Consider the following 113,552-nt stretch of genomic DNA (forward strand, 5'->3'; position numbering starts at 1 on the left):
AAACACGCGCACAGCACCCAAAGCACCACCGCGCCAAACACGCGCACAGCACCCAAAGCACCACCGCGCCAAACACGCGCACAGCACCCAAAGCACCACCGCGCCAAACACGCGCACAGCACCCAAAGCACCGTGGGGTTTCAGGGGGCTCGGCCCCCTGAGCAGACATGACGAGGGGCCCCGGTTCGCGCTTTCCGCGAACATGGGACCCCTGCCACTCGTGGGCGATACTGGGATCGAACCAGTGACCTCTCCGGTGTGAACGGAGCGCTCTCCCGCTGAGCTAATCGCCCTCAACGGAGTCAGACTGTACCGGACCGGCGGCTCCGCACGCGAACCAGGGTCCGGCGCGTCAACCCTCCGTGACGAAGGTCCAGATCACCGAGGCCAGGTCGACGTCCATGGTGACCTTCACCGACGTCCACACCACCGCGCTGATGAAGATGAAGCCGACCAGGCCGATCAGCGCCCGCAGCGGCAGCGACTGCGCGAGCACCCAGCGGGTCCAGGCCTGCACGTGCTTCTTGGTGAAGTGGAGCAGGTGCTTCGCCCAGACGAACTCGACCGCCCAGATCGCCAGGCCCAGGATCACGATCGCCCAGCCGGGGCCCGGGAACGGGATCAGCACGATGCCCAGGGCCACCACGAGGCCGCCGAGCACCCCCACGCCGACCTTGAGTGCCAGCCGGCCCGTCGGATTGGCACGGATCCGGTCGAGCAGGCCGAGAGGTGAGTGATCCTCGGGCGGAGTTTCGGTCATGGGGTCCGTTTGGGACATCTCGTTCACTTTCGCGGCAAAGATCGCATGCTCCCAGTCATTTCATCCCCTAGTGTTCCCCACCCCCGTCACTACCCGGGAGGAATGGACGTTACCGGAGTGAGTCAACTGCTGGACCACCCGACGCCGGGCGGAACCGAGTACATGGGCAGAACAGGACAAGATACCGTTTAACGGCTCGTTCGGTGAGCTTATCGGAACCGTCTTCCCACTACTGGGTGAGATCAGCGTATGGCGGAGCGTAATGACAGGGATCACCTGAGTATGGGAAACGCGGGGTTCACCAGCCTCGCAGCGGTGCCGGGGGGAGTTCGTCCATGAGTACCATTCGTCCAACGACCGTCGAGGTCGAAACCTCGCTGCGGCTCGTAGCGCCAGACGCCACGGCTCTGCCCGTGCGCGCCAGTCTGCGGTACGACCCAGCCGACCCGTACGCGGTCCACGTGTTGTTCCACGCAGAATCAGCCGGTGGGGAAGCCGTTAGCTGGTCCTTCGCGCGTGAACTGCTCGTGACCGGGCTTGATGAGCCTGCGGGGATCGGGGATGTCCGGGTGTGGCCGTGGGCCACGCCGCGGGGCGACTTCGTTGCCCTGGCGCTGTCGTCACCCGACGGCAACGCCCTGTTCGAAGTGCCGCGCAGTGTCCTGGTCCGGTTCCTGCGGCGCACCTACGTGGTGGTGCCCCGCGGCCGGGAGTCCGAACATCTGGACGTGGACGCCGCGGTCAACCGGCTGCTGGCCGGTCGATAACGACAGGAATTACCGGGGCGACTCGCGCGGACACTGCCGGTCCACGCGGGTCGCCTTTTACATGCCGCAACACCACGGAAGTCGATCGCACGCGAGGGGGTGAGAAACGGACATACGACGGGTGAAAGGGGATTCCGGGACAGAAAGCGAATAGCGCTACCGAGTACGCCTTTATGTCTGATTTGGCCAATGTTATCGGGGTCCTCGGGACGATAAAGTCCGCTCTCCGGGTTCCCACGTGCATCGCTGGTCACGGCCAGCTACGGTCGGCCTCGATGGTCACCTCCGGTCCGCGCCTCGCCAGATCGGCACCCGCCCCGAACTGGGCGGGCGTCGGAACCTGGACACTGCCGGAGACCGAACTTGCGGTACCGCACCCGGCACCGCGCCGGCTGCCGTATCACCTGCTGGCCCTGACCACCGCGGGACACGGCACGGTGGAGATCGATTTCGCCGCACACCCCTGCCGGCCGGGCACCCTGCTCTGGATCCGCCCCGGCCAGGCGATGCGCTTCGGCGCCGAACCCGGGCTGGACGCGGCGCTGGTCTCCTGGGACCGCGAGGTGCTCTCGGCCGCGGAGGTCGCCGGCGTACCGGTCGACGATCTGCCCGGGCCGAACCGCTGGCAGCTGGCCGGCGAGGACGCGGATGCGGTGATTACCGAGGTGGCCCAGCTCGGCGTCGACTGTGCCCGGCACTCGTCGGGAGTGGTCGCGGGCGCGCTGCTGCGTCATCAGCTCGCCGTCCTGCTGTTGCGGATCGCCCTGCTCACCGACTCCCCCGACGGGTTCGGCGGCACGACGACCTCCGAGAGCCGGACCTACGCGCGGTTCCGCCGCGACCTCGAGGACGGCCACCCGCACAGCCGGCGGGTCGAGGACTACGCGGCGCGGATCGGCTGCTCGGTCCGCACGCTGACCCGGGCCTGCCTCGCGGTCACCGGCCGCAGCGCCAAACGTGTCGTCGACGACCGCGTGGCGCTCGAGGCGCAACGCCTGCTGGCCTGCACGGACCTGTCCGTGGCGGAGATCGGCCGGCGGCTCGGGTTCGGCGAGCCGACCAACTTCGGGCGCTTCTTCCACCGCGAGGTCGGGGTCAGCCCGGGCGCGTTCCGGATCGCCGCGGCGGCGCGGATGCCCGCGCAGGTACCCGACGACGTCGCCGACATCGGGGCCAGAGTTCCGGCTCAGCGACTGTCTTCTGACTGAAAGTGATGCCCGAATTCCCATATTTCCCGGGGTGCGCGAGGGTGACTGGCCCAGAGGCGGCATGATGGAGGGGTGCAGATCTCCGCGCGCGGCGACTACGCGGTACGGGCGGCGCTGAGCTTGGCCCACGCCTACCCGGCCCTGATGTCCGCCCAGGCCGTTGCCCAGGACCAGAACATGCCCCGTAAGTTCCTCGAGGCGGTTCTCGCCGACCTGCGCCGCGCCGGGGTGGTCAGAGCTCAGCGCGGCGCCGAGGGCGGCTACACATTGTCACAGTCCCCACGGGACATCACGATCGGCCAGGTCCTGCGTGCCGTCGACGGCCCACTCGCGGGTGTCCGCGGGCTGCGCCCCGAGGAGACGCAGTACTCGGGGGCGGCGGAGAACCTGCCGAACCTCTGGGTGGCCGTGCGATCCGCCGTGCGCGAGGTGGTCGACGAGGTGAGCCTGGCCGAACTCATCAGCGGCCGCATGCCGGCCCACGTCCGGAAGCTCACCACCAGGCCCGACGCCTGGCAGCCGCGGTAGGACGTTTGCGGAGATCGGCGATCGGGAACCTTCCGGCCAACCGGCCATCCACGGAAGGACTCACACCGATGGGCATCATGTACCGCAGTCGCAAGAAGTTCGGGCCGCTGATCCTGAACTTCACGCAGCGGGGATTCTCGTCCTGGTCCATCAAGATCGGCCGCTGGTCGTGGAACTCGAGGGCGCGGGCGCACCGCGTCGACCTGCCCGGTCCGCTGTCGTGGAAGCAGGACAAGTCCAGCTCCTGACCGCCTCACCCGGCGGCGATCACCACGTCGCCGCCGAGCCTGCCATGCTCCGGCCGCCGGGTCACCGACCCGGCGGCCAGCAGCGCGTGCAGCACCCTGGTGGCGTCCGCGGCCCGGTACACGGTCTCGGTGAGGGCGAAGGTCCGCAGCTCGGTCACCGTCGCCTCACCCACCTCGGCGAGATGGCCGAGCAGTTCCCGGCGCAGCGGCCCGGGGTGCGGATTGAGCGAGATGTCGATCAGATGCCGCTCCGGGTCGCCCGGATCGCGGTAGCGCACCCCCGCGTACTCGTCGACCGCCCAGAGCGTGTCCTTGAAGCCCTCCAGGCTCTTGCCCGAGGTGGTCGCGAAGATCAGCACCTCGCCGGGCTCCTCGTCGACGGCCAGCTCCACCGCGGCGACCAGCGGGAATCCCGCGTCGCGCAGCCGGGCCCGGTAGGAGTCAGCGGCGAAGCCCTCGGCCTGCAGCACGATGATCGCCTCCGCGGGACGGCCGGCGGCCAGGGCCGCGACGGTGGCCGGGGCCGGCGGTCCGCCCGCGGCGGTCGCATCCAGAAAACCCAGCAACGGTACGCGGGCAGAACCGGCCGCCTTCAGCGCGACGGCGAGCGCGGCGTCGGTCCCACCGGGGACGGTGTGGACGGTCAGGCCCGCAACCGCGTCGGCGTCCTGCTGCACCGCGGCGAGCCGGCGACCGACCTCGGTGGTCTGTTCACCGACCGCCACCATCGTCAGCTCCCGGCCCCTGACCAGGTCGGACTGTTCGGCGAACACGCGCAGCGCCGCCTCGGCCAGGTCCGGCCCGGCGTCGGCGTATCCGTGCGCATAGGTGGCGCGGCGGGCCCGGTGCAGCGCGGCGGGCGCCCACGCCTCGAGGTGGCGGACGAGGATCTCACGCTTGACGTCGGCGACGCTGTCGGCGGTCATAACCGAGTTATACGGCGTCCCGGCCGCGCAGGTCAGACCGGGTCGGCGCACCGAGGGACTTGTACCTAGGGTGGCTGAACAGACACTATGAGGCATGTGGCACCTCCGCTCGCCGAACTGACCGCCCAAGCGCAGACCCTCACCTCCGCAGGCGACCTCGCCGGTGCCCGGGACATGCTCGCCGACGTGCTCGATCCGGCCGACGCCGATCCGCAGCGCGCCTCTCCCGATCTCGCGCTCGCCGCTGCGCTGCAGGCCCGCATCCTGATCGCCCTCGGCGATCCACACGGCGCGCGGACCTGGGCCGGCTTCGCGCATGCCGCGGAGGAACGCCTGCACGGCCCGCACGACGAGCGCACGGTCGCGGCGGCGGCCACCCACGCCGCCGTCCTGCACCGGGTGGGCAACCACGGCCGGGCGGCCCAGCTCTACCACGACCTCGTCGGCGAACTGGCCGCATTGGACGGCAGCCTGTCGCCGCGGGTACTGGCGGCCGAGGCCGACCTGGCCACCGCCGAGCACGCGGCGGGCCACTGCGCCGCGGCACGCACCCGGCTCGCCGACGCCTGGGGCCGGCACCACGAGACGTACGGCGACGCGGCCCCCGCCGGCATCAAGATGCTGGCCCGGCTCGGCGCGATGGAGCGCGAGTGCGGCCGCGACGGCGAGGCGCAGGCCCACCTCGCGCAGGCACAGGAGCTGTGCGCCCGCCACCTGCCGCCCGACCACCCGCTCGCCCAGCAGGTCGCCCGGCTCGCCGGGGCGCCGGCCACGGGGCGGCACGTGTGCGGCCGGGTACAGAGCTCCACCGGGCCGACGTCCGGGGGCCCGGCGTCCGGCGTGACCCGGGTCCCGGCCACGACGATCCCCGGCGTCCACCCGGTACGCCGGCCCGCGCCCGGCGACCTGACCGGCCGGCACGCCCGCCCCGAACCGCCCCTGACGCTGCCGCTGACCTCGCCACCCGCCCAGCCGGCCGCCCCGATCCAGGAGCAGGGGCCGGCGGTGCCCGAGCACGAGAGCTACGAGCACGCGCTGCACCGGCCGGCGCCCCACGAGCAGGCCGTACCCGAGCAGGCGTTGCACCGTCCGCCGGCCGACCTCGAGCCGGAGGTCGACGAGCAGGCTCGGGCGGCGCCGGGGCAGAACGGGACGGCCGCGGCCCTGCCGCCGCAGGCCTGGACCGTGGAGCCGCCCGGGCCCTGGCCGCCCGACTCGTTCCCGCCGGACGCCTACCCGCCCGACGCGTACCCGCCGGGGCCGCGCCTGTCCCGCGGGCCGGTCGATCGGGCGACCGCCCCGGTGCCCGACCGTCGTCTGCCCGTACCGGTGGAGCGCCCCGACCGGAACCCATCCCGGCAGTCGCTCGTCCTGGCCGCCGTGCTCGTCGCGGGGATCGCGGTCGCGGCCGCGGTCGTGGTCGCGACGCTGCCGGAAGGCGCGCGGGATCCGGCGCCGGGCCCCACCGCGGCGGCACCCGCGGCGGCACCGCCGACCAGCGCCTCGCCGTCGCCGTCGCCGTCGCCGACGAACACCGCGGTGGCGCCGACCTCGGTGACGCTGAAGGACAACCGGGACAGCGTCTCGCTGACCTGGCGCTATCCGAAGGGCTCGGAGGGCCCGGTGCTGATCTCCGGCGGCCGCACCGGGCAGGAGCAGCGGGCCTTCCAGCAGCTTCCCGCGGGCACCACGGACTACGTCGTCTACGGGCTCAACAAGCAGAACGACTACTGCTTCACCGTCGCCGTGGTCTACACGGTCGACCAGGTCGCCGCGTCCAGACCCGTCTGCACCAGGCGTAACTAGAGCCCGTCCTAACCGATTCGCAACCAGGCGGAACCTCAGCAATCACCGCGGACACCCGATCGGGAGCTGTGCCAGGGACCCACCGGGACCCCCGGAAATGCAGGAGCGCCAGTGACGACGGAGGCGGCAGCAACGGCCGGCGCCGTGCTCGTGGGCGACCACGCGGCGCTCGAGGCGACCCTGGTGGAGCTCGAGAGCCGCCCGCCGTCCGAGTTCCGCGCCGTGGCCGGTCCCGCCGCGATCGTCGAGCGTCAGGCCACCGAGCTCGGCGCCGAGGAGCTCGCCATGCGCGCCCGGCTGCTACGCGCGATCTCCCTGATCCGCGAGGGCAGGTCGGAGCAGGGCGGCCGCTGGGCGCATCAGGTGCTCGCCTGGTCGCAGCAGCACGACAGCCCGTTCCTGCTGTCCCGCGCCCACCGCGTGCTGGGCATCTTCTACGGGCAGATCGGCGACCAGTCCGAGGCGCTCACCCATGCGGTGCAGTGCGTCGCGAACCTGACCGGCGACGAGCCGGGGTCGACCCGCGCCCGGCACCTGATGACGCTCGCCGTGGCGCTGGACGAGAGCGGCTCGACCGAGGAGGGTGCCCGGCGCTTCCGCGAGGCGCTCGAACTGGCCACGGCCGAGGGCGACCTCGATCTCACGCTCAACATCCTGAACAACATGGCCTACACGGCCTACGAGAACGACGACGAGCCCGGCGCCCGGGAGATGGTCGCGCACATGCGGGCGGTGCAGGCGCGCGGCGGCGGCCGGGCGTTCGGGGCGCTTGAGCTCGACACGATCGCCCGCATCGAGATGATGAGCGGGAACTACGAGGCGGTCGAGGAGATCCTGCACCCGCTCGTCGACGGTGCCGATTCCACGATCCTGAGCCACGAGGGCGACACCTGGGCGATCTCCCTGCTCACCCTGGCCGAGGCGCGCCGGCTGGACCGCCGCTACGCCGGCGCCCAGGCCGCCCTGGACGTCGCGGTACGGGTTGCGGACGAGCGCGGCCTAGACGGGGTACGGGCGGAGGCGCGCGAGGAGCAGGCGGCGCTGTACGCGGCCACCGGGCGCTTCCGCGAGGCGTACGAGGAGCACCGCGCGTTCCACTCGGCGGCCACCGCCCTGCACTCGATGCAGCGTGAGGCGCAGGCGCGGGCGCTGCAGGCCGTCTTCGAGGCGACCGAGGCACGCCGCGCGAGCGAGCACTTCCGGGAGATGGCCCACCGCGACGCGCTGACCGGCCTCTACAACCGGCGCTACGTCAACGAGCGGCTGCCCGCCCTGCTCGGCGAGGCCGTCGCCACGCGGACGCCGATCTCGGTGGCGATCCTCGACCTGGACCACTTCAAGCGCATCAACGACACGCTGTCGCACAGCACCGGCGACACGGTGCTGCAGAACGTCGCCCAGCTGCTGCTGGAGGCGGTGAGCGGCCCGATGATCGCCGCGCGGATGGGCGGCGAGGAGTTCCTGCTGGTGCTGCCCGGCATGGACGCGCGGGAGGCGACCGAGCGTTGCGAGCGGCTGCGGCTGCGGATCCGGGCGCACGCCTGGGAGCCGATCACCGGCGCGCTGGGCGTGACGACCAGCATCGGCGTGACCACCGCGGCCGAGGGACGGGCCACCCCGTCGGCGCTGCTGTCGCTGGCCGACCGCAACCTCTACGTCGCCAAGCGCGAGGGCCGCGACCGGGTCGTCGCCGACCTGTAGCTACAGGTCCAGTTCGACGGCGAGCGGGTAGTGGTCGGAGGCGTACTCCGCCTCGTCGCCGCGGATCACCCGGGCCCGCGTCGCGGTGGCCGCGATCGGCCCCGTGGCGAGCACGTAGTCGAGCCGCATCCCCGCGGCGGAGAACTCGCTTCCCCCGCCGGCGGTGGTCGGCACCGTGAGCCCGTCGCCCTCCCCCGCCACCCGCCACAGGTCGGTGAAGCCGCCGGCCGCGAACTCCGCGATCGCCCGGGTGTCGGCCGCGCCGTCCGGGCCGAGATGGCGGCGCCGGTGGTGCTCCGGCAGCCGGGCCAGCCGTCCGGTGTGGTCGGTGCCCGGGTCGAGCGAGTTGAGGTCGCCGGCGATCAGCACCGGTCCCCGCGCCGCGCGGCACCGCGCGATCAGCCGGCGGGCCTCGCGGAGCCTGCGCTTCGGCGAGAACGGGTTGAGATGGGTGCTGACCACCGTCACCGGCCCGGCCGCGGTGGGCGTCACCACGACCGCGGCGGCGTGGTGCAGCCGCCACCGCACGGCCGACCAGGAGACGATCCGCAGCGGCGGCCGGACCAGCACCGCGACCGGCTGGCCGAGTACCGACCGGGCGAGGAACGGCGTCATGCCCAGGGCCCGGGCCACGTCCCGCATCCGGTGTCCGGGAAAGCCGCGCAGCTCCTGCAGGGCCAGGACGTCCGGCCGTTCCCGGCGCAGCAGCTCGAGCACGGCGTCGAGCCGGCCGCCGCTGCCGCCGGTCCTGATGTTCCAGGTCAGGAGTCTGAGTGTCACCGGACGGGAACCTCGGCCGGATCCCGGTCCGTGCCGGCGGCGGGCTCACCGGCGCCGGCCGGGTCGCCGTCTTCGACGTCGGCGTTGGGCCGCAGCACGAACCAGAGCAGCGTGATCCAGCAGGCGGTCAGCACTCCCGCGCCCAGCACGTCGGTCGGGTGGTGCATGCCGCGGTACATCCGCGAGAGGGCGACGCCGAGCGGCATGACCACCGCGAGCGCCACGAGGAGCCACCGCCACCACGCCCGTACCCGTGGCACGACCAGCAGGGCGATGGCGACGTAGAGGCACATGGTGGCGGCGATGTGTCCGGAGGGGAACGACGAGGTCGGCAGCTGCCCGTCGAGCTGCTCGACGGGCGGGCGCGGGCGCCCGACGGCGGCGGACGCGGCCAGGAAGAGGCTCAGCTCGCCGAACATGGCCAGCACCACGAAGAGCACCGGCCGCCAGCTCCGCCACACGGCCAGCGCCAGCGGGCAGAAGATCAGCGAGACCGCCAGGATCATGTGGGTGTCGCCGGCCTTGCTCCACACGTAGCTGAGGTCGTCCAGGCCGGGCGTCCGGTAGCCCTGGAGCCAGCGTCCGACGCCGACGTCGACCGACCGGATCCAGGTGCCCTCGGTGCGGTTGGTGACCGCCCAGCCGAGCACGTACAGCACGCCGAAGGTGAACACCCAGCCGACGATCAGCACCGCGGCGCCCGCCCAGGGATGCGGCAGCACCTCCTCCTCGTCGGGCGCCGGGGTGACGTCGCGGCGCGCCTCCGGCTCCAGCCCCTCCGCGAACGGGCCGACGGGCCGGCCGACCTCGCGGCGCCAGAGGCGGAACGCGTACGCGGTGACGCCGAGCCACGCGGCGCCGAGCAGCCACCCGGCGAGCACGTCGGAGGCGAAGTGCACGCCGAGCGCGATCCGGGTGATGCCGATGGCCGCGATGACCACCGCGGTGAGGCCGATGACGAGCTTGCGGCGGCGCGGTGCGACGGCGGGCAGGAACACCAGGAGCAGGGCGCCGTAAACGACCATCGAGCCGAGGGCGTGGCCGCTCGGGAAGCTGTTGCCGGGCGCGGTGGCGACGGGCGCCTCGACGACCGGGCGCAGCCGGCCGACGAGGGTCTTCAGCGACGGGTCGAGCAGCAGCGCGCCGACCCCGGTGACGGCCAGGTAGACCGCGAGCCGGGTGCGCTTGCGGATCAGCAGCAGCACCACGACGACCGTGACGAGCCAGATCATGATCGGCCGGCCGCCGAGCCGCGCGACGGCCTCGAGCGCGGTGACGACCGGCGGGTACGGGGCGACCAGGCCGTTCAGCCCCTCCGCCACGGCGTGGTCGAGCCGCTGCAGCGGCTCCCAGCGCAGCCGGACCAGCAGCAGGAGCAGGCCGAATCCGAGCCCGATCACGACGACGGCCGACAGTCCGAGCACGCTGCGCCCGGTGAAGTGGCGAAGCGGCGCCCAGCCGGTTCGCCGGTGGACCGTGCCGTGGTCGGTGGACATCCGTGTGACTCCTGCCCGATCGGGGACTCGCGCTTGTGCGCGGGTGTTACCCCCTCTACTCGGAGCTCACACCGGCTTCGCGCTGCCGGGGCACGTCGCCGTCCGGCGCCTCCCGGGGCTCGGCGTCCGTACCCGGCTCCCACCGGTCGTGCTGTGCGGGCCGGGCGACGCCCACCCGCTGCGCCTCCAGCTGGGCGGCGAACGCCAGGCCGAAGAAGATCGCGATCCCGGTGAGGTTGGCCCAGAGCAGCAGCGCCATGATCGCCGTCAGCGGCCCGTAGGTGGCGCCGAAGCCGTCGCTGACCCGGACGTAGCCGGCCAGCAGCAGGCTGGCGACCCACCAGAGGACGGTGGCCAGGGTGGCGCCGAACAGCAGCCAGCTCAGCGCGGGCTGCCGGCGCCGCGGCGAGTGCCGGAACAGCAGCCCCACCGCGAACACGATGAGGGCCAGGCTCACCGGCCAGCGCACCCAGTCCCAGGCCGTCAGGGCGCCGGCACCCCAGCCGTAGTGCCGGGCGACCGACTGCCCGGCGGAGTGCCCCGCGACCAGCAGCAGGAAGCCGAAGAGGGCCGGCAGCCCGGCCACCACCGCCAGGATCGCCGCGCGCAGGTACTTCCGCGACGCCTTGCGGTCGCGCTCGACGCCGTAGATCCGGTTGGCGCCGCGCTCGATCTGCGCCATCGCGGAGGTCAGCGCGAACAGCCCGGTCACGAAGCCCAGCGCGAGGGCGAGCTCGCCGGCCTCCTCGGTGCGCTCGTCGTCGTCGAGCAGCTCGGTGACGAGCGGCTCGCTGGCGCCGGGCGTCAGCGCGATGACGGTGTCCGCGACGACCTGGCCGCCCTCGGAGACGCCGAGGTCGGTGGCGAGCCCGGACAGCGCGATGAGGAACGGCACGATGGCGAGGCAGAGCTGCAGCGCGAAGGCCCGGGAGTGGCTGAAGCCGTCGCCGTACCGGAACCGGACGAAGGCGTCGCGCACCAGGTGCCAGCGTCCGTAGTGCCGCAGGGCGAGGAACGCGTCATCGGCCGAGAGCTCGTCGCCCGGCATCATCCTGGTCTCGGGGACCGGCTCGGTGCTGCTCACCCGGCTTCCTCCAGATCGGGGACCGTCGCGGGGTTCACGACGGCGTAGCGGGGTCCTGTCACGGCGCCAGTGTGCAGGAGTCGCCGGAGTTCGGCGACCCGGGCCCATGCGCTACAGTGGCACCGTAGTTGAACACGTTCAAAGAAGTGGGTGGTCGCCATGTGGGTGCTGGTGAACCTTCTCGTCATGGTCGGCATGCTGGTGGTCGTCCCGGCCGGGCTGCGGCTGCTCGCCGATCCCGGCATCGAGCTCGCCCGCCGGTGCTGGCCCGTCGGCGCGGTCGCCGGCGCCGTGAGCCTGTGGCTGCCCCGGGGCCCGGCCGCCACCGCACTGGCGACGGTCTACGCGGTGGCGGCGGCGCTGCTCTGCGCGTACGCGGTCAGCCGTCCCGCCCGGCCCCGCGGCGAGTGGGCCGCCGAGGCCGCCGTGCTCACCGCCCTGATCAGCCCGGCCGTCGCGGCGAGCGCGCTGATCGCCGAGCGTTCCGGCTACCGGCTGTTCTCCTTCGAGCTCGGCGTGCTGGCCCTGACCGTGGCGCACTTCCACTTCGCCGGCTTCGCCGCGGCCCTGATCGCCGGGCTGCAGACCCGGATCGCGCCCGGCCGAGCGGCCGACGCCGCCGCGCTGACCGTGCCCGCCGGCACGCTGCTGGTGCTGCTGGGCTACTTCACGGCCGAGGCGGTCGAACTCGCCGGCGCGCTGGTGCTGACCGCCGGCATGTGGATGGTCGGCTGGCTGGTCTGGCGCTACGCGCACACCGGCGCGGCCGACCCGCTCACCGCGGTGCTGCTGGGCGGCTCCGCGGCCGTGCTCGCCGTGTCGATGGTGCTCGCGGTGAGCTGGGCGCTCGGCGAGGCGACCGGGCTGCCGCACCCGTCGCTGGGCTGGATGGCGGCGACGCACGGGGTGGCGAACGCGCTCGGTTTCGCGGTGTGCGGCATGGTGGGCTGGCGCCGCGCCGGGGCATATCTCTGATCAGGGAGGAAATTGATGAGTGGATTCACGTACGCCGAGGTCGGCGCGACCCGGCACGAGCCGCTACCCCCGGGCTACCGGCACCTGCACTACCGCACGGAGCTCAGGCGCGACGACTTCGCGGCCGCGGCCGACGCGATCCTGACGCTGCGGATGCACCGCGCGACCGGCGCCCGGATCCGCACCGCCGCCGACCGGGCCGCTCCCGGCGTACGGCTGACGGTCGGGCTCGGGCCCCTCGTCGTGCCGTGCGAGGTGGTGTGGGCCGCGGCCGGCCCCGAGCTGGCCGGCTTCGGCTACGGCACGCTGCCCGGGCACCAGGCACGCGGCGAGGAGTCGTTCACGGTCGAACGGGACGGGCAGGGCCGGGTCTGGTTCGCGGTGACCGCGTTCAGCGCGCCGGCCCGCCTGCCGATGCGCCTCGGCGGCCCGGCAGCGGTGCTCTTCCAGCACCTGTACGCCCGGCTCTGCGGCCGCGCCCTAAGACGGCTGTGTGCCCGGTCCCGTACGGTTGGTCCATGAGCGCAACCAGCGTCACCTGGTGGGGGCACAGCACGATGTGGCTGGCCGACTCCGGTGTCTGCCTGCTCACCGACCCGCTGCTCACCAACCGGTTGATCCACCTCCGGCGGAACGCCGGCCCCACGCCGGAGCTGACCGGCGCCCCGGACGCGGTGCTCCTGTCGCACCTGCACGCCGACCACTTCCACCTGCCGTCGCTGCGGGCCGTGCCCGGCGAGCCGCTGCTGATCGTGCCGCGCGGTGCGACCACGCTCGTGGCCCGGGGCCTCGGCGCGGCCTACGCCGACCGCTGCGTCGAACTGCTGCCGGGCGAGGAGACCACGGTCGGCGCCGTCACGGTGCGGGCGGTCGAGGCCAAGCACGACGGCGGCCGCGGCCCGTGGTCCCGGCTGCGATCGGTGGCGATGGGCTTCGTGATCGAGGGCGCCGCCCGCACCTGGTACAGCGGCGACACCGGCCTATTCGACGGGATGGCCTCGCTGGGCCCGCTGGACCTCGCGCTGATACCGGTCGGCGGCTGGGGCCCGACCCTCGGCTCGCACGGCCACCTGGACGCGGCCGACGGCGCCGAGGCGCTGCGCCGGGTGAAGGCCGCCTGGGCGGTCCCGGTGCACTACGGCACGTTCTGGCCGGCCGGCCTGAGCCGGATCCGGTCGCACATGTTCCACGACCCGGGCACCGAGTTCGCCCGGCACGCCGCACGCACCTCCCCGGACACCCGGGTCCGGGTGCTCACGCAGGGCGAGACGCTCAGCTTCGAGCCGGCCACGTGATATCCGAACTCGGGGCCCTGGCATGGCTGTCGCTCGTGGTGGCGTTCGGCGCGATCGTGCCGGTGGTGCCCACCGGCGCGGCCGTCAGCGCCGCGGCCGCCCTGGCCTTCCACAACCACCCGCTGCTCATCGTCCTCGTCATCGCCGCGGGCGCGCTCGGCGCCTACGCCGGCGACCTGGTCATGTACGCGATGTGCCTCGCCGGCGGCGAACAACTCGCCCGGCGCCTGCACTGGCTGCGCGGCGAGGAGCACCTGACGGCCGTGAAGGAGCGGCTGGACCGCAGCCAGGTGCCGGTGCTGCTGGTCTCCCGGCTGCTGCCCGGCGGCCGGGTGCCCGTGCTGCTGGCCGCGGCGTTCGTCGGCCTGAGCTGGCGCACCTTCATCGTGGCGAACGTGCCGGCCTGCGTGCTCTGGTCGGTCGTCTACGCGAGCATCGGGGTGGCCGGCGGCTCGATCTTCCCGGAACCGTGGCAGGGCGTGGTCGCGGCGGTCGCCCTGGTCCTGGTGGTCGGCCAGATCGCCAGCCTGATCAGCAAGCGCCGGGCCGCACGCCAGGAACAGACCGAGTCGGCGTAGCCACCCGCCAAGTAACGTCGGTGGCATGAGCCAGACTCCACTGTGGGTGACGATATTCGGGTTCCTCATCGGCCCTGCGGTGACCGTCGCCGTCCTGACCTTCTTGTTCAACAGGCGCCTCAACAAGGAGAAGGCGGCCCTGGACGAGTCCGTTCAGAAACGCCTCAACGACCAGAGGTCGGCCCTCGACAGGTCGGTTCAGGAACACCTGAACGAGCAGAACGCCGCGCTGTCGGAGAGCGCGAAGGAACAGGACGCGCGCAGAGACTATGCGTACGACGCCCGCAAACGGCTCTACGAGGTCACCGAGCCGCTCTTCTTCCAGCTCACCGAGCGAGCCGAGGACCTGGCGGGCCGGATAGTCGGGCTGGCGAGATGCGCGCGGGAAGGCAACCTCGAGCCGGCCGACGGCTGGCTCTCCGGCGAGGGCTACTACCTGCGGACGACCATCCATCGCCTGGTGGCTCCGGTAGCGATCTTCCATCTGCTGCAGGACCGGATGACGCTTGTCGATCTGCGCCTCGACGAGGAGACGCGCATCCAGTACTGGATGGCGAAACAGCTCGCCTGGACGATCACGGACCCCTACTCCTTCGCGAGGTGCGAACCCGAGCCGTTGCCGTACAAGCCACACGAAGAGCACCCGAATCAGGGCCTGCCGTCAGGCATCCTCGAGGCGGCCGGCCAGTCGATCATCATCTCCGGAGGAGACTCCCCCGCTCGCGTCATGCGGTTCGGTGAGTTCGACGCCGCCTTCTCGAAGAACGGCAGCGCCGTCAATCAGGCGTGCTACCCCTTCGTCGGAATGCTGCGGAACTTCCATCCCCGAACCCATCCCGTCCTCTGGCGGATCCTCGTCACGCAGGCCCATCTGTGCTCGGCCTTCATACTCCGGCAGGATCGACGTGCCGGAGCGGGCCGAGGCGCCGGCATCGAGCCCTGGACCACGATCCCCCCGGACGGGCGCGGCGAATACGACTGGCGGCAGGACGACGAGACGGCCGGCGACCGGGAGGTCCTGAGCGTCCCGTTCGAAGTCGCCCGGACCTACCTGGAATCCCGCTACCTGTCGCCACGCCGCCGGGCCGCCTTGCCTTGATCACTACGATCTAGGCATGTTGATCGTCAGCTCAGATGAGATCCCCGGCTACCGGATCGATGCGGTGTTCGGGGAGGTGTACGGCGTCACGGTGCGAGCCATCAACATCGGCACCGGGATGGCGGCAAGCATCCGGTCGCTCAACGGGGGCGAGGTGCCCGAGATGACCCAGCTGATGGTGCACAGCCGCAATGAGGCCATGAGCCGCATGGCCTGGCAGGCCCAGCAGCGTCAGGCGAACGCCATCGTCGCGTTCCGGTTCAGCAACGGTGAGCTCGGCCAGTCGTGGGCCGAGGTCTGCGCGTACGGCACGGCCGTCTGGGCCGTTCCGCTCACCGAGCACGCCAAGCAGCAGCACGAGGCGATGACCAGAGTCGGCGGCATGCCCCACCAGGTCCAACACGCCCCGAACGTCGCCGAACACGGGCAGGCCCAACACTAGCGAGCTCGCGTCACCTATGCGGTGATCGCGGCAACCTGATCGCCTTGATCGGTTCAGTACTTGAGGTACTGCCGGGTCATCTTGGCGACCTTCTGCACCAGGGTGATGCCGCCGTCCATGCTCTGGTTGTTGTGGGAGAGCACCGCGACCGAGACGTCCACTTCGTCGCCCTTCACCCGGCCGACCGTGTTGACGGCCCAGAGGCCGCCGTCCTTGGAGCGGGTGTCCCAGCCGTTCTTCACCGTCGTGGTCTCGCCGGACTTCGCGACGATCGGTACGCCCCAGTCCTGGCTCTCGTCGACCGTGTTCATCAGGGTGAACGCGAGCTTGCGCGAATCGGCGTCCAGCGGGCCCGCCTTGTCGACCAGCTCGGAGAGCAGCTTCACCTGGTCGTTGACCGTGGTCCGGGTGAGGCCCCAGGAGCTGTTGACCGCGGTCTGGCTCAGGCCGAGGCGCTTGTTGCACTTGCTGACCGCCGAGACCTTGCCGAGCTGGTTGAAGAGCGAGGTGGTGGCGTTGTTGTCGCTGAGCCGGATCATCCGCTTCGCCAGCGACAGCTGGCTCGAGGACAGGTCGCGGTCGGCGTCCTGCGCCTTCAGCAGCATGCAGGCCAGCACCTGGACCTTGACGATGCTGGCGGTGTCGTATTTCTCCGAGCCCCGGTACGAGTAGCGCTCGCCGGTCTTCTTGTCGAGCACGGCGACGGAGAACTCGGGGACGGTGGCCGCGTACTTCTTCAGGGCCGCGTCGAGGGCCTTGGTGCGCTTGGCCCGTTCCTGTGCGGCCAGCTCCTCCGGGCTCGGACCGGTCGGCGTGGGTGAGGCCGTCGGGTCGGGCTCGCCGAACGTCAGGGAGCGCGGCAGCACGCCGCCGCCGGTGCCGCCGCCGTCGTCCTGCATACCCAGGCCGATGAGGGAGGCGCCGCCCACGATCACCACTGCCGCAACCGCGAAGATCCAGAGTCGGGTTGGTCGCACATATGCATAGTGCCGCGCCTTGCGCGGGATCCCAAACTGCACTACCTACCGCGCGTGACCTATCACTATCAGTCACTAGCACCGGGAGGCACAATGGTGGCCATGGCCCTGCTCCCGTCACCTTCCGCACTCGTCGAGCTCAGCCGCTACGCGATCGGTCAGGTGGTGGAGACCGCGGCCTCCGTCGCCACGGTTCCGGTCCGCATGGTCGGCCTGCTCGGCCAGACCGAACTGCTCGTCAGCCGCATCACGCTGCTGGCCGAACGCGCCGAGGGGCTGATCGACCGGGTCGACGGCGTGCTCGACCGCGTCGACGGCGTACTCGACGGCGCCGAGGAGGCGCTGATCGAGACCAAGGTGATCATGGCGGGCGCCGCGCTGGCCGTCAACGAGGCCGGCGTCATCGCGCCGCGCGCGGCCGAGCTCCTGGAGAGCGTCGCCGCGACCGCCGACGGGGCCGCGGCGACCGTCAACGGTGCGACCGCGATCCTCACCGAGGCCGGCGCCCTCACCGGCGCGGCCTCCGTGGTGGTCCGGCAGGCGGGGGCGACCTCGACCGAGGCCCGCGAGCTTCTCGACGAGTACGGCCCGACGCTGCGCCGCGCGGCCCCACTGGCCCAGCGGTTCGTGGACGAGCTGACGCCGGAGGAGATCACCGCCGCGATCCGCATGATCGACGAGCTGCCCCGGCTGCGGGAGCACCTGAGCGACGACGTGATGCCGCTGCTCGGCACGCTCGACAAGGTCGGGCCCGACCTGCGTGCGCTGCTCGAGGTCGCCAACGACCTGCACATGGCGATCATCGGCATGCCCGGGCTCAGGCGGCTGCGCCGCCGCGGCGAGGACCGGGTGGCCGAGGACGAAGCGAACGGCCGCTGACCCTCCGGCCCACGGACTGGGCCAGGGCCGCAGATGATCCATCGCCCCGTGGTACCTCGAAATGCTACGAAGGGGACGTGCCCGACCTGACAAGCTCCCTTGATGCCACGTCCCTGGAGACTCCGCGGCTGCTGTTGCGCCGCTGGCAAAGCGATGATCTGGACGGGTTCGCCGCGGTCAACGCCCAGCCCGAGGTGATGCGCTACATCCACGACGGCCGCACCCTGGACCGGGCCGCGACCGCGGAGCGCCTGGCCGGCTACCAGCGACACTGGGACGAGCACGGCTTCGGCCTGTACGCGGTGGAGGTCAAGGAGACCGGCGAGCTGGCCGGTTTCACCGGACTGGCGGTGCCGACCTTCCTGCCCGAGATCATGCCGGCCGTGGAGATCGGCTGGCGGCTCGGCCGCGCGTACTGGGGCCGGGGCCTGGCCACCGAGGCGGCCCAGGCCGTGGTCGCCAACACTCGTGCCGAGCTCGGCCTGCGACGGCTGGTCAGCATCCACGTCGTCGGCAACGAGGCGTCCGCGCGGGTGATGGTCAAGCTGGGCATGTCGCTGGAGCGCGAGACCGTGCAGCCGGACACCGGCCGCCAGGTCCGGGTCTACGCGATGGACCTGTAAACCGCATCGAGGCATCGAGCGTCGCGGGACGCCGCCGATCTGAGGTCGCCGGTCCGACCGTGAAGTCAACATGGGCGGCGCGATCGAGGGTGTCGGCTATGCCCGGCCGGTGTCGAGGCTGCGCAGGTACATCAGCGCGGCGAGGACCCGCACGTTGACCTGTGGGCGGTCGCTGTCCCTGGCCGCCGGCAGGCGCAGCTTGTCGGCGATCACCGAGACGTGTTTCTCCACGGTGCTGATGCGGTTGCCGAGGACCTGGGCGATGCCCAGGTTGGACCGGCCCTCGGCCACGAGGGCCAGGATCCGTCGTTCGTGTGGGCTGAGGGCGGCCAGGGGGTCGGGTGCTCGGCGGCGGCTCATCAGCCGGTCGATGATCAGGCGGTCGATGACCACCTCGCCGGCCGCGACGCGGCGCAGCGCCTCGGTGAGTTCCGCCAGGTCGCCGACGCGCTCCTTCAGCAGGTACCCGATCGCCCGGGACTCGTCCTGCATCTGTAGCAGACGCTCGGCGAAGTCGACCTCGGCGTACGAGGACAGCACGAGGATCGCCACGGCCGGGTAGTGCTCGCGTACCTGCTCGGCGATGACCAGGCCCTCGTCGCTGAAGGTTGGCGGCAGCCGGATGTCCAGGATGGCGACGTCCGGTGCGGCCGCGTTGATGGCCGCCAGCGCGCCCTCGGCGTCGGCGACCTTGGCGACGACCTCGACGCCGCGCCCGCCGAGCCCTTCGGCCAGCGCGTCGCGCAGCAGGCCCTGATCCTCCACGATCACGATGCGCATCTGGTGTCCTTCCGTTCGTGACAACACGGCCGGGGCAACGGAAAGTCGGCCGCGACCACCGTGCCGCCGGCCTCCCCGGCGGCGACGGTGAGCACGCCGCCGACCGCGGCCACCCGGTCGGCGAGGGCGCGCAGGCCCGCACCGTCCGGGTCGGCGCCGCCGCCCCCGTCGTCGCTGACCCGCACGACCAGCGCGCCGTCGCCGCACCGGATGGAGAGCCGGACTTCCGCGGCGTCCGCGTGCTTGTAGACGTTGCCGAGGGCCTCGGCCACCACGAAGTACGCGGTGCTCTCGATCTCCGGCTCGTGCCGGCCCGCGTCCGCGTCTACCGTGACCGGGATCGGGGCGCGGTCGACGAGGTTCGCCACGGCCGGCACCAGCCCGTGCTCGACCGGGTAGATGCCCTCGGTCAGCAGCCGCAGCGAGCCGATCGCGTCGCCGAGCTGGCGATGCGCCCGGTGCACCAGGGCGCCGGCCGGATCCGTGTCCCCCAATCGGTGCCGGGCCATGTCGAGCAGCACCAGGACGGCGAAGAGCTCCTGCTGGGCGCCGTCGTGCAGATCGCGCTGTACCCGCCGGCGCTCGGTCATCGCGCTGCTGGCGATGCGGAGCCGGGAGTCTCGCAGCTGCCCGATCTGTGCGTGCAGGGTCGCGTACAGGTGTGCGTTCTCCAGGGCCAGCCCGGCGGCGGCGCCGGCCGCCTCGGCGACGGTCCGTTCGTTGTGCAGGGCCTCGTCGTGCTCGATGAGCGCCACGAGGACGCCGCGCCGGTCGACCCGGGTGACCGCCCGGCCCGAACCGGGACCCGGCAGGGCCCCGCGCGGGCGGCCCGCGCCGTCGACGTACCCGCCGCCGGACGTCGGGTACAGCAGTCGCAGGGTCGGGTCGCCGACCGCGCGGGCCAGGGAGCGTTCCAGGCGGGCCGGCGCGGGAACCTCGGCCGTCGGCTCCCCGAACTCCAGGGCCACCCGGGCCACCCGCCAGGTGGCGGTCCGGCTGCGGCTCCGCTGCACAAAGTGGATCACCGGCACGACCGGCAGGCTGATCACCATGGCGGCCAGCATGAGCGCCGCCTCGGCGCGGACCGGCAGGTCGAAGAAGGCGATCAGGCTGACCGCCATGCCCATCCCGCACGCCACGACGATGAAGGTCCAGACCGGCTCCGCGGAGCGCCGGCGCATCCCGCTGGATCGCCACCACCGCTGCGCCATGACCAGGACCATGGCCGCGGCCGAGGCCGCGAAGACCACGCTGCCGACGTCGGTGGCGGGGGTCCGCTGCTGCGGGAGCCCGAACGCCTGCGGCGCCGACGGGTGGTCCACCAGGTACGCCAGCACCTGCGTGGAGACGGAGGTGAAGTAGCCACCCAGCGCGAGCACCCGGGCCACCGGGTTGGTGAACCGGCCGGTCGGCCACGTGTACAGCAGATGACCGACCGGGGCGGTCCACGCGTACGCACCGCAGAAGCCGATCGCGAAGACCAGTGGCTCGGTGCTGCCGCGCAGGAAATTGACGTGCCACAGCGCCGCCGCGGCGACCATCATCCAGCCCAGCCGCGGCTGCGGCGCCCGGATCCAGACCACCACGCCGACCACGATGCCGACCAGTCCCCAGAGGCGCAGCCCGACATCCAGCCAGAGGCGCCCCGACGAGACCTGCCACGACACGGCGATGGCGGCGATGCCGAACGCCGACGCTGCCGCGCCGACGCCGACGGCGGCTCGTACCCGTCCCACGCTCGACCTCCGGTCCGCCGTTGCGGCCCCTGAGTATGCGGGGTGGTGGCCATGGTCGCGGCGGCAGGTTTCCGGGCCGCGTCACACCCAGGTTCCTGCCTGCCGGGCGCGGCACGGCGCCGTTAGCGTCCAGCGTTGCGCCCCGCGGCACCACCACCGCCGGGCGGCCAGGACGCCGCGTGCCGCGCGGCCGCCCATCGACAACACGGAGGAACCGACGTGAAACCGTCCCGCATCGCGACCGCGGTCACCAGCTTGCTGCTCGCCGTCGGCACGCTGCTGGCCCCGGCGGCCGCGCCCGCCAACGCCGCGGTGCCCGCGCCCTGCCAGGCAGACCACGACCGGCTGACGGGGCTCAACACGCGACTTGCCAGCCTGCAGGCGGCCCTGCGCAACGCACCTCCGTCGGAGAAGCCCGACATCGTGGAGCGGATCCGCGAGGTGCAGGCGAGCATCGCCGTGGTGAAGCCCCGCTACGAGCGGTGCCTGCGCGACAACAACGGATCCGCGCCGGCCCTGTCGGCCACGTTCACCGGGCGCGTGACGCTGACCACCACCGACAGCCGGGTGCCCGGGCCGCTGTCGCGCGACGTCTCGTTCAACCTCTACTTCGACGGGGTGAACCGCGAGTGGGTCAGCGTCCGGTCCTGGCCGGAGATCACCAGCGACCGGATCACGCAGGGGCCGCAGGACTTCCGGGTGACCGTGCGCCTCGAGTCGTCCGCCGGCACGTTCAGCCGCCCCACGGGTGCCATGTCACTCGCCCTGACGCTGCTGTTCGACGAGAGCCTCAGTTTCCCGTGGGACTCGGACTCCCGCCTGCCGATCACGCTGCGCACCGACCAGCCAGGCGGCAGCCCGATGGACGCGGCCGGGTCCGTCACCCTCGCCGGTACGGGGCGCTTCAGCAGCGGGCACCTCAGCGGCAAGGACGCCACGCTGACGGTGACCGGCACCGTGACGCCCAGGCCGTAGCGGGCGCCACCACCTGTTCCGCGCGCCGGCGCGCACCCGACGGGGGTGTGCGCCGGCGACGCCCCGCAATGGGTGATGACTACCGCGGGATCGCGGTCCGGACGATCACCACCCGGTCAGCGCCGTGCTCGTCGACGAAACCCTGTGCGAGGTAGAGCCAGTCGCCGTGCACGGCGACCAGGTCGGCGTGGCCGGCCGCCGTGGCGACCCGGCCATCCGGGGTGACTCGCAGCACCTCGGTCTCGACCTGCTTCCAGCGGTCCTTGCGGGCCCGGTCGAGCACGGCCCGCTGGGTGTCGTTCGCGTCACCCTCCCAGTCGAACGAGTCCGGCAACCGGTCCTTCCCGCGTCGCCGGTTCGTCAGGTAGAGGTCGCCGTTCGCGGCGGCCACCAGGCTCGCGTTGTCAGCGCCGCGCAGCGGCTCGGAGCAGCCGGCGATCGCAGTCGGCAGCCGCGCGGCGCGGGGCGCCAGGCGTCGCCGGGCAATGCCGGACAGATCCTTTCTGAGCAGGCCCTATTCACGACTGTAAACATTGACGAAACACTTCGTAACAGTTAGCCTCGCGGAACCGTGAGAGCGCTCTCACGACCTCGCCCGCGGTCCACCGCCGCGGCAATGGCGACCCCCGTTTCCCCATCGGAGGCACCCCGGTATGAAACCCCCGATCCCCCCTTCCCCGGTTCCCCATCGGCGCTCCCCGCGCGGCCGGCTGGCCGGCCTCGCCGCCGCCGCCGTCGCCCTCGCCTCCGGCGTCCTCGCCGTGTCCGTGACCGGCCCGGCCGAGGCGGCGACCGTCGGCGCCGGCAGCTACACCGAGACCCTGCCCGCCGGCGCGAAACTCCCAACGGGCTGCGGCAACATCTCGGCCAACCCGCGGCAGTACCTGACCCCGAACGCACCCGCCGGACCGGTGCCGACCAACGACTGGTGGTCGTCGCTGCTGTTCAAGAAGGGCGACGAGTGCAACTTCTCCCAGCCGCTCTTCGCCGGGCCGGCCGCGTACCGGCCGGTGGCGAGCGGGCTCGGGCTGTCATACCAGACCGACGCGGCCATCAGCGGCAGCGCGACCGGACTCGGTGAGTACCACTACCCGTACGCGCAGCACGTCGTCGTCGGCGTCGCCGGGCTGAACGCCACGCAGTCGCTCGTGGACGGCTGGAGCGACTGGACGGTGACGCCGTCCTGGAGCGACGGCGCCCGGACCATGAAGGCCACCATCGGCCACGGCCTGCCGCTCTCCTACTACCAGGTGACCGGCGGCGACGCGCTGCTGAGCGTCACCGGCCCGCCGACCGCCTGGCAGAACAGCGGCAACCGGATCGGCTTCTCGATCGGCGGCCACGACTATGTCGCGTACGGCCCGGCCGGCTCGACGTGGACGCTGAGCGGCAGCACGATCCGCTCCAGTCTGGCCGGCAAGGGCTACTTCTCGGTGGCCGTGCTGCCGACACTCTCCAGCGCCGCGACGGCTGACAAGATCGCACTCGCGGACACCTACGGCCAGTACGCACACAGCCACGTGACCGGCACCAGGATGTCGTACACGTACAACCAGGGCGCCGGCACGGTGAACACCACGTACGCGTTCACCACCACCGCGCGCGAGGGCAGCGGTACGGGCACGGTCATCGCGCTCTACCCGCACCAGTGGCGCTACCTCACCGGCTCGACCCCGTTGTCGCGCACCTACGTCTCGCCGCGCGGCGCCATGAAGATCGTCACGGGCACGGGCTTCCAGACCACCATGAAGTACACCGGGGTACTGCCGGAGATCCCCGCCGTCGGCGACGCCGCCGGCGCCGACCTCAGCACGATCACCACGTTGCTCAACAACGAGCTGAGCAACCCGGCCGACTTCAGGGGCGACGACACGTACTGGACCGGCAAGGGCCTCGGCCGGGCCGCCCGGATCGCGGAGATCGCCGACCAGCTGAACATCACCTCGGTACGCGACTCGGCGCTCAACGTCATCCGGACCCGGCTGACGGACTGGTTCACCGCGTCGGCCGGCAAGTCCTCGCGGGTCTTCTACTACGACCGCAACTGGGGCACGCTGATCGGCTATCCCGCGTCGTACGCGTCCGACGAGGACCTCAACGACCACCACTTCCACTACGGCTACTACGTCGCCGCGGCGGCGACGCTCGCCAAGTTCGACCCGGCCTGGGCCGCGCCCGGCCAGTACGGCGGCATGGTCGACCTGCTCATCCGCGACGCCAACAACTACGACCGCAACGACACCCGGTTCCCGTACCTGCGGGACTTCGACATCTACGCGGGCCACGACTGGGCCTCCGGGCACGGCGCGTTCGGCGCGGGCAACAACCAGGAGTCCTCGTCCGAGGGGCAGAACTTCGCCAACGCGCTGATCCAGTGGGGCCAGGCGACCGGCAACAACACCGTGCGCGACGCCGGGATCTGGCTGCACACCACGCAGGCCGCGGCGATCAACGAGTACTGGTTCGACGTGCGCAACGAGAACTTCCCGGCGACCTGGGGCCACAACTACTCGGCCATCGTGTGGGGCTCGGGCGGCGCGTACGCGACGTGGTTCTCGGGCGACCACGCCATGGTCGTGGGCATCAACATGCTGCCGATGACCGGCGGCCAGCTCTACCTCGGCGACTACCCCGAGTCGGTCAAGGCCACCTACGCCGAGCTCGTGCGCAACAACGGCGGCGAGCCGACCGCCTGGCGCGACATGCTCTGGCAGTATCTCGCCCTCGGCGATCCGGACGCGGCGCTGGCGAAGTTCCGCGCGAACAGCTCGTACACGTCCGAGGAGGGCGAGAGCAAAGCGCACACGTTCCACTGGCTGCGCAACCTCGCGGCGCTCGGCCAGGTCGACACCGGCGTGACGGCGAGTCACCCGCTGGCCAAGGTGTTCTCGAAGAACGGCGCGAAGACCTACGTCGCCGCGAACATCACGAACGCCGCGCTGACGGTGACGTATTCGGATGGAAAGACGCTGAGCGTCCCGGGCGGACAGACCGTTGCGAGCGGGGCGACCAACTGGAGCGGCGGCAACGCCGTCGGCGGTGGCACCACCACGCCACCGACCACGCCGCCGACCACCTCGCCCACTCCGACGCCCACCGCCTGCACCGGCGACGTGCTGCTCTCCCAGGGCAGGACCGCCACGGCGTCCTCGGTGGAGAACGCGGACTACCAGCCCGGCCTCGCCGTCGACGGCAATGCGGCCACCCGTTGGTCCAGCGCGTTCGCGGACCCGCAGTGGCTGCAGGTCGATCTCGGCTCGGCGCGGGTCCTCGGCCGGGTCGAGCTCAGCTGGGAGGCCGCGTACGGCAGGGCGTACCAGATCCAGACGTCGACGGACGGCAACGCCTGGACCACCGCCGCGACGGTGACCGCCGGCACCGGCGGCAACGTCACGCACGCGATCTCGGGCACGGCCCGCTACGTGCGGATGAGCGGCACCGAGCGCGGCACGCCGTACGGGTATTCGCTGTTCGAGTTCCGGGTGTTCGGCGGCTGCGGGAGCCCGACGACGCCGCCCGCGACCACGCCGCCGACCACCAGCACCCCGACGGCGACCCCGACCGCCACCCCGACGACGAACCCGGCGGCGACGGCGTGGGCGGTGAACACCGCGTACGCGGCGGGCCGGATCGTCACCTACAACGGCGTGCGGTACCGCTGCCTGCAGGCGCACACGTCGCTGACGGGCTGGGAGCCGCCGAACGTGCCGGCGCTCTGGGCGACCAGCTGACCGGGCGACCCACCCTGCCGCGCCGAGCGGCAGGGTGGGTCGCGGTCAGGATTCCGTGCTTACCGCTACGCGCAGGCCGGTGAGCTCATACGACGCGATCTCCGCCCGGATGCCCACCTTCGGCGGCGTCACCATCCGCAGCCCCGGCATGCCGAAGAGCTTGGTCAGGAAGATCTCGGTCTCCTGGATGGCGATGTACGCACCCGGGCACCGGTGCGGCCCGTCGCCGAACGACAGCCCCGCGTCCCCCATGCCCTCCGCCATCGGCCGCGCCGGGCAGATCTCGCCCGGGTCCGCGCCGACCGCCGAGGGGTCCAGGTTCGCCGCCGCGACGCCGATGTCGACCCGCGCGCCGGCCGGGATCGTCGCGCCGCCGACCTCGATCTCCTCCGTCGTCCAGCGGTAGAGGTTCGCCACCACCGGTTCGAGGCGCAGGATCTCGTGCAGGATGGCCACCCGTTCGGACTCCGAGCCCTCCGTGTAGGCCGAGCGCAGCGCGGAGTCCGTGAACAGGTGCCAGGCCGCCAGCGTGATGAACTCGCGGGTGGTCACCATCCCCGCCGCCGCGAACGTCACGCACTCGCCGAGGATCTCGGGGTTCTTGCAGCCCTCGCCGAGGAGGTGGCTGATCAGGTCGTCCTTCGCCTCGGTCCGGCGTGCCTTGATCGCCGGGCGCACGTCCCGCCAGTAGAACAGGCCCATGTTGACGGTGGAGCGGAACTCCTTCCACGCCCGGACCGGGCGGCTGCCGCTGTTCTTCTCCTCGAAGAAGCGGTCCAGGCGCCCCGCCATCCCGGGGCCGCTCTCGGTCAGGCCGATGACCTCGGCCGCCACCGCCACCGCCAGCCGGAAGGACAGCTGCGACAGATCCGCGCCACCGCGGCTTCGCAGTTTCGCGCACTGCTCGTCGGCCAGCCTGTCCATCAGGGCCCGGTACGACGTGTCGACCCTCTTCGGGGTGAAGAACCTGGCCGTCTGGCGACGGTGTTCACGATGCTCGGGCCCGTCGCGGTAGAGCACCGGCATGCGCATCCGGCCCTCGTGTCTCCTGGCGTTCTCGGCGTCGAAGCCGGCCTGCCGGGTTTCCGTGCTGCGCAGCATCGCCCGCGCCGTGGTGAAGTCCTGGATGTGCCAGACGTCGTCGGCGCCGGCGTGGACGGGGCAACCCGGGGCCAGCCCTCCTCGTCCGATCTTCCGTTTCGACTCGAGCGGGGTTTCTGCAGGCATTGATCGATTCTTGTCGCTCATTCTCACCCTGTCCACTCACCAAGCGGAAAGGCCCCACCGGGCGGGTGGGGCCTTTCCGTGGTGGAGGATGGATCAGAATACCGAAACGCCGTAGACGTTCAGCGCCTCGACGACCGGCTGGAAGTACGTGGTTCCGCCGGAGCTGCAGTTGCCGCTGCCGCCGGAGGTCAGGCCCAGCGCGGTGGTACCGGAGTAGAGCGAGCCGCCGCTGTCGCCCGGCTGGGCGCACACGGTGGTGCGGATCAGGCCGGAGACGGATCCCTGCGCGTAGTTGACGGTGCTGTTGAGCGCGGTGACCCGGCCCGAGTGCGTGCCGGTCGTGCTGCCGCGGCGGTAGACGGTCGCGCCGACCGCCGGGGTGCCGGCCGAGGTGATGTCCTGCGAGCCGACGCCACCGGTCTTGGTGATGGTCGTGTTGGTGTAGCGCACGATGCCGTAGTCGTTGCCGGGGAAGCTGGTGCCGGCCCGGGTGCCGAGCGTCACCGATCCGTTCGTCCAGGTCGTGGCGCTGTTGGTGCAGTGGCCGGCGGTCAGGAAGTAGTTGGTGCTGCCGCTACGGACGTTGAAGCCGAGCGAGCAACGGCCGCCGCCGCCGTAGATAGCGTCACCGCCGGAGATGGTGGTGCGCAGCGTGCCCGGTACCGACTCGAAGGAGGCCTTGTCGCCGAGCCCGGCGACGATCGCCTTGACGGCGTCGAGCTTCGCGCCGGTGACCGAGCTGTCCGCGGTGACCACGATCTTGTTGCTGACCGGGTCGAGGCCGAAGGACGTGCCGGGGGTCTTGAGCTGGGTCTTCAGGGTGGCGTCCGCGGCGGCGAGCACGGCGCCGCTGTTGGCGACGTAGCGGGGGGTTGCACCGGCCGCGCTTACCGACTTGGCGGTGGCGGCGTCGGTCACGTTGACCACGACCTTGCCGGCGGAGTCGACATAGGAGCCGGCGGTCGCCGCGCCGAACTGGGTGTCCAGCTTGCCGGCGAGTGCTGAGGGGGCGAAAGAGGGGTCGGATGCGACGCTCGGGGCGGCGGATGCGGGTGACGCGAACGCACTGCCTACAAGCAAGACGGCGGCCAGGCCGACGATCGGTCGGCCGAGCCTCGAACCGGGGTTACGCACAGGTTCCTCCCAGGGGGATGAGGTGTACGCCGGGTGTCCGGAGTACCGGTGCCACCGGTAGTATCGAGAACAATCGATCTGGACTCAAGGCTGTCCGAGTTCGGCGCACAGTCACCTAGACGCCCGTCAAACCGCCTCTGAGCAGCGCAAATGACGTCGTCATATCACTGGGCTATCACCAGTTCGGGATGCCGACGGTCAACTTGATTCACGCCACGGACGGTCGGCGCCGTGACCACCCGCCGGAAATCGCGGTCACCTTCCGGAACCGGATCGCACCACCGGCGAACCGGCCCGGATGGCCACACGGAACGCACCGCACCGGCGGCACGGCACGCTGCTCGGCAGCGGCACGCCTCCACAGGGGCCGCCCGGCGGCCGACACGGCTCCGGCGATCCGGGCACTCGCGCACGGCCGCCGGGCGCGGGCGGATTCGCTCACCGCCTACAAAGGGGCACTAAAGAATTGCTCGATATAAATGCCTTATGCCGCGGCCGCGACCTGGGCACCGGAATGCAGATCGGTGACGAGGCGCCGCGCCTGGGCACGGATCTCGGGCACGGCAGTGGTCTCCCACTGGGCGCCGCGGCGCAGCGGGCCGATGACCCAGAGCCGATCGTGCGGTCGCCCGCCGGCGCCGATCAGGCGGCCGTCCACGTCGATGTCGAGGCCGAGCCCGTGCGGACCGAGCCGGGCCAGGCCGGCGGCGAGCAGCCCGCCGACAAGCGGCCCGGCCGCCGCCGGCAGCCGTCCCGGCCCGGCGCAGTTGACGACGGCCGCGAAGTCCGCGAGACCCGGCCACGCGGCCACCCCGCCCGCGCGGATCTCCAGCAGGCCGGCCGCCCGCAGCCCCGCGACGCGGGCCCCGATCTCCGGGGCCATGCGGTGCCGGTGGCACTCCCAGGGCCGGGCCAGGTGCCGCAGGAACGCATCCTGCTCGGCCGGGGTCAGCGCGGTCCAGAGCTCATCAAGGTACGGCCTGAGCCCGTCCACGATCGGCCGCCAGTCCCCCGCCTCGCCGGCCGCGGCGCGCACGGCCCGGACGACGTCCCGCAGCGTGGCGCAGTCGTCGAGCGACGGCACCGCCGGCGGCGCCGCGTCCGCGGTGTGGGTCAGCGGCAGCAGGCCACGCCGGCTCACGGCCACGACGGGCGCGGTCCGGCGCCCGTCGGCGGTCAGGGTGAGCGCCACGTCCACGGCGGTCAGCCCCGTACCGACCAGCAGCACCGGCCGGTCGGCCGGCAGCGAGTCGAGCACGCCGGGCCGCCACGGATCCGCGATGTAGTGCGGATGGACGACGCCCTGGCGCGCGGCCGCCGGACCGCCGGTGGCGAGGACGACGTGATCGGCCGCGATCGCCGAGCCGTCGTCCAGCGCGACGGTGGCGTCCGGGGTGATCGCCGCCGCCCGCGCCCTGCGCAGGTGCAGGCGGCCGGGGTGCGCGGCGGCCGCCTCGTCGAGGACGGTTCGCAGATACCGGCCGTACTCGGCCCGGGGGCGGAACGCCGCCGGCGTGGTGGCCGCCCAGCGGACGAAGTGGCCCGGGTCGTCGGGGTCGGCGCTCATCGCGCCCGCCCGCGAGTTGAGCAGGTGCCATGGCTGCGCGGAGCCGTAGGCGACCCCGCCGCCGGGCTCACCCGGCTCGACCAGCACGACGTCGTCGTCGCTACATCGCAGAAGTTCCCGGGCCATCAGGACCCCGGAACACCCTCCCCCGACCACTGCCACCACACGCGCCACGACGGGCCCCCCATCTCCTATCAACACGATAGGCAAACGGGGGTTTTGGCGCCAGTGGCACGCCGCAGAAAAAACAGATGTCGGAGGAACCCACCGCAAGGACGACGGCGGTCCGGGTCACGGCACGCAAAAACCGCACACCCGCGGCCGGGGACACGACACCGGATCCCCGCTCCACCCCAACCGGATCGACCACGCCGGCCGGGCGGCCGGCACCGCGGCGGCCCCGAAGTTCGCGGGCGCGGCATCACGGACCATGACGCCGGCCGGAGCCCGGGGTTCGCCGCCCCTTCACGAACTGCGCGTCAAGCTCGGCTTCGACCCGCCACCGGAGGCGACCCGGGCACTATTCATGCAGGCCGGCGGCGCCGTGCCGCACGGCGATGACGAACCGCAGCCCGCCACCGCCCGAACACCAAGACACCCAGCCAACCGAGACCGCCACCGCACGGCGATCACGAACCGCAGCCCGCCACCGCCCGAACACCAAGACACCCAGCCAACCGAGACCGCCGCTGTCGGCCGCGCTGTGGCCGCCGGGCCCCGGGCCCGGCCCGGCGCGCCGGCGTGGACAACTCCGCTGACGATCTTCAAGGCGGAGAGATGCGCGACATGCGCTGCGCGACATGGCCGAGGCCGTCATCGAGGACGACCGGTCCGCCGACGACATTCGCCGCAAGGTGCGTGCGGTTGTCGATCGGCACCTGAACCGACCGACGGGGTCCGCCCGGAACGCGGCGCGCCCCAGGCGCGCCGCGTTGGAGGGAACCTTTCAGTCGTCGGCGATGGTGATGCCCGCGTCGTCGGCGAGGCGGTAGCCGACCCCGTAGACCGTGGTCACGATGTCCGGGTTGCCGAGCTTGGTGCGCAACCGGCTCACGTGCACGTCGACCGTGCGAACCGTCGTGTGCATGTGGCCCCAGACGTGGCCCAGCAACTGGCTGCGGCTGAACACCTGGCGCGGGTGCGTCGCGAGGAAGTACAGGAGTTCGTACTCGAGGCGGCTGAGGTCCAGCGAGCGGCCGTCGAGCGTCACCGCGCGGGGCCTCGGGTCGAGGTGCAGGCCCGAGGTGTCGCCCGGCGCGGCGGGGGCGGCCGCGATCGGCGCGAGATCGACGTTCGCATCCGGGCCGGCCGCCACGACGAGATCGCGCAGCGCCGCCAGGACGCGCTCGCTCTCCTCCGAGCCGGGTGCGCCGAGCGTGATGGTGACGGTGACCGACGATTCAGGGGGCGCGATGCTGCGCAAACGGGGGCGGGTCCGGCCCGAACCGCGGCGGACGGAGGCAAGGCGGGTGGTGGCGAGCTCGGCGACGGCGAGAACGGACATGGTTTCCCCTCCGGAGGGTGTGGCCGCCAACCGGGTCTCGGTCGACGACTGAACAATACTTTTCCCATGTGTGGGATAGGTTTATAGACGCATTTCGGCGCCGTGGATCGTTCATTCGGGGGCTGCGGTCAGGGCACGCGGGTCACCGATAGATCAGCAGGCACAACACCGGGCACTCGCGCATCGGAGGAGATCGATGGCGAGGCGGGACGTGAGTCGTACGTCGCGCAACTGCATGTCCCCCATTCTTCACGGCCAGGCGGTTCAGGTCAAAACAAATCCATGATGCGGGAGTATTTTCCCTCAAAAACATAACAACGGCGCGCCGCCACCAGGAAAGGTGACGGCGCGCACAATTGAACAATGGTTCAGGCGATCACCGGGATCGCCATGACCGATGCCGGCGGCGGGACCGCCGGGAACGGGATCGCCCGGATGGGCCGGAGGTCGCGGAGGTCGCGGAGGTCGCGGAGGTCGCGGAGGTCGCGGAGGTCGCGGAGGTCGCGGAGGTCGCGGTCCACGATGACCCCAGGCGGCCGGGGAAAGCCGGTCGGCAGACCCGGCGCCGGGTCGACCCCACCGCCGGCCGCAAGGCCGCCCGAGACACGAGCTCCAGCCGCGCGACCGCCCGAGGCACGAGCTCCAGCCGCGCGACCGCCCGAGGCACGAGCTCCAGCCGCGCGACCGCCCGAGGCACGGGCTGCGGCCGCGAGGCGACCCCGACGTAGCAGTGCCCGTCCCGCGACGCCGCCCGAGGCGCGGGCGCCGGCCGCAACGGCGATGACGGGAGTGGACATGACCCGGACTCTGCCGAAGGAAGGCCTCCATGTCAACTGAACCCCATAGGTTTACTAGGATATGGGATCGACGTTGACACTCGCCCAGCGAGGGAGGCACGGTAAGCCCCATGCCCACCCCCGCCGCGGACGCCTCGCCCCCGCCAAAACCAACCCTGTCCCAATTGGTGGAAGTTAGCCCGCCGCCGGCTGCGCACGCCGAGGACCAACGGCCGCAGGAGCTACGCCACCACTCCCTCGTCTCGGCTTAGGGGATCATCATGACCGTCACCCCGCTCCACCAGGACCGTGCCGTGGACTCCGAGCTGTTCCGGGCGTTGCTGCGCCGCCACGCCGCCGCCGTCGTCGTGATCACCGCTCCCGGCGCACCACCCGCCGGGTTCACCGCCACGTCCTTCACCTCGGTGTCGCTCGATCCGCCGCTGGTCTCCTTCTGCCTGGCCAAGACGGCCTCGGCGTGGCCCGCGGTGCGCGCCGCGAGCACCATCGCCGTGCACGTGCTGACCCAGGAGCAGGAGCACGTCGCGCGGACGTTCGCCACCCGCGGCATCGACCGCTTCGCCGCGCACGGCGCCTGGCGTCCCGGGCCCGACGGCGTTCCGCTGCTGGACGGGGTGCTCGCCAGGATCGTGTGCAAGGTGACCCGGCAGGTGGAGGCCGGCGACCACACGATCGTGCTGGCCGCACCGGAGCTGGGCGAGCACCACGCGGACGCGACGGTCACGCCGCTGGTCTACCACGACGGCACCTACGCCCACCTGAAACGGTCGGCATAACCGCCGCCCTCCGGACCGACCACCACCTACTGAACGCGGAGAAGAACCATGAGCGAACCTGCGAACGAATCACCAAATCAGCGCCGGGCGAATGCAATTTGCGTCAGCGGAGGGGATGGCATGAGCGAGCCTGCGAGCGAATCATCAGCCCAGCGCCTGACTCAGGCCATCGCCGGAGCTTCAGCGGAGGGGATGGCATGAGCGAGCCTGCGAGCGAATCATCAGCCCAGCGCCTGACTCGGGCCATCGCCGGAGCGTCAGCGGAGGGGATGGCATGAGCGGGATCGTCGTTGTATCGGGTAATCCGCGACCGGGGTCGCGGACCTCGACGCTCGCCGTCGCCGTCGGCACCGCGCTCGGCGGTGCCGCAACGGTCGTCGAGGTCGGGGCGCTCGGCACCGGCCTGCTCACCCCGGGCGATCCGGCCACGGCGGCCGCGGTGACGGCGATCCGGGAGGCGGACGTGCTGGTCGTGGCCACACCCACCTACAAGGGCAGCTACACCGGCGTGCTCAAGGTGCTGCTCGACCAGTTGCCCGCCAACGCCCTCGCCGGCAAGCGGTCCGTACCGGTGGTCACCGCCGGCATCGCGCCGCAGGCCGCGGCCGCGGCGGCGCTGCTCGCGCAGCTGCTGGGCGAGCTGGGCGCGGACGTCGCGCCCGCCCTGCCGGTGGTCGAGGCCGAGCTGCCGGAGGCGGAGGCGATCGCGGAGAAGTACGCGGCGGCGCACGGCCGGTGATTGGCGGCGGCTTGCCACGATGGTCGATATGGAGATCTTCGTGACGGCCGCCCTGGTTCTGCTGCTGGTGGGTCTGATCCTGCTCGGACTGGCGTCGTCGGCGAACTCGCGCCGGGAGCAGTTGCGGGCGGCCGCCCGGCTGAACGCGATCGAGAACAAGTTGGACGCGGTGGTCGCGCACCTCGGCATCACCATCCGGGAGCGGGAGATGCCGGAGGTCCTCCGGTTGATCCGGGAGGGCAGGCGGATCGAGGCGGTCCGCGCCTACCGGAGCGAGACCGGATCGAGCCTGCTCGACGCGAAGAACGCGGTCGACGCGATGGCGGCGCGCTCCGGGCATTGAGCCGCCCGCCCGGGGCGGCGCGGTCGGCGGGAACCGGCCGCCGCCCGGGCGTCCGGCCCGCCGGCAGACCACGGTCCCGGTATTGGCTCTGGCCCGGCGCCGGGCCGGCGTCGAGGGTGGGCGGGTGATCACTCTCGCCTCACTGCTCGGCGTCACCGCCGTCGCGCTCGGCATGGTGCTGACGCCGGGCCCGAACATGATGTACCTCGTCTCACGCAGCATCACCCAGGGAAGACGGGCGGGCGTCGTCTCGCTCGGCGGTGTCGCGATCGGATTCCTGGTCTACCTGACGGCGGCGAACCTGGGCCTCTCGGTGATCTTCGTGCACGTCCCGGAGGCGTATCAGGCGCTGAAGCTCGCGGGCGCGGCCTACCTGGGCTGGCTGGCGTTCAAGACGCTGCGGCCGGGCGGCGCCTCGGTCTTCGCGCCGGGCGAGCTGCCGGTGGACTCGTCGCGCCGGCTGTTCGCGATGGGGCTGCTCACCAACCTGCTCAACCCCAAGGCCGCGATCATGTACCTGTCGCTGATCCCGCAGTTCGTGCGGCCGGACGAGGGGCACGTGCTGGCACAGGGTTTCATCCTCGGCGGGGTGCAGATCCTGGTGAGCCTGGCGGTCAACCTGCTGATCGTTTCGGCGGCGGGGACGATCGCGGTCTTCCTGGCGCGGCGGCCGGGCTGGCTGCGGATGCAGCGCCTCGTCATGGGTACGGTGCTGGGCGCGCTCGCGGTCCGGCTGGCCACCGAACGCTCCCGGCCGGCCTGATCCGGCTACCTACCGGCCGGGGTTCCGGGCCAGACGAAGTCCGGGTCGCGGAGGTAGTCGTCACGGCGTGCCTCCAGGGCCATCCGCACCATGTCGTGTGCGCCGCTTCCGATGATCTTTCGCAGCGGCGGGTCCGGCTCGTCGAGGAACGCCAGCAGCGCCTCGGCCGCGGCCTCCGGCGGCGCGTCGGCCCAGCCCTGGTCTGCGGCCTCCCCGCCGCCGGGCTCCACGCCGGCGGCCGGGTAGTCCGGCATGCCGAGGATCGCCTCGCGGGTGGCGGTGTACGCCGGATCCGGCGCGGCGAAACGCATGCTCGATCCAGCCCAGTCCGTGGCGAAGCCACCCAGTTGCAGCAGGTGCACGCGTATCCCCAGCGGCGCGACCTCGTCGGCGAGCGCCGCGCTCATCGCCTCCAGCGCCCACTTCGTCGCGTTGTAGGCGCCGAAGAGCGGCAGGTGACCGACCGCGCCCACCGTGGAGACCTGGACGATCCGGCCGGATCCGCGGCGGCGCAGGTGCGGCAGCACGGCCTGGGTCACCCACAGCGCACCGAACAGGTTCACGTCGAACTGCGCCCTGAGCTCCGCCTCGGAGAGCTCCTCGAGCGCCCCGATCAGGCCGTACCCGGCGTTGTTGACGACCAGGTCGGGCACGCCGACCGTCGCGGCCGTCTCGTCGACCACGGCGGCGACCGCCGCGCGGTCGGCGACGTCGAGCCGCCGGACGTGGAGCCGGTCCGGGTGCTCGGCGGCGAGGTCGGCGAGCGCGCCGTCGCGCCGTACCGTGGCCACGACCCGGTCGCCGCGGCGCAGCGCGGCGGTGGTGAACGCCCGCCCGAGCCCGCGCCCGGCGCCGGTGACGAACCACAACATCGCGCTCTCCTCCCCCGGCTCTCGCGCGGCGCGCGAGAGCCCCGACGATGACATACGGCGGTTCGCGCCGCTCGGCTATCGCAAACCCGCCGGAACGGCCGACAGGGAACCGCGGGACGCGATAACGTATAGCCAGCAAGGCCGGGAATCCGCCGCCACGGGTTCCCGGTCTTTTCTCGTGTGCCCGGGTTGGCAGAATGGGCCGATGGAACCTCGCGTGCACCCGGTCCCCTCAACCGACGGCCTGACCCTGACGGTCGAGGAGTACGGCGTTCCCGGGGGGTCCGCCTCGCTGGTGTTCCTGCCGGCGCTGGGGGTACCCGTGGCCTACTACCGGCCGCTGTTCGAGGCCTGGGTCGCCCGGGGACGGCACGTCGTCGGGGTCGAGCTGCGCGGCATGCCGGGCAGCCCCGTCTCCGACCTGCGGCGCGACTCGTTCGGCTACGCGCACCTGCTCCGCGAGGACCTGCCCGCGATCTTCACGGATCCCGCGGTCGCCGCCGCGGACCGGGTCGTGCTGGTGGGCCACAGCCTGGGCGGTCAGCTCGCGCTCCTGTCGGGCGCCGCCGGCACGGTACGCGCGGACGCCGTCGTCGCCCTCGCCACCGGTACGAGCTCCGGCGCCGCCCACCGCAGCAGGCTGGGCCGGGCCCGCCGCGCCGCCGGGGTCCGCTTCGTCGGCGCCGTCACCTGCTCGCTGGGCTACTGGCCGGGGCACCGCCTGGGCTTCGGCGGCCGCCAGCCGCGCACGCTGATGAACGACTGGGGCTACGAGGCCCGGACCGGGCGGTACCGGCTCCGCGGCGACCGCACGGACTACGAGGCCGCGCTGAGCAGCCTCGCCGTCCCGGCCCTGCTCGTCGCGATCGCCGGCGACCGGATGATTCCCGGTGCGGCCGTCGACCACCTCGCGGGGCGGCTGCCGGCGCACGTTGGCCGGGCGACGATCGAGGCCGTGCCGGATCACTTCCTCTGGGCCCGCCGCACGCCGGAGAAGGTGGTCACCGGCGTCGAGGACTGGCTGGCGACCCAGCGGCTCTGAACACCGTCAGGCGCGGCGGGCGAAAAGCGCCAGCCGGACCCGGTTCGGGCTGCCGGTCTTCGTCATCAGGCTGGTGATGTGGGTCTTGACCGTGGTCACTCCGATGTGGAGGCTGTCGGCGATCTCCGTGTTCGACATCCCCTCGGCCACCAGCTCCAGGACGTCGCGCTCCCGGGCGGTGAGCCCGGACACCGGCCTCGGCGGCTCGACCCGCGCCGCCACCGCCCGCCGCACCAGCCGCTGCAACACCTCCTGGCTGAACGGGCTGTCGCCGGACGCGGCCCGGCGGATCCCGTCGAGCAGTTCGGGTGGCGGCGCGTCCTTGAGCAGGAAGCCGCACGCGCCCGCGGTCAGCGCCGGGTAGAGGTGGTCGTCGTCGCCGAACGTGGTCAGCACGAGGACGCGGGAGCCGGGCCGTTCGGCGAGGATCCGGCCGGTCGCCGTGATCCCGTCGACGCCTGGCATCCGCAGATCCATGACGATGACGTCGGGGGCGAGGCGCGCGGCCAGCGCGACGGCGTCGCGGCCGTTGCCGGCCTCGCCGACGACGGTCAGGTCGGCCTCGGCGTCGCAGAGCATCCGCAGCCCGGCGCGGATCAACGGCTGGTCGTCGACCAGCAGGATCCGGATCACGCCGCACCCGCTGAGGGCAGCGGCGGGGACGGTGAACCGGCGGCGGGGTGCGGATCCGGCTGCGGATGTACCGCCGGAAGGACGGTCTCGACCCGCCAGCCCCCGGCCGCGGGCCCGGCGGTGAGCCGGCCGCCGAGGACCTCGACCCGCTCGCGCATGCCCGTGAGGCCGTGGCCGCCGCCGGACGGCAGGCCCGGCGACACCCCGCCGCCGTCGTCCGACACCGACCAGATCACGTCACCGTCGACGACCGTGGCGCGCAGCCGGGCGCGGGCCGCCGTACCCGCGTGCTTCGCCACGTTCGTCAGCGCCTCCTGGGTCAGCCGGAGCACCGCCAGCCCGCGTACGGAGTCCACGGTGCCGACCTCCGCGGCGACCGAGACGTCCACCGTCAGCCCCGCCCGCCGGGCCGTCTCCACCGCCGCCGCCAGCGCCTCCGGGAGCGCGCCGGGCTCGATCGCCGTGAGGGCCGCGTCCGTGCGTACCGAGGGGTCGCGCAGCACCGCGACCAGCCGGCGCAGGTCCGCCAGGGCCGCGGTGCCCGTGCCGTGCACGTCGTCGAAGACCTCGGCGACCCGCGGGTCGACGTCCGGCAGGACGTGCCGGGCGACGCCGACCCGCAGCACCATCGAGGCGACGTGGTGCGCGACCACGTCGTGCAGCTCCCGGGCGATGGCGGTGCGCTCGTCCGCGCGGGCCGCCCGGGACTCCGACTCGCGCCGGCGCTGCTCCTCGAGCGCCCGTTCCTGTGCCTGTACGGCGAGCTCACGGGTCGTCCGGATGACCAGCCCCAGCAGCACCGGCACCCCGACCACGATGAAGAGGCCGAAGATCGGTGCGGAGATCGGGGAGGGCTCCCTGCCGAGGGTGAAGGCCAGGTAGACCGCCGCGACGAGGCCGGCGCCCGACCACAGGATCCGCGGGCGGGGTGCCCACATCGCGAGTTCGAGCAGGGCCCAGCTGGTGCCCACCTGGTTGATCATCGTGTCGTCGACGAGCCGGAAGGCGACCACCAGCAGCGCGGCCTGCGCGACCAGGCTGAGAACGCGCCGCCGGTGCAGGACCAGTGCGAGCACGAACGCGATGACGGCCAGTACCCACTGGGTCGTGGTCGGCTCGCGGCCCGCGTGGGTCCCGAAGAGCAGGTAGCTGATGCCGCTGAGATCGAGCAGCAGCATCCGCACGAACGTGTCGCGCGCGTCGAAGAGCCGGCCCACCCATCCCACGCCGCCCACCCTAGGCGCTCCCGGTGACCGGGTAGCGGGTGCGGACCAGCAGATAGGCCAGCAGACCCAGGGGGCCGAGCAGAATCGTCAGGAGCAGCACCGGCGACATGACCAGCGCCGGGACGCCTCGTTCCCGGCCGTCCAGCCAGGACCAACGGCCGACGAAGAGGTCGAACGCGATCATGTGTGCCCAGGCGGCCGCCGCGCCGTCGGCGGTGCCGAGCAGGTCGCGGATGCCGCCGAGGGTCGGCGAGGCGACCGCCGGGAGCACCTCGCCGAGTGCCGGGACCACCAGCAGGGCGTAGATCATCACGGCGGGGAGCACGATCAGCGGCGAGGCGACGATCCGCCGGGTCCACGACCAGCCCGGCAGCAGGATCATCAGCACCCAGAACGGCGCCGCGACCGTGAACGTCAGGCCGAACAGCGCCCCGCTCACGCCGCGAGCTCCAGGTCCGGCCGGCGGCGGAGGGCAAGAACGGCGCCCGTCGCCCCGGCGGCGGCCGCGGCCAGCAGCGCCCAGGCCGTGAGGGTGAGCGCGTCCGGTTGCAGCAGCGGCTGACCGCGCAGCGCCTGCCAGGTCAGGAGCACGGTCAGGATCGCGTACGCGAACCCGCCGACGGCCAGCAGCCGGATCCGGGTCGCCTGGTCGAGCCGGGTGCCGAGCAGCAGGGCGAGCAGCGGCAGCGCCTGCAGCGCGTGCAGCCCGACGAAGTGGCCGATCCGCAGGTCGCCGCCGGTCGTGCTCCAGCCGACCAGCGGCAGTCCCGGGCCGCCGTCGGCCACGCCGACGCTGTGCGCGCCCGAGACCCCGTCGACGCCGGGCGGCGCCTGGCCCGGCATGACCATCGGAATCGCCGCCAGCATGCCGACCAGTGACAGGCCGAGACCCCAGCGGACGGCGTGCGCCGACACCCGGTCGGCGAGCCGGCCGCGGGCGATCACGACGCCGAGCACGAGGTGCGCGATGAACAGGATCAGGATCGAGGTGCCCATGACCTGGAACAGGGCCGAGTTCAGCGCGGTGGACTCGTTGTAGTGGCTGGTCGTGCCGCGCACCACCTGGGTGACGATCACGACGATCTCGGCGACCGACGTCGCCAGGATCACGGTGGCCGCGAGTTCGGCGATCCGGCTCCGGCGCGGCAGCAGGGAGAGCATCCACGCGAGGGTGGCGGCGTAGACGACGAACGACACCGCGAACTTGAAGGGCTTGAGCCAGATCGGGGCGCCGGTGAGCACCCGGGGGTCGGTGAAGACGCCGATACCGGCGATCACCGCGAGGACGGCCATCGCGGCGGTGAAGACCATCAGCGGGCGGTGCCAGCGCAGGACGTTTGTCATGCCCTCGATGCTCTCGGCGCCGGGAGGGCGTTTCGCCCGACCGCGGGCCCGTCCGGCGGCCGCCGGTCGGAGCCCGTCTCCTACCCGGGTAGGAGGGCGGCGCGTGGCGATCCGGATAGGACGTTCGGGCGCTGAACCGCGGCTCCTTCCGGCGATACGCTCCGGGTATGGAGATCGCCGGGCTGGTGCTGGCCGCCGGCGCCGGTCGGCGGTACGGGATGCCGAAAGCGCTGGTGGCGTACCGGGGCGGCCTGCTCGTGCGCCGCGCGGCGGGCGTGCTGAGCGATGCCGGAGTCGCCCGCGGCCTGGTGGTCGTCGGCGCGGAGGCCGCGCGGATCCGCGCGGCCGCGCCCGAATTGACCTATGTCGAGAATCCGGACTGGGCGACCGGGATGGCCTCGTCGCTGCGCGCGGGCCTGGCGGCGCTGGCCGCGACGACGGCCGGCGCGGCCGTGATCCTGCTGGTCGACATGCCCGGCGTCACCCCCGCGGCGGTACGCGCGACGACGGCCGGCGCCGGCCCGGATTCGCTGGTCATGGGCGGGTACCACGGGCGCCGCTCGCATCCGGTGGTGCTCGGCCGCGACCACTGGGCCGGCGTCGCCGCGAGCGCGACCGGCGACCACGGCGCCCGCGACTACCTGCGCGCTCACCGCGATCGGGTGCGGGTGGTGCCCGTCGGCCACCTCGCCGACGACGCCGATCTCGACGTGCCGCAGGGGGCGGCGAACCATGCGTGACGTCCTCGACGAGCTGCTGCGCGCCTGGCGCGCGGGCGAGGAGGCCGGCCTCGCCACGGTGACGGCGACCTGGTCCAGCGCGCCCCGGCAGCCGGGCGCGGCCATGTTCGTCGGCGTCGACGGCACGGCGACCGGCAGCGTCTCCGGCGGCTGCGTCGAGGGCGCGGTCTACGAGTTGTGCCGCGAGGTCGCCGCCGCCGGAGTCCCGCGGACGACGCGGTTCGGCGTCACCGACGACGACGCGTTCGAGGTCGGCCTGCCCTGCGGCGGGACGATCGAGTTGTTCGTCGAGCGGGCGGGCTTCCCCGAGTTGCCGCTGCTCGCCGACGAGGTCGCCGCCGGCCGGCCGGTGGCCCTGCTGACCTGTGTGGATGGTCCGCCGGGGAGGGTCGGCCAGCACCTGGTCGTCACGCCGGACGGCCGGCACGGTTCGCTCGGCGGCGACCGGATCGACGACGCGGCGACCGACGACGGCCGGGGCCTGCTCGCCGCCGGCCGCACCGGGTTGCTGCACTACGGGCCGGACGGCCAGCGGCGCGGCGCCGGGCTGAGCGTGCTGGTCACGGCGTTCGCCCCGGCGGCTCGAATGCTCGTCTTCGGCGCCACCGACCACGCCGCCGCGGTAGCCCGGATCGGCTCGTTCCTCGGTTACCGGGTGACGGTCTGCGACGCCCGGCCGGTCTTCGCCACCGCCCGGCGCTTCCCGGAGGCGGACGAGGTCGTCGTGGACTGGCCGCACCGCTATCTCGCCGCCGAGTCCGGTGCCGGGCGCCTCGACGACCGGACGGTGGTGTGCGTGCTGACCCACGATCCGAAGTTCGACGTGCCGGTGCTGGAGGTCGCCCTGCCGCTGCCGCTCGCGTACGTGGGTGCGATGGGTTCCCGGCGTACCCACGACGACCGGCTCAAGCGGCTGAGGGAGACCGGCCTGACCGCAGGCCAGATCGCCCGGCTGTCCTCGCCGATCGGCCTCGATCTGGGCGGGCGCACGCCCGAGGAGACGGCGGTCAGCGTCGCCGCGGAGATCGTCGCGGCGCGCTGGAACGGCAGCGGCGGCCGGCTTTCCGGCACCTCCGGGCCGATACACACCTGACGACATTGATCATTATTCGGATGCGGCCGGGCAGCTGAGCGGGGCACACTCTCCGGCGTGCACTCCGCCGTCACCGTGACCCCCGCCCAGCTGCCCGGCCTGCTACTGCACGTAGCGGTCGTGCGGCCGGTCTTCGTGTGGGGAGCGCCGGGGATCGGCAAGAGCTCGCTGGTGCGCGACTTCGCCGCGTCGCTGGGGCTGGACTGCGTCACGCTGGTCGGCACCCAGCTCGCCGCCGAGGACCTGATCGGCGTGCCCGAACTGCGCGACGGCCGCAGCCGCTTCGCGCCGCCGGAGTCGATCGCCCGGGATGAGCCGTACTGCCTGTTCCTGGACGAGCTCAACTCGTCGAGCCCCGAGGTGCAGAAGGCGTTCTACTCGCTGATCCTGGACCGCCGGATCGGCGCCTACGAGCTCCCGGCCGGCTCGATCGTGATCGGCGCGGGCAACCGGTCCAGCGACAACGCGCTCGCCCGGCCGATGGCGTCCGCGCTGGTCAACCGGCTGATCCACGTACACCTGCGTGCGTCGCACACCGACTGGCTGAACTGGGCGCTCGGCGCCGGCATCCACCCGTGGATCCTGAGCTACCTGAGCGAGCGCCCCGACCACCTGTGGGCCGCGCCGCCGAAGACCGAGGAGGCCTTCTCCACGCCGCGCAGCTGGCACATGCTCTCCGACGCCCTGCACTCGTTCGGCGCCGATCCGGCCGAGGAGACGCTGCGGCTGCTCGCGGCGGGCACGCTGAGCCCGGCACACGCCGCGGCGTTCTGCGGCTACCTGAAGATCGTCCGGCACCGGTACGGCCTGGAGGCGATCCTGCGCGGCGACGCCGGCTGGCCCAAGGCGCCCGACGACCGCGACCTGCTGTACTTCCTCGCCGAGACGTTCCGGGTCCGGCTGGTCAAGGAGCTGCCGGCCGAGAAGGAGAAGGCGCCGCCGGCGGTGCGCCGTTTCGCGCACCGGGCCAAGAGCCTGCTCGTCGAGCTCTCGGAGATCTCGCTGGAGTGCGGCCAGCTGGTCATCGCCGCCGACCCGGACGGCGCGCCCGTACTGCCGGCGTGGTTCCTGGTCGAGGTCAGCCGCGACCTGCCCCGCCTGGTCGCGGGGCGGGCCTGAGATGGTCCGCCGGGCGAAGGCGCCGGAGCTGGACCCGAACACGCTCGCCTTCGACTCCGCCTGGCGCGGGCTCCGGTTCCACCCGATGTTCCAGCTGCTCACCGAGCGGTCGTGGCCGCGCCCGAGCGCCGGCGCGACGCTGACCGACGGCTCCGGGATCGGCTATGCCCGGGTAGCGACCGATGGCACGATCGTCGCCAGCCGGGCGCACCGGCTCGATGTCGACGAGTGGACCTGGGTGCTCGCGCACTGCCTGCTGCACCTCGGCTTCGGTCACCTGGACCCGCGGCACGGCAACGACCCGGTGTTCCAGGACGTGGCGTGCCTCGTGGTCACCCGGTTCCAGCGCGCGGTGAAGATCGGCACGGAGCCGGCGGTGTTCCCGGCGACGCTGCCCGACGGCGACGAGGATGTCCTGTTGCGACGGTGGCGCCGCGACGGGGTACCCGCCGAGTTCACCGGCTGCGGTGCCGGCCGGCCCGACCTGCTCACCCAGGCGACCGCGTACGAGAAGGGTCACGAACCGCAGTGGCCCGACCGGTTCGCCCTCGGGCTCTCCGCCGCCGCGGCCGCCGCCGTGGACGTGGCCGGCGGGGCGCGCTCGTCGCTCACCGACCCGGCCGCGCCCCGTTCCGTCTGGGACCGGGCGCTGAGCTGGTTCGTCGGCTCGTACCCGCTGCTCGGCGCGCTGGCCGCGCGTTTCACGCTGGTCGCCGACGCCGACCTGGCCCGGGGCTGGGACATCTCGGTCGCGGCGGTCTCGGCCGAGGCCGGCGAGATCTACGTCAACCCGTTGCGGGACCTGAACGAGGCGCAGTGGCGGTTCGTGCTCGCCCACGAGATGCTGCACGCCGCCCTGCGGCACGCCGACCGGGTCGGGCCGCGCGAGCCGTACCTGTGGAACGTCGCCTGCGACTACGTGATCAACGGCTGGCTCGTCGAGATGGGCGTCGGCGAGATTCCCGACGGGTTGCTCTACGACCCGCAACTGGCGGGCGCGTCGGCCGAGGACGTCTACGACCGGATCGCCAAGGACCTGCGCCGGCTGCGCAGGCTCGCCACGCTACGCGGCAGGGGTCTCGGCGACATGCTCGGCGAGCCGCTGCCCTGGCACGGGCCGCGTTCCGGCGGCGTCGACCTGGACGACTACTACCGGCGCGCGCTGCTGACCGGGTACGCGTACCACCAGCGCGACGGGCGCGGCCTGCTGCCCAGCGGGCTGGTCGAGGAGATCAGGGTGCTGGAGCAGCCGCCGCCGCCCTGGGACGTGCGGCTGGCGCGCTGGTTCGACGAGCACGTGCCGGTTCCCGAACGGCGGCGCACCTACGCGCGGCCGTCGCGCCGCCAGGCCGCCGCGCCGGACATCCCGCGCCCCGGCTGGCACCTGCCCGAGGAAGCGGTACGGCGCAGCACGTTCGGGGTCGTGCTGGACACCTCCGGCTCGATGAGTCACGAGTCGATGGGCAAGGCGCTGGGCGCTATCGCGTCCTACGCGACCGCCCGGGACGTGCCCGCGGCCCGGGTGGTGTTCTGCGACGCGGTGGCCTACGACGCCGGCTATCTGCGGGTCGACGACATCGCCGGACGGGTACGGGTACACGGACGCGGCGGCACCGTGCTCCAGCCGGGAATCAACCTGCTGGAACGGGCGGCGGACTTCCCGCCGGCCGGCCCGATCCTGGTGATCACCGACGGGGAGTGCGACGTGCTGCGGATCCGCCGGGCACACGCCTTCCTGATGCCGCACGCCGCCCGCCTGCCGTTCACCCCGCGCGGCCCGGTCTTCCACCTGCGCTGAGCCCACCCCGCGGCGGAGACCCCGGCAGCCGCCTCAACCGAGCAGCCCGCCCAGCTCGTCGAGGGACGCCATGCGGTGCGCCTCGCCGGCCGGGCCACGGCCGAGGCGGTCCAGGTGAACCGCGCGCAGGCCGGCCGCGCGGGCGCCGAGCACGTCGAGGGCGTGATTGTCGCCGACGCTGAGCACCTCGCCCGGCGCGAGACCCCAGCGCGCGCAGGCCCGGCGGAACGCGTCCGGATCCGGCTTGGCCACGCCGAGGTCGTCCACCGTGAAGATCGGACCGACCCGGCCGCCCAGCCCGGTCGCCTCGATCTTGCGGCGCTGCTGTACCCGGGTGCCGTTGGTCAGCACGGCGGCGCCGAGCCCGGCGGCCGCGATCGTCGCCAGGGCGCCGGGCACGTCGTCGTAGGCCCGCCATTCGCGCTCGTAGTGTTTCAGGTACCCGGCGAAGACCTCGTCCAGTTCGGCGTCGGCGCCGCCCGTACCCAGGAAGTCGCGGAGCCGGCGGCGACGCTGCTCGGCGAAGCTGATCCGGCCGGCGCGCCACGCGGCAAGATGGGGTTCCTGCACTGTGGTCCATCGCGCGACGGCGTCGTCCGTCGGCGCCAGGCCGATGGACGGCAGCCAGGTTCGCAGGGCGGCGGCGGCAGCGCTCTCGTGGTCGACAAGCGTGCCGTCGAGGTCCAGCAGCACACCTCGTAATTTCACGTACGGATCTTAGGTCCGTGCCGCCGGGACGGTCTTAAACTCGGCGTCGTGGATGTGACGCCGATCTCACTGGGCACCTGGCCGACGCCGCTCGAACCGGCGCCGCGGCTCGCGACGGCCCTGGCGCTGGACGAACTCTGGATCAAGAGGGACGACCTGACCGGCCTCGGCGGCGGCGGCAACAAGGTGCGCAAGCTGCAGTACACGTGCGCGCAGGCGCTCAAGGCGGGCGCGACCACGCTGGTCACCACGGGCGCGGCGCAGTCGAACCACGCCCGGCTCACGGCCGCCGCGGCGGCCCGGCTCGGCCTGCGCTGCGTGCTCGTGCTGGGCGGGCACCCGCCCGCGGCGGCCCGCGGCAACCTGATCCTGGACCACCTGGCCGGAGCCAGGATCGTGTGGGCGGGTGACGTGCCGATCGCGGAGGCGGTCGCCGCGCAGGAGGGCTTCGTGATCCCGTTCGGCGGCACGTCGGCGTTCTCGGCGCTCGGCTACGTCGACTGCGCCCGCGAGCTGGCGGTGCAGCTGCCCGACCTCAGCACGGTGGTGGTCGCGGTCGGCTCGGGCGGCACGATGGCCGGGCTGGTCGCGGTGCTCGGGCCGGGCCGGGTGTTCGGTGTGGACACCGGCGCGCTGCCCGACGCGCGGGCGACGGTCGCGGGGCTGCTCGACGGCATGGGCGTGCCGGTACCGGCCGAGGAGCTGCAGATCGACGGCACGCACGTCGGCGCCGGCTACGCGACGCTGACCGACCCGGTGCGGGCCGCGCTCGAACTCGCCGCGCGCACCGAGGGCCTGTTCCTCGATCCGACCTACACGGGCCGGGCCCTGGCCGGGCTGCGCGCGAACCCGCCGGACGGCAAGGTCGTGTTCCTGCACACCGGCGGCCTGCCCGGCCTCTTCGGTCACCCCGCGATCTGACCCCTAACGGGCCACGTTGTCCGTCGCCGAGAGCAGCGACGCCAGGTCCGCGCGCGTGGGCAGCCCCTCGCAGTCGCCCGGGACAGTCACCGCGAACGCACCGGCGGCGATCGCCGTGCCGAGGCGCTCGGCCGGCGCCGCACCGGCGAGCCGCTCCGCGAGATAGCCCGCGACGAAGGCGTCACCCGCCCCGACCGGGTCGACCACCGTCACGTCCAGGGCCTTCACCGCGTGGCGCTCCCCCGCGATCAGCGCCGTGCACCCCCGCGCCCCGTCCTTGATCACGACCTCGGCCGGCCCCAGCTCGGCCAGGCGCTCGGCCGGCGGCCCGCCCGGGCCGAGCACCAGCTCCGCCTCGTCGGGCCCGGCGAAGACCACGTTCGCCCGCGCGACGAGGTCGCGCAGCACCGGCGCCGCGTCGTAGCTGGACCACAGCTTGCTCCGGTAGTTGACGTCGACGGACACCGTCACGCCGGCCGCCCGGGCGGTCTCCACCGCGTGGAACACCGTCGCGCGGGCCGTGTCGCTCAGCGCCGGGGTGATGCCCGTGACGTGCAGGATGGCGGCCGCCCGCACGACGCCGGGCGGCACGTCCGCCGGGACCAGGCGCGAGCCGGCGCTGCCGGCCCGGTGGTAGTCGACGTGCAGCAGGCCGCCCGTCCGGCGGTGCTTCACCATCAGGCCGGTGAACGAGGAGTCGCGGATGACGGCCCCGCGCACGCCCTCGCCCCGCAGCCGGCGCTCGATCAGGTCGCCCGTCGCGTCGCGGCCGACCCGGCCGATCCAGGCGGCGCTGCCGCCGAGGCGGGCGACGCCGATCGCCACGTTGCTCTCCGCACCGCCGATGCCGAAGGCGAAGCCGCGTGCGTACTCGAGCGGGCCGATGCCGTCCGCCGCGACCAGGCCCATCGTCTCGCCGAGGGTGACCAGGCCGCCGCTCATGAGCGGGCGAACGCGACCGCGTCGGCCGCGTGGCGCGCACGCGCCGCGAGCCGCTTCAGGCTGCCGCCGGCGACGGCGTCGCCGATCAGCGGGCCGCCGAGGCCGACCGCCGAGGCGCCGGCGGTGAGCCAGTTCGCGATGTCGGCGATCTCGATGCCGCCGGTCGGCATGATGCGCACGCCGGGCAGCGGGCCGTGCAGGTCCCTGATGAAGCGGGGGCCGACCGTGGCCGCCGGGAAGAGCTTCACCAGCGGCGCTCCGGCGCGGCTCGCGTTGAAGATCTCGGTCGGGGTGAAGGCGCCCGGATAGACCGGCACCTCGAAGCCGTCGAGCGCCCTGACGTGCACGGGCGAGACGAGGAAGGCCGCGCCCGCGTCCACGCCGGCCTTGGCGTCGTCGAGGGTGAGCACCGTGCCCGCGCCCACCGCCACGCTGTCGGGAAGCTGGCGGCGCAGGCCCGCGATGGCCTCGAGGGAGCCGCGCGACGTGAGGGTCACCTCCAGCGCCGTGATGCCCGCCTCGACGAGCACGTCGCCGATCGCCGCGAAGGCGTCGGCGGTGGGCGCTCGCAGCACGGCGACGACGCCGCTGCGACAGATCACGTCAGTGACCGAGATATCCGACATGAACGCCTCCCCGGATGTGCCCCCGCCGACGCCGTTCAGTGTCCATCAAGGCGCCGGGATCATCCAGAGACCCGGGACTCCTCGGCCGCGGAGCTCCGCCGGATGTAGGACCCGAGACCCCGCCTCGGCGCCTCGACCAGCGGCGCGGGCGGGGTCGCCTTGATCTCCAGCTCCTCGCGGACCGCGGCCTCGAACTCCTGCATCACCAGCGGCACGTGGCCCAGCATCTCGCGCACCGACTTGCCCGGGTCGACGCCCGGCGGCGGCGTGGGCCGCGAGGCGTACAGCCGCTCGATCAGCAGGTGCACCGCGAGGGCGGCGCTGCGTACCTGCCCCGAGGCCAGCAACCGCACCTGCATGAGTGCGGGGCCGACGGCGTCGAGGTACGCGAACGGACCCGGCGGGGGCTGGTCGCCGTCGTACGCGGCGCGCAGCCGGTAGGTGGCCCGCTCGAACTCGGTCATCAGCGCGACGTACGCCTCCTTGCGCTCGGCGTACCAGCGTTTGGTCCGTTTGGCGCGGCTGCGCGCGTAGCTGTCGCGGGCCGACACGAGGAGCGTCACACCGGCCCCGAACAGGGCAGACACGGCTGCGACGAGGGGAAGCCCCCACCACGGGATCTCAGACACCCGCCAACGGTAGCGATGCCCGGCACGGCGGGAACGGCGGAGGGTCAGATCGTGACCTGGCGTCGGCCGGGCGCGCCCGGCGGGCCGGCGCCACCGCGGTGCTTGACCTCAACCCGGCTTCAGCTTGCAGAGTCGCCGCATGAGAGCAGCGGTATTCGATCGGTACGGCCCACCCGAGGTGTTGCGCATCGCCGACCTGCCGGATCCGGAGCCCGGCCCCGGTCAGGTCCTCGTCCGGGTACGGGCCGCAGGCGTGCAGCCCTTCGACGTCGCCGTACGCCAGGGGTGGATCAAGCGAGGACCGGCGCACTTCCCGCACCAGGTCGGCCAGGAGTATTCGGGGGTGGTCGAACTGCTCGGCGAGGGCGTCACGGGCCTGGCGGTCGGCGATCCGGTGCTCGGCTCGACCATGATGGCCGGCCAGGCGACCCACGTGGTGGTTCCGGCGTCGGACGTCGTGGCCAAGCCGCCGGAGCTGGACTTCCCGACCGCCGCCGCGCTGGTGGCGGCCGCGCAGACCGCGTCGGGGTCGCTGCTCGACCTCGGGGTCACGGCCGGCGACGTGCTGCTGGTGCACGCGGCCGCGGGTTCGGTCGGCACGGTCGCGGTGCAACTCGCCCGGCTGGCCGGCGCCACGGTGATCGGCACGGCGAGCCCCGCCAACCACGATTACCTGCGCCGGCTGGGTGCGCTCCCGGTGGCGTACGGGGACGGGGTGGTCGAGGCGGTCCGGGCGGTCGCGGGTGGACCGGTGACCGTCGCGCTGGACGCCGCCGGGCGCGGCGCCGTCGCCGCGTCGGTGGAGCTCGGCGTTCCCCGCGACCGGATCGGCACGATCGTCGACGACAAGGCGGCCGCCGAGTTCGGCACCCGGGTGGTGCGGCTGGGCCGCTCACCCGCCCGGCTCGCGGAGGTGGTCGCGCTCGCCGCGCGGGGCATGGTCACCATGCCGGTACGGTCGTACCCGCTGGCGGAGGCGGCCGAGGCGCACGCGGTCGTCGAGGCCGGCCACGGCCGCGGCAAGGTGGTGCTGATCGTGGAACCCTGAGCGGGAGCCTCAGGCCGTGACCTGGGGGCGGATCCAGGGCTCGAGGTTCTCCGGCAGGTCGGCCTTGCCGTAGAGCCAGCCCTGCGCCAGGTCGCAGCCCTGCTCGCGCAGCCAGTCGCGCTGGAGCTCGGTCTCGACGCCCTCGGCCACGACGCGCAGGTTCATCGCCCGGGTCATGGCGAGCACGGCACGCACGATCGGCTCGTTGGAGCCGTGCTCGCCGACCCGGCCGACGAACGACCGGTCGATCTTGACAATGCCGACGGGCAGCCGGTTCAGGTAGCTCAGCGAGGAGTAGCCCGTACCGAAGTCGTCGATGCACAGGGTGACGCCGAGGGCGCGCAGCTCGTTGAGGGTCTTCAGCGCGGTCTCGATGTCCTCCATGACGCCGGACTCGGTGATCTCCAGCCACAGCTGGTCCGGGCCGAGCCCGGTGTCGGACAGCACGCCGTGCACGATGTCCACGATGGCGCGGTCGCGCAGCTGCCGGACCGAGACGTTGACGGAGACGTGCAGCCGCCGGGCGCCGGGGCCGCGCTGCGCGGTCCAGACGGCGAGCTGGGCCGCGGCCTCGCGCAGCAGCCAGGCTCCACTCTCCACGATCAGGCCGGTCTCCTCGGCCACCGGGATGAAGTCGACCGGAGAGACCGCGCCGAGCGTGGGGTGGTTCCAGCGCATCAGCGCCTCGAAGCCGTCGATCTGGCCGGTGGTCAGGTCCACGATGGGCTGGAAGTGCACCGCGAGCTCGCCCCGCGGCAGGGCCCGGCGCAGCGCCTGCTCCAGGTTCATCCGGTCCCGGACCTCTTCGCGCAGCGACGTGTCGAACAGCGCGTACGCGTTGCGCCCGTTGTCCTTGGCCTTGTACATCGCGGTGTCGGCGTCCCGGATCAGCTCGAGGGCCCGGGCGCCGCCGTGCGCCTTCGCGACGCCGATGGACGCGGAGATCACGACGTTGCCGACGGACAGCTCGAAGGGCCGGGCGAACTCGGCGAGCACGCGGTCGGCGAGCGACTCCGCCAGGGCCGAGTGCGACGGGCTGGCCAGCGCGATGACGAACTCGTCGCCGCCGATCCGGCAGACCAGGTCCTCGCCGCGGATCTGCGTGCTGAGCCGGCCGGCGACCTCGCAGAGCAGCTCGTCGCCGACCTGGTGGCCCCAGTGGTCGTTGACCATCTTGAACCGGTCGAGGTCGATGAAGAGCAGGCTGATCTCCTGCTGGTCGTCCGCGGCCCGTTCGCCCCAGCTCGCGATCGTCTCGGCGAGCAGTTCCCGGTTCGGCAGGTCGGTGAGGGCGTCGTGGGTGGCCCGGCGGCGGGTGGCCCGCTCGGCGCGCGCCCGCGAGTTGTTGGAGCGCACCACCCGGGCGAAGACGGCCAGGATCAGCAGGGAGCAGAGGCCGGCGCTGACGATGCTGTTCAGCAGCGAGGTGACCGGACGCATCGTGGTGATGATGGTCGGTACGACAACCATCAGCGCGATCAGCACGGTCCTGACCTTGCTGAGGTCCTTGACGACGATCTGCTGCGGCTCGGTCAGGGTACGCATCGACGGGTGCAGCCCGGCGGCACCGACCAGCAGGAAGGTGGCCATGAACAGCACGTCGATGGCGTGCTGCGGCACGTCGGCGAGCCCGCCGTCGCGCAGCATGAAGATGAAGTCGCCGCTGAACATGGTGCCCGCGGCCAGGATGAGCAGCCACAGCGACGGCTGGCGGGCGCCGCCGGAGAGCGCGAGCTGCGCCGCGAGCACGAGCAGCACGACGTCGATGACGGGGAAGAACGAGTTGGCGACGCGCAGCGGGGTCAGATCGGTCTGCGACATCGACGGCACGATGAGGTAGGTCCAGCACATGAACGCCGCGGCCAGGCCGACGAGCAGAGCGTCGACGCGGGCCGGGTCGTCGTCCGCGGCGCGGCGGCGGCGCAGCAGGTCGGCGAAGCCGTAGCCCATCAGGACGTAGCCGGGCAGCACGAAGGCGTCGGGGATGAGCGCCATCGAGGTCGGCGGGGAGGCGCCGGCGCCGGGCACGACCGCCCGGATGACGATGCCGACCAGGAAGAGCGTCGCGGCGCCGAGCAGCAGCCGCCACGGCCGGCGGTGTGCGGGCAGGGCGACGCGCCGGACGGCGTAGATCGTCGCACCGAGGCCGGCGAGGATGGCGAGCAGCATCAGCGGGGCCCGCAGCCACTCCGGGCCGATCGCGGCCGTGGTGATGGCGGCGACGCACGCGGCCATGTAGGACCAGGCGGGTTTAGCGCTGCGCCGGGGCAGCGTCGTGCGCGCGGAGGACAGCGCATCGGGGTCGCCGCCCGCTCGTAGGGACGCCAGCACAGAGTTCACGCCATACCATTTCGGCAGCCCGACGCGCAATCGGAACAGTTCACCCTGACGGATTCGTGACCGGCATCACGGAACAGGCAACCCGGCACATTGCGGACCCGTTCGATTCATCCTGGTCTGGCCCGGTCCGATGCCTTCGCGGGGGGAAACGTGGAGAAGACGCACAGACGAGTCATGGCCACGATGCTCGGCACCGCCGTCGCGCTGAGCGGCGCGACGGCGGTGGCCGCGAGCGGGGGCGGCGCGGCCGCCGTGCGGGAGGCGGCGGCGGATCAGCATCGCCGGGCACCCGCCCGGCCGACGCTCGAGACGATCGAGCTGGCGCCGCCGGCCGGCCGGGCCCTCCCGGCGCCCGGCGCCCGGGCGGTGCCGCCGCGCGGCACCGGGCGGTTCAGCCTGGTCGGGGCGACCTGGAGCGATCCGCGCGCCGTGCTCGACGGGGCGGTCGAAGTACGCACCCGGCGGGTCGCCGACGGGGTGTGGACCGGGTGGCAGCCACTGGAGGCCGACGGCGCATCCCCCGCCGAGCCCGGTTCAAGGGACGCGGCCGTGGCCCGGGGCAGCACCGATCCGCTCTGGGTCGGCGACTCCGACGGCGTCGAGGCCCGGGTCGCCGCGGGCTCCGGCCGCACCGGGCCGCTGCCGGCGGGGCTGCGGCTCGACCTGATCAACCCCGGCGATCCGCCGGCCTCGGCGCCGCCGCCGGCTCCGGAGCCGCAGGGCACCGCGCGCGCCGCCGTCCCGCCGAGGCCCGCGCCGAGGCTGGTGAGCCGGGCCGGCTGGGGTGCGGACGAGTCCATCGTGAAGGGCGAGCCGGAGTACTCGACGGACGTGCAGGTCCTCTTCGTGCACCACACGGCCGGCACCAACGACTACAGCTGCTCCCAGTCGGCCGCGATCATCCGCGGCATCGAGACGTACCACGTCAAGAGCAACCACTGGGACGACATCGGCTACAACTTCCTGGTCGACAAGTGCGGCACCCTCTTCGAGGGGCGCAGGGGCGGGGTGGCCCGGCCGGTGCTCGGCGCGCACACCCTCGGCTTCAACTCGCGCAGCAGCGCGATCGCGGTGCTCGGCAACTACTCCGGGCGCCGGGTGCCGGCCCGGGTCAAGCGGGTGATCGCGCAGGTCGCGTCGTACAAGATCGGGGCGTACGGGAACACGCCGGCCGGCCGGGTCGCCATGATCTCCAGCGGCAGCGACCGGTACGGCCGGGGCACCCGGGCGATGCTGAACCGGATCTCCGGGCACCGCGACACGGGCCGGACCGAGTGCCCCGGCGACACCCTGTACGCCCAGCTCGGGTCGATCCGCAGCATCGCGGCGGCCGGGCCGAGGAACCTCGCGGTGGCCAAGCTGAACGGCGCGACCAGGATCGGCGGCACCTGGTACACGCGCGGCACGGTCCGGCCGTTCTGGCGCACCGGAACGCCCAGCTCGCTGTTGTACCGCTTCGACGTCCAGGTCGACGGCGCGGTGACCGCGTCGGCGCCCGGCGCGCACCGCAGCGAGCTGCTGCGGGTCCCGGCCGGGCGGCACAGCCTGCGGATCCGCGCGGTGGCGCTGAACGGCCGCATGGCGAGCGTCAGCGTGCCGATCGTGTCCGACCGCACGCTGCCCGAATTCACCGGCGGGCCGAGCGTGCTGCTGCGCACCGGCTCGCTGGACGGAATCGTGCCGGTGCGGCTGCGCTGGTCCGCTTCGGACGCCGGCGGGTTGCGCCGCGTCACGCTGACCCGCCCGGTCACCGCCGGCCTCGGCACCGGCGCGACGACGTGGGCCGGCACGGTGCGACCCGGCGTGGAGACCACCTACGGCCTGCGCGCGACGGACCGGGCGGGCAACGTGCGGTCGGTGGCCGTCGCCCGTACGCCGGTGATCGTCGCGGAGGCCCGGGCCGAACGGACCGGGGCCTGGCGGGCGCTGGGCGGCCGCGCCTACCTGGGCGGCAGCGCCCTGCGCAGCACGGCCGCGAACTCGTCGCTGAGCTGGTCCTTCACCGGCCGGTCGGCGTCGCTCGCGGTGTCACGCACGGCGGCCTCGGGCCGGGTGCAGGTCTTCGTTGACGGCCGCCCGGCCGGGATGATCGATCTGCGCTCGCCGCGGACGCTGAACCGGCGGGCGGTGTGGACCCGGTCGTGGAACGACAGCGAGCGGCACACCGTGAAGATCAGGGTGGAGGGCACCGGGGGCCGGCCGGGCGTCATCGCCGACGGGCTGGTCTACCTGCGGTAGTCCTCGTCCGGGTCGTGCCGGCCGGCCAGCTGCCGGTCGAGCACGACCCGCAGGGAGCGCATGGCGAAGTAGAGCCGCGACTTGAGCTCCTCGACGGGCACCGCGCGGGCGGCGGCGGCCTCCTCCAGCGAGACGCCGCGGTAGAAGAGTTCGACGAGGATCTCCCGGTGCGACGCCGCGAGGTCCTCCATGGCCGCGACGATCGTCGTGGCGGACCTCGGGCCCCGGTCGGGCACGACGACGCGGGGCCTGTCGTCGTGCCCGGCCGGGGCGAACCGCTCACCGTCGCGCAGCACCGTGCGGGCGGTCAGCACGAGCCACGGACGTACCGCCGACGCACGCTGGGGGTAGCGGGACGGATCCTGAGCGGCGCGGTAGAAGGTCTCCTTGAGCACACCGCGGGCGGCCACCTCGTCGCCTCCGGTCAGCCGGCGAACATACGCGGCCAGTTCCTCCCGGTGCGGCTCCACCAGGGCCTCGAACGCCGCCTCGGCGCGGGCCAGCGCGTACCGCTCGGCGGCGCTGCCCGGCGTCGGGGAGAACAGGTCGGAGTGCAGCGGCGGTCGGCTCGGCCGGTCGGCCGCGTGGCGGCCCATGGGCGCCCCTCTCTGTCGATCGGCGTCCATGGTGATCCACCGAACCGCCGCCGGACACGGGAGAAGTACCCGCGAGCGGCTATTCGGGTACGGCTCGGGTAGTTCCCCGGTGTCTCACGCACCCACCGCGACGAACTCTTGGTCGCAGGAGGACCTACATGCTGTGCGTGCACGTGCCGCCCTGTCCCGGGGCCGGCCAGACCGACCACCACGCCGCCCGGGTGGTAGCCACCCATCCTGAGCAGGGCTGGAGCCTGCTCTGCAACGGCGTGGTGACCTTCGACGACAACGGTGAGCTGCTGCCGGACGGCCGGGCGATCGCCCCGCGGGTGGGTGCCGGGCTCGCCCTCGTCGGCCGACTCGATGCATCGTTGGGCATCCGGGAGCCCACTTTCGGAGGTCACAACCACTAACGTGCTCCTATGAGCGCCGCCACAACCTCGCGCGGTTTCCTCGGCAACCTGCCCGCCGAGGTCACCAGCTTCGTCGGCCGGCGGCACGAGATGACCGGCGTCCGGCGGATGCTCTCCACCAGCCGCCTGGTCACGCTGACCGGCGCCGGCGGCGTCGGCAAGACCCGGCTGGGCATCCGCGTCGGGCGGGAGATGCGGCGCGCGTTCAACGACGGCGTCTGGCTGGTCGAGCTGGCCGAGCTGCGCGACCCGGACCTGGTCGCGGTCACCGTCGCCGAGGCGCTCGGCATTCGCGAGGAGTCGGTCAGCCCGGACGCGCCGGGCCTGGCCACCTTCCTCGCCGGCCGGCAGGCGCTGCTGATTCTCGACAACTGCGAGCACCTCGTCGGCGCCTGCGCGGATCTCGCCGAGACCCTGCTGCGCGCCTGCCCCGACCTGCGGATCCTGGTCACGAGCCGGCAGGCGCTGCGGATCTCGGGCGAGGCCACGCTGACCGTGCAGCCGCTGTCGGTGCCGGAGGCCGACGTCGCCTGCACGCCGGCCGACCTGTCCCGCTACGAGTCGGCCAGCCTGCTGGTCGAGCGCGCGACGGCGGTGCTGCCCGGCTTCGCGGTCACGGACGCGAACTGCGCGACGATCACCGCGCTCTGCCAGGCGCTGGAGGGCATGCCGCTGGCGATCGAGCTGGCCGTCGCCCGGCTGCGGGTACTGTCGCTGCACCAGATCCTGGAGCGCCTGACGGACCGGTACCGCCTGCTCACCGCGGGCGCCCGCAACGCGCCGGCGCGGCAGCAGACGCTGCGCGCGCTGATCGACTGGAGCTGGGACCTCTGCTCCGAACAGGAACGCCTGCTCTGGTCCCGGCTGTCGGTCTTCTCGGGCGGCCTCGAACTGGACGCGGCCGAGCAGGTCTGCACGGACGAGACGCTGTCCGCGGAGGAGATCCTGGACCTGATCGCCTCCCTGGTGGACAAGTCCGTCATCTCCCGCATCGGCGACGGCCCCCGGGCCCGCTACCGGATGCTCGAGGTGGTCCGCGAGTACGGCGCCGCCCGGCTGGCCGACGCCGGGGAACAGCACGCGGTCGCTCGCCTGCACCGCGACTGGTTCGCCGAGCTGGCCGCGTACGGTGACGCGCACTGGGCGAGCCCCGACCAGGCGGCGCTGATGCTGCGGCTGCGCCACGAGCAGGCGAACCTGCGGGTGGCGCTGGAGTTCGCGGTCACCGAGGGCCCGCCCGAGACGGCCCTGCGCTTCGCCGCCGACCTGCAGAACCACTGGTTCGTCCGGGGCTTCCTCTCCGAGGGCCGGCACTGGCTCGACCGTGCCCTGGCGATGCCGGCGCCGCGGCACTGGACGCGGGTGAAGGCGCTGCGGGTGGCGTCGTGGATCGCCTGCGTGCAGGGCGACCGGTCGCGGGCCGAGGCGCTGCTGGCCGACGCCCGGGCGCTTGTCGACGCCCTGCCGCCGTCGCCGGAGGCGGCGTTCATCCCGCTGGTCGAGGGCAACGTCGCGATGTTCGGCGGAGACCACGCCCGGGCGCTGCCGCTGTTCGAGCAGGCGCTGACCGCCTTCCGTGACCTGGGCGCGCTCAGCGGCCAGATGTGGACGCTCGCGGTGCTCGGGCTGGCCCGGGGTCTGGCGACCGACGACCCGGCCAAGGGTTACCCGGACCTGATGGCCTGCCGGGACCTGGCGGCGGCGAACGGCGAGGTGTGGTGGCGCTCGTTCGCGCTGTGGGCGCTGAGCGTGCTGCGCTGGCGTGCCGGCGACTCGGCGGGTGCGGCCGAGGCGGCGAAGGAGAGCCTCGAGGTCGGCAAGCTCGTCGAGGACGAGCAGTTCGGCATGGGCCTGGCGCTGGAGGCGCTGGGCTGGGCGGCCGGCAGCGAACGCCGGGACCAGCACGCGGCGCAGTTGCTGGGCGCCTCGGAGCGGGTGTGGCGGGCGATGCAGGCGTCGCTGTCCTCGTTCCGCAGCCTGCGCGACTTCCACGACGAGTCGACGCACGAGATCCGCGGCCGGCTCGGCGACCGGGCGTTCGACGCGGCGTTCCGGCGCGGCGCGGAGCTGACCACGGCCGAGGCGGTGGCGCTGGCCCTGGACCGGACGGGCCGCGCCGCCGCTGACGCGGCGGTGGTGCCGGCGCCGCGCGCCGAGACTCCCGCGCCGCCGCCGGCCTCCGACGCGCGCCTGGCCGACCTCGGGCTCACCCCCCGCGAGCGCGAGGTGATCGCGCTGATCGCGGAGGGCCTGAGCAACCGCGAGATCGCGGCCCGGCTGGTGGTGGCGCAGCGCACGGCGGAGGGCCACGTGGAGAACATCCTGAGCAAGCTGAGCTTCACGTCCCGGGCCCAGGTGGCGGGCTGGCTGGCGGCCCGGCGGGATACCTGACAGGAGGTGTCAGTCTCCTGCGGCAGGATCGGGATGCGGGCGGCGATCGGCGCCGCCCACCGGCGAAAGGTTCTGCCATGCCCGGTTTCGCGTCCCTCGCAATGATCAACCTGGACGCCGAGGACCCCGCGGCCCTGGCGACGTTCTACTCGCAGGTGCTGGGCTGGGACGTCCTGCACAGCGGGGCGGAGTACGCCATGATCGGCGACGGTTCGATGAGCATCGGCTTCGGTAAGGTGCCCGGCTACTCGGCGCCGGGCTGGCCGGAGGAGACAGCCCCGAAGCGCTACCACCTGGACTTGTACGTCGACGACCTGGACAAGGCCGAAGAGCAGGCGGTGGCCCTCGGCGCGACCAGGCCGGCGGAGCAGCCGACTCCGGAGCGCTGGCGGGTCCTGCTCGACCCGGCCGGCCACCCCTTCGACCTCTGCCTGCGCTCCTGACCCACCGCCGAACGGGCCCGCCGCCATGGCGGGCCCCGCGGGCGGAGGTCGTACTCAGCGGGATCACAGGAGCCGCCCGCGACGATGTCGGGCGTGGCGTTAGTTGGCGTGCCAGATGGCGGCGTTCAGGGCGGCGGCGAAGGTGACCCAGGCCCAGTACGGCACCAGCAGCCACGCGGCGGTCCGCGAGACCGGGCGGAACAGGTAAATCGTCGCGCCGATCAGCACCCAGAGCACGACGATGTCGACGAGCGCCAGCCCGTACCGCCCGAAGCCGAAGAAGATCGGCGTCCAGGCGGCGTTGACCGCGAGCTGCGCCGCGTACGCGTTGAGCGCCGGGGTCCAGCCCGCGCGGCGCCACACCAGCCAGCCGGCGACGGCGATCATCGCGTACAGGATGGTCCAGACCGGGCCGAACAACCACGACGGCGGCGCCCACGGCGGCTGTTCGAGGCTCTGATACTCGCCCGCCGTGCCCGCGACCCCGAGGCCGCCGATCAGCGCGGCGACAGCGGTGGCGACCGCGAACGGGATCAGGCCCCACCAGGAGGCTCCGCCGCGGGGCAGGACGTGACCGGTCATGGCCGACTGGTACCCACCACGCCGGTCGGCCTAACCTCACGGCCGGCCGCCGACCAGACCGGCGATCATCCGGGCCGCGATTGCCTCGAAGCTCGGCGGCGGGGCCGTCGCGCCCTCGCTCATCACCCTGGCGAGCTGCGGATACGCCCCACTCGCGACCGCCACCCGCAGCCGCGCGACGTGCTCCTGCACCCGCTGCGAGTCGGTGACCCCGGCTCGCGCCTGCGCCAGTTCGTTGCTCACGTAGCTGGCCACGAAGCCGGTGAGCAGCGCCAGGATCTCCATCTTCGCCGGGCCGGGCAGGCCGGTGCGCTCGAGCGCGACCAGCCCGCGTTCCAGGTAGCCGAGCATGTTGGGGCCGCCGAGCTGCCGGTTCGGCAGGGCGGCGGGCATCCACGGGTGCCGCAGCATCAGCGCGCGTTGCCAGCGCACCAGGCCCAGCAGATCGTCGCCGCCGAGCGCCTGGTCGAACTCGCCGACCTGCTCGACCATCAGGTCGAGCAGCTCCTCCTTGTCCCGGACGTACGTGTAGAGCGACATCACCCCCGCCCCGAGCTCGGCCGCCAGCCGCCGCATCGTGAGCGCGTCCAGGCCCTCGGCGTCGGCGACGGCGATGGCGGCCGCGACGACCTGCGGCCTGGTGTGCGCGGGCGGGCGGCCTCTGGGCACGGGCTCCTCCGGGATGCTAGTTTCAGTACAACGTACGGGAAAGAGGTCGGGTGATGGAACGACTGCCATTTTTCCTCCGGCTGCTGCGCCGCCGCGCGCGGGAGACCGCCGGATACGACGTCGAGTGGGAGCCGGGCCTCGAGGTGCCCGCCGCCGACGGCAGCACGCTGCTCACCGACCACTACGCACCGGTCACCGACGCGCCCTGCCCGGTGCTGCTGGTCCGCAGCCCGTACGGGCGCGGCTTCCCGTGGAACGCGCTGTTCGGCGCGGGATTCGCGGCGCAGGGCTTCCGCGTGATCGTGCAGAGCACCCGCGGCACCGGCGGCTCGGGCGGCAGCTTCCACCTGTGGCGCAACGAGGCCGCCGACGGCCAGGCCACGGTCGAGTGGCTGCGCAAGCAGGAGTGGTTCCCCGGCACGTTCGCGACGATCGGCCCGAGCTATCTCGGCTACGTGCAGTGGTCACTCGGGCTGGACCCGCCGCCCGAGTGGCGTGCCGCCATCCTGCAGGTCCCGGCGCACGACTTCTACCAGGGGTTCTACCCCGACCGGCAGGGCGCCTTCCGGCTCGAGCTCAGCCTGATCAGCGGCACGGCGTTCTTCCACCAGTCCGCCGGAGCGGCCGCCTATGCCGGTGCGCTGCTGCGGCTCACCGTGCACCTGCGGCACGCCGTCCGGGGGCTGCCGCTGCTCGACTCCTACCGCCGCGCGCTCGGCGGCCGGCGGCAGGAGTTCGAGGACTGGGTCAACCACCCGTACCCGGATGATCTGTTCTGGTCGTCCTCCGACGCCGGCCCGGCGGCGGACCGGATGACCGTGCCGGTGAGCCTGGTCAGCGGCTGGCACGACCTCACCCTCGAGCAGACCCTCGCCCAGTACGCCCGGCTGCGCGCCGCCGGGCAGGAACCGACGCTCATGATCGGTCCGTGGACGCACACGTCGGCGTTCGACAAGGGCTGGCCGGACCTCTTCCGCGACGCCCTCGAGCACCTGCGGGTCCACCTGCTCGGCGAGGGCGAGCGGAGCACCCGCGTCCGGGTGCACGTCGGCGGCGAGTGGCGTGAGCTGTCGCATTGGCCGCCGCCGAGCACGGAGGTCCGCCTGCACCTGCGCCCGGACGGCGGTCTCGGCGAGCTTGCCGACGGCGCCACGAGCTTCGACTACGACCCCGCGGACCCGACGCCGTCGTTCGCCGGCCAGCTGCAGTCGCGCACGCAGGGTGCCCGGGACAACCGGCCCCTCGAGTCGCGCGCGGACGTCCGGACCTTCACCACCGGGCCGTTGCCCGAGGCCCTCGAGATCATCGGTACCCCCACAGTGGACCTGCACGCCACCGGGAGCACCGGCCACTTCGACCTGTTCGTGCGGCTCTGCGACGTGGATCCCGAGGGCCGTTCGGTGAACGTGTGCGACGGCTTCGCCCGGCTCACCCCCGACCACGCGGACGAGGACCCGGTGCACATCGCGCTGGGCGCGGCCGGCCACCGGTTCGCCGCCGGCCACCGGATCCGGCTCCAGGTCAGCGGCGGCGCGCACCCGCGCTTCGCCCGCAACTACGGCACCGGAGAGCCGCTCGGCACCGCCGTGCGGCTGGTCGCCACCCGCACGACGGTGCATCACGATCCGGCGCACCCCTCGGCGCTGGCGCTGCCGGTGGTTTGAGGCACCTCGATCCCGGGGTAACAGGCCCGCCGCCGGCCCATCCCCCACAGAATCGAGGCTCTCCGATGACCGTCCAGGGAATCTTCTACCTCATCGCCGTCATCCTGCTCGTGCTCGCCGCCCTGCCGATCGGCTCGCGCGGCGTCTCGCTTGCCCTGCTCGGCGCCGCTTTCGCGCTGCTGGCCTTCTCCTGGGACGCGATCACGGCCGGCTGACCCGGCGGTAAACCACGACCTGCCAGGGCTCGAGGACCAGGTCCCGCGGTGCCGCGGCGTTGGTGAGAAGCAGTTCCGCTTCCGCCCACGCCGCGGCATCGTCGATCTCGGCCCGGACCGTGCCGCCCGTGAAGTTGCCGATCACCAGCAGCGTCGTGCCGCCGAGCGCGCGGGTGAACGCGTACAGCCGCTCGTCGTTCGGCAGCAGCATGGTGAAGTCGCCGTGCACGACCGCGGGCTCGGTGTGCCGCAGCTCGATCAGGGCACGGTAGAAGTGGTAGACCGAGTCGGGGTCCTTCGCCGCGGCGACCGCGTTGACCTCGGGATAGTTCGGGTTGACCGGCAGCCACGGCGTGCCGGTGGTGAAGCCGGCGTTCGGCGTCGCGTCCCACTGCATCGGGGTGCGCGCGTTGTCCCGGCCCCGCGCCCGCAGCACCGTGAGCACGTCCTCCGGCGCCCGACCCTCGTGGGTGACGGCCTGGGTGTACTGGCCGATCGCCTCGATGTCGCGGAAGTCGGCGATGGTGGCGAACGGCGCGTTCGTCATGCCGAGTTCCTCGCCCTGGTAGACGTACGGCGTGCCGCGGTGCAGGTGCAGAACCGCGCCCAGCATCTTGGCCGAGCGCTCCCGGTAGCGCGGGCCGTCGTCGCCGAACCGCGAGACGATCCGCGGCTGGTCGTGGTTGTTCCAGTAGAGACTGTTCCAGCCGACCTCGGCCAGCCCCGCCTGCCAGCGGCCGAAGATGCCCTTGAGCGTGGTGAGCCGCAGCGGGTACAGCAGCCACGGATCGGCGCCGCGGTCGACCCAGACGTGGTCGAACTGGAAGACCATGTCGACCTCCCGGCGGGCCGGATCCGTGTAGAGCACCGCCTCCTGCACGGTGACGCCGGGCATCTCCGCGACGGTCAGCATCGCGTCGCGGCCGGCGAAGACCCGCTGGTGCATCTCCCGCAGGAACTCGTGGTTACGCGGCCCGTTCAGCCAGTACGGCCCCCCGTCGCCGTACGCCGAGCCGGGCCGGGGCACGCCGTCCGGCAGCGACGTGTCCTTGGAGATGTGGTCGATGACGTCCATCCGGAAGCCATCGACGCCCCGGTCCAGCCACCAGTTCATCATGGCGTAGACCGCCTCGCGGACCTCCGGGTTCTCCCAGTTGAGGTCCGGCTGCTTGCGGCTGAAGATGTGCAGGTAGTACTCGCCGCTGGCCGGGTCGTACTCCCAGGCCGATCCGCCGAAGACCGAACCCCAGTTGTTCGGCTCGGCGCCGGGCGTGCCCGGTTGCATGCCCTCGCGGGCCGGGCGCCACCAGTACCAGTCCCGCTTGGCGCTGTCCCTGCCGGCGCGACTCTCCACGAACCACCTGTGCTCGTCCGAGCTGTGGTTGACGACCAGGTCCATGACCAGCTTCATGCCCCGCTCGTGCACGCCGGCGAGCAGCTCGTCGAAGTCCGCGAGGCTACCGAAGACCGGCTCGATGTCCTGGTAGTCGCTGACGTCGTAGCCGTTGTCGTCCTGCGGGGACGGATAGACGGGCGACAGCCAGACCACGTCGACGCCGAGGCCCGCGATGTGGTCCAGGTGGTCGATGATGCCGCGCAGGTCACCCATGCCGTCGCCGTCGGAGTCGGCGAAGCTGCGGGGATAGATCTGATAGACGACTGCGCTGTGCCACCAGGGGTTCTCCATATTCCTCTTTAACACGGGAACCCCGACCGGAACACCCGATCCACTTCATACTGAGCCCCATGAAGGTCGCCCTGCTCGGACCGGTCGCGTGGCGGACGCCGCCACTTCACTACGGACCCTGGGAGCTGATCACCAGCCTCCTCGCCGAGGGGCTGACCGCCCGCGGCGTCGACGTCACGCTCTTCGCGACGCTCGACTCGGTCACCAAGGCCGCCCTCGACGGCGTCTGCCCGACCGGGTACGAGGAGTCCCCCGAGCTCGACGGCCGGGTGTGGGAGGCACTGCACGTCGCGTATGCGCTCGAGCGCTCCGGCGACTTCGACCTCGTGCACAACCATCTCGACTGGCTGCCGCTGGCGTTCTCCGGGCTCTGCCGCGCGCCGATGCTCACGACGGTGCACGGCTTCTCGGGGCGGAACATCCTGCCGGCGTACCGGCGGGCCCGGTCGCACTACGTCTCGATCTCCGACGCCGACCGCTCCCCCGACCTCGACTACGTGGGCACCGTCTACCACGGCGTCGACGCCGAGGGACTGCCGTTCGACCCGGACGGCGGCGAGGACCTGGTCTGCTTCGGACGCATCCATCCGGACAAGGGCACACACAACGCCATCGAGATCGCGCGCCGGGCCGGGCGCCGGCTGACGCTCTGCGGCATCGTGCAGGACCGGCGCTACTTCGCCGAGCGGGTGGAACCGCACATCGACGGCGAGCGGGTGGTCTACCTGGGCTCGGTCGGGCCGGCGGACCGGGCACGGATTCTCGGCGGCAGCGCCGCGCTGCTGCACCCGATCCTGTTCGCCGAGCCGTTCGGGCTGTCGGTGGTCGAGTCGATGATCTGCGGAACGCCCGTCGTCGCGTACCGGAAGGGCTCGATGCCCGAGGTCGTCGACGAGGGTCTCACCGGCCGCCTGGTCGACGACGTGGAGCAGGCGGTCACGGCCGTCGCGGGCATCGGTCGGCTGGACCGGGCGGCGTGCCGGGCCCGCGCCCGGGCGCGGTTCGGCGCGGACCGCATGGTCGACGACTACCTGCGGATTTACCGTGAATTGGGCAGCTGAATTGGCCGATCTTGTTAATGTCCTATTACTGAATTGCGGCATTTTCCTTAGTCGCCGCTGAATAGCTGAGGTGTGCGCCGCGATCCGTGCCCGCGCGCGCCGGTTCGTGCTGCGGGGAGGCAGCCGCCTGATCAGAAAGGCCTTTCATGCCCGCCACGTACGGCTTCCTGAGCACCTATCCCCCCACGCAATGCGGTTTGGCGACGTTCAATGCGGCGCTCGCGAGCCACCTGACGGGTGGCACACCCGGCAGCGGTGTGGTCCGGCTGCTCTCGGCCGACGCGACGGGGGGCGGGCTGGAGGTCGACCCCACGGCGCCCCGGGTCGTGCACACCTGGCACACGGACACACCCGGCGGCTGGGCGGCGGCGGCCAACGCGCTGAACCGCTTCGACGTCGCGGTGCTCCAGCACGAGTACGGCATCTACCCGGGCGACGCCGGCGACGAGGTGCTGCCCCTGCTGCGCGCCCTCAAGGTGCCGACGATCGTCGTGCTGCACACGGTGCTGAGCAGTCCGTCGCCGCTGCAGCGCGGGGTGCTCGAGCGGATCGTCGCGGCCGCCGACGCGGTCGTCACCATGACCGACACCGCGCGCCGGCGGCTGACCACCGGCTACCGGGTCGACGCGGACAAGATCACGGTCATCCCGCACGGCGCCGGCAGCCACACCAGCGCGCCGCGCGAGGCGCGCGACACCCCGCACCTGCTCACCTGGGGCCTGCTCGGGCCGGGCAAGGGCATCGAGTGGGCGCTGCGCGCGCTGGCCCTGCTCGGGGACCTCGACCCGCACCCGGCGTACACGGTCGCCGGCCGGACCCACCCGAAGGTGCTCGAACAGCACGGCGACGTCTACCGGGAGTCGCTGTGGAAACTCGCCGCGGAGCTCGGCGTCGCCGACCAGGTCACCTGGGACGACGTCTACCACGACCAGGCGACGCTGAGCCGGCTGATCCGCTCGGCCGACGTGGTGGTGCTGCCGTACGACTCCACCGAGCAGGTCACCTCCGGCGTGCTCATCGAGGCGGTCGGCGCGGGCGTGCCGGTGGTCGCGACCGAGTTCCCGCACGCCGTCGAGCTGCTCGCCGACGGCCCGGGCCTGCTGGTTCCGCACCAGGACCCGGAGGCGATGGCCGCCGCGATCCGGCATCTGCTCGCGTTGCGGGAGTCACCCAACCAACTGGCCGGCCTCACCGGCGGCCCGACGCTACGCTGGCCCGCGGTCGCCGCGCGCTACCAGGCGTTGGTCTCTCGCCTGGTGCAGGACCGCACGCCCGTCACTACCTCCGTCTCGGCGTGAGCATCAGCCTGCGGCTGGTGCCGCCGCCGATCCGCCTCGTCGACGCGCCCGAGCCCAACTGGTCGCACATCGCCCGGCTCTCCGACGACACCGGCCTGCTCGAGCACGCCCGCAACGCGATACCCCGGCGCGAGCACGGCTACTGCGTGGACGACGTGTCCCGGGGCCTGCTCGTCGCCGCCCGCGAGCCGCAGCCCACCGCCCAGGTGGTCCGGCTCGCCGAGCGGTACCTGACCTTCCTGACCCACGCGCTCGCGCCGGACGGCACCTGCCACAACCGGTTCGGCTACGACCGGGTCTGGCACGACGAGCCGAGCCTCGGCGACTGGTGGGGCCGGGCGTTGTGGGGGCTCGGCACGGCCGCGGCCCGCTTCCCGGTCCCGTGGATCCGGGCCGAGGCGCACGAGGCGTTCGCCATCGCGGCCCGGCAGCGCTCGCCGTGGCCGCGGGCGATGGCCTTCGCCGGCCTCGGCGCGGCGGAGGTGCTGCGGGCGGACCCGCGGTCCGGCGCCGCGGCCTCCCTGCTCGGCGACGCGGCCACGGTCATCGGCCCGCCCGGCCCCGACCCGGACTGGGTCTGGCCGGAGCGCGAGCTGACCTACGCGAACCCGGCGCCGGCCGAGGTGCTGATCCAGGCCGGCGACCTGCTCGGCGACGAGCCGCTGCTGGCCGACGGGCTGCGCATGCTCTCCTGGTTGTGCCGCATGCAGGAGAACAACGGCCACCTCTCCACCGTCCCGGTCGGCGGCTGGCGGCCGGGCGTACCGAAGCACCGGCACGACCAGCAGCCGATCGAGGCCGCCGCGACCGCCGACGCCTGCGCGACCGCGGCGGCGGTGACCGGCGACGAGCGCTGGGACGCGCCGCTGTTCATGTCCATCGCCTGGTTCCTGGGCGACAACGACACTGGCACGGTGATGTACGACCCCCTGACAGGTGGTGGATTTGACGGTCTGAAGCCGGATGGCCCTAATCTGAACCAAGGCGCCGAATCCACTCTCGCGCTCGTCTCCACGTTGCAGCACGCACGCGCGTTGGCGAGCAGGAGCGCGACCCGACCGTCAGGCGGACTTGCATGACCGCAATCCTGGATCCCCGCGACGTCCGGACCACCTCTATCGCAATGCGTCACGCGCTCACGATGCAGCCGGACGGCCGCCGGGTCGTCATCAAGCTGTTCGTGCCCGGCGAGGACGCACAGATCGGCCAGAACCGCGCCTCCTCCATCATCGAGCGGATCCTGCAGCTCACCGAGGAGGAGACCGCCCGGCTGCTGGAGGACGTGCTGGCCCGCTTCGCCGGGCGCCATCACGACATCTGCGCGACCTTTCAGCACCACTACGACCTGGTGCACCACCGGGTGCCGCCGGACATCGAGCTGTCGCCGACGGCCCGGGCGCTGATCGGCGCCTACTTCAGCCACGAGTTCTCCGTCGAGGCGGCGGCGCTGTGCAACCCGTCGATGGTCCCGCACCCCGACCAGAGCGACCTGGCGCCGGGCGAGCTGCGCACCGCGATCAGCCTCCGCCAGATCGGCGAGGGGCACATCTCCTCCATCGGCTTCTGCTCCGCGATCCTCGGGCCGGACGACACGATCAGGCTGGAGGACCGCGAGGGCCCGATGATGATCGGCCAGCGGGTCGGCGCCAAGCACCGGCGCGACCTGCTCGCCGCCGGCCTGGCCGAGGACGACCTGGACAACGAGATCACCGCCACGGTGCTGTCCTCGCTGCCCGAGCGCTACGACGACGAGGCCTTCGAGGAGGTCCTCGGTCACCTGCCCGGCGAGCTGCTGGCCCGGCCCACCACCAACGAGACGCTGGAGGCGATCCGGCGCATCGTGGCAAGCGACTACGCGGTGACCTTCCCGGCCACCATCCCGCTGCACCAGCGGGTGCTCTGGCCGGCCACGCCGGCCGAGAGCAACGGCATGGAGGACGCCCGCTTCGTGCAGGTCGAGGAGGACGACGGGCGCATCGGCTACTTCGCCACCTACACCGCGTACGACGGGCGGCACATCGCCGGCCGGATGATGCACACCCGCGACCTGCGGCACTTCGAGGTGACCGCGCTGCGCGGCCCGGCCGCCCGCAACAAGGGCATGGCGCTGTTCCCGCGGCCGGTCAACGGGCGGCACCTGGCGCTGTGCCGCAGCGACGGTGAGACGCTGGGGCTGAGCACCCGCGACGAGCAGAACCGCTGGCAGGACGCCGTGCCGCTGCTCGTACCGCACCGCGGCTGGGACCTGATCCAGGTGGGCAACTGCGGGTCGCCGGTGGAGACCACCGCGGGCTGGCTGGTGCTCACCCACGGCGTGGGCGCGATGCGCCGGTACGCGATCGGCGCGATGCTGCTCGACCTCGACAACCCGGAACGCGTCATCGCCGACCTGCCGCACGGGCTGCTGGAGCCGGACGACGTCGAGCGCGAGGGCTACGTCCCGAACGTCGTCTACTCCTGCGGCGGGGTCGTGCACGCGGGGCGGTTCTGGCTGCCGTACGGGGCGAGCGACGTCCGGGTGGGCTTCGCCAGCATCCCGCTCGACAAGCTCCTCGACGCGATGGTGCCGGTCGGCCAGGAGGAGCCCGACGAGTCATGGCTGTCCTGAACCGCGGGAGGCCTCCTCGCGCGCATCGTGCACCAGCAGGGCGATCTGCACCCGGTTGGTGGACTCCAGTTTGGTGAGGATCCGTGACACGTACGCCTTGACCGTCGCCGTGCTCATCCGCAGGGCCGTACCGATCTCCTGATTGGTGCGGCCCTGCGCCACGAGCGACGCGACCTCGCGCTCCCCGGGGCTGAGCCGCCGCAGCGCCGCGCGGGCCCGGTCCCGGGACGGGTCGGCGCCCGCCGCCGCGACGAAGCTCATCATCCGGCGCAGCACCTCCGGCGACAGCATCGGCTCGCCCGCCGCGACCCGCCGCACGGCCCGGGCGATCTCGTCCGGCGGCGTGTGCTTGAGCAGGAAACCGCTGGCACCGGCGCGCATCGCCCGCAGCACGTGCGCGTCGGTGTCGAACGTGGTCAGCACGATCACGTCGGGCGGATCCCGGCGGGCGCGCAGCGACTCGGTCGCGGTCAGCCCGTCCATGCCCGGCATCCGGATGTCCATCAGCACGACGTCCGGGCGGTGGGTGTTGACCGCGGCGGCGACCTCGGTGCCGTCGGCGACCGCCCCGGCGACCTCGATGCCGTCGAATTCGCCGAGCATCATGGTCAGCCCGGCGCGGACGAGGGCGTCGTCGTCGACGAGCAGCACCCGCACCGGGGCTAGGGAGTCCACGGCAGCCAGGCCCGCAGCCGGAACTCGCCGGCCGTCGTTGGTCCGTGCTCGAGGCGGCCCCCGGCGAGCTGCACCCGCTCGCCGATCCCGACCAGCCCGGCACCGGCGCCGGGCAACGTCGGCCCGCCGGCCACCAGCGCGTTGCCGACCTCCACCACCAGGCCCCGCTCGGCGTGGCCGGTGACCGCCACCCGCACGCTCGCGCCCGGCGCGTGCTTGCGGGCGTTGGTCAGCGCCTCCTGCACGATCCGGTAGGCGTGCCGGCCCAGCCCGGCCGGCACCGGACCGGCGGCGGCCAGCTCCAGCTCCACCCGCGCCCCGGCGTCCCGGGACTGCTCGATCAGGGTCGGCACGTCCGCGAGGGTTGGCTGGGGCCGGTCGTCGGCGGGCTCGCGCAGCATCCCGATGACCTGCCGCAGATCCTCCAGCGCCTCGTACGCGCTCTGCCGGATCACCCCGGCGGCCTCCCGCTCGCCCGCCGGCGCGTCCCGGCGCACCTCCAGTGCACCGGCGTGCACGGCCAGCAGGGAGATCCGGTGAGCGAGCACGTCGTGCATCTCGCGCGCGATGCGCTCCCGCTCGCCCAGCCGCGCCTGGTCGAGGCACAGTTGCTGGCCCTGTTCGGCCTGGCGGGCCCGCTCCGCGAACGAGTGCACGAGTTGGCGCTGCGAGCGGACCAGCATCCCGACCGCGACGACGATGACGTGCAGCAGCACCAGGAACGTCACCGCCTCCCAGTAGGTGCGGGTCGGGCCGAGCGCGATCAGATAGACGCTCGCCAGCGAGACTGCGTGCACCGCGGCGACGCCGACGGCGACCCGGGCGGGCCGGTGCAGCGCGACGGCGAAGAGCGCGACCGGCGTGGCTCCCATCGGCATCCCGAAGAGGAGCCCGAGCGGGATCAGGACGAGGGCGAGCGCGACCGGCCGGCTCCGCCGGAAGCGGACCAGGCCGGCCACCGCGACCAGGCCCGCGACGAGCTCGACCCAGAGCGGCCAGCCATCGCCCTCGCTGAGGGTGGTCGAGAGGAAGAAGGCGCCCAGGAGCACCGCGACGGCCGCCAGGGCTCCCTCGATCAGCCAGCGCCTCATGCCTGGACGGTACTGCGCCGCGGCCGTCGCGCGCAGTGGCCGGGTGGCCGTCACCGCGTCGACTTTGGTCGACGCGGTCTCGACCCCCGCCGGTATCCGCCGGGCCGGCGGGGGTCGGAGACTCGGCAGTCGTGATCGACGATACGACGACCGTGGCGACGCCGGTGTTGGCGCGCGCGGCGGGGTGGGCGGGGCTGCCCGCGGCCGGTGCGGGGCTGGGCTGGGTCGTGCACCAGCTGCCGGACTGGATCCTGCGCATCCCGTTCGCGCCGATGCGCGGGCCCCTCAGGCTGGCGGCCCGGCTGCCCGAGCCGGAGGCGACGATCGGCGCCCTGCTGCTCGGTACGGTCGCCGGGCTGGCGCTGGCGTTCTTTGCGGACCGGGAGTCGCTGACCGTGCGGATGTCGCGCACCGAGGTGACGCTGAAGCGGCCGGGCACCACCCGGACGGTGCCGCGGGCCGAGGTGGCGGTGGCGTACCGCGAGCGCGACCAGCTGGTACTGCTCGGACGGACCGGCCGCGAACTGGCCCGCGAACCGTCCCACCTGAGCTCCGGGCGGCTGGCCCCGCTCTTCGGCGCGGCCTGGTCCGAGCGGGACCCGTACGCGGACGCCTACCGGCGCTGGGTGCCGGGCCTGCCGGACATCCCGGCGGAGGCGGAGGCGGTCTTCGTCGCCCGGCAGCTGGCGCTGGACCGCGGCGACGGCGACGACGCCACGGAGCTGCGCGGCGAGCTGGCCCGGCTCGGCTTCGTGGTGCGCGACGAGAGGAAGCGCCAGCACTTCCGCACGACGAACTGAGCCGCGCGCGGCGCCGGGCGCTACACGGTCCCGGCGACGACCCAGATGGTCAGCACGGCCAGGAAGTCGCCGTCCTCGCCGGCCCGGTCGACCTGGTCGAACCAGCGCTCCCGCAGGCCGTCCGGGGTCATCCAGGACTCCTGCGGCACCTGCGGGTTGACCATCGGCAGGACCACGGCCGCCGAGGCGGGATCGGGGAAGTAGCAGGTGACCGGCGTCGCGGTGATGTCGTGCAGCCCGTAGCCGACCAGCCGGCGGCGCAGCGTGCGGCCCATGTCGATCTGGCGCGGGGTGAGCCGGCCGTGCATGTGCGCGACGATCGTCTGCGCCAGCCCGGCGTCCACGCCGTCGAAGGCGAGCGAGTCCCAGTCGGTGTCGAGCAGGCAGACCCGGCCGTCGGGGCGCGTGACCCGGATCAGCTCACCGATCGCCACGTCCGCGTCGTCGACGTGCTGGAGGACCCGCTCGCACCACACGCCGTCGAAGCTGTCGTCCGGGAGGTCCAGGGCGGAGACGTCGCCGGTGACGTAGCGGATCTCGCCGCCGTCGTGCCGCTTGCGGGCCGCGGCCAGGGTCGCCGCCGAGTGGTCGAGCGCCACCACCTCACCGCCGGGCGCCACCGCGGCCGCCAGCGCGCGGGACACGTCGCCGGCACCGCAGCCCGCGTCGAGCAGGCGCTGCCCGGGTGCGGGGCGAAGCGCCCGCCAGGCGGTGTCGCGCACCCGGCGGATCTCGGGGTGCCGGGACATCCCCTCGAGCGCCGCGACCAGCATGGCGATCATTTCCGGGGGCATCGAGTCGAGGTCCGCGAAGGGGGTGCGGTCCAGCTGTGCGGGCTCCATGGCACCGATCGTCGCTCGGCGAGCGCGCCACTGTGACGGGCCGTCAACCTTCCGACACGGAACTTCTCTCTTTCGGGGTATCAGGGCCGATCGCCGGGTACGCGCCGGCGTTCGTGTGTTCCCGGACACCGCTGCGCGCTGCGCCGGACCCTGCGGCCCCGACGGAAACGATCGTGGGCCGTAAGATCCGAAACATGACGGCAACACGGATCGGTCTGGTCGGGTACGGCTCCGGGGGGCGGATCTTCCACGCACCCCTGCTCGCGTCGGCTGACGGCGTCGAATTCGCGGGCGTGGTCACCCGCTCGCAGGAGCGCCGCGCCGAACTGGCGAAGGGACATCCCGGCGTACCGGCGTACGACTCGCTCGCGGATCTCGCGGCGGCGGGCGTGCAGGCCGTCACGATCTCGACGCCGGCCGCGACGCACGCCTCGCTGGCCCGCGAGGCGATCGAGCTCGGGCTGGCCGTGGTGGTCGACAAGCCGTTCGCGCTGGACGCCGAGGCGGCCCGCGAGGTGACCACCCTGGCCGGCGAGGCGGGCGTGCTGCTCAGCGTCTACCAGAACCGGCGCTGGGACGCCGACCTGCTGACCCTGCGGCGGCTCATCGGCGAGGGCGCGCTGGGCGAGGTCCGTCGCTTCGAGTCCCGCTTCGAGCGCTGGGCCCCGGACCGCGAGCCGCCCGCCGCCGGCGGCGGCACGCTCCTCGACTTCGGCGCCCACCTGGTCGACCAGGCCCACCTGCTCTTCGGCCCGGTCTCCCGGGTGTACGCGGAGATGCGCGGCGACGGCGACCTGGACGACGACGTCTTCGTGGCCCTGCACCACGAGAGCGGCGTCGAGTCGCACCTGTGGGGCAGCTGGCGCCAGGCCGCGCCGGGCCCCCGCTTCCGGGTCAGTGGCACGACGGGCACCTACATCATCGACGGCATCGACGGCCAGGAGGCGGCGCTGAAGGCCGGTCGCTCCCCCGGTGACCTGGGCGAGCGCTGGGGCGTCGAGCCGGAGCACGCCTGGGGCCGCCTGTACCGGGGCGCGACGGGCGCGCCCGTCCGCAGCGAGCGCGGCCGCTGGGACAGCTACTACCCGGCGTTCGCGGCCGCGGTCCGCGGCGAGGCGCCGGTCCCGGTCGACCCGTGGGACTCGGTCCGCAACATGGACGTCCTGGACACGGCCCGGATCAGCGCGGCGACCGGCGAGACGGTGAGTCTGTAGGGCCGGGCCTCAGCCCCGCGGCCGGACCTCCGGCCCCAGCACCCGGGCCGTCGCCAGCGAGTCCGCGAAGGTCGCCGGCTCCAGGTCGAGGCCGGCCGGCAGCCACGTCGGCTCGGCCTCGTCCGGCTCGGTCATCGCGGCGAGGATCCCGGACGGGTCCATGCCGGCCCGCAGCAGCGCGCCCAGCTCCCGCGGGTTGACCGCGGCCGGTAGCGGCCCGTTGCCCAGGTCGGTGCCGTACCGCACGGTCCCGCCGTGCTCCAGGAAGCGCCGCAGGTTGCCGATCGCGGTGTCCTGCTCCGGCGTCGGCCTGCCCCAACCGTGGATGTCCAGCGTGCTGATCCAGGTCATCCGGGCGGCGGCGTCGCGCACCAGGGCGTCGTCGAGTTCCTCGGTCCACGGCGTGTGTGCCAGCACGTCCACGCCGGCCTCGTAGGCCGCGGCGACCGTGCCCGGGCCCTCCGCGTGCGCGACCACCGGCAGGCCCGCGGCCCGCGCGGCCGAGACCAGCGCGGCCAGCGTCGCGGCCGGCAGCAACGGGCCGCCCGCGTGCGCGGTCACCTTGATCAGCGTCGCTCCGGCGGCCCGGGCCTCGCCGACCGCGTCGGCCGCGTCGTCCGCCGAGCGCACCTCGCGGCAGCTGCCGGCCGGCGCCCACGAGCGGTCGCTGGGATATCCGCCGGGTGCGATCAAAAACGGTCCGGCATAGCGCATCCCGGGTGCACCCCGCGCGGCCAGCGCCGCGACCTTCTCCGGTACGCCGCCCAGGTCCCAGACGTACGCGATCCCGCCGGCCCGCACCGTCGACAGGTCGACGAGCGCGGAGTGCACGTGCGCGTCGCGGAGGCCGGGCAGCACCGCGCCGGGCAGCCGACGGCACACCGCGCCGGCCGGGATCTCGGCGACCGGCAGGACCGCCCGCGGTCCGGGACCGAGGCGCAGCGCGGCACCGGTGTGCGCCCGTCCTCCCCACCAGATCGTGTCGGCGACCAGCCAGGTCACAGCTGCTTCTCGAGGAGAGTCCGCAGCAGCGAGAGCCCGCGGTGCACCTCCACGAAGCTGGTGCTCAGCGGCGCCGGGCCGATCCGGATGCCGTCCGGGTTGCGGTAGTCGGGCAGCACGCCGTTGTCCCAGAGGGTCTCCAGCAGCCGCTCGAAGCCGGGGTACCCGAGCGTCACGTGCCCGCCGCGGTGCGCGGCGTCGCGCGGACTGACCACCTCGACGCCGAGCGGCGCCAGCCAGCGGTCGGCCAGGTCGAGCGCGTACCCGGTGAGCAGCACCGACTTGGCGCGGACCGCCTCGATGCCGGCCTCGGCCAGCATGTCGAGGTTGGCGTGCAGCGGGACCATGGCCAGGATCGGCGGGGTGCCGCTGAGCAGCGCGCGCACGCCCTCGGCCGGCTCGTGGCCGGGTCCCATCTCGAACGACGCCCGGTGTCCCATCCAGCCCTGAATCGGCTGGCGCAGCTCGCCCTGCAGCTCACGCCGCAGATAGGCGAACGCCGGCGCGCCCGGGCCGCCGTTGAGGTACTTGTACGTGCAGCCGACGGCCAGGTCGGCGCCCCAGGCGTCCAGGTGCAGGTCGACCGAGCCGACCGAGTGGCTCAGGTCCCAGAGCGTCAGCGCACCGGCCGCGTGGGCGATCCGGTTGATCTCCATCGCGGGGGCGAGCCAGCCCGAGCGGTACGCAACGTGGCTGAACAGCACCAGCGCGGTGTCCTCGTCGACCACGTCGGCGACCTGCTGCGCGGTGATGCCGGCGGCCGGGTCAGTCTCGATCCACACCAGGGACAGGCCGCGCTCGGCGGCGATGCCCTCCAGCACGTACCGGTCGGTCGGGAAGTTGTCGCTGTCCAGCACGATCTTGTGGCGGCCCGGGCGGGCGTCGACGGCCGCCCGGGACAGCTTGTAGAGCAGGACCGTGGTGGAGTCGGCGACCACCACCTGGCCGGGGGCGGCGCCGAGCGCCACCACGCCGAGCCGGTCGCCGAGCTCGAGCGGCCACTGCATCCAGCCCTCGGACCAGCCGCGGATGAGCCGGCCGGCCCACTGCTCGCGGACGAAGTCGTCCAGCAGCCGCGCGGTCTCCCGCAGCGGGCGGCCGAGCGAGTTGCCGTCCAGGTAGGAGACGACGTCGAAGCCGTCCGGGGTGATGAAGTGGTCGCGCAGGTGGGCCAGCGGGTCGGCGGCGTCCAGCGCCTCGGCGAAGGCCAGCAGGTCGTTGGTCACGTGCGTGGGACTCCGATCTCGGTCCGGACGGCGTACAGCTCGGGGAAGAAGGTCAGGTCGAGGGCCTTGCGCAGGAAGTCGACACCGCTGGAACCGCCGGTGCCGCGTTTGAAGCCGATGGTCCGTTCCACGGTCTTGAGGTGCCGGAAGCGCCAGAGCTGGAAGTTCTCCTCGAGGTCGACCAACTCCTCGCAGGCCTCGTAAGCCTCCCAGTTCGCGTCGGCGTTCTCATAGATCTTCGCGAACACCGGAACCAGGTCGGCGTTGTAGCGGTACGGCATGGTCACGTCGCGCGCGAGCAGTTCGGCCGGCACCCGGTGCCCGGCCCGGGCCAGGTAGCGCAGGAACTCGTCGTAGACGCTCGGCGCCTCCAGCGCGGCGACGAGCAGCTCCTTCGCGCCCGGCTCGTCGTCGAAGATCGCCAGCATCCGCTTGTCCTTGTTGCCGAGCATGAACTCGACCGCGCGGTACTGGTACGACTGGAAGCCCGAGGAGGTGCCGAGGAAGCTGCGGAACTCCGCGTACTCCGACGGGGTCAGGGTGGCCAGCACCGACCACTGTTCGGTGAGGCAGCGCTGGATGTGCTTGACCCGGGCGAGGCCCTTGAGCGCCGGCCGCAGGTCGTCGGCGGCCAGCTGCCGCTGCACGGCGCGCAGCTCGTGCAGGATCAGCTTGAGCCAGAGCTCCGAGGTCTGGTGCTGCAGGATGAAGAGCAGCTCGTCGTGGTGCTCGGGGACGCTGACGGGATGCTGCGCCGTCAGGATCTCGTCGAGGTGAAGGTACCGCCCGTAGGACAGATTGACCTTGAAGTCGCGGACGATGCCGGCCTCCAGGGGCCGCTGGTTCGACGACACTCTCCTGCCCTCCTCAGATGATCAACCTGAAGGAGATCACACTCGTCAGATGTTGGCGAGCGAGCCGTCAGTAAGGATCGGACCCCAGTACACCCACTGACCGTCCTGGCGCACGAAGCGGCTGCGCTCGCGCATCTCGCCGGGGCGGCCGCCCTCGCTGTAGTGGGCCCGGAACTCCACGACTCCCTCGGTGTCGAACAGCCCGCCATCGACCGACTCCAGCACCTCGAGGCCGGTCCAGCGCAGATTCGGGTCGGGCCAGACCTCGGCCGGCCGGGTGGAGTAGTGCCACGAGGCGAACACGTATGCCGCGTCGTCGAGCGCGAAGGCCGTGTACCGGGAGCGCATCAGCGCCTCCGCCGCGGCCGGCGGGTGACCGCGGTGCGCCGGGCCGCAGCACTCGCCGTACGGCTGGCCGAGGCCGCACGGGCAGGCGCCGGCGTCGTCGAAGCCTCTCGGCGTCGCGGTGCGGCGGGTTGCGCGTCGGGCCATGGCTGCCATTCTCCCCCAACCGGGACTTCGCGCAGCCGGTAGTGGCGGATCCTGCGACTACGTCGCCCTGCGTACGGCGGACTGCGCCGTCGAGGGCATGACCGCGGGCACCGGGCTTGGCACGCTCGGCGGCAGCGCTCTCCACCTACAAGCCCTGGGGACGCGTCAGCCGGCCTGCTGCTCGATCACGATCCCGCTGATCACCCGCTGGCAGCGGTCCAGCTCCTCGATCAGGCCCTGCATCTCCTCGATCGCCGAGACGGCGTTCTGGGTGTCGCTGCGGATACCGCCCACCTGCCCGCCGATCTCGTTGGTCGCCGTCGCGGTCTCGTTCGCCAGGTCCTTGACCTCGCTGGCGACGACCGCGAAGCCGCGCCCCGCCTCGCCGGCCCGTGCCGCCTCGATGGTGGCGTTGAGCGCGAGCAGGTTGGTCTGCTTCGCGATCGTCGCGATGAGCTCGACGACCTTGCCGATCTCGGTGCTGCTGGCCTCCAGCCGCTGGATCACCGCGACGGCGGTCTGCGCGGCGCGGACCGCGGACTGCGTGGCCGTCGCCATGTCGCTGCTGACGTCCGCCAGCCGGTGCACCGAGTTGTGCGGGCTCTCGTCCTGGTGGCCGCCGGCATTCTGGTCCTGATCCTGGTAGCCGTCTCCAGATTCCCAGTCGGTCATCGCGCTCCGCCCATAGCTGTCGTCCCGATATCCCAAGATTCGCACCCTTCAGCGGCCATTAGCGGCGATTCCGGATGATTAAGCCTTTTTCCACTGGCCAATCTCGGTTGCAACCGCGAACCGACTGCATCCGCAAGACCAGTCAGGGATTCGTCCTGCACTGCAAGGGGCTGTACAACTCTTGCAGTGAGTTGACGTAGGATTCCGTTCGTGACCAAACGTCTCGCCGAGGTGGCGAAGAAGGCCGGCGTCAGTGAGGCCACCGTCAGCCGGGTGCTCAACGGCCGCAGCGGCGTCTCCGAGGCGACCCGCGCGTCCGTGCTGACGGCCCTCGACGTGCTGGGCTACGAGAGACCCACGAAGCTGCGCGGCGAGCGCGGGCGGCTGGTCGGCCTGGTGCTGCCCGAGTTGCAGAACCCGATCTTCCCGGCACTGGCCGAGGTGGTGACCGCGTCGCTCGCGCAGCGCGGTTTCACGCCCGCGCTCTGCGCTCGCACGATCGGCGGCGTGCCCGAGCGCGACTACATCGAGATGCTGCTGGACCATCAGGTGTCCGGTGTGGTCTTCGCCGGCGGCTCGTACGCCCTCGCCGACGCCGAGCACGGGCACTACCGGCAGCTGCTCGACCGGCGGATGCCGGTCGTGATGGTCAACGGCGGCGTCGACAACCTCGGCTTCCCGCACATCTCGACCGACGACGCCGTGGCCGTCGAGCAGGCCTACGGCCACCTGCGCTCGCTCGGGCACGAGCAGATCGGCATGGTGATGGGGCCCGAGGACCACGTGCCGTCACGCCGCAAGCTTGCGGCGGTGAAGAGGGTCGCGGGCTGGTCCGGGCCGGCGTCACAGTGGCCCGTCGAGCGCACCAACTTCTCGATGGAGAGTGCGCGGCTGGCCGCCACCCGGCTGATCCAGCGCGGCGTCACCGCGATGATCTGCGCCAGCGACGTGCTGGCCCTCGGCTCGATCCGGGCGGCCCGCCGCCTGGGCCTGGAGGTGCCGCGCGACGTCTCGGTGGTCGGCTACGACGACAGCGCCCTGATGACCTGCACCGACCCGCCGCTGACCACCGTCCGGCAGCCGATCGAGCTGATGGGACAGGCCGCGGTCGACGTCCTGGTGAACCAGATCGAGGGCGCCGCGGCGACCACCGACGAGCTGCTGTTCGAACCGGAACTGGTGGTGCGCGGATCCACCGCCCCGGTGCCGCACCGCGCGGCCGCCGCCTCGTGACAGGCGGCTGAGCAGGACATTCATCGTCTTCACCAGGGCGGGCCTCCGGGCCCGCCCTTCTTTGTGCCCGCCGGTCGGCCACCGTCGAGTTTTTTCGACTGTTGGTTCACTTCTTGCGGGACACGGTTTGACTTTGTATCGTCACTGCCACGAAACAACGCATCGAGACCCACGTCACATTTCGGACTTACCCATAGGCGCGCACCCACCCAGGAAGGGCGTAATCCCCCATGTTCAAATCCAGGCTGCGCAGTGCCCTCGGGCTCCTGCTCGTCGCCGGAGTCGCGATGTCCGCCGCCGCGTGCGGCGACGGCGGCGACGACGCGACGGCGACGAAGGACGGCAAGGTCACGCTGGTGATCAACGGCCTTCCGCCCGCCACCGAGAAGGCGACCCACGACCGCTTCCTCGCCAACGTCGCCGAGTTCGAGAAGGCGAACCCGAACATCAAGATCGACGCCCGCGAGGGCAAGATGGACCCGCAGACCTTCCCGGCGAAGCTCGCCGGCGGCCAGCTCGAGGACGTCTTCTACGTCTACTTCACCGACCCGGCCAGCCTGATCGCCAAGCGCCAGGTGTCGGACATCAGCAAGTACCTCAAGGACTACCCGATCACCTCGCAGCTCAAGCCCGAGGTCCTGCGGGTCTTCCAGGACGACAAGGGCGCGACGTACGGCCTGCCGTACAAGAACTACTCGATGGGGCTGCTCTACAACCGCGACCTGTTCACCAAGGCCGGCCTCGACCCGAACAGCCCGCCGAAGACCTGGGCCGAGCTGCGCACGGCCGCCAAGAAGATCGCCGACCTGGGCGACGGCACGGTCGGCTACGGCGACTACAGCAAGAGCAACACCGGCGGCTGGCACTTCACCACCGAGCTCTACTCCCTCGGTGGCGAGGTGGCAGTCAACAACGGCGGCGCCTGGAAGGCCGCCTTCAACGGCCCGCAGGGCAAGCAGGTCCTGCAACAGCTCAAGGACATGCGCTGGACCGACAACTCGATGGGCCAGAAGCAGCTCCTCGAGTGGGCCGACCTGCTGCAGCAGATGGGCTCGGGCAAGCTCGGCATGTACCTCGCCACCGCCGACAACATCCCGACGATCGTCAACCAGTACAAGGGCAAGTACGAGACCTACGGCCTCGGCCAGATCCCGGACGGCAAGGGCACGCTGGGCGGCGGCGAGGGCTACATGTTCAAGGCGGGCCTGAGCCCCGAGAAGATCAACGCCGGTCTCAAGTGGCTGACCTTCTGGTTCACCTCCGCCGACCGCTACGAGGCCGAGAACAAGTGGGCGAGCGAGACCGACCAGCCCGTCGGCCTGCCCGAGCCGGCGATCTTCACCGGCCCGGCGGCGGAGACCCAGGCCGCGGCCGACAAGAAGTACGCCAACGTGCCGCAGGAGAACTACGCCCCGTTCGTGGCGGCCATGAGCGGCATCCCGGTCAAGCTCGAGCCCCCGAACGCCCAGCAGATCTACGCGGTCCTCGACGTCGCGATGCAGAAGGTCCTGACCGACAAGAACGCGGACATCGACAAGCTCCTCGCCGACGCCGAGGCGCAGACCAACAGCATCCTGGCCAGCGTCAAGTAACGAGGCCCGGCCGCCGGCGGGTGCACCACCCGCCGGCGGCCGGCACGGCACGGCACTCGACCCCTGCAGACAAGGAACGACGATGGCGGTAATCACGGCGGCAGCGGGGCGCGGATCCCGCGTCCATCGCCTGCGCCGGAGGATTCAGGACAACCTGCTGGCGTACACGTTCATGGCGGCGGGCCTGGCGTGTTTCGCCTACTTCTCCTGGTATCCGCTGGTGCGGGGCGTGATCATGAGCTTCCAGCAGGACAACTTCGTCGCCCCGCCGTACTGGGTCGGCCTGGACAACTACCGCGCGCTGTTCGCCGATCAGCTCTTCTACACCGCCTGGCGCAACAGCCTGCTGTTCACCGGACTGGCCCTGATCTTCGGCTACGTGCTGCCGTTCTTCATCGCCGTGCTGCTCAACGAGTTCCGGCACTTCAGCGGGTTCTTCCGGGTCCTTGTCTACCTGCCGGTGATGCTGCCCCCGATCGTGGCGGTGCTGCTCTGGCGCTACTTCTACGACCCGGGCAGCGGCCTGTTCAACACGGTGTTGCGCGGCGTCGGGCTGCCGGAGTCACAGTGGACGCAGTCCTCGAGCACCGCGATGATCTCGCTGGTCCTCTTGTCCACCTGGGCCAACCTCGGCGGCGCGACGCTGATCTACCTCGCGGCGCTGCAGGGCATCCCCGGTGAGCTGTACGAGGCCGCCGAGCTGGACGGCGCAAGCATCTGGCAGCGGCTGCGGCACGTCACGCTGCCACAGATGCGGTTCATCATGCTGGTCCTGCTCCTGCTGCAGATCGTCGCGACGATGCAGGTCTTCATCGAGCCGTTCGCGCTGACCGGGACGTCGAATCCGGACACCATCACCGTGCTCGTCCTGGTCTTCCGCTACGCCTTCACCGTCGACCAGAACTTCGGCCTGGCGGCCGCGATGAGCGTGCTGCTCTTCGTGGTGCTGGGCGCCTTCTCCGCGCTGTACCTGTGGCTCACCCGGACCGGGGACTGAGGAGACCGCCATGACCCTGATCGCCCCGCCCCAGGCCTCGATCGACAGCGCCGCGCCGGCACCGGCGGCACCGCGCCGCAAGCGCGGGCTGGTCGGCACCAGCCCGGCTACCCGTACCCTTATCTCCACCGTCGACCTGCAACGGCACCGCGGCCTGTACTTCACCGTGCTCGGCCTGACGATCGCCGTGTTCGTGCTGGTCTTCCTCCTGCCGCTGTACTGGATGTTCGCCAGCGCGGTGAAGTCGCCGGCCGAGTACGCGCTGAGCACCCCGACGTTCATCCCGCACTCCTGGCACCCGGAGACGTTCGCGACCGCGTGGTCGAACATGCGCATCGCCAAGTACTTCACGAACACGGTGCTCTACGCGGCCGGCGGCTGGCTCATCGTGCTGACCTTCGACGTCGCCCTCGCTTACGGGCTCAGCAAGCTCCGGCCGGTCTTCGGCAAGATCATGCTCGGCGCGATCCTGGCCAGCCTGATGCTGCCGGCCTCCGCGCTGCTGGTGCCCGCCTACCTGACCGTCGTCGACGTGCCGCTACTGCACGTCAACCTGCTGAACACGCCCTGGGCACTCTGGTTGCCGGCCGTCGCGACCGCGTTCAACGTCTACGTGCTCAAGCGCTTCTTCGACCAGATCCCCGACGACCTGCTGGACGCCGCCTCGATCGACGGCGCGGGCCGGCTGCGCCAGCTCTGGTCGATCATCCTGCCGCTGTCCCGGCCCGTCCTGGGCGTCGTATCGATCTTCATCATCATCGCGCTCTGGAAGGACTTCCTCTGGCCGCTGCTGGTGCTGCCGGACCCCGAGTCGCAGACGCTCAGCGTGGCCCTGCACCGGCTCTCCAACACCAGCCAGGTACCGCCGACCGACTTCATGGCCGGCCTCGCCATCGCCAGCATTCCCATGATCGTCGTATTCCTGATCTTCCAGCGCAGCATCATCGGCGGACTCTCCGCGGGCTCGATGAAGGGCTAGCACGAAGCGGTTCGGCCGGGCGGTCAGCGTCGACCGCCGGGACCCGTGTGCCCGGATACCTCGTCGAGACTTCAAGAAAGCAGGTAATCGTGGCTATTTCCGACCAGGATCCCTGGTGGCGAGACGCCGTCATCTACCAGGTGTACCCGCGCAGCTTCGCCGACAGCGACGGCGACGGCATCGGGGACATCGACGGCATCCGCGGCCGCCTGGACCACCTGTCGGACCTCGGCGTCGACGCGATCTGGATGAGCCCCTGGTACCCGTCCCCGATGGCCGACGCGGGCTACGACGTGGCGGACTTCCGCGACATCGACCCGGTGTTCGGCGATCTGGCCGGCGCGGAAGCGCTGATCACCGAGGCGCACGCCAAGGGCATCCGCATGATCGTCGACATCGTGCCGAACCACATCTCCAGCGAGCATGTGTGGTTCAGGAGGGCCCTGGCCGATCCGGACGCGCCGGAGCGCGAGCTCTTCTGGTTCCGCCCGGGGCGAGGGCCGGACGGCGCCGGGATGCCCACCGACTGGGCCGGCGAGTTCGGCGGCACCACCTGGACCCGGACCACGAACCCGGACGGCACCCCCGGCGACTGGTACCTGCACCTGTTCACCCCCGAGCAGCCCGACCTGAACTGGGACCACCCGGCGGTGCGCGCCGAGTTCGAGGACATCCTTCGGTTCTGGTTCGATCGCGGCGTCGACGGCATCCGGATCGACTCCGCCGCGCTGCTCTTCAAGGACCGCGACCTGCCGGCCGTGGTCGACGGGCAGCGGCACCCGTTCCACGACCTCGACGAGGTGCACGACGTCTACCGCGCCTGGCGCCGGATCTCGGACGGCTACCCGAACCGGGCGCTGATCGGCGAGGTCTGGATGCCGGAGGTCGACAGGTTCGCCAACTACCTGCGCCCCGACGAGCTGCACGCCGCGTTCAACTTCGACTTCCTCGGCTGCGCGTGGGATCCGCGGCTGATGCGCGAGTGCATCGACCGCACCCTGCACGCGCACGCCGCGATCGGCGCGCCGGCCACCTGGGTGCTGTCCAATCACGACGTCACCCGGCACGTCACCCGGTACGGCCGGGAGATGACCACCTTCAGCTTCGAGAACAACCTCGACGGCAGCCCGGTCGACCTGGAGCTCGGCACCCGCCGGGCCCGCGCCGCCGCGCTGCTCTCACTCTCCCTCCCAGGCGCCACGTATGTGTACCAGGGCGAGGAGCTGGGGCTCTGGGAGAACGAGAACATCCCGGTCGACCAGATGCAGGACCCGATGTACGCCCGCCGCGGGCACAGCCGCGACGGCTGCCGGGTACCGCTGCCGTGGACCGGCGACGAGGCGCCGTTCGGCTTCACCACCGCCGAGCCGTGGCTGCCCCAGCCGGCGGAGTGGAAGGACCGCACGGTGCAGGCGCAGACCGGCGACCCCAACTCGATGCTCGAGCTCTACCGGTCCGCGATCGGAATCCGCAAGGCCGAGGCGGGGCTGCACCGGGACGCGATCGGGTGGCTACCCGCCGCGCCCGGCGTCCTCGCGTACACCCGCGGGCCGGATTTCGCCTGCGTGCTCAACATGTCCGGCGCCGCGGTCGCGCTGCCGGACCACGAACTCTGTCTGCTCAACAGCAGCCCGCTCGACGGTGACCTCCTCCCCCGGGACACCGCCGTCTGGCTGCGCCTGCGAATCGACGGCTGATCACCCGCGGACCCGCGCCGGATTCACCGCCGGCGTCGGGCCCGCCGCCACGAAGGGAGACGCACCACCCGGGGGCTTGGCCACCTGACGAAAGGGATCCCCATGGCCAACCGCACCGCTCACAGATACCTGGCCGTTCTCACCACCACCGCCGCGGTGGTGGCCGCATCCGTCGCCGCGGTCACCTGGACCGCGGCCCCGGCCGGCGCCGCCGGCCTGTCACCGTTCGACATCGCCGGCCGCGGCGCGACCGTGCCGTTCGTCGAGACCGAGGCCGAGAACGCCGCCACCAACGGCACCCGGACCGGCACCAGCCGCTACTACGGCCGGCTGTCGTCGGAGGCGTCCGGCCGCGAGGCCGTCACCCTCGACGCCGTCGGCGAGTACGTCGAGTTCACCCTGACCAGGCCCGCGAACGCGGTCACCTTCCGCTACAGCCTCCCGGACGGCAACAACGGCGCCGGGCGGGACGCGACGATCGACGTGCGGGTGAACGACGCCGTCGTGCGCTCGGTGCCCGTCACGTCGCGGTACAGCTGGTTCTACGGCGGCTATCCGTTCAACAACAACCCGGGCGACACCAACCCGCACCACTTCTACGACGAGGCGCGCACCCTGTTCGGCACCACCTACGCGGTCGGCACCAAGGTCCGGCTGCAGGTCGGCTCGACCGCGCAGTCGCCGTCGTTCACCATCGACCTGGCCGACTTCGAGAACGTGCCGGGCCCGATCGGCAGGCCGGCGAACGCGATCGACGCGGTCGCCGACTACGGCGCGGATCCGACCGGCGCGACCGACTCGACCGCGAGGATCCAGGCGGCGGTCAACGCCGGCAGCACGCAGGGCCGGACCGACCAACCCGCCCACGACGCCACCCACCACGCCGCCGACCACCCCGCCGACCGGCAACCACGCCGCGGGACGCCCGGTCTCCGCGACCAGCCAGACGGACGTCTACGCGCCGGCCAACACAGTCGACGGCAACGCGAACACCTACTGGGAGAGCCAGAACCACGCGTTCCCGCAGTCGCTGACCGTCGACCTCGGCCAGGCCCGCGCGGTCTCCCGGATCGTGCTCAAGCTGCCGCCCGCCGCCGCCTGGGCCGCCCGGACGCAGACGCTGTCCGTGCTGGGCTCGGCCGACGGCTCGTCCTTCAGCACCGTCAAGGCATCCGCCGGCTACACGTTCAACCCGTCCTCCGGTAACACCGCGACCGTCTCGTTCACCGCGACGACGCAGCGCTACCTGCGGCTGACGTTCACCGGCAACACCGGCTGGCCCGCGGGCCAGGTCTCCGAGTTCGAGGTCTACGCCTCCTAGCAGTACCCGCTCCCTCACGGAAGAAGGCGCGCATCCCCATGTCCAGATCAGCGAGAAAGATACTGTCAGCGGCCGTCGCCGCCGGCCTCGTCACCGCGCTCGTTCAGATCGCCGCTCCCGCCGCTCCCGCCGCGGCGGCCGGGCCCAACCTCGCCGCCGGCAAGGCCTTCACCGCCAGCAGCTCCACCGACGTGTACGGCGCCGGCAACGCGGGCGACGGCAACACCAGCAGCTACTGGGAGAGCCAGAACAACGCGTTCCCGCAGTGGCTTCAGGTCGACCTCGGCGCCTCGGTCAGCGTCAACCAGACAGTCCTCAAGCTGCCGCCGGCCGCCGCCTGGCAGACCCGCACGCAGACCCTCTCCGTGCAGGGCAGCACCACCGGCTCGAACTTCGCGGACCTCAAGGCGAGCGCGGGTTACACGTTCAACCCGTCCTCGGGCAACACCGTGACGATCGACTTCGGCGCCACCACCACCCGCTACCTGCGGCTGAACATCACCGGCAACACCGGCTGGCCGGCCGGTCAGATCTCCGAGCTCGAGGTGTACGGCCCCACGGCCGGCGACACCCAGGCGCCGTCCGCGCCGACCGGGCTGGCCTACTCCCAGCCCGCCGCCGGGCAGATCCGGCTCACCTGGAACGCCTCGACCGACAACGTCGGCGTCACCGGCTACGAGGTCCACGCCAACGGCGCGCTGCGCACCACCGTGGCCGGCAACGTGCTGACCTACACCGACAACCAGCCGGCGAGCGCGACCGTCTCCTACTACGTCAAGGCCAGGGACGCGGCGGGCAACCTGTCGGCGGCGAGCAACACGGTCACCCGCACCGGAACGGTCACCGACGGCACCAACCTCGCCGTCGGCAAGCCGATCACCGCGTCCTCGACCGTCTTCACCTTCGTCGCCACGAACGCCAACGACAACGACACCGCGACCTACTGGGAGGGCAGCGCATACCCGGCGACGCTGACCGTTTCGCTGGGCGCCAACGCCAGCACCGGCTCCGTCGTGGTCAAGCTCAGCCCCGCGACCGAATGGGGTACGCGCACCCAGACGTTCTCGATCCTGGGCCGCGAGCAGAGCGCCTCCGGCTTCACCACGCTCGTGCCGTCGGCGACGTACACGTTCAACCCGGCGACCGGCAACACGGTGACCGTTCCGGTCAGCGCTACCGCCGCCGACGTCCGGCTGAGCTTCACCGCGAACACCGGCGCGCCCAGCGGCCAGGTCGCGGAGTTCCAGGTCATCGGCGTACCCGCGCCGAACCCGGACCTGACCGTCTCGGCGATGTCGTTCTCCCCGGCCGCGCCGGTCGAGGCCGACGCGGTGACCCTGTCGGCGACCGTGCGCAACGCCGGCAACGCGGGCAGCCCGGCCACGAACGTCAATTTCTACCTGGGTACGGCCAAGGTCGGCACCGCCGGCGTCGGTGCGCTGGCCGCCGGTGCCTCCGCGACGGTCACGGCGAACGTCGGCGCGCGTGACGCCGGCACCTACGTGGTCAGCTCCAAGGTCGACGAGGCCGGCACGGTCGTCGAGCAGAACGACGCCAACAACTCGTACACCAACCCCACCGACCTCGTGGTGTCCCCGGTCAGCAGCTCGGACCTGGTCGCCTCCGTGGTCGGCTGGTCGCCGGGCAACCCGTCCGCGGGCCAGACCGTCGCGTTCTCGGTCACCGTCAGGAACCAGGGCACCCAGGCCTCGGCCGCCGGCGCGCACGGGGTCACGCTCACGGTGCTGTCCGACTCGGGCGCCACGGTCCGGACCCTGACCGGCTCCTATTCGGGCACCCTGGCCCCCGGCGCGTCCTCGCCGGCGATCAGCCTGGGCACCTGGACCGCCGTCAACGGCAGGTACACGGTCCGGACCGTCGTCGCCGACGACGGCAACGAGCTGCCGGTCAAGCGGGCCAACAACACCAGCGAGAAGCCGTTCTTCGTCGGCCGCGGCGCGAACATGCCGTACGACATGTACGAGGCCGAGGACGGCCAGACCGGCGGCGGCGCCGCGGTCGTCGGCCCGAACCGGACCGTCGGCGACCTCGCGGGCGAGGCGTCCGGCCGCCGGGCCGTCACGCTGAACTCGACCGGCTCCTACGTGCAGTGGACGACCCGGGCGAGCACCAACACGCTCGTCGCCCGCTTCTCCATCCCCGACAACACCACGAGCTCCATCAACGTCTACGTCAACGGCACCCTGAACCGCACGCTGCCGCTCACCTCGAAGTACGCGTGGCTCTACGGCGACGAGCGGGCGCCGCAGAACTCGGGCACCGGCCCGCGCCACATCTACGACGAGGCCAACATCCTGCTGAACGGCACGGTGAACGCGGGCAGCGTGATCAAGCTGCAGAAGGACTCCGGCAACGGCGGCAACATCGCGATCGACTTCGTCAACACCGAGCAGGTCGCGCCGGTCGCCAACCCGAACCCGGCGACCTACGTGGTACCGGCCGGCTTCGATCAGCAGTCGGTGCAGGCGGCGTTCGACGCGGCCCGGATGGACAGCGGCAAGGTCGGCGTCTACCTACCGGCGGGCGACTACCAGACCTCGAACAAGTTCCAGGTGTACGGCAAGGCGATCCAGGTGGTCGGCGCCGGACCCTGGTACACGAGGTTCTTCACCCCGCAGACGCAGTCCGAGACCGACGCCGGCTTCCGGGCCGACGCCACCGCGAACGGGTCGACGTTCAGGAACTTCGCGTTCTTCGGCAACTACACGATCCGCATCGACGGCCCGGGCAAGGTCTTCGACCTGGCCAACGTCGCCAACATCACCATCGACAACATCTGGGCCGAGCACACGGTCTGCCTCTACTGGGGCGCGAACACCGACCGCATGACGATCAAGAACTCCCGGATCCGCAACCTGTTCGCCGACGGCGTCAACATGACCAACGGCAGCACCGACAACCTGGTCGACAACAACGACGCCCGGGCCACCGGCGACGACAGCTTCGCGCTGTTCTCGGCGATCGACGCGGGCGGCTCCGACGAGATCAACAACGTCTACTCGAACCTCTCCTCCACGCTGACCTGGCGCGCCGCGGGCATCGCGGTCTACGGCGGGTACGCCAACACGTTCAAGAACATCTATATCGCGGACACCCTGGTCTACTCGGGCATCACGATCAGCTCGCTGGACTTCGGCTACCCGATGAACGGCTTCGGCGCGAACCCGCCGACCGTGTTCGACAACATCTCCATCGTCCGTGCGGGCGGCCACTTCTGGGGCGACCAGGTCTTCCCGGCGATCTGGGTCTTCTCCGCGTCGAAGGTCTTCCAGGGCATCCGGGTGAGCAACGTCGACATCGTCGACCCGACCTACTCCGGAATCATGTTCCAGACCAACTACGTGGGCGGCCAGCCGCAGTTCCCGGTCAAGGACACCGTCTTCACCAACGTCTCGATCACCGGGGCGCGCAAGAGCGGTGACGCCTACGACGCGAAGTCGGGCTACGGCCTCTGGGCGAACCCGATGCCGGAGCCGGGCCAGGGCCCGGCGGTCGGCACGGTGACGTTCAACAACCTGCAGCTGAGCAACAACTTCAAGGACATCGAGAACCCGACGACGACCTTCACCATCATCCGCAACTAGCACGCCGGACGGGCGGGGGCCCGCACCCTCGAGGTGCGGGCCCCGTCGCGGGGCCGGTCAGATGCGGGTGCGGCGCACCGCGACGGTTGCGCCGACCGCGATGTCGAGGATCGGCAGGATCGCCAGGATGCCCATGTCGATCAGCGTCCAGCGCGCCGTCGACCAGTCGCCAAGCGTAGGAGAACTGATCGACCAGACGTCCAGCCCCAGCGACACGTCGAGCATGGCGCGGTTGACGACCACGTTGAGGAAGGCGAGACCGAACGCCATCGCGACCCGCTCGTCGACGACCGACCAGAGGATCGCGGCGACCGCGAGCCCCTGCCACACGGCGCGGCTGCCGGCCTGGAACGCGGGGTCCTGCGCAAGGGTCCCGTACGCGTCCAGCGCGACCGACACCACCGGCACGAGCAGCATCAGATTCAGTGCCCTCGGCGCCACGACCGTGCCGCGCCCGATGAGCGGTATCAACAGCAACACCACGAGCGGCAACTGCCACAACGGCGAAAGATAGGTGAAGCTCGGCGTCGAAAGGGTGACGAGCTGGGGTGCGGCCATCTGGAGCACGAAAGCCCCGGCCGTCACGACGGCCGCCGCCAGGTACGCACCGCGGAAGACCGCCACGATCGCCAGGACACAGGCCGCGGCGACGGTGAGGCTCGCGGCGACCCACACGATGGGCGGACTCTCCCCGTTCGGATCGAACATCATCCGCCAGAGGGTGTCGCCGGCGGTCTGGGTCAGCAGGATCAGGGCGGCGGTGCGCAGCGCCACCCGCCAGGACTGCCCTGGGGTACGGCGGCCCTGCGCGCCGGCCCGGACCCGGATCGCGCCGAGGATCAGCTCCCGCACCTCACGCCACTCCGGCCGGCGCCGATCCTGCGGCGCCGAGTCCATCAGCACGCCCAGCATCTCGGCGCCCCTGGCCCGCCGGTACGCCGCGGGGTAGAGGCGCAACAGGCTCGCGTACCGCCGCTCCAACTCGGTCATGCCAGCCCCGCCGCGGGTCGCGGCGCCGCCGAGCGGGCCGTGCGGTCCGTCACGACCCGGGCCGCGGCGGCCATCGCCTCCGCCTCCGACCGCAGCGCGGCGGCGCCGTCTGGGGTGAGCGTGTAGTAGCGCCGGGCGCGGCCGTTGACGATCTCCTCGCGCGTCGGCGCCACGTATCCCTCGCTGGTGAGGCGGTCGAGCGCGGCGTACAGCGTGCCGGTGGCGAGGCGGATGCGCCCTCGCGACAGCTCGCCGGCCCGAGTGATGATCGCGTAGCCGTGCAGCGGCTCGTCCTGCAATGCGGCCAGGATGAAGTAGGTCGGCTCCCGCATATGTGTGGTCACCCGGCAACTATATGACGATGAACTACCTATGTGAAGCGCAGTCTCCGCGGCCGCCTCGGACGCGCTGCCGCCCCGGCGGTGGCGCAAGGCGTGGAGACCCGTGCAGCGCACGCCACCGGTCACGCCGTCGTCAGTCGTTCAGGTAGGGCGCGATCAGGGTGAATGGGGTGCGGGCCAGCTCCAATGCCGACCCGGGGAAACGTGGTCCTTCGGTGTAGTAGCGGGCGCGGGTGCGGCCGACCGGGGCCAGCAGACCGGCGGTAACCAGGTCGCGCAGGTCGCGCTGCGCCTGCTGAAGGGTGAGACCCTCGGCCTGCTCGTATCGAGTGCGGCGGACCCGGCCGCCGACGGCGACGTCGTGCAGCGCCGAAATGACACGCTCGTCCAATCCGTCGTCACTGGCGAACCCCGCAAGCAGCTCCCACACGGCGGCGGACTGGTCCATCCGATGCTGGACCGTCTGCGCCTGCTGGTGGTAGGCGGTCAGGTTGAACCGGATCCAGCCGGAGACATCCTGGTCGGGCCGATAGGTGGCACCGCGACGCTGGAGCTCCCGGTAGTACTCCCAGGTGTTGCCCGGCCTGCCGAGCCACGCCTCGATCGAGGAGAACTCCGGCGCGAGGACGCCTTCGCGGGCGATCAGGAGAGTCTGCAGCGATCGGGACATGCGGCCGTTGCCGTCCGCCCAGGGGTGGATCGAGACCAGGTGCAGGTGGGCCATGGCCGCGCGGATCAGCGGATGTGCGTCGTCGGCGGCGTTGAGCCAGGCGATCAGTTCGGCCAGAATGACGCAATCATTACGTCAACTGATCCACTACCATCTCTCGATCCCACCCGTGCCAGGCGATGTCCGGCGGTCTCGATCGTGCCGGCGGCGGCTATGTCACCCGGGGGCGGGCGAGGCCCGCGCGGCGGACGAAGATGCGGCGGCGGGCGACGGCGCGGCCGAGGTTGTCCAGTTGGTAGCCGTCCAGCCAGGCCCAGCCCGCGTACGTCGGCCGCGCGTCCACGCCGACCACCCGGAACGCGAAGCCGGCGCGCCCGGCGAACTGCACGCTCGCGGCCCTGCCGACGAGCACCACGTCACCGGCGCGGACCGTCCGCTCGGCAGTCGCCACGTCTGTCACCTCCGGGTCGGGCGACGCGCTCGTGCCACCGCCCTCTCCCAGCCGTACGGAGTCGATGTTGTTCGCGGCCGGGCGTCGGCGGGAAAGTCTTTGGTTCTCCCGCATCCGCCTAGATTGTTACGTTGCGGGGCGGACCTCAATCCCCCGCGCGGATGTGGCACGAAAACGGCATTTCACGGCGCGGAGACCCGGCTGCGCACGCCGCCGGCCACGTTGTACATCCGGGCCTCGGCCAGGTCGAAGTAGAGCCCGGCCAGGGTCAGCCGGCCGGCGTCCGCGGCCCGGCGCACGCTCGGGTAGGTCAGCAGGTTCGCCAGTTGCTGCTCGACGTTGGCGGCGATGCACTCCTCCTCGTGTTCGCGGCCCGCCAGGTTGATGCCCGCCGAGCCGAGCCAGCTGCCCAGCGCCGACGGCGAGCCCGCGGCGCCGGCCATCATGGCGCGCACCGCGCCGCAGCCGGAGTGGCCGCAGACCGTGATCGTCGCGACGCCGAGGACGTCGACGGCGTACTCGATGCCGGCGCCGATCGAGGTGTCCGCGGCGCCGTACGCGGGGACGATGTTTCCGACGTTGCGCATGCAGAACAGGTCGCCCGGGCCGCTCGTGGTGATCATGTTGGGGACCAGCCGGGAGTCGGCGCAGGTGATGAAGAGCTGTTCGGGCCGCTGCCCGTCGCGGGCCAGGCCGGCCAGGTGCGACCGGACCAGCGGCGCGACGCTGCGCTCGAACTCGTCGATGCCCGCGGCCATCGCGTCGCGGCGCTGATCGTTCAGGGAGATCCACTGTGACCAGGAGCCGAGAAAGCGTGGCACCCGGCCGGGATGGGAGCGCACCGAGCCGAGCCGGCCGGACGTCGCCCGGTGGAACCAGCTGTCCTGCACCTCCTGGATGTGCACCCGGCCGCCGGCGCGCTGGTACGCGTCGCGCCATTCCTGGATCGTCTCGAAGGCGCCGTGGTCGAGGTAGTCGAGGTGCAGTTCGAGCTCGACGGACTCGCCCGCCGGGATGTCCGCGAGCTCCCGGGCCACCCGCCCCGAGCCGATGAAGGCCAGCGTCCCGGTGATGACGACGAGCCAGCGGCCCGGCTCCGGCGAGGTGCGGTCGATCTCGCAGCGGGCCAGCCGGCCCAGCATGAGCAGGACCGCGGTGGCCATGCCCAGCGCGACGCCGGTCAGCAGGTCGGTGAAGATCACCCCGAACGCCGTGACCAGGTACGTGGGCAGCTCCCGGTGCCGCACGTACGCCTTGATCTGTGCCAGGCTGACCAGCCGCAGCCCGACGACGACCAGCACCGCCGCGAGCGCGGAGAGCGGGATCTGCTCGAGCAGCCCGGCGAAGGCCAGCACGCACACCGCGATCCACACGCCGTGCAGCACGGCGGAGGCGCGGGTCCTGGCGCCGGCCGCGACGTTTGTGGAGCTGCGCACGATGACGCCGGTGACCGGCAGCCCGCCGAGCGCTCCCGACACCGTGTTGGCGGCGCCCTGCGCGAGCAGTTCGCGGTTGAGGTCGGCCCGCGGGCCGCTGTGCAGCCGGTCGACGGCGACCGCGGAGAGCAGCGACTCGACGCTGCCGACCAGCGCGATGGTCACCACGGCGACGACAATCTCGCCCGCGCCCGCGTCGGGCCAGTGTGGAAGGGTGAGTTCGCCGAGCGGGTTCTCCGGCAGGTCGACGCGGGCGACGTCGAGGCCGGCCAGCGCCGCCGTCGCGGTCGCCACGGCCACCGCGACCAGCGCTCCCGGCAGCAGGGAGACCTTCACGAGGCGGGGCCAGAGCAGCAGGATCGCCGTGGTCAGCAGCCCGAGGAGGATTGAGGCCCCGTGTATCCCGGCGATCTGGGCGGGCAGGTCGCGGATGTTGTGCCAGGCCCCGCTCTGCGGATCGCCGCCGAGCACGACGTGTACCTGGCTGAGCGCGATGACGATGCCGATCCCCGCGAGCATGCCGTGCACGACGGCCGGCGACAGGGAGAGGGCGGCCCGGCCGAGGCGGGAGACGCCGAGCACGATCTGGACGAGTCCGGCCATGGCGAAGATCGCGGTCGTCCCGGCCCAGCCGAAGTCGGCGACGACACCCGCGACGACCACGGTCAACCCGGCCGCCGGGCCGCTGACCTGCAGCGGGGCCCCGCTGAGGGCACCCGCCACCACTCCGCCCACGACCGCGGCGATCAGGCCGGCGAGCAGCGGGGCGCCGGAGGCGGCGGCGATGCCGAGAGACAGGGGGATCGCGATGAGGAAGACGACGATGGAGGCGGGTACGTCGTGCCGCAGCAGCGTGCGCATCGGCTTGGCGGTCCTTCCCGGAATATCTCACAAGTGGGACATTCCGGTCACAATAGCCATAGCGGGTGAACAGGCTGTTACATGACGTGTTCCGTGGCCATACTCTCAGCGGCTTCCCAGTCGGGCCCGCGTCCGGGCGACGGGCCGCAACGCCGCGGTCAGCAGGGCCATCCGCCGGGGATACGACACCACGGCGGCTCTCGTACGCACGCAGCGCATGAGCACGTCGACCGCCCGGTCCACGGTGATCATCATTGGCCGCACGGGCCCCTTGGCCATCTTCGTGTCCACGAATCCGAACCGGACCGTGCTGACGTGCACCCCGCGCGGCCGCAGGGCGGCGCCCAGCGCGATCAGATAGGACGAAAGCCCGGCCTTCGACGCGGCGTAGCCCGGCGCGACGGGCGTGATCAGCGTGTCGGCGAGGCTGGACAGCCCGATGAAGTGCCCACCGCCGGCCGCCAGCATCCGCGGCACCACGACCTCGACGGCGCGGGCCGCGCCGATCAGGTTCACCTCGAGGACCCGGGTCTGCGCCCCGAGGTCGTCCGGGTCGAGCAGGTCCCCGACGCCGGCGGCGTACACGCAGAGGTCGACGCCGTCCGCCGCGTCCAGGGCCCGGGCCAGGCTCGCCGGGAACCCGGGCGCGGTGACGTCGGCCGCCACGTGGACGTACCGGTCGTGCTCGACGGCGGCCGGCCGCCGGGAGAGGCCGGTGACCGCCCAGCCGTCCTCCAGCAGCCGCCTCGTCAGGGCGAGGCCGATGCCGTCGGTGTTGCCGATGACTAACCCATGTCGCACGGCCCGGGAGCCTACCGCCGATCAGCGGCTGTCGGAGTCCCCCGCCGTCACCGCGGCCCGGCCGGCCTCCAGGCGCGCGACCGGCACCCGGAACGGCGAGCAGGAGACGTAGTCGAGGCCGACCTCGTGGAAGAAGTGCACCGACTCCGGGTCACCGCCGTGCTCGCCGCAGACGCCCAGCTTCAGCTCGGGGCGCACCGCGCGCCCCTCCTCGGCGGCGATCCGGATGAGCCGGCCGACCCCCTCGCGGTCGATCGACTCGAACGGCGAGATGCCGAAGATGCCCAGCTCCAGGTAGCGCCAGAAGAACGCGCCCTCGACGTCGTCGCGGGAGAAGCCCCAGCCCATCTGGGTCAGGTCGTTGGTGCCGAACGAGAAGAAGTCGGCGGCCTCGGCGATCTGCCCGGCGGTCAGCGCGGCCCGGGGTACCTCGATCATCGTGCCGATCAGCACGTTGACGCCGCTGTCGGCGACGACCTCGGCGACGATCTGCTCGCACTCCTGCCGGACCATCTCGAGCTCCTGCACGGCGCCGACCAGCGGCACCATGATCTCCGGACGCGGGTCGAGACCCTCGCCGGCCAGCTGCACCGCGGCCTCGGTGATCGCCCGGACCTGCATCGCGAACAGGCCCGGAATGACCAGGCCCAGGCGTACGCCGCGCAGGCCCAGCATCGGGTTCTGCTCGTGCATCCGGCGCACGGCGTCAAGCAGCTGCGCGTCCTCCGCGTGGTCCTCGCCGCGCTCGCGGGCGACCGCGACGTTGACCGCCAGCTCCTCCAGCGACGGCAGGAACTCGTGTAGCGGCGGGTCGATCAGCCGGACCGTCACCGGCAGGCCGTCCATGGCCCGGAACAGATCGACGAAGTCCGCACGCTGCAGCGGGAGCAGCGCCGCCAGGGCGTCCGAGCGGTCGGTCGGCGTCGCCGCGAGGATCAGCCGCTCGACCAGCTCGCGCCGGTCCCCGAGGAACATGTGCTCGGTGCGGCACAGCCCGATGCCCTCGGCGCCGAAGCGCCGCGCCCGGGCCGCGTCGTCGGCGGTGTCGGCGTTCGTGCGCACGGCAAGGGCACGGGCGGCGTCGGCATGCGACATGATCTTGTGTACGGCGTCGACAAGCGGAACCTCGGCCTCGGCCGGGGAGAGCGTGCCCTCGAAGTACTGCACCACCTCGGAGGGGCGCACCGGTACGGCGTCGAGGTAGACGCAGCCGGTGGTGCCGTCGATCGAGATCACGTCACCCTCGTTGACGGTCCGGCCGTCGACGGTGAAGCGGTCGGCCGCGATCTCCAGCTGGTCGGCACCGCACACACAGGTGCGGCCCATGCCGCGGGCGACGACCGCCGCGTGGCTGGTCTTGCCACCCCGGGCGGTGAGGATGCCCTGCGCGGCGATCATGCCGGCCAGGTCCTCGGGGTTGGTCTCGCGGCGCACCAGGATGACCTGCTCGCCCGCCGCGGCCAGTTCGACGGCCCGCGGTGCGCTGAACACCACCCGGCCGACGGCCGCACCCGGCGACGCGCCGATGCCCTTGGTCAGCGCGACCGCGTCGGCGCCGAGGTCGAAGCGCGGGAACATCAGCTGGGCGAGCTGCGCGCCGGACACCCGCCGCAGCGCCTCGTCGAGGCCGATCATGCCCTCGTTGACGAGCTGCGCGGCGATCCGGAACGCGGCGCCGGCCGTGCGCTTACCGACCCGGGTCTGCAGCATCCAGAGCTTGCCGCGCTCGATGGTGAACTCGATGTCGCAGAGGTCACGGTAGTGCCCCTCGAGCTTCGCCATGATCGCCAGCAGCTCGTCGTACGAGCGCCGGTCGAGGGTCCTGAGCTCGTCGAGCGGGATCGTGTTGCGGATGCCCGCGACGACGTCCTCGCCCTGGGCGTTCTGCAGGTAATCGCCGTAAATGCCCTGAGCGCCGCTCGCCGGGTCCCGGGTGAACGCCACGCCCGTGCCGGAGTCCGGTCCGAGGTTGCCGAAGACCATCGCGACGACGTTCACCGCCGTGCCGAGGTCCGCCGGAATTCGTTCCTGGCGGCGGTAGAGCACGGCGCGTTCCGCATTCCAGGAGCGGAAGACGGCCTCCATCGCCAGGCGCATCTGCTCCTTCGGATCCTGCGGGAAGTCGTGTCCGGTGTGTTTGGAGAAAATGCGCTTGAAGCGATCCACAAGGGTCCGCAGGTCGGCGGCGTCGAGATGCAGATCATCGGTCGCGCCGCGAGCGGTTTTCGCCTCTTCCAGCGCGTTCGAGAATTCCTCACCGGGCACGTCGCAGACGGTCTTTCCGAACATCTGAATGAGCCGCCGGTACGAGTCCCAGGCGAAGCGCTCGTTGCCGCCGGCCTGCGCCGCGAGGCCGACGACGCTCTCGTCGTTGAGCCCGACGTTGAGCACCGTCTCCATCATGCCGGGCATCGAGAAGGCGGCACCCGAACGCACCGAGACCAGCAGCGGGTCGCTCGCGTCACCCAGCCGGCGGCCCATCGCGGACTCCAGCGCGGCAAGATGGGAATCGATCTCCTCCGCCAGCCCTGCGGGGTTGTCACCGGTCGCCAGGTAGGCCTGGCAGGCGCGGGTCGTGACCGTGAATCCGGCCGGCACCGGAAGACCCAGGCGGGTCATCTCGGCGAGGTTCGCACCTTTGCCGCCGAGCAGCTCCTTGAGGTCCTTGTGACCTTCCGAAAAATCGTAGACGTACTTCTCGCCGGCATTTCCCACGACTGCCTCCCCACGGGTGATGCGTCATCGACCGATTACCTGAACGCTCTTTCAAGGGTGTCCGGAGAGTAGGGGCCGCGCCAGTCGGGGCCATAGGCCTCGTGAGTAATTGCACAAGCGCAGGCGTGGTTGGGTTCGAAAAAGCATGACTTCGAGCAGCCTCGAGCACGACCGAGCACCGGCGGCCCCGGCACCCGAGCGTGGGGGTGTCACGATCGTCATGCTTGGTAAACGCCGGAAATGGGCACGTCACAGGTTCGGTACATGGGCTGGCAAGGCTCCGGACGACGGACGAGGACATAGGCGGTCTAGGCATGACGGAGTCACTCAAGGTCTCGGAGGACGACGGAACGGAGGAGACGAACGGCACCATCGGCACCGGCCTGACACTCGGTGTCGAGGAGGAGCTGCACGTCGTCGACCTCCGGACCCGGGAGCTCGTGCCCAGGGCACCGGAGGTGCTCGACCGGCTCGACGCGGCGAACTACTCCGCCGAGCTGCACCGCTCGGTGGTGGAGACCAACACCGAGGTCGCGACCACGCTCGACGACCTGCGCGACGGGATCGTGACGCTGCGCCGGCGGGCCATCGGGGTCGCCGACTCGCTCGGGCTCGGCCTGGTCGCCGCGGGCACGGTCCCGGTCGTCGACCTGGACTCGCTGCCGGTCACGCCGACCTCGCGGTACCGCCGGATGGTGGACGAGTACCAGATGCTCGCCCGCGAACAGCTCATCTGCGGAGCCCAGGTGCACGTCGGCATCCCCGACCGGGACGAGGCCGTGTCGATCGCACAGCGGGTCGCCCCGGCGCTGCCGGTGCTGCTCGGGATCTCGGCGAGCTCGCCGTACTGGATGGGCGAGGACAGCGGCTACGCCAGCGTGCGCTCGCTGGTCTGGCTGCGCTGGCCGACGGCCGGCGACAGCGGCCCCGTGACCTCCGCCGAGGACCACGACGCGCTGGTCGCGGACCTGATCGCGTCCGGAACCATCACCGATCCCAAGATGGTCTACTTCGATGTGCGGCCGTCCGCGCACGTGCCGACCGTCGAGCTGCGGGTCACCGACTCCAGCCCCGACGCCGACACCGTGGTGCTGCTCGCCGGCCTGTTCCGCGGCCTCGTGCTGCGCGCCCGCCAGGAGTACCGCGCCGGCCTGCCGATGGCACCGACCCGGCCGCCGCTGCACCGGGCCGCCATGTGGCGTGCCGCCCGCTCCGGGCTCGAGGGCGACCTGCTCGACCTGCCCCGCTCGCCGGTGCCCGTGCCCGCCGCGGTTGCCGTCGAGCGCCTCGTCGGCGACCTGCGCCCCCAGCTCGAGGAGCTCGGCGACTGGGAACAGGTCTTCGACCTCTCCGTGCAGACGCTCAGCCGGGGCAGCTCGGCGGCCCGGCAGCGCCGGGCCATGGGCCGCCGCGGGCGCATCACCGACGTCGTCGACCTGCTGGTCGCCGACACCCGGGGCGGCGCCACCGGCATCGGCCCGGGCGGCCAGACGGTACCGGCCGGGCTCACCCCGTACGCCGCGAGCGGCGACGAGGCGTTCCCGGGCGGCGACGTGCTGCCGGCGTACCAGGGGATCGTGAACGTCCTCAGCGCGCTCGGCCCCGCCGGGCTGCGCCGCCGCGAGGACGCCCGCGACGACGAGCAGCGCGCCCGCGGGATCACGTTCAGCGTGGCCGGCGAGGCGGCGACCCGGCTGTTCCCGTTCGACCTGGTGCCGCGCATCGTGCCGGCCGCCGACTGGCGGGAGCTGCAGGCCGGGCTGATCCAGCGGGTCCGGGCGCTGGACGCGTTCGTCAACGACGTCTACGGCGAGCGGGCCGTGGTCCGCGACGGCGTGGTGCCCGGCTGGGTCATCGACGGCTCGCCCGAGCTGCGGCCCAGCGGCGCCCTGGTCGACCGGCCCGGCGTGCGCGCGCAGGTGGCCGGCGTCGACCTGGTCCGCGACGGCGACGGCGGCTGGTACGTGCTGGAGGACAACCTGCGGGTGCCGTCCGGCATCGGATACGCGATGCAGAACCGGCGCCTCACCGAGAGCGTGCTGCCGGAGCTGCCCCGCCCCGACGGGCTGCGCGGCATCGAGGAGACGCCGCGGCTGCTGCTGCGCGCGCTGACCGAGGCGGCCGGGCCGGCGGCGGGCGACGACCCGGCCGTGGTCGTGCTCAGCCAGGGTCCCGACGACTCGGCCTGGTTCGAGCACCGGCTGCTCGCCGAGGAGATGGGCGTCCCGCTGGTGCGCAGCACCGACCTGCTGGTCGACGACGGCCGCGTGCAGCGCGTACGCAACGGGCGCCGGTACGCCGTCGACGTGATCTACCTGCGGATGGGCGAGGACAGCCTGGTGCACTCGCCGGGCGCCGACGGGATGCCGCTCGGCCCGAGCCTGGTCGCGGCCCTGCACGCCGACACGATCGTGCTGGCCAACGCGCTCGGCAACGGCATCGGCGACGACAAGGCCGTGTACGCGTACGTGCCCCGGCTGATCGGGTACTACCTCGGCGAGAAGCCGCTGCTGGCGGACGTGCCGACGTACCTGTGCGGCATACCGGAGCAGAAGGCCGAGGTCCTCGGCCGGCTGGAGGAGCTGGTCTGCAAGCCGGTCGACGGGTACGGCGGCGACCGGATCGTGATCGGCCCGCACGCGTCCGGAGAGGACCTGGCGGCGGTGCGCCGGCAGATCAACACGGCGCCGCACCGCTGGGTGGCGCAGGAGGTCGTCTCCCTCTCCACCCACCCGGTGTTCGACGGACACGAGCTGGCGCCGCGCCACGTCGACCTGCGCGCGTTCGTCTTCACCGGCAGCACGTCGGTGGTGGCGCCCGCCGCCCTGACCCGGGTCGCGCCGGTCGACAGCATGATCGTCAACTCGTCCCGAGGCGGCGGCTCGAAGGACACCTGGCTGCTCGGCTGAGTCCTTTACGGCCCGGACACGAGATTGAAACACCCCCCAAGGAGGTTCAGGCCATGTGTGGAATCGGCGGCGAACTGCGGTACGACGCCCGGGCGGCGGACGGCGACGCCGTCCGGCGGATGCTGCCCTGCCTGGAGTCCCGCGGACCCGACGGCGAGGGCCTCTGGCAGCGCGGCCCGATCGCCTTCGGCCACCGCCGACTCAAGATCATCGACCTGTCCGACTCCGGCGCCCAGCCGATGACCGACGAAGAGCTCGGCCTGACCCTGGTCTTCAACGGCTGCATCTACAACTACCGGCAGCTGCGCGAGGAGCTGCGCGGCCACGGCTACCGGTTCTCCTCCACCTCCGACACCGAGGTGATCCTCAAGGCGTACCACCGCTGGGGCGCCGGGTGCGTGCGGCGCCTGCTGGGCATGTTCGCGTTCGCCGTCGCCGAGCACGCCACCGGCACGGTGATGCTGGCCCGGGACCGGCTCGGCATCAAGCCGATGTACCTGGCCGAGACCCCCGGCCGGCTGCGCTTCGCGTCCACCCTGCCCGCGCTGCTCGCGGCCGGCGACGTCGACACCTCGATCGACAAGGTGGCGCTGCAGCACTACATGACGTTCCACTCGGTGGTCCCGGCGCCGCGCACGCTTGTCGCCGGCGTCCGCAAGCTGCCGCCGGCCACCGTCCGGATCATCAAGTCCGACGGCACGTCGACCTCGCACGTGTACTGGGAGGCCTCGCACACCCGCACCGGAACCAGGTCGCGGGCCGAGTGGGCCGAGGCCGTACACGATGCGCTGCGCACCGCCGTCGAGCGGCGGATGGTCGCCGACGTGCCGGTCGGGGTGCTGCTCTCCGGCGGGCTGGACTCCAGCTACATCGTGGCCCTGCTCGCCGAGCAGGGTCAGCGCGGCCTGACCACGTTCAGCATCGGCTTCGAGTCGGCGGCCGGGGAGAGCGGCGACGAGTTCGCGTACTCGGACCTCATCGCCAAGCAGTTCGACACGGACCACCATCAGATCCGGATCGGCCGGGACCGCTTCCTGCCGGCGGTGTCGCGCACCGTCGCAGCGATGAGCGAGCCGATGGTCAGCCACGACTGCATCGCCTTCAACCTGCTCAGCGAGGACGTGTCGCGGCAGGTCAAGGTCGTGCAGTCGGGCCAGGGCGCGGACGAGATCCTGGCCGGCTACAGCTGGTACCCGCCGCTGCGGGACGTGCCGCGGGACCGGGCCGTCGACGCGTACGCGAAGGAGTTCTTCGACAGCCCGCACGCCGAACTGGCCCGCCAGCTCGCGCCGGAGTGGCTGCTCGACGCCGACGTCAGCCGCGAGTTCGTCGCGGCGAGCTTCGCCCGGCCGGGCGCGACCACCGCCGTCGACGCGGCGCTGCGGCTGGACTCGCAGGTCATGCTCGTCGACGACCCCGTCAAGCGGGTCGACAACATGACGATGGCGTGGGGGCTCGAGGCACGCGTACCGTTCCTCGACCACGAGCTGGTGGAGCTGGCGGCGGCCTGCCCGCCCGAGCTCAAACTCGCGCAGGGCGGCAAGGGCGTCCTCAAGGACGCGGCCCGCGGGGTCGTGCCCGACGAGGTGATCGACCGCACCAAGGGATACTTCCCGGTTCCCGGGATTCGGCATCTCGAAGGACCGATGCTGGAAATGGTGCGGGACGCGCTGCACGCGCCGGCGGCCCGGGCGCGCGGGCTGTTCCGGCCGGAGTACGTTGACGCGCTGCTGGCCGACCCGAACACTGCTCGTACGGCCCTCGGTGCGAACCGGTTGTGGCAGCTCGCGCTGCTCGAGATGTGGCTGCAGGACAAGGGGATCTAGCGGACGAAGGAGGACCCGTATGACCGGTCAGCTCAACCGTGTCGACGTCACCGTGCTGCCCGAGGGGTGGACGAACTCACGCCCGGGTTCCCTCCCCTCGGAAGTGTCGGGCAGCTGGTCGGCGGCGCTCTCGCCGGACGGCCGGCACGCGGCGTACGTCTCCGACCGCAGCGGTTCGCCCAAGGTGTGGGTGCAGCCGGTCGGCAGCGAGCTGACCTTCCTGGTCGACACGGGCGAGCACCCCGTCGTCTCGGTGCACTGGTCCACCGGCGGCGGCTGGCTCGCCTGCGTGCTCGCCCCCGGCGGCGCGCCCCGCACCGAGGTGTGGCTGGTCCGCCCGGACGGCTCGGCGCTGCACCAGGTGGCGGGCTTCGGCGCGGACAGCGCGGAGAACGCCCGCTGGCTGCCGGGCCGGCCGCTGCTGGCCGTGACGGAGAACCTGACGACCGCCCTGCTGGTGGACGCCGAACACGGCACCCGGCAGACCGTCGCCACCGGCGAGCTGATCTCGCTCCTCGACGTCACCGCGGACCGCGGACGGGCGCTGCTGCGCCACGGCCCGCGCGGCGGCAGGTACGTGGCCGTCCGCGACCTCGCCACCGGCGCCGACGAGTACGTGACCAGCGGCGAGCAGGCCTGCTTCGGCCCGGACGGCTCCGTGTACGCCCGCAGCGACGCCGGCGAGCTGCCGGTGCTGATCCGGGTGACCGGCGGGACGGCCGAGGTGCTGGCCGAGTCGGAGACCGCCGAGGTGGAATCCTTCGCGCTCACCGCGGACGGCACGTCGATCGCGGTGCTGTGGAACGTCCGCGGCGGCGAGTCCGAGCTGACCGTGTTGACGGCGGACGGCCCGAGGCGGATCGACCTGCCCGGCAGCGTCGCGGGGGGCGTGTCCTGGTGCTTCGACGGCAGCACGTGCGCGTTCACCGCCGAAGGGCCGGGACAACCGCACGGCGTATGGACGTACGACGGCGCCCTGCACCCGGTCTCGGTCGAGGAGGCGGCACCGGAGGCGGTGCACCCGAGCCTGCACCGCTTCGGTTCGCACGACGGCCTCGAGATCAGCGGCTGGCTCTTCGAACCGGCCGGCGCGGGCCCGCACCCGGCGGTGGTGTGGCTGCACGGCGGCCCGGAGGCGCAGGAACGCCCGGGGCACGGCGCGCTGTTCCAGTCCCTGGTGGACCGGGGCATCGCGGTCTTCGCGGCCAACGTCCGGGGCTCGTCGGGCTTCGGCCGCAGCTTCGTCAACGCGGACAACGGCGCCCTGCGCTACGCGGCGATCGCCGACGTGGCATCCTGCGTCTCCTATCTGGTCTCCGCACGCATCGCCGACCCGGCCCGCGTCGGCTGCATGGGCCGCTCGTACGGCGGCTATCTGACCCTGGCGGCGCTGACCACGTACCCGTCGATGTTCGCGGTCGGCATCGACGTGTGCGGCATGTCGAACTTCGCGACGTTCTACGAGCACACCGAGCCGTGGATCGCCGCGGCCGCGGTCTCGAAGTACGGCGACCCAGTGGCCGACGCCGACCTGCTGCGCGACCTCTCCCCGATCACCCGCATCGACCGGCTGCGGACGCCGCTGATGCTCGTGCACGGCGAGAACGACAGCAACGTCCCGGTGATCGAGGCGGAACAGGTGGTGGCGGCCCTGACGGAGCTCGGGGTGCCACACCGCTACCTGCTGTTCCCGGGCGAGGGCCACGAACTCCAGCACAGGTCGTCGCGGGCGAAGTATCTGCACGAGACGGTCGCCTGGCTGACCGCCCACCTCCGACCCGCCCCCGCCCTGCTGAGCTGATGGCACGCCGTCCGGCCTGATGGCCGGGCGGCGTCATGGCGTTCGGTCAGCGCGCGTTCACGAGCTCGTTACGCACGGTGATTTCGACGAGTGCGTAGTCGTCGCTGCGCCGCTCTGCAGTCTCTACCCGCAGCGACCGCTTCACCTCGGCACCCGGCTTCACGTCGAATATCTGTACCAGGTGCCGTTCGACATCGAGACTGTGGCACGAAGTGCCTTCCCTTAGCTGGACCGCCCATCGGACTCGTATCCAGCCGTCGTAGAGCGGATTGGCCACCAATTCCGTGTAGGCGACCACTTCGCCGCCCTGGCAGGGCCGCCACAGAAAAAAGTTGTCGTCCGGCAGCCGCAGTTTCCGCTCTGTCGTGTGGTCACCGATGTCGTCGCGCCGGCGTTCGTCGTCCTTGATGTGCGCCTTCGCGCTGATGAACACCACGTTGCGTGGGCTGGCGGCGATGGCCGGGGGCACGAACACCCCCGTCGACAGCAGGGCGGACGTGAGCGCAATGATCGCCGCGCTGCGTGGACGTCGCATCTTGTCTCCTTCGCACAGCAGCTGATGGCGAACGGGGCCGACGCCAGGAGGCAAACTAACCGTCACAACCCGCCGACCGGCATATGGCGAATGAACTATTCACCTGCCGCGCCCCGGCGATCACCTGCCGTAGCCATCGCACGGCTCACTCGTCACCAACGGCGGCCCGCCGAAGCCTCCGCCGCACCGCGGCCGGCCCGCGGACGGACCCCCACGGTGACGGGTCGCACGTCGTCCTTGTGACCCCGGTCGTTGTCGGTGGCCCCGCCTCAGGAGTTGGCTGGGAACCAACGCGAGTGGACGGAGACGTTTCATGCAAGGCAGTGCCCGGGCCTGGGCAGTGTGGGCCGTGGGGCTGTCGGCCTACGTGTTCGCGGTGCTGCACCGCACGTCGCTCGGGGTGGCCGGGCTCGACGCGCAGGCCCGGTTCGACATCGGCGCCGGGGCGCTCGCGTCGTTCGCCGTCCTGCAGCTGCTGGTCTACGCCGGCCTCCAGGTGCCCGTCGGGCTGCTGCTGGACCGGTTCGGTTCGATGCGGCTCGTCGTCACCGGGGGCCTCGTCATGGCGGCGGGTCAGGCGCTCATGGCGTTCTCCGACGGTGTCACCGGGGCGGTCCTCGCCCGGGTTCTGGTGGGTGCCGGCGACGCGATGACGTTCATCAGCGTGCTGCGCCTGGTGCCGCAGTGGTTCCCGTCCCGGCGGGTGCCGGTCGTCACCCAGCTCACCGGCCTCGTCGGGCAGCTGGGGCAGGTGCTCAGCGCCGTACCGTTGGCCGCGCTGCTGGCCGGGCCGGGCTGGACCAGCGCGTTCGTCTCGGCGTCGGCCGCCGGGGTCTTCGTCGCGATCGTCGCGCTGGTGGCGCTGCACGACACCCCGGACCGGAGGGTCAACTCGGGCGAGGCGATCAGCGTTGGTCAGCTCGGCCACGACCTGGTCGGCGCCTGGCGGCATCCGGGCACCCGGCTCGGGTTGTGGTCGCACTTCACCACCCAGTTTCCGGGCACGGTCTTCGCGCTCATCTGGGGATATCCGTTCCTGCTCGCGGGCGAGGGCCTGTCGCGGGGCGAGGCGAGCGCGCTGCTCACCCTGTTCGTCCTGACCGGCATGGCCGCGGGGCCCGTGGTCGGCGTGCTGGTGCAGCGGCATCCGCTGCGCCGCTCGTGGCTGGTGCTCGGGGTGATCGGCGCGAACGCCTTCGGCTGGGGGCTGATCATCGCGTGGCCGGGGCGGGCGCCGCTGCCGGTGCTGGTGCTGCTCGTGCTGGCGCTGGGCCTGGGCGGCCCGGGATCGATGATCGGATTCGAGTTCGCCCGGACGTTCAACCCGCCGAGCAGGCTGGGCACGGCCACCGGCATCGTGAACGTCGGCGGCTTCGTCGCGTCGCTGGTGTCGATACTGCTCGTCGGTCTGATCCTGGACGCCCGCACGGGCGGGCGGGCCGATTACGACATTGTGGACTTCAAGTTCGCCATGTCGGTGCAGTACGTGATCGGCGCCATCGGCCTGATCGGCATTCTGCGCACCCGCAGGCTGGCCAGGGCCCGGATGGCCGCCGATCACGGCGTGATCATCCGGCCGCTGCGCGAGGTGCTCGCGGAGCGGGGCTGGTTTAGCCGGGAACGTATCGGTAAAGGTTGAGACTTCGCCCGGTCTCTGACGTGGCATGTGAGGAGGACATGAGCGAGCACGCAACGGACCGTTTCTGGTCCGGCATCGAGATTTCCAAGGTCATCGCGGGCACGCTCGCGGCGGTCACCGCGGCGGTCATCGGCTCCTTTCTCGGAGTCGCCGGCACGCTGGCCGGTGCGGCCGTCGCCAGTGTCGTCGGCTCCCTAGGGACGGAGATTTACCAGAGGTCACTGAACAGGGGCGCAAAGCGTCTCGGCGCGATCGCACCGACGTTCGTGAAGGTGCCGGCCGCCGTCGGCACGCCCCCGGTCGCCGCCGCCACGAAGCAGGAGAGCCCGTCACACACCGTGCCGCCGCGCGGGAACATCCGCTGGAGACACGTGGCCGCGGCCGCGGCGGCGTTGTTCGTGCTGGCCATGGGCTCGCTTACGATGTTCGAACTGATGACGGGCAGGTCAGTGGCGTCGACCGTCGGCACCACGTCGTCGTCGACCACCTCGGTCGGCAGCATCTTCGGCCGCGACTCCAAGAAGCCGGCGGTGACGCCGTCGCCGGACGGTTCCCAGGCACCGGCCGTCGACCCGACGCCGACCGGGCCGGCCGGTGAGGCGCCGGCCACGGAGCCGACGCCGGACGCGACGACGGAACCGACCGCGGACCCGACCACCGGGCCCACCGCCGGGACCCCGGAGCAGACCACGCCGGCCGACACGCCGGAACAGCAGCCGAACCAGGAGCAGGAGCAGGGCCTGGACCGGCCCGAGCCGGCGGAGTAGACCCGAAGCCGAGCGAAGGAGCGCGTCACCGTGAACGTCAACGAATTGCTCGCCGAGGCCTTCGGCCGCCTGCCCGAACTGGTGCGGGCCGCGGTCGAGGGCCTGAACGCGGAGCAGCTGCGCACCCCGCCGGCCGGCGAGGGGAACACGGTCGGCTGGCTGGTGTGGCACCTCACCCGGATCCAGGACGGGCACCTCGCCGAGCTGACCGGCGACGAGCAGGTGTACACGGCCGGCGACTGGGCCCACCGCTTCGGCCTGAAGCCGGACCCGGACGACAACGGCTACGGGCACACGTCCGAGCAGGTCCGGGCCGTGCGCCCGGAGAGCGCGGGCGTGCTGGTGGACTACTACCAGGCGGTGCACGAGCGCACCCTCGGCTACCTCGCCGGGCTGTCGGCCGGCGACCTGGACCGCGTCGTGGACCGGTCCTGGGATCCGCCGGTCACCCTGGGCGTGCGCCTGGTAAGCGTCCTGGACGACGACACGCAGCATGCGGGCCAGGCCGCCTACGTGCGTGGCCTGCTGCTGACGGACGGAGACTGACCGGTCCCGACCGCTGATCTCCGCCCCGCCCGCGGGTGTGGGCGGAGGTCAGCGGGAGGCCGGCTCCGCGATCGGGAGGCTGACCAGGAACCGGGTGTCGCCCGGCCGGGAGTGCAGGACGATGTCGCCGCCGTGGCCGTTGACCACGATCCGGTACGAGATGTCGAGGCCCAGCCCCGTGCCCTCGCCGACCGCCTTCGTGGTGAAGAACGGCTCGAAGACCCGCTTGCGCAGCTCCTCGGGTACGCCGGGACCGGTGTCGCCGATCGAGACGATGACGTGGTCGTCCTGCCGGTAGGTCCTGATGGTCAGCGTGCCGGCGCCGTTCATGGCCTGCACCGCGTTGTCGACGATGTTGGTCCAGACCTGGTTTAGCTCGGCCGGGTGGGCCGGAACCTGCGGCAGGTCGCGGTCATACTCCTTGACCACCTTGACGCCCGTACCGAGCTTGTGGGCGAGCATCACCAGGGTGCTGTCCAGCCCCGTGTGCACGTCGATCCACTGGTGCGCGGCGCGGTCCAGCTGCGAGTACTGCTTCGCCGAGGCGACCAGCGACGAGACGCGCCCGGTGGCCTCCTCGATGTCGCTCATCAGCTGCTCGGTCTCGAGCGCGTATCCGATCCAGTGGATGGCCTGGTCGAGCAGGCCCGGCTCGACCACCTTGGCCTTGATCAGTTCGAGGCACTCGATGTCGAGACCGCCCTGCGCGAAGACCGGGGCGAGGTCCCAGCCGCCCGTGACGTCGTGCCGCTCCATCCAGTCGCCGAGCTCGTCCTCGCGGTCGGAGGCCTGCAGGGCGGTAAGCGTCGGCGCCTTGGCGGCCCGCTCGATGACGTCCTCCTGCAGCTCGACCAGCGCGTCGAGGCGCTCGGGCGCGACCTTGCCCGCGGCGAGCATGCCCAGCTTGTGCCGCATGCCGGCGACCCGCTGGCGCAGCGCCCCGGTGGCACGCGACGCGGCGGCCGCGGGGTTGTTGAGCTCGTGCATGAGGCCCGCGGAGAGCGCGCCGAGCGCCACCAGCCGCTGCCGTTCACCGATCGCCGCCTGGGTGTTGCGCATGCCGAGGGTCAGACCCTCGAGCAGGTGCAACGCCATCGGGAACCACTCGCGCATCAGCCAGCCGAAGTCCTCGGCGCTGAGCACGAAGAAGTCGCAGTCGTCGAGCGCGCGCATCGACGCCATGTACCTGCGCTGCACGCCCTCGTCGCGCAGGTACGCCTGGGTCGCGCCCATGTACACGCCGCGCTGCTCCGTGCGCGTGGTCTGCACGTCGTCCTGGCCGACCCGGCGGGTGAGCGCGATGGTGCCGCTGAGCAGGACGAAGAACCTCTCGGCCGGCTCACCCTCCTGGATCACCAGCTGCCCGGCCTCGACGTGCTGCGTGCAGCCGTGCGCGGCGATCCAGGTCAGCTGGTCGTCGGTCAGCTTCTCGAACAGGAACAGGGTGCGCAGTTCGTCGACGGTGAGGCGGCCGGGTTCGCACGGTTCGAGCTCGGCCACCTCAGCGGTACCGATGTCGGCCTCGGTCATTACTGCCCCTCCAGGTAGCGGTGGACCAGCGTGACGGCCATCGCGCCCTCGCCGACCGCCGAGGCCACCCGCTTGACCGAGTTGGCCCGGACGTCGCCGGCGGCGAAGATGCCGGGAACGCTGCACTCCAGATAGAACGGATCCCGGTCCCGATCCCATCCCGCCGGCCGGGCACCATCCACGAGCAGATCCGGGCCGGTGTACAGGAAGCCCTTCTCGTCGCGGGCCACCGCGTCGCCGAGCCAGTCGGTGCGCGGCTCGGCGCCGATGAAGACGAACAGGTACCCACACTCGACGCTGGTCACCGTGTTGTTCTTGCTGTCGCAGATCGTGATCGCCTGCAGGTGGCCGCCGCCCTGCGCCCCGACGACCTCGCACCGGGTACGCACGTGCACGTTGTCGATCTTGTTGAGCTGCTGGATGAGGTAGTACGACATGCTCGCCTCGAGGGAGTCGCCGCGCACCAGGAGGTTCACGCTGCGGGCGTACCGGGCGAAGAAGAGCGCGGCCTGACCGGCGGAGTTCGCGCCGCCGACGATGTAGACGTCGCTGCCCGCGCAGGCCGGGCCCTCGGTGGCGGCCGAGCCGTAGTAGACACCCGCGCCGGTCAGCTCGGCGACGCCGTCGGCGACCAGCGGCCGGTACGCGACGCCGGTGGCAAGCACGATCGAGTGCGCCGAGACCTCGCCGCCGTCGGTGAAGCGCAGCGTCCGGGCGGAGCCGTCCGTGTGCAGCCCCACCACCTCGCGGGTGTTGAGCACCTCGGCAGAGAACTTGCCGGCCTGCCGCCGCGCCCGGTCGGTCAGCTGCGCGCCGGAGATGCCGTCCGGGAAGCCCAGGTAGTTCTCGATCCGGGAGCTCTGCCCCGCCTGCCCGCCGACGGCCTGGCGCTCCACCAGCAGCGTCCGGAGACCCTCGGAGGCGCCGTACACGGCCGCGCCGAGCCCGGCCGGGCCGCCGCCCACGATGATCAGGTCGTAGAAGTCGCGTTCCGGCGCCGTCGACAGCCCGGCCGCCTCGGCGACCTCCGACGTGCTCGGCTGCGCCATCGCCCGGCCGTCCGCGGTGACCACCAGCGGGATCGACTCCGGGCCGACCCCGGCGGCGTCCAGCAGGCGGCGCCCCTCGGGGTCGTCGGCGGCCAGCCACCGGTACGGGACCAGGTTGCGCGCCAGGAAGTCCCGGATCTGGTACGACGGCTCGCTCCACCGGTGCCCGACGACGCGGATGTCCTCGACCTCCCGGTCGCCGATGGCCTGCCAGGACTCCAGCAGCGCGTCGATGACCGGGTAAAGCTTCTCCTCCGGCGGGTCCCAGGGCTTGAGCAGGTAGTGGTCGACGTCGACCACGTTGATGGCCTGTATCGCCGCGTCGGTGTCCGCGTACGCGGTCAGCAGGGCGCGGCGGGCGTTCGGGAACAGGTCCATCGCCTGCTCCAGGAACTCGATGCCGTTCATCTGCGGCATCCGGTAGTCGGCCAGCAGGACGGCGACCCGGCCGCCGCGCAGCTTGATCTCCCGCAGCGCCTCGAGCGCCTCCGCGGCCGACGCGGCCCGGATGATCCGGTACGCCTCCCCGTAGCGCCGCCGCAGGTCGCGGGCGATGGCCCGGGACACCGACGGGTCGTCGTCGACGGTCAGGATGGCGGGATGGCCCATGCGGAAGTCCTTACGGATGCGTGAAGGATCGGGCGTCGGCGACCTCGAAGGCCACGTTGTCCAGGTAGCACCACCACCAAACCTCGCCCGGCTCGTAGGACTGCACGATCGGGTGGGCTACGGCGTGGAAGTGCGCGGTGGCGTGCCGGCCGGGTGACGAGTCGCAGCAGCCGACGTGGCCGCACGTCATGCAGACGCGCAGGTGCACCCAGCGGCCGCCGCCGGCCAGGCATTCGACGCATCCGTCGCCGGACGGCTCCACGTCACCGACCAGGTCAAGGTGCCCACAGAGATCGGTCATGCTCGGGTCACTCCCTTGGCGAGCAGGTCGTCGTACTCGGGGTGTCGTTTCAGGTAGCCGGCGACGAAGGGGCAGGTCACGACCACCGGGGTGGCCCGGCCGCGCGCGTCGGCGAGGGCCGCGGAGGCGAGGCGGCCGGCCAGGCCCTGGCCCTGGAAGGCCTGGTCGATCTCGGTGTGCGCCAGCTCGACCTCGCCGTCGTGGCGCCGGTAGTGCAGAACCCCTGCGAGTTCACCGCCGAGCAGGACCTCGTATCGCGACTGCTCGAAGCTGTCGACGACCGTGGCGTCCGCCAGCTCCCCGCCGCCGACCTGGGCGCTGCCCTCGACCCGGAGCTTGCGGCGGGCGCGCTCGTAGAACGAGGTCCGTCCGAAGCGGATGACCTGTGCGGCCGCGGGCACGGGCACGATGGCCAGCTTGTCGCCGGCCTCGGCGTAGCCGTGGATGATGCCGTCGACCTCGACCGCGAGCCGGCCGCTGGTCGGGCGCACGTCGAGTTCGAGCTGCTCGTCCGGCGAGAGCATCAGCGAGCGGTTGAACGACGAGTGCGCGGCCGCGGCACCGACCAGCAGGCCCTCGACGTTGGGCGACACGATCGGGCCGCCGGCCGAGAAGCTGTACGCGGTCGAGCCCGTCGGCGTGGCCACGATCACGGCGTCGGCCGCGTACCGGACGAAGTTGCTGCCCTCGACGTTGATGCCGACGTGCGCGAGGCCGTGTCCGGGTACCCGGACCAGGGCGATGTCGTTGAACGCCGAGACCTCGTCGCCGCCGGGCAGCACGGTCCGCACCGCCGTGCGGGACTCGATGGTGAACCGGTGCTCGTCGATCGACGAGAGCGCGCCCGGCAGGTCGGGCAGGTCGACCTCGGCGAGGAAGCCGAGCCGGCCGACGTTGACACCGAGCACGGGCGTCTTGCGGCCCTCGACCAGGCGCATGGTGCGCAGCATGGTGCCGTCGCCGCCGAGGCTGACCAGCAGCCCGGCGCGTTCGACCATCTCCTCGGCGGAGACCGCGACGGCGTCGCAGTCGATCCGGTTGATCTCGTCGTGCAGCCCGAGCACGGTCACGTCGCGCGCGGTCGCCCACCGGACGATGGCGCTGATGGCGGACCCGCAGTCCCGTCTGGGATGCAGGACCAGCCCGACCACTTTGATCATGCCCACGAATGACACCCCACGATCATCCAGCGAACGCCCCGGTCGCACGCGTCAGCGTTCAGCCTTGCACGTCCGACCGGGATCCGGCGAGCGGTCGTCAGCTCGTGAGCGCGACCGCCACCGGGGTCAGCACACTGGCCTGGTCCCGCTGGCCGTCCTCCTGCGCGCCCAGGGCCGTGGCCTGGTACGTCGTCAGGGTGCGCAGCAGCCCGGGCGGCGCGTATCCGCGACCGGGATCGCCCAGCAGCACCGTCGCTCCGCGGCTCATGGCACGGCCGATGAAGGGCAGCATCTTGGCCGCGACGTCGGCGTTGTAGAGGCAGTCGCCGGCGAGGATCACCTCGGCGTCCGAGCCGTCGCCGTCGGTGAGGTCGTCCGCGACGGTCGCGATCTGCTCGCCGTTGGCGTTCGCGTTCGCCTGGATCGCGGCGATGGCGTAGCCGTCGACGTCGTTGGCGGTCACCTCGGCGGCGCCGGCCTGCGCGGCCGCGATGGCGACGAGCCCGGAGCCGGACGCGAGGTCCAGCACGCGGCGGCCCGCGACGATCTCCGGGTTGTCCAGGACGTAGCGGGCGAGAGCCTGCCCGCCCGGCCAGGCCGTCGCCCAGTACGGGGCCGGCAGCGGCGTGCCCGCCTCGGCCTCGAGCCGGGCCCAGAGCAGCACGGCGTCCTCGGCGAGGAACAGGTGCACCTCCGGCACCATCGGCACGGAGGTCATCTTCAGGGCGTCCTGCTGCGGCGCCCTTGCGGGGAATGAGGCGTTACGCAGCAGTCGTCGCTGCAGGGCGCTGTGGGTCGCGACCGCGTAGGGGGCTCCGGAGAACGTCTTCACACCACTCTTTTCCGTAGAAGGGAAACGACCGAGGGCCGCGCCTTCCGCTTCAACGCGGGAGGCACGGCCCTCGTGACGTACGTCAGATGGGACGGATGTTCGCCGCCTGCAGGCCCTTCTGGCCCTGCTCGATGTCGAACTCAACCCGCTGGTTCTCTTCGAGAGTGCGGTATCCGTCAGAGGCGATGGCGGAGAAGTGGGCGAAGACGTCCGGAGCACCACCGTCCTGGGTGATGAAGCCGAAGCCCTTGTCCGCGTTGAACCACTTCACTGTGCCGACAGCCATGTCAAGCCCTTTCGCAACCACTAGGAGTTCACACCTCGCGAACTCCGTCGCCGCCCGTAGAGATCAGGAAACCGGACTCATACGACAAAAGCCTGGGGGGTTCGGATACCCACCAGGCTCTGGCAAATATGAGAAATCGGAACGACAACCCCTTCAAGCTAGCACGTTCCGCGACGATCCGACGCCGGGATGCGACCTGACATCGGTGGACAATAATCATTGAAGTTTCTTGACAGAATTACTAAATATCGACACACTCCGATCTAGAGAGCGCTCTCCTTCCCCCAGAAGTCCCCCTGGTCAGCGGAAGGATCCCCATGTCACGTCCCGTCAAGCTGCTCGGCGTCGCCGCCGTCGCGGTGACCACCGTCGGCCTCTTCCCGTTAACAGGTTTTGCCGCGGAGCCGCCCTCACCCACCGGAACCCCCGCGGTCTCCCGTTTCGACATGGCACCCGGCATGGTCGCCGCGATGCGGCGCGACCTGAAGCTCACCGACGACCAGATCGCGGCCCGCCTCGCCACCGAGGCGGCGGCGCCGGTCGTGGAGAAGCGGCTGCGCGCCCGGCTCGGCACGGCCTTCGCCGGCGCCTGGATCCCGGCCGGCGCCGCGCGGCTCACCGTCGCGGTCACCGACGCGAATTCCGCCGCCGCCGTACGCGCGGAGGGCGCCGACGTCAAGATCGTCGCGCGCGGCGCCGCCGACCTCGCGGCCGCCCGCCTGCGGCTGGACCGCAACGCCGCCGAGGCGTCGGGCACCGCGGTCCGCGGCTGGTACGTGGACGTCGCCGCCAACCGGCTCGTCGTCATGGCGCGGCCCGGCGGCACCGCCGCCGCGCACAGGTTCGCCCGGGACAGCGGCGCGGGCACGGTCTCCGTCGTCACCGCGCCCGAGGCGCCCCGGCCGATGTACGACATCCGCGGCGGCGACCAGTACGTGATCAACGGCAACACGCTCTGCTCGGTTGGCTTCGCCGTCGCGGGCGGCTTCGTCAGCGCCGGACACTGCGGCGGCGTCAACAGCCCGACGCTCGGCTACAACAACGTGTCCCAGGGCACCTTCGCCGGCTCTTCGTTTCCCGGCAACGACTACTCGTGGATCCGGACGAACGGCAACTGGACACCCCAGCCGTGGGTGAACAACTACTCGGGCGGCAACGTGGTCGTGGCCGGCTCGCAGGACGCCGCCGTCGGCAGCTCGGTCTGCCGCTCCGGCCGGACCACCGGTTGGCGCTGCGGCACGATCCTGGGACGCAACGAGACCATCGTCTACTCGCAGGGCGCGGTCTCCGGCCTCAGCCGCAGCAACGCGTGCGCCGAGCCGGGCGACTCCGGCGGCTCCTGGATCTCCGGCAACCAGGCGCAGGGCGTCACCTCGGGCGGCACGGGCAACTGCACGTCCGGCGGCACGATGTGGTTCCAGCCCGTCAACGAGATCCTCGGCGTCTACGGCCTCTCCCTGACCACCAGCGGCGGTGGCGGCGGCGCGAGTTCGCTCGTCAGCAACTGGAACAACAAGTGCATCGACGTGCCGAACTCGAACTTCTCCGACGGCGTGCTGCTGCAGATGTGGGGCTGCAACGGCACGGGCGCGCAGAAGTGGACCTTCGTGAACGGCACGCTGCAGACGTCGAACAACAAGTGCATGGACGTCCCGTGGGGCTCGACCACCAACGGCACGGTGATACAGATCGTCGGCTGCAACGGCAACCCGGCGCAGCAGTTCGTGCTCTCGGCCGCGGGCGACCTCGTCAACCCGCAGGCGAACAAGTGCCTCGACATCAAGGACTGGAACGGCAACGACGGCGCGCGGATCCAGATCTGGGACTGCGCCGGCACGCTGAACCAGAAGTGGCGACGCGCATAACCGAAAAACTGTTATCGCCCGCCGATCGCGCCGTCCGCGATCGGCGGGACCGCCAATTCCATTAGCGGAACCTTAATGATCGCCCCGAACTATTCCGGCATGCAGTTAGGAGTCCTAATAATTGGGTCTGCGACTCTCGAGCAGCCCCAG

Annotated in this window: 102 protein-coding genes, 1 tRNA gene and 1 pseudogene; 53 read left to right on the forward strand and 51 right to left on the reverse strand. The window is 72.1% G+C overall.

What is annotated here, in order from left to right; genetic code table 11:
• Positions 1-221: 221 nt before the first annotated feature.
• Positions 222-293 (reverse strand) — tRNA-Val (locus AB0B58_RS15890).
• A 59-nt stretch (positions 294-352) separates the two neighbouring features.
• Positions 353-760, reverse strand: coding sequence for a TIGR02611 family protein (locus AB0B58_RS15895; RefSeq protein WP_360223818.1), 408 nt, complete (start codon positions 758-760; stop codon positions 353-355).
• A gap of 335 nt (positions 761-1,095) precedes the next feature.
• Here AB0B58_RS15895 and AB0B58_RS15900 point away from each other — a divergent pair, with 335 nt between their 5' ends.
• From AB0B58_RS15900 to AB0B58_RS15915, 4 genes are all read left to right on the forward strand, one after another.
• A complete protein-coding gene (locus AB0B58_RS15900) occupies positions 1,096-1,527 on the forward strand; it encodes an SsgA family sporulation/cell division regulator (protein ID WP_020514863.1) in 432 nt (143 codons plus the stop codon).
• A gap of 275 nt (positions 1,528-1,802) precedes the next feature.
• The gene (locus tag AB0B58_RS15905; protein WP_360223821.1) at positions 1,803-2,735 is read left to right on the forward strand and encodes an AraC family transcriptional regulator; all 933 of its coding nucleotides are present in this window, start codon (positions 1,803-1,805) and stop codon (positions 2,733-2,735) included.
• A 72-nt stretch (positions 2,736-2,807) separates the two neighbouring features.
• A complete protein-coding gene (locus tag AB0B58_RS15910) occupies positions 2,808-3,263 on the forward strand; it encodes an Rrf2 family transcriptional regulator (protein WP_184991065.1) in 456 nt (151 codons plus the stop codon).
• A 68-nt stretch (positions 3,264-3,331) separates the two neighbouring features.
• Positions 3,332-3,511 carry a DUF4236 domain-containing protein gene (locus AB0B58_RS15915; RefSeq protein ID WP_360223823.1) on the forward strand — a complete coding sequence of 60 codons (180 nt, stop codon included), beginning with the start codon at positions 3,332-3,334 and terminating at the stop codon, positions 3,509-3,511.
• Between the two features lie 5 nt (positions 3,512-3,516).
• Here AB0B58_RS15915 and AB0B58_RS15920 read toward each other — a convergent pair whose 3' ends face one another.
• Entirely contained in the window at positions 3,517-4,437 is a 921-nt protein-coding gene (locus AB0B58_RS15920; RefSeq protein WP_360223825.1) for a hypothetical protein, read from the reverse strand.
• Between the two features lie 87 nt (positions 4,438-4,524).
• Here AB0B58_RS15920 and AB0B58_RS15925 point away from each other — a divergent pair, with 87 nt between their 5' ends.
• Together AB0B58_RS15925 and AB0B58_RS15930 are read left to right on the forward strand one after the other, a co-directional pair.
• Entirely contained in the window at positions 4,525-6,243 is a 1,719-nt protein-coding gene (locus AB0B58_RS15925) for a fibronectin type III domain-containing protein (protein WP_360223827.1), read from the forward strand.
• A gap of 111 nt (positions 6,244-6,354) precedes the next feature.
• Entirely contained in the window at positions 6,355-7,944 is a 1,590-nt protein-coding gene (locus AB0B58_RS15930; protein WP_360223829.1) for a GGDEF domain-containing protein, read from the forward strand.
• Here AB0B58_RS15930 and AB0B58_RS15935 read toward each other — a convergent pair whose 3' ends face one another.
• From AB0B58_RS15935 to AB0B58_RS15945, 3 genes are read right to left on the reverse strand one after another with little or no spacing between them, the layout of a single operon-like run.
• Entirely contained in the window at positions 7,945-8,724 is a 780-nt protein-coding gene (locus AB0B58_RS15935) for an endonuclease/exonuclease/phosphatase family protein (protein ID WP_360223831.1), read from the reverse strand. It lies immediately after the preceding gene.
• Entirely contained in the window at positions 8,721-10,220 is a 1,500-nt protein-coding gene (locus AB0B58_RS15940; protein WP_360223833.1) for a phosphatase PAP2 family protein, read from the reverse strand. The genes AB0B58_RS15935 and AB0B58_RS15940 overlap by 4 nt, the downstream gene beginning before the upstream one ends.
• A gap of 55 nt (positions 10,221-10,275) precedes the next feature.
• Entirely contained in the window at positions 10,276-11,304 is a 1,029-nt protein-coding gene (locus AB0B58_RS15945) for a YihY/virulence factor BrkB family protein (protein ID WP_360223835.1), read from the reverse strand.
• 159 nt (positions 11,305-11,463) lie between these two features.
• On the opposite strand from AB0B58_RS15945, the gene AB0B58_RS15950 reads away from it, so the two are divergent.
• From AB0B58_RS15950 to AB0B58_RS15975, 6 genes are read left to right on the forward strand one after another with little or no spacing between them, the layout of a single operon-like run.
• Positions 11,464-12,279 (forward strand): YndJ family protein, encoded by an 816-nt coding sequence (locus AB0B58_RS15950; RefSeq protein WP_360223837.1) that lies wholly within the window; start codon positions 11,464-11,466, stop codon positions 12,277-12,279.
• Between the two features lie 15 nt (positions 12,280-12,294).
• On the forward strand, positions 12,295-12,801 hold the full coding sequence (locus tag AB0B58_RS15955) for a DUF1990 domain-containing protein (RefSeq protein ID WP_360223839.1): 507 nt from the start codon (positions 12,295-12,297) through the stop codon (positions 12,799-12,801).
• Positions 12,798-13,574 carry an MBL fold metallo-hydrolase gene (locus AB0B58_RS15960; protein WP_360223841.1) on the forward strand — a complete coding sequence of 259 codons (777 nt, stop codon included), beginning with the start codon at positions 12,798-12,800 and terminating at the stop codon, positions 13,572-13,574. The genes AB0B58_RS15955 and AB0B58_RS15960 overlap by 4 nt, the downstream gene beginning before the upstream one ends.
• Positions 13,571-14,152: a VTT domain-containing protein gene (locus AB0B58_RS15965; protein ID WP_360223843.1), complete on the forward strand. Its 582-nt coding sequence runs from the start codon at positions 13,571-13,573 to the stop codon at positions 14,150-14,152. Before AB0B58_RS15960 ends, AB0B58_RS15965 begins: the two co-directional genes overlap by 4 nt.
• 25 nt (positions 14,153-14,177) lie before the next feature.
• Positions 14,178-15,251: a hypothetical protein gene (locus AB0B58_RS15970; protein ID WP_360223845.1), complete on the forward strand. Its 1,074-nt coding sequence runs from the start codon at positions 14,178-14,180 to the stop codon at positions 15,249-15,251.
• Positions 15,252-15,267: 16 nt separating this feature from the next.
• Positions 15,268-15,693 carry a YbjQ family protein gene (locus AB0B58_RS15975; protein ID WP_360223847.1) on the forward strand — a complete coding sequence of 142 codons (426 nt, stop codon included), beginning with the start codon at positions 15,268-15,270 and terminating at the stop codon, positions 15,691-15,693.
• Positions 15,694-15,746: 53 nt separating this feature from the next.
• Here AB0B58_RS15975 and AB0B58_RS15980 read toward each other — a convergent pair whose 3' ends face one another.
• Positions 15,747-16,592, reverse strand: coding sequence for a serine hydrolase (locus AB0B58_RS15980; protein ID WP_360224223.1), 846 nt, complete (start codon positions 16,590-16,592; stop codon positions 15,747-15,749).
• Between the two features lie 180 nt (positions 16,593-16,772).
• Here AB0B58_RS15980 and AB0B58_RS15985 point away from each other — a divergent pair, with 180 nt between their 5' ends.
• Together AB0B58_RS15985 and AB0B58_RS15990 are read left to right on the forward strand one after the other, a co-directional pair.
• Positions 16,773-17,549 carry a hypothetical protein gene (locus tag AB0B58_RS15985; RefSeq protein ID WP_360223849.1) on the forward strand — a complete coding sequence of 259 codons (777 nt, stop codon included), beginning with the start codon at positions 16,773-16,775 and terminating at the stop codon, positions 17,547-17,549.
• 77 nt (positions 17,550-17,626) lie between these two features.
• A complete protein-coding gene (locus AB0B58_RS15990) occupies positions 17,627-18,172 on the forward strand; it encodes a GNAT family N-acetyltransferase (protein ID WP_360223851.1) in 546 nt (181 codons plus the stop codon).
• 96 nt (positions 18,173-18,268) lie between these two features.
• Here AB0B58_RS15990 and AB0B58_RS15995 read toward each other — a convergent pair whose 3' ends face one another.
• Positions 18,269-18,952 carry a response regulator transcription factor gene (locus AB0B58_RS15995; protein ID WP_360223853.1) on the reverse strand — a complete coding sequence of 228 codons (684 nt, stop codon included), beginning with the start codon at positions 18,950-18,952 and terminating at the stop codon, positions 18,269-18,271.
• Complete coding sequence (locus AB0B58_RS16000; protein ID WP_360223855.1) at positions 18,940-20,688, reverse strand: histidine kinase; 1,749 nt, start codon at positions 20,686-20,688, stop codon at positions 18,940-18,942. The genes AB0B58_RS15995 and AB0B58_RS16000 overlap by 13 nt, the downstream gene beginning before the upstream one ends.
• A gap of 219 nt (positions 20,689-20,907) precedes the next feature.
• On the opposite strand from AB0B58_RS16000, the gene AB0B58_RS16005 reads away from it, so the two are divergent.
• A complete protein-coding gene (locus tag AB0B58_RS16005; RefSeq protein ID WP_360223857.1) occupies positions 20,908-21,663 on the forward strand; it encodes a hypothetical protein in 756 nt (251 codons plus the stop codon).
• Between the two features lie 79 nt (positions 21,664-21,742).
• On the opposite strand, the gene AB0B58_RS16010 is transcribed toward AB0B58_RS16005, so the two are convergent.
• Positions 21,743-22,054 (reverse strand): hypothetical protein, encoded by a 312-nt coding sequence (locus AB0B58_RS16010; RefSeq protein ID WP_360223859.1) that lies wholly within the window; start codon positions 22,052-22,054, stop codon positions 21,743-21,745.
• Between the two features lie 262 nt (positions 22,055-22,316).
• Here AB0B58_RS16010 and AB0B58_RS16015 point away from each other — a divergent pair, with 262 nt between their 5' ends.
• Positions 22,317-25,394: a glycosyl hydrolase gene (locus tag AB0B58_RS16015; RefSeq protein ID WP_360223861.1), complete on the forward strand. Its 3,078-nt coding sequence runs from the start codon at positions 22,317-22,319 to the stop codon at positions 25,392-25,394.
• A 45-nt stretch (positions 25,395-25,439) separates the two neighbouring features.
• On the opposite strand, the gene AB0B58_RS16020 is transcribed toward AB0B58_RS16015, so the two are convergent.
• The 5 genes from AB0B58_RS16020 to AB0B58_RS16040 form a co-directional block, all read right to left on the reverse strand.
• Positions 25,440-26,621, reverse strand: a complete 1,182-nt coding sequence (locus AB0B58_RS16020) for a cytochrome P450 (protein ID WP_360223863.1) — start codon at positions 26,619-26,621, stop codon at positions 25,440-25,442.
• A 93-nt stretch (positions 26,622-26,714) separates the two neighbouring features.
• Positions 26,715-27,755 (reverse strand): S1 family peptidase, encoded by a 1,041-nt coding sequence (locus tag AB0B58_RS16025; RefSeq protein ID WP_360223864.1) that lies wholly within the window; start codon positions 27,753-27,755, stop codon positions 26,715-26,717.
• A gap of 484 nt (positions 27,756-28,239) precedes the next feature.
• Positions 28,240-29,523: an FAD/NAD(P)-binding protein gene (locus tag AB0B58_RS16030; protein ID WP_360224225.1), complete on the reverse strand. Its 1,284-nt coding sequence runs from the start codon at positions 29,521-29,523 to the stop codon at positions 28,240-28,242.
• A 745-nt stretch (positions 29,524-30,268) separates the two neighbouring features.
• Positions 30,269-30,826: a winged helix-turn-helix domain-containing protein gene (locus AB0B58_RS16035; RefSeq protein WP_360223866.1), complete on the reverse strand. Its 558-nt coding sequence runs from the start codon at positions 30,824-30,826 to the stop codon at positions 30,269-30,271.
• Positions 30,827-31,194: 368 nt separating this feature from the next.
• Positions 31,195-31,347, reverse strand: a complete 153-nt coding sequence (locus AB0B58_RS16040; protein WP_360223868.1) for a hypothetical protein — start codon at positions 31,345-31,347, stop codon at positions 31,195-31,197.
• A gap of 536 nt (positions 31,348-31,883) precedes the next feature.
• Here AB0B58_RS16040 and AB0B58_RS16045 point away from each other — a divergent pair.
• From AB0B58_RS16045 to AB0B58_RS16060, 4 genes are all read left to right on the forward strand, one after another.
• Complete coding sequence (locus AB0B58_RS16045) at positions 31,884-32,399, forward strand: flavin reductase family protein (protein WP_360223870.1); 516 nt, start codon at positions 31,884-31,886, stop codon at positions 32,397-32,399.
• A gap of 274 nt (positions 32,400-32,673) precedes the next feature.
• On the forward strand, positions 32,674-33,138 hold the full coding sequence (locus AB0B58_RS16050) for an NAD(P)H-dependent oxidoreductase (RefSeq protein ID WP_360223872.1): 465 nt from the start codon (positions 32,674-32,676) through the stop codon (positions 33,136-33,138).
• Between the two features lie 28 nt (positions 33,139-33,166).
• Positions 33,167-33,481 carry a hypothetical protein gene (locus tag AB0B58_RS16055; RefSeq protein WP_360223874.1) on the forward strand — a complete coding sequence of 105 codons (315 nt, stop codon included), beginning with the start codon at positions 33,167-33,169 and terminating at the stop codon, positions 33,479-33,481.
• A 124-nt stretch (positions 33,482-33,605) separates the two neighbouring features.
• The gene (locus tag AB0B58_RS16060) at positions 33,606-34,244 is read left to right on the forward strand and encodes a LysE family translocator (protein WP_360224227.1); all 639 of its coding nucleotides are present in this window, start codon (positions 33,606-33,608) and stop codon (positions 34,242-34,244) included.
• Between the two features lie 5 nt (positions 34,245-34,249).
• Here the strand turns inward: AB0B58_RS16060 and AB0B58_RS16065 are convergent, their stop codons facing one another.
• On the reverse strand, positions 34,250-35,116 hold the full coding sequence (locus AB0B58_RS16065) for an SDR family NAD(P)-dependent oxidoreductase (protein WP_360223876.1): 867 nt from the start codon (positions 35,114-35,116) through the stop codon (positions 34,250-34,252).
• Between the two features lie 205 nt (positions 35,117-35,321).
• Here AB0B58_RS16065 and AB0B58_RS16070 point away from each other — a divergent pair, with 205 nt between their 5' ends.
• Complete coding sequence (locus AB0B58_RS16070) at positions 35,322-36,158, forward strand: alpha/beta fold hydrolase (protein WP_360223878.1); 837 nt, start codon at positions 35,322-35,324, stop codon at positions 36,156-36,158.
• 6 nt (positions 36,159-36,164) lie between these two features.
• On the opposite strand, the gene AB0B58_RS16075 is transcribed toward AB0B58_RS16070, so the two are convergent.
• Genes AB0B58_RS16075 through AB0B58_RS16090 form a run of 4 tightly spaced genes read right to left on the reverse strand, consistent with a single transcriptional unit; the run spans position 36,165 to position 39,361 of the window.
• Positions 36,165-36,791, reverse strand: a complete 627-nt coding sequence (locus AB0B58_RS16075; protein ID WP_360223880.1) for a response regulator transcription factor — start codon at positions 36,789-36,791, stop codon at positions 36,165-36,167.
• Complete coding sequence (locus AB0B58_RS16080) at positions 36,788-38,017, reverse strand: histidine kinase (protein ID WP_360223882.1); 1,230 nt, start codon at positions 38,015-38,017, stop codon at positions 36,788-36,790. Before AB0B58_RS16080 ends, AB0B58_RS16075 begins: the two co-directional genes overlap by 4 nt.
• A 10-nt stretch (positions 38,018-38,027) precedes the next feature.
• Complete coding sequence (locus AB0B58_RS16085) at positions 38,028-38,456, reverse strand: ABA4-like family protein (RefSeq protein ID WP_360223884.1); 429 nt, start codon at positions 38,454-38,456, stop codon at positions 38,028-38,030.
• Positions 38,453-39,361 carry a hypothetical protein gene (locus AB0B58_RS16090; protein WP_360223886.1) on the reverse strand — a complete coding sequence of 303 codons (909 nt, stop codon included), beginning with the start codon at positions 39,359-39,361 and terminating at the stop codon, positions 38,453-38,455. Before AB0B58_RS16090 ends, AB0B58_RS16085 begins: the two co-directional genes overlap by 4 nt.
• 167 nt (positions 39,362-39,528) lie before the next feature.
• Between AB0B58_RS16090 and AB0B58_RS16095 the strand changes: the two genes are divergently transcribed.
• The 4 genes from AB0B58_RS16095 (at position 39,529) to AB0B58_RS16110 (ending at position 44,111) form a co-directional block, all read left to right on the forward strand.
• Complete coding sequence (locus tag AB0B58_RS16095) at positions 39,529-40,101, forward strand: NTP transferase domain-containing protein (protein WP_360223888.1); 573 nt, start codon at positions 39,529-39,531, stop codon at positions 40,099-40,101.
• Positions 40,094-41,194: an XdhC/CoxI family protein gene (locus tag AB0B58_RS16100; protein ID WP_360223890.1), complete on the forward strand. Its 1,101-nt coding sequence runs from the start codon at positions 40,094-40,096 to the stop codon at positions 41,192-41,194. The genes AB0B58_RS16095 and AB0B58_RS16100 overlap by 8 nt, the downstream gene beginning before the upstream one ends.
• 75 nt (positions 41,195-41,269) lie before the next feature.
• Entirely contained in the window at positions 41,270-42,313 is a 1,044-nt protein-coding gene (locus tag AB0B58_RS16105; protein WP_360224229.1) for a MoxR family ATPase, read from the forward strand.
• Position 42,314: 1 nt separating this feature from the next.
• Positions 42,315-44,111 carry a DUF2201 family putative metallopeptidase gene (locus AB0B58_RS16110; RefSeq protein WP_360223892.1) on the forward strand — a complete coding sequence of 599 codons (1,797 nt, stop codon included), beginning with the start codon at positions 42,315-42,317 and terminating at the stop codon, positions 44,109-44,111.
• Positions 44,112-44,144: 33 nt separating this feature from the next.
• Here the strand turns inward: AB0B58_RS16110 and AB0B58_RS16115 are convergent, their stop codons facing one another.
• On the reverse strand, positions 44,145-44,819 hold the full coding sequence (locus AB0B58_RS16115) for an HAD family hydrolase (protein WP_360223894.1): 675 nt from the start codon (positions 44,817-44,819) through the stop codon (positions 44,145-44,147).
• A 48-nt stretch (positions 44,820-44,867) separates the two neighbouring features.
• On the opposite strand from AB0B58_RS16115, the gene AB0B58_RS16120 reads away from it, so the two are divergent.
• A complete protein-coding gene (locus tag AB0B58_RS16120; protein WP_360223896.1) occupies positions 44,868-45,740 on the forward strand; it encodes a pyridoxal-phosphate dependent enzyme in 873 nt (290 codons plus the stop codon).
• Positions 45,741-45,743: 3 nt separating this feature from the next.
• Here the strand turns inward: AB0B58_RS16120 and AB0B58_RS16125 are convergent, their stop codons facing one another.
• From AB0B58_RS16125 to AB0B58_RS16135, 3 genes are read right to left on the reverse strand one after another with little or no spacing between them, the layout of a single operon-like run.
• The gene (locus tag AB0B58_RS16125; RefSeq protein WP_360223898.1) at positions 45,744-46,682 is read right to left on the reverse strand and encodes a sugar kinase; all 939 of its coding nucleotides are present in this window, start codon (positions 46,680-46,682) and stop codon (positions 45,744-45,746) included.
• Positions 46,679-47,308, reverse strand: a complete 630-nt coding sequence (locus AB0B58_RS16130) for a bifunctional 4-hydroxy-2-oxoglutarate aldolase/2-dehydro-3-deoxy-phosphogluconate aldolase (RefSeq protein ID WP_360223900.1) — start codon at positions 47,306-47,308, stop codon at positions 46,679-46,681. The genes AB0B58_RS16125 and AB0B58_RS16130 overlap by 4 nt, the downstream gene beginning before the upstream one ends.
• 59 nt (positions 47,309-47,367) lie before the next feature.
• The gene (locus tag AB0B58_RS16135) at positions 47,368-47,937 is read right to left on the reverse strand and encodes a hypothetical protein (protein WP_360223902.1); all 570 of its coding nucleotides are present in this window, start codon (positions 47,935-47,937) and stop codon (positions 47,368-47,370) included.
• A gap of 139 nt (positions 47,938-48,076) precedes the next feature.
• Here AB0B58_RS16135 and AB0B58_RS16140 point away from each other — a divergent pair, with 139 nt between their 5' ends.
• Positions 48,077-48,985 carry an NADP-dependent oxidoreductase gene (locus tag AB0B58_RS16140; RefSeq protein ID WP_360223904.1) on the forward strand — a complete coding sequence of 303 codons (909 nt, stop codon included), beginning with the start codon at positions 48,077-48,079 and terminating at the stop codon, positions 48,983-48,985.
• A 9-nt stretch (positions 48,986-48,994) separates the two neighbouring features.
• Here the strand turns inward: AB0B58_RS16140 and AB0B58_RS16145 are convergent, their stop codons facing one another.
• A complete protein-coding gene (locus AB0B58_RS16145) occupies positions 48,995-51,325 on the reverse strand; it encodes an EAL domain-containing protein (protein ID WP_360223906.1) in 2,331 nt (776 codons plus the stop codon).
• Between the two features lie 174 nt (positions 51,326-51,499).
• Here AB0B58_RS16145 and AB0B58_RS16150 point away from each other — a divergent pair, with 174 nt between their 5' ends.
• On the forward strand, positions 51,500-53,563 hold the full coding sequence (locus tag AB0B58_RS16150) for an N-acetylmuramoyl-L-alanine amidase (protein WP_360223908.1): 2,064 nt from the start codon (positions 51,500-51,502) through the stop codon (positions 53,561-53,563).
• Here AB0B58_RS16150 and AB0B58_RS16155 read toward each other — a convergent pair.
• Positions 53,551-54,159, reverse strand: coding sequence for a hypothetical protein (locus AB0B58_RS16155; RefSeq protein ID WP_360223910.1), 609 nt, complete (start codon positions 54,157-54,159; stop codon positions 53,551-53,553). The genes AB0B58_RS16150 and AB0B58_RS16155 overlap by 13 nt on opposite strands.
• A 158-nt stretch (positions 54,160-54,317) precedes the next feature.
• Between AB0B58_RS16155 and AB0B58_RS16160 the strand changes: the two genes are divergently transcribed.
• The 3 genes from AB0B58_RS16160 to AB0B58_RS16170 all read left to right on the forward strand — a co-directional run bounded on the left by AB0B58_RS16160 (position 54,318) and on the right by AB0B58_RS16170 (position 57,406).
• Positions 54,318-54,572, forward strand: a complete 255-nt coding sequence (locus AB0B58_RS16160) for a DUF5999 family protein (protein WP_360223912.1) — start codon at positions 54,318-54,320, stop codon at positions 54,570-54,572.
• Between the two features lie 9 nt (positions 54,573-54,581).
• Positions 54,582-56,963, forward strand: a complete 2,382-nt coding sequence (locus tag AB0B58_RS16165) for a LuxR C-terminal-related transcriptional regulator (RefSeq protein ID WP_360223914.1) — start codon at positions 54,582-54,584, stop codon at positions 56,961-56,963.
• Positions 56,964-57,040: 77 nt separating this feature from the next.
• Positions 57,041-57,406 (forward strand): VOC family protein, encoded by a 366-nt coding sequence (locus tag AB0B58_RS16170; protein WP_360223916.1) that lies wholly within the window; start codon positions 57,041-57,043, stop codon positions 57,404-57,406.
• 99 nt (positions 57,407-57,505) lie between these two features.
• On the opposite strand, the gene AB0B58_RS16175 is transcribed toward AB0B58_RS16170, so the two are convergent.
• A complete protein-coding gene (locus AB0B58_RS16175) occupies positions 57,506-57,988 on the reverse strand; it encodes a TspO/MBR family protein (RefSeq protein WP_360223918.1) in 483 nt (160 codons plus the stop codon).
• 36 nt (positions 57,989-58,024) lie between these two features.
• The gene (locus tag AB0B58_RS16180) at positions 58,025-58,657 is read right to left on the reverse strand and encodes a TetR/AcrR family transcriptional regulator (protein ID WP_360223920.1); all 633 of its coding nucleotides are present in this window, start codon (positions 58,655-58,657) and stop codon (positions 58,025-58,027) included.
• Between the two features lie 53 nt (positions 58,658-58,710).
• On the opposite strand from AB0B58_RS16180, the gene AB0B58_RS16185 reads away from it, so the two are divergent.
• Both AB0B58_RS16185 and AB0B58_RS16190 read left to right on the forward strand, forming a co-directional pair.
• Entirely contained in the window at positions 58,711-60,321 is a 1,611-nt protein-coding gene (locus AB0B58_RS16185) for a CocE/NonD family hydrolase (protein WP_360223922.1), read from the forward strand.
• Between the two features lie 65 nt (positions 60,322-60,386).
• Positions 60,387-60,536 (forward strand): hypothetical protein, encoded by a 150-nt coding sequence (locus AB0B58_RS16190; protein WP_360223924.1) that lies wholly within the window; start codon positions 60,387-60,389, stop codon positions 60,534-60,536.
• Here the strand turns inward: AB0B58_RS16190 and AB0B58_RS16195 are convergent.
• Complete coding sequence (locus tag AB0B58_RS16195; RefSeq protein ID WP_360223926.1) at positions 60,523-62,223, reverse strand: alpha-glucosidase; 1,701 nt, start codon at positions 62,221-62,223, stop codon at positions 60,523-60,525. The genes AB0B58_RS16190 and AB0B58_RS16195 overlap by 14 nt on opposite strands.
• Before the next feature lie 59 nt (positions 62,224-62,282).
• On the opposite strand from AB0B58_RS16195, the gene AB0B58_RS16200 reads away from it, so the two are divergent.
• The 4 genes from AB0B58_RS16200 (at position 62,283) to AB0B58_RS16215 (ending at position 67,190) form a co-directional block, all read left to right on the forward strand.
• Positions 62,283-63,284, forward strand: a complete 1,002-nt coding sequence (locus AB0B58_RS16200) for a glycosyltransferase family 4 protein (RefSeq protein ID WP_360223928.1) — start codon at positions 62,283-62,285, stop codon at positions 63,282-63,284.
• Positions 63,285-63,430: 146 nt separating this feature from the next.
• Positions 63,431-64,582, forward strand: a complete 1,152-nt coding sequence (locus AB0B58_RS16205) for a glycosyltransferase (protein ID WP_360223930.1) — start codon at positions 63,431-63,433, stop codon at positions 64,580-64,582.
• On the forward strand, positions 64,579-65,661 hold the full coding sequence (locus AB0B58_RS16210) for a glycosyltransferase (protein ID WP_360223932.1): 1,083 nt from the start codon (positions 64,579-64,581) through the stop codon (positions 65,659-65,661). The genes AB0B58_RS16205 and AB0B58_RS16210 overlap by 4 nt, the downstream gene beginning before the upstream one ends.
• A complete protein-coding gene (locus AB0B58_RS16215) occupies positions 65,658-67,190 on the forward strand; it encodes a glycoside hydrolase family 130 protein (protein ID WP_360223934.1) in 1,533 nt (510 codons plus the stop codon). The genes AB0B58_RS16210 and AB0B58_RS16215 overlap by 4 nt, the downstream gene beginning before the upstream one ends.
• Here AB0B58_RS16215 and AB0B58_RS16220 read toward each other — a convergent pair.
• Complete coding sequence (locus tag AB0B58_RS16220; protein ID WP_360223936.1) at positions 67,176-67,865, reverse strand: response regulator transcription factor; 690 nt, start codon at positions 67,863-67,865, stop codon at positions 67,176-67,178. The genes AB0B58_RS16215 and AB0B58_RS16220 overlap by 15 nt on opposite strands.
• Positions 67,853-68,956 (reverse strand): histidine kinase, encoded by a 1,104-nt coding sequence (locus AB0B58_RS16225; RefSeq protein ID WP_360223938.1) that lies wholly within the window; start codon positions 68,954-68,956, stop codon positions 67,853-67,855. The genes AB0B58_RS16220 and AB0B58_RS16225 overlap by 13 nt, the downstream gene beginning before the upstream one ends.
• A 131-nt stretch (positions 68,957-69,087) precedes the next feature.
• Between AB0B58_RS16225 and AB0B58_RS16230 the strand changes: the two genes are divergently transcribed.
• The gene (locus AB0B58_RS16230; RefSeq protein WP_360223940.1) at positions 69,088-69,756 is read left to right on the forward strand and encodes a hypothetical protein; all 669 of its coding nucleotides are present in this window, start codon (positions 69,088-69,090) and stop codon (positions 69,754-69,756) included.
• 20 nt (positions 69,757-69,776) lie between these two features.
• Here the strand turns inward: AB0B58_RS16230 and AB0B58_RS16235 are convergent, their stop codons facing one another.
• Positions 69,777-70,598, reverse strand: a complete 822-nt coding sequence (locus tag AB0B58_RS16235) for a methyltransferase domain-containing protein (RefSeq protein WP_360223942.1) — start codon at positions 70,596-70,598, stop codon at positions 69,777-69,779.
• 194 nt (positions 70,599-70,792) lie between these two features.
• On the opposite strand from AB0B58_RS16235, the gene AB0B58_RS16240 reads away from it, so the two are divergent.
• A complete protein-coding gene (locus AB0B58_RS16240; RefSeq protein ID WP_360223944.1) occupies positions 70,793-71,812 on the forward strand; it encodes a Gfo/Idh/MocA family oxidoreductase in 1,020 nt (339 codons plus the stop codon).
• Between the two features lie 9 nt (positions 71,813-71,821).
• Here the strand turns inward: AB0B58_RS16240 and AB0B58_RS16245 are convergent, their stop codons facing one another.
• The 5 genes from AB0B58_RS16245 to AB0B58_RS16265 form a co-directional block, all read right to left on the reverse strand.
• Positions 71,822-72,814 carry an amidohydrolase gene (locus AB0B58_RS16245; RefSeq protein ID WP_360223946.1) on the reverse strand — a complete coding sequence of 331 codons (993 nt, stop codon included), beginning with the start codon at positions 72,812-72,814 and terminating at the stop codon, positions 71,822-71,824.
• Positions 72,811-74,040: a kynureninase gene (gene kynU / locus AB0B58_RS16250; RefSeq protein WP_360223948.1), complete on the reverse strand. Its 1,230-nt coding sequence runs from the start codon at positions 74,038-74,040 to the stop codon at positions 72,811-72,813. The genes AB0B58_RS16245 and kynU overlap by 4 nt, the downstream gene beginning before the upstream one ends.
• On the reverse strand, positions 74,037-74,894 hold the full coding sequence (gene kynA, locus AB0B58_RS16255) for a tryptophan 2,3-dioxygenase (protein ID WP_360223950.1): 858 nt from the start codon (positions 74,892-74,894) through the stop codon (positions 74,037-74,039). Before kynA ends, kynU begins: the two co-directional genes overlap by 4 nt.
• A gap of 45 nt (positions 74,895-74,939) precedes the next feature.
• Complete coding sequence (locus AB0B58_RS16260; protein ID WP_360223952.1) at positions 74,940-75,386, reverse strand: YchJ family metal-binding protein; 447 nt, start codon at positions 75,384-75,386, stop codon at positions 74,940-74,942.
• 165 nt (positions 75,387-75,551) lie between these two features.
• Positions 75,552-76,058: a methyl-accepting chemotaxis protein gene (locus tag AB0B58_RS16265; protein WP_360223954.1), complete on the reverse strand. Its 507-nt coding sequence runs from the start codon at positions 76,056-76,058 to the stop codon at positions 75,552-75,554.
• Between the two features lie 210 nt (positions 76,059-76,268).
• Between AB0B58_RS16265 and AB0B58_RS16270 the strand changes: the two genes are divergently transcribed.
• From AB0B58_RS16270 to AB0B58_RS16300, 7 genes and pseudogenes are all read left to right on the forward strand, one after another.
• A complete protein-coding gene (locus AB0B58_RS16270) occupies positions 76,269-77,291 on the forward strand; it encodes a LacI family DNA-binding transcriptional regulator (RefSeq protein WP_360223956.1) in 1,023 nt (340 codons plus the stop codon).
• Positions 77,292-77,521: 230 nt separating this feature from the next.
• Positions 77,522-78,883: an extracellular solute-binding protein gene (locus AB0B58_RS16275; RefSeq protein ID WP_360223958.1), complete on the forward strand. Its 1,362-nt coding sequence runs from the start codon at positions 77,522-77,524 to the stop codon at positions 78,881-78,883.
• Between the two features lie 82 nt (positions 78,884-78,965).
• Complete coding sequence (locus AB0B58_RS16280) at positions 78,966-79,880, forward strand: sugar ABC transporter permease (protein ID WP_360223960.1); 915 nt, start codon at positions 78,966-78,968, stop codon at positions 79,878-79,880.
• 10 nt (positions 79,881-79,890) lie between these two features.
• Positions 79,891-80,859 (forward strand): carbohydrate ABC transporter permease, encoded by a 969-nt coding sequence (locus AB0B58_RS16285; protein WP_360223962.1) that lies wholly within the window; start codon positions 79,891-79,893, stop codon positions 80,857-80,859.
• Between the two features lie 95 nt (positions 80,860-80,954).
• On the forward strand, positions 80,955-82,556 hold the full coding sequence (locus AB0B58_RS16290) for a glycoside hydrolase family 13 protein (protein WP_360224231.1): 1,602 nt from the start codon (positions 80,955-80,957) through the stop codon (positions 82,554-82,556).
• A gap of 102 nt (positions 82,557-82,658) precedes the next feature.
• Positions 82,659-83,877: pseudogene (locus AB0B58_RS16295) on the forward strand (discoidin domain-containing protein).
• A gap of 38 nt (positions 83,878-83,915) precedes the next feature.
• The gene (locus tag AB0B58_RS16300) at positions 83,916-87,482 is read left to right on the forward strand and encodes a discoidin domain-containing protein (RefSeq protein ID WP_360223964.1); all 3,567 of its coding nucleotides are present in this window, start codon (positions 83,916-83,918) and stop codon (positions 87,480-87,482) included.
• 57 nt (positions 87,483-87,539) lie between these two features.
• Here the strand turns inward: AB0B58_RS16300 and AB0B58_RS16305 are convergent, their stop codons facing one another.
• The 7 genes from AB0B58_RS16305 to ppdK all read right to left on the reverse strand — a co-directional run bounded on the left by AB0B58_RS16305 (position 87,540) and on the right by ppdK (position 95,747).
• Positions 87,540-88,472 (reverse strand): hypothetical protein, encoded by a 933-nt coding sequence (locus tag AB0B58_RS16305; RefSeq protein ID WP_360223966.1) that lies wholly within the window; start codon positions 88,470-88,472, stop codon positions 87,540-87,542.
• Positions 88,469-88,816 (reverse strand): PadR family transcriptional regulator, encoded by a 348-nt coding sequence (locus tag AB0B58_RS16310; RefSeq protein WP_360223968.1) that lies wholly within the window; start codon positions 88,814-88,816, stop codon positions 88,469-88,471. The genes AB0B58_RS16305 and AB0B58_RS16310 overlap by 4 nt, the downstream gene beginning before the upstream one ends.
• A 130-nt stretch (positions 88,817-88,946) precedes the next feature.
• Positions 88,947-89,603 carry a Fic family protein gene (locus tag AB0B58_RS16315; protein ID WP_360224233.1) on the reverse strand — a complete coding sequence of 219 codons (657 nt, stop codon included), beginning with the start codon at positions 89,601-89,603 and terminating at the stop codon, positions 88,947-88,949.
• A gap of 91 nt (positions 89,604-89,694) precedes the next feature.
• A complete protein-coding gene (locus AB0B58_RS16320) occupies positions 89,695-89,934 on the reverse strand; it encodes a hypothetical protein (RefSeq protein WP_360223970.1) in 240 nt (79 codons plus the stop codon).
• Between the two features lie 182 nt (positions 89,935-90,116).
• A complete protein-coding gene (locus AB0B58_RS16325; protein WP_360223972.1) occupies positions 90,117-92,231 on the reverse strand; it encodes a SulP family inorganic anion transporter in 2,115 nt (704 codons plus the stop codon).
• A gap of 105 nt (positions 92,232-92,336) precedes the next feature.
• Positions 92,337-93,032 carry an SDR family NAD(P)-dependent oxidoreductase gene (locus AB0B58_RS16330; protein ID WP_360223974.1) on the reverse strand — a complete coding sequence of 232 codons (696 nt, stop codon included), beginning with the start codon at positions 93,030-93,032 and terminating at the stop codon, positions 92,337-92,339.
• Between the two features lie 21 nt (positions 93,033-93,053).
• On the reverse strand, positions 93,054-95,747 hold the full coding sequence (ppdK, locus tag AB0B58_RS16335; RefSeq protein WP_360223976.1) for a pyruvate, phosphate dikinase: 2,694 nt from the start codon (positions 95,745-95,747) through the stop codon (positions 93,054-93,056).
• A gap of 314 nt (positions 95,748-96,061) precedes the next feature.
• Here ppdK and AB0B58_RS16340 point away from each other — a divergent pair, with 314 nt between their 5' ends.
• From AB0B58_RS16340 to AB0B58_RS16350, 3 genes are read left to right on the forward strand one after another with little or no spacing between them, the layout of a single operon-like run.
• Entirely contained in the window at positions 96,062-98,656 is a 2,595-nt protein-coding gene (locus AB0B58_RS16340) for a carboxylate--amine ligase/circularly permuted type 2 ATP-grasp protein (RefSeq protein WP_360223978.1), read from the forward strand.
• Between the two features lie 53 nt (positions 98,657-98,709).
• Positions 98,710-100,482 (forward strand): N-acetylglutaminylglutamine amidotransferase, encoded by a 1,773-nt coding sequence (locus AB0B58_RS16345; protein ID WP_360223980.1) that lies wholly within the window; start codon positions 98,710-98,712, stop codon positions 100,480-100,482.
• Positions 100,483-100,501: 19 nt separating this feature from the next.
• Positions 100,502-102,283, forward strand: a complete 1,782-nt coding sequence (locus AB0B58_RS16350) for a S9 family peptidase (RefSeq protein ID WP_360223982.1) — start codon at positions 100,502-100,504, stop codon at positions 102,281-102,283.
• A 46-nt stretch (positions 102,284-102,329) separates the two neighbouring features.
• Here the strand turns inward: AB0B58_RS16350 and AB0B58_RS16355 are convergent, their stop codons facing one another.
• Positions 102,330-102,818, reverse strand: coding sequence for a hypothetical protein (locus AB0B58_RS16355; protein WP_360223984.1), 489 nt, complete (start codon positions 102,816-102,818; stop codon positions 102,330-102,332).
• A gap of 313 nt (positions 102,819-103,131) precedes the next feature.
• On the opposite strand from AB0B58_RS16355, the gene AB0B58_RS16360 reads away from it, so the two are divergent.
• The 3 genes from AB0B58_RS16360 to AB0B58_RS16370 are packed head-to-tail and all read left to right on the forward strand — an operon-like array spanning position 103,132 to position 105,770.
• The gene (locus AB0B58_RS16360; RefSeq protein ID WP_360223986.1) at positions 103,132-104,457 is read left to right on the forward strand and encodes an MFS transporter; all 1,326 of its coding nucleotides are present in this window, start codon (positions 103,132-103,134) and stop codon (positions 104,455-104,457) included.
• Between the two features lie 38 nt (positions 104,458-104,495).
• Positions 104,496-105,224 (forward strand): hypothetical protein, encoded by a 729-nt coding sequence (locus AB0B58_RS16365; RefSeq protein ID WP_360223988.1) that lies wholly within the window; start codon positions 104,496-104,498, stop codon positions 105,222-105,224.
• Between the two features lie 30 nt (positions 105,225-105,254).
• On the forward strand, positions 105,255-105,770 hold the full coding sequence (locus AB0B58_RS16370) for a DUF664 domain-containing protein (RefSeq protein WP_360223990.1): 516 nt from the start codon (positions 105,255-105,257) through the stop codon (positions 105,768-105,770).
• Between the two features lie 48 nt (positions 105,771-105,818).
• On the opposite strand, the gene AB0B58_RS16375 is transcribed toward AB0B58_RS16370, so the two are convergent.
• The 6 genes from AB0B58_RS16375 to AB0B58_RS16400 all read right to left on the reverse strand — a co-directional run bounded on the left by AB0B58_RS16375 (position 105,819) and on the right by AB0B58_RS16400 (position 111,537).
• Complete coding sequence (locus tag AB0B58_RS16375; protein ID WP_360223992.1) at positions 105,819-107,300, reverse strand: ATP-binding protein; 1,482 nt, start codon at positions 107,298-107,300, stop codon at positions 105,819-105,821.
• Positions 107,300-108,958 carry an FAD-dependent oxidoreductase gene (locus AB0B58_RS16380; RefSeq protein ID WP_360223994.1) on the reverse strand — a complete coding sequence of 553 codons (1,659 nt, stop codon included), beginning with the start codon at positions 108,956-108,958 and terminating at the stop codon, positions 107,300-107,302. The genes AB0B58_RS16375 and AB0B58_RS16380 overlap by 1 nt, the downstream gene beginning before the upstream one ends.
• Positions 108,959-108,968: 10 nt before the next feature.
• A complete protein-coding gene (locus tag AB0B58_RS16385; protein ID WP_360223996.1) occupies positions 108,969-109,259 on the reverse strand; it encodes a UBP-type zinc finger domain-containing protein in 291 nt (96 codons plus the stop codon).
• Entirely contained in the window at positions 109,256-110,419 is a 1,164-nt protein-coding gene (locus tag AB0B58_RS16390; protein ID WP_360224235.1) for an NAD(+)/NADH kinase, read from the reverse strand. The genes AB0B58_RS16385 and AB0B58_RS16390 overlap by 4 nt, the downstream gene beginning before the upstream one ends.
• A gap of 97 nt (positions 110,420-110,516) precedes the next feature.
• Positions 110,517-111,251 (reverse strand): 50S ribosomal protein L11 methyltransferase, encoded by a 735-nt coding sequence (locus AB0B58_RS16395; RefSeq protein ID WP_360223998.1) that lies wholly within the window; start codon positions 111,249-111,251, stop codon positions 110,517-110,519.
• Between the two features lie 82 nt (positions 111,252-111,333).
• A complete protein-coding gene (locus AB0B58_RS16400) occupies positions 111,334-111,537 on the reverse strand; it encodes a cold-shock protein (RefSeq protein WP_023561244.1) in 204 nt (67 codons plus the stop codon).
• Positions 111,538-111,854: 317 nt separating this feature from the next.
• On the opposite strand from AB0B58_RS16400, the gene AB0B58_RS16405 reads away from it, so the two are divergent.
• A complete protein-coding gene (locus AB0B58_RS16405; RefSeq protein ID WP_360224000.1) occupies positions 111,855-113,402 on the forward strand; it encodes a ricin-type beta-trefoil lectin domain protein in 1,548 nt (515 codons plus the stop codon).
• The last annotated feature ends 150 nt before the right edge of the window (positions 113,403-113,552 follow it).

Source organism: Actinoplanes sp. NPDC049118 (genome assembly GCF_040648555.1).
In the GTDB taxonomy this organism is placed as follows: Bacteria; Actinomycetota; Actinomycetes; order Mycobacteriales; family Micromonosporaceae; genus Actinoplanes.

What these genes read in the sequence shown, in the direction of transcription:
- AB0B58_RS16240 (WP_360223944.1), top strand. Translation starts at nt 70,793, where the DNA reads ATGACGGCAACACGGATCGGTCTGGTCGGGTACGGCTCCGGGGGGCGG.
- AB0B58_RS16170 (WP_360223916.1), top strand. Translation starts at nt 57,041, where the DNA reads ATGCCCGGTTTCGCGTCCCTCGCAATGATCAACCTGGACGCCGAGGAC.
- AB0B58_RS16365 (WP_360223988.1), top strand. Translation starts at nt 104,496, where the DNA reads ATGAGCGAGCACGCAACGGACCGTTTCTGGTCCGGCATCGAGATTTCC.
- AB0B58_RS16325 (WP_360223972.1), bottom strand. Translation starts at nt 92,231, where the DNA reads ATGCGCACGCTGCTGCGGCACGACGTACCCGCCTCCATCGTCGTCTTC.
- AB0B58_RS16285 (WP_360223962.1), top strand. Translation starts at nt 79,891, where the DNA reads ATGACCCTGATCGCCCCGCCCCAGGCCTCGATCGACAGCGCCGCGCCG.
- AB0B58_RS16265 (WP_360223954.1), bottom strand. Translation starts at nt 76,058, where the DNA reads ATGACCGACTGGGAATCTGGAGACGGCTACCAGGATCAGGACCAGAAT.
- AB0B58_RS16300 (WP_360223964.1), top strand. Translation starts at nt 83,916, where the DNA reads ATGTCCAGATCAGCGAGAAAGATACTGTCAGCGGCCGTCGCCGCCGGC.
- AB0B58_RS16020 (WP_360223863.1), bottom strand. Translation starts at nt 26,621, where the DNA reads ATGCCTGCAGAAACCCCGCTCGAGTCGAAACGGAAGATCGGACGAGGA.
- AB0B58_RS15920 (WP_360223825.1), bottom strand. Translation starts at nt 4,437, where the DNA reads ATGACCGCCGACAGCGTCGCCGACGTCAAGCGTGAGATCCTCGTCCGC.
- AB0B58_RS16340 (WP_360223978.1), top strand. Translation starts at nt 96,062, where the DNA reads ATGACGGAGTCACTCAAGGTCTCGGAGGACGACGGAACGGAGGAGACG.
- AB0B58_RS16385 (WP_360223996.1), bottom strand. Translation starts at nt 109,259, where the DNA reads ATGACCGATCTCTGTGGGCACCTTGACCTGGTCGGTGACGTGGAGCCG.
- AB0B58_RS16400 (WP_023561244.1), bottom strand. Translation starts at nt 111,537, where the DNA reads ATGGCTGTCGGCACAGTGAAGTGGTTCAACGCGGACAAGGGCTTCGGC.
- AB0B58_RS16110 (WP_360223892.1), top strand. Translation starts at nt 42,315, where the DNA reads ATGGTCCGCCGGGCGAAGGCGCCGGAGCTGGACCCGAACACGCTCGCC.
- AB0B58_RS16355 (WP_360223984.1), bottom strand. Translation starts at nt 102,818, where the DNA reads ATGCGACGTCCACGCAGCGCGGCGATCATTGCGCTCACGTCCGCCCTG.
- AB0B58_RS15940 (WP_360223833.1), bottom strand. Translation starts at nt 10,220, where the DNA reads ATGTCCACCGACCACGGCACGGTCCACCGGCGAACCGGCTGGGCGCCG.
- AB0B58_RS15975 (WP_360223847.1), top strand. Translation starts at nt 15,268, where the DNA reads ATGTTGATCGTCAGCTCAGATGAGATCCCCGGCTACCGGATCGATGCG.
- AB0B58_RS16305 (WP_360223966.1), bottom strand. Translation starts at nt 88,472, where the DNA reads ATGACCGAGTTGGAGCGGCGGTACGCGAGCCTGTTGCGCCTCTACCCC.
- AB0B58_RS16055 (WP_360223874.1), top strand. Translation starts at nt 33,167, where the DNA reads ATGGAGATCTTCGTGACGGCCGCCCTGGTTCTGCTGCTGGTGGGTCTG.
- AB0B58_RS16280 (WP_360223960.1), top strand. Translation starts at nt 78,966, where the DNA reads ATGGCGGTAATCACGGCGGCAGCGGGGCGCGGATCCCGCGTCCATCGC.
- AB0B58_RS16150 (WP_360223908.1), top strand. Translation starts at nt 51,500, where the DNA reads ATGGCCACGATGCTCGGCACCGCCGTCGCGCTGAGCGGCGCGACGGCG.
- AB0B58_RS16380 (WP_360223994.1), bottom strand. Translation starts at nt 108,958, where the DNA reads ATGGGCCATCCCGCCATCCTGACCGTCGACGACGACCCGTCGGTGTCC.
- AB0B58_RS16035 (WP_360223866.1), bottom strand. Translation starts at nt 30,826, where the DNA reads ATGTCCGTTCTCGCCGTCGCCGAGCTCGCCACCACCCGCCTTGCCTCC.
- AB0B58_RS16185 (WP_360223922.1), top strand. Translation starts at nt 58,711, where the DNA reads ATGGAACGACTGCCATTTTTCCTCCGGCTGCTGCGCCGCCGCGCGCGG.
- AB0B58_RS15925 (WP_360223827.1), top strand. Translation starts at nt 4,525, where the DNA reads ATGAGGCATGTGGCACCTCCGCTCGCCGAACTGACCGCCCAAGCGCAG.
- AB0B58_RS16155 (WP_360223910.1), bottom strand. Translation starts at nt 54,159, where the DNA reads ATGGGCCGCCACGCGGCCGACCGGCCGAGCCGACCGCCGCTGCACTCC.
- AB0B58_RS16050 (WP_360223872.1), top strand. Translation starts at nt 32,674, where the DNA reads ATGAGCGGGATCGTCGTTGTATCGGGTAATCCGCGACCGGGGTCGCGG.
- AB0B58_RS15970 (WP_360223845.1), top strand. Translation starts at nt 14,178, where the DNA reads ATGAGCCAGACTCCACTGTGGGTGACGATATTCGGGTTCCTCATCGGC.
- AB0B58_RS16360 (WP_360223986.1), top strand. Translation starts at nt 103,132, where the DNA reads ATGCAAGGCAGTGCCCGGGCCTGGGCAGTGTGGGCCGTGGGGCTGTCG.
- AB0B58_RS16195 (WP_360223926.1), bottom strand. Translation starts at nt 62,223, where the DNA reads ATGGAGAACCCCTGGTGGCACAGCGCAGTCGTCTATCAGATCTATCCC.
- AB0B58_RS16130 (WP_360223900.1), bottom strand. Translation starts at nt 47,308, where the DNA reads ATGTCGGATATCTCGGTCACTGACGTGATCTGTCGCAGCGGCGTCGTC.
- AB0B58_RS16375 (WP_360223992.1), bottom strand. Translation starts at nt 107,300, where the DNA reads ATGACCGAGGCCGACATCGGTACCGCTGAGGTGGCCGAGCTCGAACCG.
- AB0B58_RS16390 (WP_360224235.1), bottom strand. Translation starts at nt 110,419, where the DNA reads ATGATCAAAGTGGTCGGGCTGGTCCTGCATCCCAGACGGGACTGCGGG.
- AB0B58_RS16065 (WP_360223876.1), bottom strand. Translation starts at nt 35,116, where the DNA reads ATGTTGTGGTTCGTCACCGGCGCCGGGCGCGGGCTCGGGCGGGCGTTC.
- AB0B58_RS16260 (WP_360223952.1), bottom strand. Translation starts at nt 75,386, where the DNA reads ATGGCCCGACGCGCAACCCGCCGCACCGCGACGCCGAGAGGCTTCGAC.
- AB0B58_RS16140 (WP_360223904.1), top strand. Translation starts at nt 48,077, where the DNA reads ATGAGAGCAGCGGTATTCGATCGGTACGGCCCACCCGAGGTGTTGCGC.
- AB0B58_RS15955 (WP_360223839.1), top strand. Translation starts at nt 12,295, where the DNA reads ATGAGTGGATTCACGTACGCCGAGGTCGGCGCGACCCGGCACGAGCCG.
- AB0B58_RS16235 (WP_360223942.1), bottom strand. Translation starts at nt 70,598, where the DNA reads ATGGAGCCCGCACAGCTGGACCGCACCCCCTTCGCGGACCTCGACTCG.
- AB0B58_RS16070 (WP_360223878.1), top strand. Translation starts at nt 35,322, where the DNA reads ATGGAACCTCGCGTGCACCCGGTCCCCTCAACCGACGGCCTGACCCTG.
- AB0B58_RS15985 (WP_360223849.1), top strand. Translation starts at nt 16,773, where the DNA reads ATGGCCCTGCTCCCGTCACCTTCCGCACTCGTCGAGCTCAGCCGCTAC.
- AB0B58_RS16350 (WP_360223982.1), top strand. Translation starts at nt 100,502, where the DNA reads ATGACCGGTCAGCTCAACCGTGTCGACGTCACCGTGCTGCCCGAGGGG.
- AB0B58_RS16225 (WP_360223938.1), bottom strand. Translation starts at nt 68,956, where the DNA reads ATGAGGCGCTGGCTGATCGAGGGAGCCCTGGCGGCCGTCGCGGTGCTC.
- AB0B58_RS15995 (WP_360223853.1), bottom strand. Translation starts at nt 18,952, where the DNA reads ATGCGCATCGTGATCGTGGAGGATCAGGGCCTGCTGCGCGACGCGCTG.
- AB0B58_RS16175 (WP_360223918.1), bottom strand. Translation starts at nt 57,988, where the DNA reads ATGACCGGTCACGTCCTGCCCCGCGGCGGAGCCTCCTGGTGGGGCCTG.
- AB0B58_RS16200 (WP_360223928.1), top strand. Translation starts at nt 62,283, where the DNA reads ATGAAGGTCGCCCTGCTCGGACCGGTCGCGTGGCGGACGCCGCCACTT.
- AB0B58_RS16345 (WP_360223980.1), top strand. Translation starts at nt 98,710, where the DNA reads ATGTGTGGAATCGGCGGCGAACTGCGGTACGACGCCCGGGCGGCGGAC.
- AB0B58_RS15960 (WP_360223841.1), top strand. Translation starts at nt 12,798, where the DNA reads ATGAGCGCAACCAGCGTCACCTGGTGGGGGCACAGCACGATGTGGCTG.
- AB0B58_RS16215 (WP_360223934.1), top strand. Translation starts at nt 65,658, where the DNA reads ATGACCGCAATCCTGGATCCCCGCGACGTCCGGACCACCTCTATCGCA.
- AB0B58_RS16405 (WP_360224000.1), top strand. Translation starts at nt 111,855, where the DNA reads ATGTCACGTCCCGTCAAGCTGCTCGGCGTCGCCGCCGTCGCGGTGACC.
- AB0B58_RS15950 (WP_360223837.1), top strand. Translation starts at nt 11,464, where the DNA reads ATGTGGGTGCTGGTGAACCTTCTCGTCATGGTCGGCATGCTGGTGGTC.
- AB0B58_RS16160 (WP_360223912.1), top strand. Translation starts at nt 54,318, where the DNA reads ATGCTGTGCGTGCACGTGCCGCCCTGTCCCGGGGCCGGCCAGACCGAC.
- AB0B58_RS15915 (WP_360223823.1), top strand. Translation starts at nt 3,332, where the DNA reads ATGGGCATCATGTACCGCAGTCGCAAGAAGTTCGGGCCGCTGATCCTG.
- AB0B58_RS16190 (WP_360223924.1), top strand. Translation starts at nt 60,387, where the DNA reads ATGACCGTCCAGGGAATCTTCTACCTCATCGCCGTCATCCTGCTCGTG.
- AB0B58_RS15895 (WP_360223818.1), bottom strand. Translation starts at nt 760, where the DNA reads ATGACCGAAACTCCGCCCGAGGATCACTCACCTCTCGGCCTGCTCGAC.
- AB0B58_RS16205 (WP_360223930.1), top strand. Translation starts at nt 63,431, where the DNA reads ATGCCCGCCACGTACGGCTTCCTGAGCACCTATCCCCCCACGCAATGC.
- AB0B58_RS15980 (WP_360224223.1), bottom strand. Translation starts at nt 16,592, where the DNA reads ATGCAGGACGACGGCGGCGGCACCGGCGGCGGCGTGCTGCCGCGCTCC.
- AB0B58_RS15900 (WP_020514863.1), top strand. Translation starts at nt 1,096, where the DNA reads ATGAGTACCATTCGTCCAACGACCGTCGAGGTCGAAACCTCGCTGCGG.
- AB0B58_RS16015 (WP_360223861.1), top strand. Translation starts at nt 22,317, where the DNA reads ATGAAACCCCCGATCCCCCCTTCCCCGGTTCCCCATCGGCGCTCCCCG.
- AB0B58_RS16165 (WP_360223914.1), top strand. Translation starts at nt 54,582, where the DNA reads ATGAGCGCCGCCACAACCTCGCGCGGTTTCCTCGGCAACCTGCCCGCC.
- AB0B58_RS16090 (WP_360223886.1), bottom strand. Translation starts at nt 39,361, where the DNA reads ATGACAAACGTCCTGCGCTGGCACCGCCCGCTGATGGTCTTCACCGCC.
- AB0B58_RS15905 (WP_360223821.1), top strand. Translation starts at nt 1,803, where the DNA reads ATGGTCACCTCCGGTCCGCGCCTCGCCAGATCGGCACCCGCCCCGAAC.
- AB0B58_RS16045 (WP_360223870.1), top strand. Translation starts at nt 31,884, where the DNA reads ATGACCGTCACCCCGCTCCACCAGGACCGTGCCGTGGACTCCGAGCTG.
- AB0B58_RS16275 (WP_360223958.1), top strand. Translation starts at nt 77,522, where the DNA reads ATGTTCAAATCCAGGCTGCGCAGTGCCCTCGGGCTCCTGCTCGTCGCC.
- AB0B58_RS16100 (WP_360223890.1), top strand. Translation starts at nt 40,094, where the DNA reads ATGCGTGACGTCCTCGACGAGCTGCTGCGCGCCTGGCGCGCGGGCGAG.
- AB0B58_RS16095 (WP_360223888.1), top strand. Translation starts at nt 39,529, where the DNA reads ATGGAGATCGCCGGGCTGGTGCTGGCCGCCGGCGCCGGTCGGCGGTAC.
- AB0B58_RS16125 (WP_360223898.1), bottom strand. Translation starts at nt 46,682, where the DNA reads ATGAGCGGCGGCCTGGTCACCCTCGGCGAGACGATGGGCCTGGTCGCG.